The sequence below is a fragment of the Ulvibacter sp. 2210JD10-4 genome (genome assembly GCF_058148525.1).
In genome coordinates this window covers 230,687-346,029 of the sequence record NZ_JBYVJZ010000002.1, presented here as the reverse complement: position 1 = coordinate 346,029, position 115,343 = coordinate 230,687, and the positions used below count along the sequence as shown (strand labels likewise).

General features: G+C 34.6%; 85 protein-coding genes and 1 tRNA gene (1 of these 86 cut by a window edge). 45 read left to right on the top strand and 41 right to left on the bottom strand.

Features of this window, described 5'->3' with window-relative positions; translation table 11 throughout:
* Positions 1-63 precede the first annotated feature (63 nt).
* From ACY2RT_RS07175 to ACY2RT_RS07155, 5 genes are all read left to right on the top strand, one after another.
* The gene (locus ACY2RT_RS07175) at positions 64-4,191 is read left to right on the top strand and encodes a DUF6443 domain-containing protein (RefSeq protein WP_490155218.1); all 4,128 of its coding nucleotides are present in this window, start codon (positions 64-66) and stop codon (positions 4,189-4,191) included.
* Positions 4,192-4,196: 5 nt separating this feature from the next.
* Positions 4,197-5,132, top strand: a complete 936-nt coding sequence (locus ACY2RT_RS07170) for a toxin-antitoxin system YwqK family antitoxin (protein WP_490155217.1) — start codon at positions 4,197-4,199, stop codon at positions 5,130-5,132.
* Between the two features lie 166 nt (positions 5,133-5,298).
* Positions 5,299-5,904 carry a hypothetical protein gene (locus ACY2RT_RS07165; RefSeq protein ID WP_490155216.1) on the top strand — a complete coding sequence of 202 codons (606 nt, stop codon included), beginning with the start codon at positions 5,299-5,301 and terminating at the stop codon, positions 5,902-5,904.
* An 83-nt stretch (positions 5,905-5,987) separates the two neighbouring features.
* Entirely contained in the window at positions 5,988-6,317 is a 330-nt protein-coding gene (locus ACY2RT_RS07160) for a hypothetical protein (RefSeq protein WP_490155215.1), read from the top strand.
* 89 nt (positions 6,318-6,406) lie between these two features.
* Complete coding sequence (locus ACY2RT_RS07155; RefSeq protein ID WP_490155214.1) at positions 6,407-6,652, top strand: hypothetical protein; 246 nt, start codon at positions 6,407-6,409, stop codon at positions 6,650-6,652.
* Between the two features lie 167 nt (positions 6,653-6,819).
* Here ACY2RT_RS07155 and ACY2RT_RS07150 read toward each other — a convergent pair whose 3' ends face one another.
* The 9 genes from ACY2RT_RS07150 to uvrC all read right to left on the bottom strand — a co-directional run bounded on the left by ACY2RT_RS07150 (position 6,820) and on the right by uvrC (position 19,713).
* Complete coding sequence (locus ACY2RT_RS07150; protein WP_490155213.1) at positions 6,820-7,263, bottom strand: hypothetical protein; 444 nt, start codon at positions 7,261-7,263, stop codon at positions 6,820-6,822.
* 114 nt (positions 7,264-7,377) lie between these two features.
* A complete protein-coding gene (locus ACY2RT_RS07145; RefSeq protein ID WP_490155212.1) occupies positions 7,378-9,948 on the bottom strand; it encodes a TonB-dependent receptor in 2,571 nt (856 codons plus the stop codon).
* A 183-nt stretch (positions 9,949-10,131) separates the two neighbouring features.
* Complete coding sequence (locus tag ACY2RT_RS07140; RefSeq protein ID WP_490155211.1) at positions 10,132-11,355, bottom strand: peptidoglycan DD-metalloendopeptidase family protein; 1,224 nt, start codon at positions 11,353-11,355, stop codon at positions 10,132-10,134.
* A 24-nt stretch (positions 11,356-11,379) separates the two neighbouring features.
* Positions 11,380-12,312, bottom strand: a complete 933-nt coding sequence (locus ACY2RT_RS07135) for a tryptophan 2,3-dioxygenase family protein (RefSeq protein WP_490155210.1) — start codon at positions 12,310-12,312, stop codon at positions 11,380-11,382.
* Positions 12,313-12,315: 3 nt separating this feature from the next.
* Positions 12,316-13,086: a DUF3108 domain-containing protein gene (locus ACY2RT_RS07130; RefSeq protein ID WP_490155209.1), complete on the bottom strand. Its 771-nt coding sequence runs from the start codon at positions 13,084-13,086 to the stop codon at positions 12,316-12,318.
* A 105-nt stretch (positions 13,087-13,191) separates the two neighbouring features.
* Entirely contained in the window at positions 13,192-14,352 is a 1,161-nt protein-coding gene (gene hppD / locus ACY2RT_RS07125) for a 4-hydroxyphenylpyruvate dioxygenase (RefSeq protein ID WP_490155208.1), read from the bottom strand.
* Positions 14,353-14,368: 16 nt separating this feature from the next.
* Complete coding sequence (locus tag ACY2RT_RS07120) at positions 14,369-15,526, bottom strand: homogentisate 1,2-dioxygenase (protein WP_490155207.1); 1,158 nt, start codon at positions 15,524-15,526, stop codon at positions 14,369-14,371.
* 159 nt (positions 15,527-15,685) lie between these two features.
* The gene (locus ACY2RT_RS07115; protein ID WP_490155206.1) at positions 15,686-17,920 is read right to left on the bottom strand and encodes a patatin-like phospholipase family protein; all 2,235 of its coding nucleotides are present in this window, start codon (positions 17,918-17,920) and stop codon (positions 15,686-15,688) included.
* A complete protein-coding gene (gene uvrC / locus ACY2RT_RS07110) occupies positions 17,917-19,713 on the bottom strand; it encodes an excinuclease ABC subunit UvrC (RefSeq protein WP_490155205.1) in 1,797 nt (598 codons plus the stop codon). Before uvrC ends, ACY2RT_RS07115 begins: the two co-directional genes overlap by 4 nt.
* A 143-nt stretch (positions 19,714-19,856) precedes the next feature.
* Here uvrC and ACY2RT_RS07105 point away from each other — a divergent pair, with 143 nt between their 5' ends.
* From ACY2RT_RS07105 to ACY2RT_RS07080, 6 genes are all read left to right on the top strand, one after another.
* Positions 19,857-20,729 (top strand): ATP-grasp domain-containing protein, encoded by an 873-nt coding sequence (locus ACY2RT_RS07105; protein ID WP_490155204.1) that lies wholly within the window; start codon positions 19,857-19,859, stop codon positions 20,727-20,729.
* Positions 20,730-21,707, top strand: a complete 978-nt coding sequence (locus ACY2RT_RS07100; protein ID WP_490155203.1) for a succinylglutamate desuccinylase/aspartoacylase family protein — start codon at positions 20,730-20,732, stop codon at positions 21,705-21,707.
* On the top strand, positions 21,700-22,260 hold the full coding sequence (locus ACY2RT_RS07095; protein ID WP_490155202.1) for a 5-formyltetrahydrofolate cyclo-ligase: 561 nt from the start codon (positions 21,700-21,702) through the stop codon (positions 22,258-22,260). Before ACY2RT_RS07100 ends, ACY2RT_RS07095 begins: the two co-directional genes overlap by 8 nt.
* Before the next feature lie 53 nt (positions 22,261-22,313).
* Complete coding sequence (locus ACY2RT_RS07090) at positions 22,314-22,592, top strand: CD225/dispanin family protein (protein ID WP_490155201.1); 279 nt, start codon at positions 22,314-22,316, stop codon at positions 22,590-22,592.
* A 28-nt stretch (positions 22,593-22,620) separates the two neighbouring features.
* Positions 22,621-22,983 carry a DUF2752 domain-containing protein gene (locus ACY2RT_RS07085; RefSeq protein ID WP_490155200.1) on the top strand — a complete coding sequence of 121 codons (363 nt, stop codon included), beginning with the start codon at positions 22,621-22,623 and terminating at the stop codon, positions 22,981-22,983.
* 87 nt (positions 22,984-23,070) lie between these two features.
* Positions 23,071-24,222: a PAS domain-containing sensor histidine kinase gene (locus ACY2RT_RS07080; RefSeq protein ID WP_490155199.1), complete on the top strand. Its 1,152-nt coding sequence runs from the start codon at positions 23,071-23,073 to the stop codon at positions 24,220-24,222.
* On the opposite strand, the gene ACY2RT_RS07075 is transcribed toward ACY2RT_RS07080, so the two are convergent.
* From ACY2RT_RS07075 to ileS, 4 genes are all read right to left on the bottom strand, one after another.
* Positions 24,219-24,833 (bottom strand): lipoprotein signal peptidase, encoded by a 615-nt coding sequence (locus ACY2RT_RS07075; protein ID WP_490155198.1) that lies wholly within the window; start codon positions 24,831-24,833, stop codon positions 24,219-24,221. The two genes, ACY2RT_RS07080 and ACY2RT_RS07075, sit on opposite strands and share 4 nt — an antisense overlap.
* Positions 24,834-24,903: 70 nt before the next feature.
* A complete protein-coding gene (locus ACY2RT_RS07070) occupies positions 24,904-25,533 on the bottom strand; it encodes a hypothetical protein (protein ID WP_490155197.1) in 630 nt (209 codons plus the stop codon).
* A 54-nt stretch (positions 25,534-25,587) separates the two neighbouring features.
* Positions 25,588-25,971 (bottom strand): TraR/DksA family transcriptional regulator, encoded by a 384-nt coding sequence (locus tag ACY2RT_RS07065; RefSeq protein WP_490155196.1) that lies wholly within the window; start codon positions 25,969-25,971, stop codon positions 25,588-25,590.
* Between the two features lie 4 nt (positions 25,972-25,975).
* Entirely contained in the window at positions 25,976-29,377 is a 3,402-nt protein-coding gene (ileS, locus tag ACY2RT_RS07060; RefSeq protein WP_490155195.1) for an isoleucine--tRNA ligase, read from the bottom strand.
* A gap of 125 nt (positions 29,378-29,502) precedes the next feature.
* Here ileS and ACY2RT_RS07055 point away from each other — a divergent pair, with 125 nt between their 5' ends.
* Positions 29,503-30,432, top strand: coding sequence for a DUF6268 family outer membrane beta-barrel protein (locus tag ACY2RT_RS07055; protein WP_490155194.1), 930 nt, complete (start codon positions 29,503-29,505; stop codon positions 30,430-30,432).
* A gap of 9 nt (positions 30,433-30,441) precedes the next feature.
* Entirely contained in the window at positions 30,442-30,798 is a 357-nt protein-coding gene (locus ACY2RT_RS07050) for a hypothetical protein (protein ID WP_490155193.1), read from the top strand.
* 12 nt (positions 30,799-30,810) lie between these two features.
* Here ACY2RT_RS07050 and ACY2RT_RS07045 read toward each other — a convergent pair whose 3' ends face one another.
* A complete protein-coding gene (locus ACY2RT_RS07045; protein WP_490155192.1) occupies positions 30,811-31,275 on the bottom strand; it encodes a CBS domain-containing protein in 465 nt (154 codons plus the stop codon).
* A gap of 121 nt (positions 31,276-31,396) precedes the next feature.
* Here ACY2RT_RS07045 and ACY2RT_RS07040 point away from each other — a divergent pair, with 121 nt between their 5' ends.
* The gene (locus ACY2RT_RS07040; protein WP_490155191.1) at positions 31,397-33,760 is read left to right on the top strand and encodes a M28 family peptidase; all 2,364 of its coding nucleotides are present in this window, start codon (positions 31,397-31,399) and stop codon (positions 33,758-33,760) included.
* Positions 33,753-34,559: an NAD(P)H-binding protein gene (locus ACY2RT_RS07035; RefSeq protein ID WP_490155190.1), complete on the top strand. Its 807-nt coding sequence runs from the start codon at positions 33,753-33,755 to the stop codon at positions 34,557-34,559. The genes ACY2RT_RS07040 and ACY2RT_RS07035 overlap by 8 nt, the downstream gene beginning before the upstream one ends.
* Before the next feature lie 46 nt (positions 34,560-34,605).
* Here the strand turns inward: ACY2RT_RS07035 and ACY2RT_RS07030 are convergent, their stop codons facing one another.
* Together ACY2RT_RS07030 and ACY2RT_RS07025 are read right to left on the bottom strand one after the other, a co-directional pair.
* Entirely contained in the window at positions 34,606-36,675 is a 2,070-nt protein-coding gene (locus tag ACY2RT_RS07030; protein WP_490155189.1) for a M13 family metallopeptidase, read from the bottom strand.
* 87 nt (positions 36,676-36,762) lie between these two features.
* A complete protein-coding gene (locus ACY2RT_RS07025) occupies positions 36,763-37,362 on the bottom strand; it encodes a hypothetical protein (RefSeq protein WP_490155188.1) in 600 nt (199 codons plus the stop codon).
* Between the two features lie 117 nt (positions 37,363-37,479).
* On the opposite strand from ACY2RT_RS07025, the gene ACY2RT_RS07020 reads away from it, so the two are divergent.
* The 4 genes from ACY2RT_RS07020 to ACY2RT_RS07005 all read left to right on the top strand — a co-directional run bounded on the left by ACY2RT_RS07020 (position 37,480) and on the right by ACY2RT_RS07005 (position 44,378).
* A complete protein-coding gene (locus tag ACY2RT_RS07020) occupies positions 37,480-38,427 on the top strand; it encodes an NAD-dependent epimerase/dehydratase family protein (protein ID WP_490155187.1) in 948 nt (315 codons plus the stop codon).
* Between the two features lie 486 nt (positions 38,428-38,913).
* Positions 38,914-42,216 (top strand): SusC/RagA family TonB-linked outer membrane protein, encoded by a 3,303-nt coding sequence (locus tag ACY2RT_RS07015; protein WP_490155186.1) that lies wholly within the window; start codon positions 38,914-38,916, stop codon positions 42,214-42,216.
* Between the two features lie 10 nt (positions 42,217-42,226).
* Positions 42,227-43,846 (top strand): SusD/RagB family nutrient-binding outer membrane lipoprotein, encoded by a 1,620-nt coding sequence (locus ACY2RT_RS07010; RefSeq protein WP_490155185.1) that lies wholly within the window; start codon positions 42,227-42,229, stop codon positions 43,844-43,846.
* A 19-nt stretch (positions 43,847-43,865) separates the two neighbouring features.
* Positions 43,866-44,378 carry a hypothetical protein gene (locus tag ACY2RT_RS07005; protein ID WP_490155184.1) on the top strand — a complete coding sequence of 171 codons (513 nt, stop codon included), beginning with the start codon at positions 43,866-43,868 and terminating at the stop codon, positions 44,376-44,378.
* 103 nt (positions 44,379-44,481) lie between these two features.
* Here the strand turns inward: ACY2RT_RS07005 and ACY2RT_RS07000 are convergent, their stop codons facing one another.
* Positions 44,482-45,234 carry a head GIN domain-containing protein gene (locus ACY2RT_RS07000; RefSeq protein WP_490155183.1) on the bottom strand — a complete coding sequence of 251 codons (753 nt, stop codon included), beginning with the start codon at positions 45,232-45,234 and terminating at the stop codon, positions 44,482-44,484.
* The gene (locus ACY2RT_RS06995; RefSeq protein WP_490155182.1) at positions 45,231-46,331 is read right to left on the bottom strand and encodes an acyloxyacyl hydrolase; all 1,101 of its coding nucleotides are present in this window, start codon (positions 46,329-46,331) and stop codon (positions 45,231-45,233) included. Before ACY2RT_RS06995 ends, ACY2RT_RS07000 begins: the two co-directional genes overlap by 4 nt.
* Positions 46,332-46,557: 226 nt before the next feature.
* Between ACY2RT_RS06995 and ACY2RT_RS06990 the strand changes: the two genes are divergently transcribed.
* The 5 genes from ACY2RT_RS06990 to ACY2RT_RS06970 all read left to right on the top strand — a co-directional run bounded on the left by ACY2RT_RS06990 (position 46,558) and on the right by ACY2RT_RS06970 (position 50,927).
* Entirely contained in the window at positions 46,558-48,021 is a 1,464-nt protein-coding gene (locus tag ACY2RT_RS06990) for a T9SS type A sorting domain-containing protein (protein ID WP_490155181.1), read from the top strand.
* 413 nt (positions 48,022-48,434) lie between these two features.
* Positions 48,435-49,220: a LytR/AlgR family response regulator transcription factor gene (locus ACY2RT_RS06985; protein WP_490155180.1), complete on the top strand. Its 786-nt coding sequence runs from the start codon at positions 48,435-48,437 to the stop codon at positions 49,218-49,220.
* Between the two features lie 109 nt (positions 49,221-49,329).
* Positions 49,330-49,818: a hypothetical protein gene (locus ACY2RT_RS06980; protein ID WP_490155179.1), complete on the top strand. Its 489-nt coding sequence runs from the start codon at positions 49,330-49,332 to the stop codon at positions 49,816-49,818.
* Positions 49,819-49,875: 57 nt separating this feature from the next.
* A complete protein-coding gene (aqpZ, locus tag ACY2RT_RS06975; RefSeq protein WP_490155400.1) occupies positions 49,876-50,622 on the top strand; it encodes an aquaporin Z in 747 nt (248 codons plus the stop codon).
* Between the two features lie 77 nt (positions 50,623-50,699).
* A complete protein-coding gene (locus ACY2RT_RS06970; protein ID WP_490155178.1) occupies positions 50,700-50,927 on the top strand; it encodes a hypothetical protein in 228 nt (75 codons plus the stop codon).
* Between the two features lie 115 nt (positions 50,928-51,042).
* On the opposite strand, the gene ACY2RT_RS06965 is transcribed toward ACY2RT_RS06970, so the two are convergent.
* Both ACY2RT_RS06965 and ACY2RT_RS06960 read right to left on the bottom strand, forming a co-directional pair.
* Positions 51,043-52,263 (bottom strand): T9SS type A sorting domain-containing protein, encoded by a 1,221-nt coding sequence (locus ACY2RT_RS06965; RefSeq protein ID WP_490155177.1) that lies wholly within the window; start codon positions 52,261-52,263, stop codon positions 51,043-51,045.
* Positions 52,264-52,265: 2 nt separating this feature from the next.
* On the bottom strand, positions 52,266-54,872 hold the full coding sequence (locus ACY2RT_RS06960) for a T9SS type A sorting domain-containing protein (RefSeq protein ID WP_490155176.1): 2,607 nt from the start codon (positions 54,870-54,872) through the stop codon (positions 52,266-52,268).
* Positions 54,873-55,142: 270 nt separating this feature from the next.
* Here ACY2RT_RS06960 and ACY2RT_RS06955 point away from each other — a divergent pair, with 270 nt between their 5' ends.
* Positions 55,143-56,054 carry a helix-turn-helix domain-containing protein gene (locus ACY2RT_RS06955; RefSeq protein WP_490155175.1) on the top strand — a complete coding sequence of 304 codons (912 nt, stop codon included), beginning with the start codon at positions 55,143-55,145 and terminating at the stop codon, positions 56,052-56,054.
* A gap of 30 nt (positions 56,055-56,084) precedes the next feature.
* On the opposite strand, the gene cls is transcribed toward ACY2RT_RS06955, so the two are convergent.
* Complete coding sequence (cls, locus tag ACY2RT_RS06950; protein WP_490155174.1) at positions 56,085-57,506, bottom strand: cardiolipin synthase; 1,422 nt, start codon at positions 57,504-57,506, stop codon at positions 56,085-56,087.
* Between the two features lie 334 nt (positions 57,507-57,840).
* Positions 57,841-58,005: a DUF1328 domain-containing protein gene (locus tag ACY2RT_RS06945; RefSeq protein WP_490155173.1), complete on the bottom strand. Its 165-nt coding sequence runs from the start codon at positions 58,003-58,005 to the stop codon at positions 57,841-57,843.
* Between the two features lie 193 nt (positions 58,006-58,198).
* Between ACY2RT_RS06945 and ACY2RT_RS06940 the strand changes: the two genes are divergently transcribed.
* Positions 58,199-59,245 carry a helix-turn-helix domain-containing protein gene (locus tag ACY2RT_RS06940; protein WP_490155172.1) on the top strand — a complete coding sequence of 349 codons (1,047 nt, stop codon included), beginning with the start codon at positions 58,199-58,201 and terminating at the stop codon, positions 59,243-59,245.
* Between the two features lie 160 nt (positions 59,246-59,405).
* Entirely contained in the window at positions 59,406-60,419 is a 1,014-nt protein-coding gene (locus ACY2RT_RS06935) for a helix-turn-helix domain-containing protein (RefSeq protein ID WP_490155171.1), read from the top strand.
* A gap of 52 nt (positions 60,420-60,471) precedes the next feature.
* On the opposite strand, the gene ACY2RT_RS06930 is transcribed toward ACY2RT_RS06935, so the two are convergent.
* Positions 60,472-61,176, bottom strand: coding sequence for an SOS response-associated peptidase family protein (locus tag ACY2RT_RS06930; protein ID WP_490155170.1), 705 nt, complete (start codon positions 61,174-61,176; stop codon positions 60,472-60,474).
* Between the two features lie 246 nt (positions 61,177-61,422).
* Between ACY2RT_RS06930 and ACY2RT_RS06925 the strand changes: the two genes are divergently transcribed.
* Positions 61,423-62,439 (top strand): helix-turn-helix transcriptional regulator, encoded by a 1,017-nt coding sequence (locus ACY2RT_RS06925; RefSeq protein WP_490155169.1) that lies wholly within the window; start codon positions 61,423-61,425, stop codon positions 62,437-62,439.
* 39 nt (positions 62,440-62,478) lie between these two features.
* Here the strand turns inward: ACY2RT_RS06925 and ACY2RT_RS06920 are convergent, their stop codons facing one another.
* Complete coding sequence (locus ACY2RT_RS06920; protein WP_490155168.1) at positions 62,479-63,378, bottom strand: mechanosensitive ion channel family protein; 900 nt, start codon at positions 63,376-63,378, stop codon at positions 62,479-62,481.
* Positions 63,379-63,766: 388 nt separating this feature from the next.
* On the opposite strand from ACY2RT_RS06920, the gene ACY2RT_RS06915 reads away from it, so the two are divergent.
* Complete coding sequence (locus ACY2RT_RS06915; RefSeq protein WP_490155167.1) at positions 63,767-64,969, top strand: hypothetical protein; 1,203 nt, start codon at positions 63,767-63,769, stop codon at positions 64,967-64,969.
* A 288-nt stretch (positions 64,970-65,257) separates the two neighbouring features.
* Here ACY2RT_RS06915 and ACY2RT_RS06910 read toward each other — a convergent pair whose 3' ends face one another.
* The 4 genes from ACY2RT_RS06910 to ACY2RT_RS06895 form a co-directional block, all read right to left on the bottom strand.
* Positions 65,258-65,521, bottom strand: coding sequence for a hypothetical protein (locus ACY2RT_RS06910; RefSeq protein WP_490155166.1), 264 nt, complete (start codon positions 65,519-65,521; stop codon positions 65,258-65,260).
* 46 nt (positions 65,522-65,567) lie between these two features.
* On the bottom strand, positions 65,568-65,972 hold the full coding sequence (locus tag ACY2RT_RS06905; RefSeq protein WP_490155165.1) for a hypothetical protein: 405 nt from the start codon (positions 65,970-65,972) through the stop codon (positions 65,568-65,570).
* Positions 65,973-66,590 (bottom strand): hypothetical protein, encoded by a 618-nt coding sequence (locus tag ACY2RT_RS06900; RefSeq protein WP_490155164.1) that lies wholly within the window; start codon positions 66,588-66,590, stop codon positions 65,973-65,975.
* Between the two features lie 252 nt (positions 66,591-66,842).
* Complete coding sequence (locus ACY2RT_RS06895) at positions 66,843-67,211, bottom strand: LytR/AlgR family response regulator transcription factor (protein WP_490155163.1); 369 nt, start codon at positions 67,209-67,211, stop codon at positions 66,843-66,845.
* A gap of 487 nt (positions 67,212-67,698) precedes the next feature.
* Here ACY2RT_RS06895 and ACY2RT_RS06890 point away from each other — a divergent pair, with 487 nt between their 5' ends.
* A complete protein-coding gene (locus ACY2RT_RS06890; RefSeq protein WP_490155162.1) occupies positions 67,699-69,564 on the top strand; it encodes a hypothetical protein in 1,866 nt (621 codons plus the stop codon).
* Between the two features lie 267 nt (positions 69,565-69,831).
* Positions 69,832-70,779, top strand: coding sequence for a histidine kinase (locus tag ACY2RT_RS06885; protein ID WP_490155161.1), 948 nt, complete (start codon positions 69,832-69,834; stop codon positions 70,777-70,779).
* Positions 70,780-70,855: 76 nt separating this feature from the next.
* Here ACY2RT_RS06885 and ACY2RT_RS06880 read toward each other — a convergent pair whose 3' ends face one another.
* The 6 genes from ACY2RT_RS06880 to ACY2RT_RS06855 form a co-directional block, all read right to left on the bottom strand.
* On the bottom strand, positions 70,856-71,587 hold the full coding sequence (locus ACY2RT_RS06880; RefSeq protein WP_490155160.1) for a LytR/AlgR family response regulator transcription factor: 732 nt from the start codon (positions 71,585-71,587) through the stop codon (positions 70,856-70,858).
* Between the two features lie 290 nt (positions 71,588-71,877).
* Entirely contained in the window at positions 71,878-73,824 is a 1,947-nt protein-coding gene (locus ACY2RT_RS06875) for an OmpA family protein (RefSeq protein WP_490155159.1), read from the bottom strand.
* A gap of 43 nt (positions 73,825-73,867) precedes the next feature.
* Positions 73,868-74,791: a PorP/SprF family type IX secretion system membrane protein gene (locus tag ACY2RT_RS06870; protein WP_490155399.1), complete on the bottom strand. Its 924-nt coding sequence runs from the start codon at positions 74,789-74,791 to the stop codon at positions 73,868-73,870.
* A 39-nt stretch (positions 74,792-74,830) separates the two neighbouring features.
* Positions 74,831-76,090, bottom strand: coding sequence for a T9SS type B sorting domain-containing protein (locus ACY2RT_RS06865; protein ID WP_490155158.1), 1,260 nt, complete (start codon positions 76,088-76,090; stop codon positions 74,831-74,833).
* A 102-nt stretch (positions 76,091-76,192) separates the two neighbouring features.
* Positions 76,193-77,596, bottom strand: coding sequence for a BspA family leucine-rich repeat surface protein (locus tag ACY2RT_RS06860; RefSeq protein WP_490155157.1), 1,404 nt, complete (start codon positions 77,594-77,596; stop codon positions 76,193-76,195).
* Between the two features lie 58 nt (positions 77,597-77,654).
* Positions 77,655-81,059 (bottom strand): beta strand repeat-containing protein, encoded by a 3,405-nt coding sequence (locus tag ACY2RT_RS06855; protein WP_490155156.1) that lies wholly within the window; start codon positions 81,057-81,059, stop codon positions 77,655-77,657.
* Between the two features lie 794 nt (positions 81,060-81,853).
* Between ACY2RT_RS06855 and ACY2RT_RS06850 the strand changes: the two genes are divergently transcribed.
* The 4 genes from ACY2RT_RS06850 (at position 81,854) to ACY2RT_RS06835 (ending at position 95,385) form a co-directional block, all read left to right on the top strand.
* Positions 81,854-82,357, top strand: coding sequence for a CAP domain-containing protein (locus ACY2RT_RS06850; RefSeq protein ID WP_490155155.1), 504 nt, complete (start codon positions 81,854-81,856; stop codon positions 82,355-82,357).
* A 1,272-nt stretch (positions 82,358-83,629) separates the two neighbouring features.
* Positions 83,630-86,545, top strand: coding sequence for a triple tyrosine motif-containing protein (locus ACY2RT_RS06845; RefSeq protein WP_490155154.1), 2,916 nt, complete (start codon positions 83,630-83,632; stop codon positions 86,543-86,545).
* 162 nt (positions 86,546-86,707) lie between these two features.
* On the top strand, positions 86,708-86,902 hold the full coding sequence (locus tag ACY2RT_RS06840) for a hypothetical protein (protein WP_490155153.1): 195 nt from the start codon (positions 86,708-86,710) through the stop codon (positions 86,900-86,902).
* The gene (locus ACY2RT_RS06835) at positions 86,899-95,385 is read left to right on the top strand and encodes a BspA family leucine-rich repeat surface protein (RefSeq protein WP_490155152.1); all 8,487 of its coding nucleotides are present in this window, start codon (positions 86,899-86,901) and stop codon (positions 95,383-95,385) included. Before ACY2RT_RS06840 ends, ACY2RT_RS06835 begins: the two co-directional genes overlap by 4 nt.
* 345 nt (positions 95,386-95,730) lie before the next feature.
* Here ACY2RT_RS06835 and ACY2RT_RS06830 read toward each other — a convergent pair whose 3' ends face one another.
* Positions 95,731-96,678, bottom strand: coding sequence for a hypothetical protein (locus tag ACY2RT_RS06830; RefSeq protein WP_490155151.1), 948 nt, complete (start codon positions 96,676-96,678; stop codon positions 95,731-95,733).
* Between the two features lie 942 nt (positions 96,679-97,620).
* On the opposite strand from ACY2RT_RS06830, the gene ACY2RT_RS06825 reads away from it, so the two are divergent.
* From ACY2RT_RS06825 to ACY2RT_RS06800, 6 genes are all read left to right on the top strand, one after another.
* Positions 97,621-98,424 carry a T9SS type A sorting domain-containing protein gene (locus tag ACY2RT_RS06825; RefSeq protein WP_490155150.1) on the top strand — a complete coding sequence of 268 codons (804 nt, stop codon included), beginning with the start codon at positions 97,621-97,623 and terminating at the stop codon, positions 98,422-98,424.
* A 699-nt stretch (positions 98,425-99,123) separates the two neighbouring features.
* Positions 99,124-99,660 carry a hypothetical protein gene (locus ACY2RT_RS06820; RefSeq protein ID WP_490155149.1) on the top strand — a complete coding sequence of 179 codons (537 nt, stop codon included), beginning with the start codon at positions 99,124-99,126 and terminating at the stop codon, positions 99,658-99,660.
* A 103-nt stretch (positions 99,661-99,763) separates the two neighbouring features.
* Positions 99,764-102,175: a TonB-dependent receptor gene (locus ACY2RT_RS06815; RefSeq protein ID WP_490155148.1), complete on the top strand. Its 2,412-nt coding sequence runs from the start codon at positions 99,764-99,766 to the stop codon at positions 102,173-102,175.
* Between the two features lie 63 nt (positions 102,176-102,238).
* Positions 102,239-103,054 (top strand): PepSY domain-containing protein, encoded by an 816-nt coding sequence (locus tag ACY2RT_RS06810; protein WP_490155147.1) that lies wholly within the window; start codon positions 102,239-102,241, stop codon positions 103,052-103,054.
* A 250-nt stretch (positions 103,055-103,304) separates the two neighbouring features.
* The gene (locus ACY2RT_RS06805; RefSeq protein WP_490155146.1) at positions 103,305-104,513 is read left to right on the top strand and encodes a transposase; all 1,209 of its coding nucleotides are present in this window, start codon (positions 103,305-103,307) and stop codon (positions 104,511-104,513) included.
* Positions 104,514-104,881: 368 nt separating this feature from the next.
* Complete coding sequence (locus tag ACY2RT_RS06800) at positions 104,882-105,358, top strand: hypothetical protein (protein ID WP_490155145.1); 477 nt, start codon at positions 104,882-104,884, stop codon at positions 105,356-105,358.
* A gap of 393 nt (positions 105,359-105,751) precedes the next feature.
* On the opposite strand, the gene ACY2RT_RS06795 is transcribed toward ACY2RT_RS06800, so the two are convergent.
* On the bottom strand, positions 105,752-107,983 hold the full coding sequence (locus ACY2RT_RS06795) for a carbohydrate binding family 9 domain-containing protein (protein ID WP_490155144.1): 2,232 nt from the start codon (positions 107,981-107,983) through the stop codon (positions 105,752-105,754).
* 99 nt (positions 107,984-108,082) lie between these two features.
* Complete coding sequence (locus ACY2RT_RS06790; RefSeq protein WP_490155143.1) at positions 108,083-108,913, bottom strand: LytTR family DNA-binding domain-containing protein; 831 nt, start codon at positions 108,911-108,913, stop codon at positions 108,083-108,085.
* Positions 108,914-109,283: 370 nt separating this feature from the next.
* On the opposite strand from ACY2RT_RS06790, the gene ACY2RT_RS06785 reads away from it, so the two are divergent.
* Entirely contained in the window at positions 109,284-109,730 is a 447-nt protein-coding gene (locus ACY2RT_RS06785; RefSeq protein WP_490155142.1) for an SRPBCC family protein, read from the top strand.
* 238 nt (positions 109,731-109,968) lie between these two features.
* Here ACY2RT_RS06785 and ACY2RT_RS06780 read toward each other — a convergent pair whose 3' ends face one another.
* From ACY2RT_RS06780 to ACY2RT_RS06765, 4 genes are all read right to left on the bottom strand, one after another.
* A complete protein-coding gene (locus ACY2RT_RS06780; protein ID WP_490155141.1) occupies positions 109,969-110,112 on the bottom strand; it encodes a hypothetical protein in 144 nt (47 codons plus the stop codon).
* An 86-nt stretch (positions 110,113-110,198) separates the two neighbouring features.
* Positions 110,199-110,272, bottom strand: a tRNA-Asn gene (locus ACY2RT_RS06775).
* A gap of 74 nt (positions 110,273-110,346) precedes the next feature.
* Positions 110,347-111,657 (bottom strand): RIP metalloprotease RseP, encoded by a 1,311-nt coding sequence (gene rseP / locus ACY2RT_RS06770; protein WP_490155140.1) that lies wholly within the window; start codon positions 111,655-111,657, stop codon positions 110,347-110,349.
* A gap of 146 nt (positions 111,658-111,803) precedes the next feature.
* Positions 111,804-113,741, bottom strand: a complete 1,938-nt coding sequence (locus ACY2RT_RS06765; RefSeq protein WP_490155139.1) for a M1 family metallopeptidase — start codon at positions 113,739-113,741, stop codon at positions 111,804-111,806.
* Positions 113,742-113,850: 109 nt separating this feature from the next.
* Between ACY2RT_RS06765 and ACY2RT_RS06760 the strand changes: the two genes are divergently transcribed.
* The 3 genes from ACY2RT_RS06760 to feoB form a co-directional block, all read left to right on the top strand.
* Entirely contained in the window at positions 113,851-114,516 is a 666-nt protein-coding gene (locus ACY2RT_RS06760; RefSeq protein WP_490155138.1) for an SCO family protein, read from the top strand.
* Positions 114,517-114,596: 80 nt separating this feature from the next.
* On the top strand, positions 114,597-114,824 hold the full coding sequence (locus ACY2RT_RS06755; protein WP_490155137.1) for a FeoA family protein: 228 nt from the start codon (positions 114,597-114,599) through the stop codon (positions 114,822-114,824).
* 2 nt (positions 114,825-114,826) lie between these two features.
* On the top strand, positions 114,827-115,343 hold the start of the coding sequence (gene feoB / locus ACY2RT_RS06750; RefSeq protein ID WP_490155136.1) for a ferrous iron transport protein B. 1,583 nt of this gene lie beyond the right edge of the window; 517 of the gene's 2,100 nt are visible here — the first part of the coding sequence; it begins with the start codon at positions 114,827-114,829; its stop codon lies off the right edge, out of view.

Here is a 115,343-nt window from a genome sequence, read left to right as displayed (position 1 = left end):
TACATTCTAAATCAAAAAAGGCAAATAGATTTGGTTTCTCCCCAAATAAATTTTGAGCTTTTTATGAAAAACCTATGTGTCTATGTACTTGTTTTGTTCCCCTTTTTGGTAATTGGACAAACAAATACAGAGAATTATGTAAAATCAACCACCTATCAGGTAGCAACCACAGATGGAAATGTCGCTGAGGACGATAAAATAGAATCCATTACCTATTACGATGGTCTGGGAAGGCCCAAACAAAGTATTGCACAACGTGCAGGAGGAAACCTTGAAGATCTTATTACGCCTATGGAATATGACGCTCTGGGAAGACAGGCTAAAGACTATCTACCCTATCCTAAAGCAGTTAATGATGGAGGCTACCAGGTGGATCCTATGGCAAATTTAACACAGTTTTATTTAAATAATTTTGACGATGACAGTGACGGTAATGGCTATATCAATCCGTATAGCGAAAAAGTATTCGAAAACTCTCCTCTCAATAGAATACTGGAACAGGGAGCTCCGGGGGTGGACTGGAAAGTAAATACCACTGCCAATACAGACCATACTGTAAAATTTGAATATAGTAGCAATCATAGCACCGAGGTAAAACGGTTTTCAGTGGATTTTGACAATGGAAACACGACGGCTCCTTCGTTAGCTTATGTAGGTTACTATGCCGGAGGTGAATTATATAAAAATGTTACCAAAGATGAAAACTGGCAGCCTGCCGATGGTGTCTATGGGATTACTCATGAGTTTACCAACAAGCTGGGACAGGTGATCTTAAAAAGAACCTCTGTGGAAGACCCTAACAAAGCGCCACAGGACCCTAACTACCACGACACCTATTATGTCTATGATGATTTTGGTAATCTTACCTATGTCATCCCACCCCTTGTACAAACAAATAATGGGATTATTACTCCTAATGAATTAAAAAAGCTATGCTACCAGTATCGGTATGACCACAGAAATCGCCTTATAGAAAAGAAGCTTCCCGGAAAAGGATGGGAAGAAATTGTCTATGACAAACTGGACCGGCCGATCTTAACCAGGGATCAAAACCTGAAGGATGATAACAAATGGCTCTTTACTAAGTATGATGTTTTTGGAAGAGTGATCTATACCGGAACCTTTGGAGGGGTAGGTAGCCGGGAAAGTTTTCAAAATATAGTCAATGGACTTACAGTCTTTTATGAACAAAGAACCACTACACCTACTACGGTTGGAGATATTTCTTTGCACTATACCGCCAATCAGACCTATCCTTTTTCTCCCTTAGAGGTTCTTACCGTTAACTATTATGACGATTATGTAGACACGGTAACTGATATGGGCCCTATGAACCTTCCGCCTTCGGTCTATGGAGAGCCTGTTTCAAATGCTACTAAAGGACTACCCACTGTTAGCAGGGTACGTGTTTTAGATGATACCACCAATGACTGGATCATCTCCCTTACAGGCTATGATAAAAAAGGACGTATTATTTACACTCGCTCTGTCAATGAATATTTAGACACCAATAATGTGGTGATGAGCCAGCTGGACTTTACAGGAAAACCTGTTGAGGCTAACACCATTCATGTGAAGACAGGTAATGATGCCATCACTACAAAAGATCATTTCACTTACGACCATATGGGACGCTTGCACATCCATATGCAACAGATAGATGAGGAACCTCTGCAGCTTATTGCCACCAACCAATACGATGAATTGGGACAATTGATAAGTAAAAAAGTAGGAGGCGAATTATTTGAAACCGGTTATACGGCCATTGACGATGTAGCTATTGGTGCCGATGGCCTTATCTACAAAACCACCTCAACCAATAATTGGGATGCGGGACTGGCCACCAAAGGAGTATTAGAGCATGAAGGAGGCGTTTCTTTTAGTGTACCACAACAAGGCTATATCATGCAGGCGGGCCTTAATGATGAAAATATACATTCAGGTACAGGAGGAATGGATTACTACATTCGTTTTCGGGTAACAAGCGGACAGCCTTATTTTCGCTGTTATGCACGTAATGGTACAGGACAGGTGGTAGAGATACTACCCAATACCTCCTATGTTTCAGGAGATACTTTTGCTGTGGAAAGAGAAGGGGATCAAATAAACTATATCCACAATGGAACAGTTGTTATAAGTTATCAGTTACAGGTATCCTTTCCTTCTTTTGTAGGAGATACTTCCTTTTATTCTCCCAATGCGGGGATAAAGGACCTGGAACTCTATGCCACCGGGATCAAGTCCTATTTACAAAAGATGGATTATACGTACAATATAAGGGGCTGGCTTACCGGTATTAACAATACAGGCCTTATCAAACAAAAACAAGCTGACCTGTTTAATTTCAGGATCAATTACAACCGTGTGGAAGGGACCTTAAACGGAACCCCGCTCTACAATGGGAATATTGCTCAAACCCTTTGGAAAACAAACAGTCCGGACAAGAACCTGCGAGGGTATATCTATAAGTATGATGATTTAAACAGAATTACGGAGGCAGAAGGATACAAGGGAAGTATATTAAGCAATATGCTGGCTTACAATCACCATAATGTAGGAGGAATTACCTATGACTATAACGGAAACATTCTTTCTCTTATACGGAATGGCTCCAATGACGATGAAACCGCCTATGGGGTATGGGACGACCTTACCTATCATTATATAGGCAACCAGTTACAACAAGTGGATGATGATGCTACTGTTGCTGCATATAAAGATAAAGGCTTTAAAGACGCAATCAATCTGGACGAAGATTATGATTATGACACCAATGGGAATATGACCATAGATAAAAACAAAGGGATCACTAACATTAGCTACAACCACTTAAACCTGCCGGAGGTGATCACCATCAACAATGGCACCCAAAGTGGAACCATTACCTATGTCTATGATGCTACGGGGATTAAACTAAAAAAGACTTTACAGTCCGGCACCAATGCAGATGTACATACAGAGTATGCAGGAAATTATGTATATTCAGATATGGAAACGGTAGGATCGCTACAATTACAATTCTTTAACCACCCGGAGGGGTATGTAGAACCTGTAATTAACAATACAACAAAATCTGTAAAAGGCTATGATGCAGGCAGCGAGGAGATCACCTACAGTGCATTTAAATATGTGTTCCAGTACAAAGATCATTTAGGGAATGTACGACTAAGCTATAGCGATGATGACCTAAATGGCTCCATCGACCCAAATGATGAAATTATTGAAGAATCCAATTACTATCCTTTCGGGCTCAAACAAAATGGATATAATACAGATGTTACAGGTAGTGGAAATGCGCTGGCGCAACAATGGAAGTTTGGAGGAAAGGAATACCAACAGGAACTGGACCTCAATTGGTATGATGTATCTGCACGTAATTACGATCCCGCTAGTGGACGATGGATGAACATTGATCCTTTGGCTGAGAAGATGAGAAAACATAGTCCGTATAATTATGCCTTTGATAATCCTATATATTTTATAGATTATGATGGAATGATGCCATCCGGGCCAGGAGACCCCCCTAAGAAAAAAATTCAAAATGCAATAACAGGTCTAGGTGAATCAATTATGAGCAGACTTAAAACTTTTAGCAGTTGGTTTGGAGGGGGTTCAAGTTCATCTTCAAGTAATAGAAAAGTTAACATGAGTGGTGAAGGCATTAACATATATGGAAATAATAATTCTAATGAAGGTTCCACACAAGACACAAGTGAAAACAGTAAAGGTTCATTAGATACTGATGATATTCCAACTGCTCCAGGCGGGTATAAAGGAGCAAAAGCAAATAGTATTGCAGAAGCTTTTAAGGGAGGTCTGAAGGACACTAAAAAAGTTACTGAAATAGTTGATAAGGGAACAGATTTACTAGCTGATAATAAATCAAACAACAGCTCTTCTTCATCTAGTGATTCCAGTGACGGCTCTATAAGTACTTCTAATACTTCTGGGGAAGTTTCTACTGACCAGCAAGCTAGTACAGATACAATTGCAACATCAACTAGATGGACAACTGATTCAAATGGAAATGTAAGTTCAGCAACTGTATATACTGGTCCTGTCAATGGAGCAAAGACCGATTCTGCAAAAGTAGCAAACAACATAAAGGTATGGAATAGTGACGGAAGTAACAGAACTTCATCAGGAACATCGATTGATTCAACAACAATTGATTATGAAATAAAAAATTAATAGAAATGAAGCTAGCAGTACTGATTTTTACATTTTCTTTCTTTATCTCCTGCGATGATAATAAAGTTATTTATTCTTACTATGAAAATGGTAATATAAAGGAAAAAATCAATGTAAAGGATGGTGTAAGAGATGGCACCTATGAAGAGTTTTTTTTGAACGGAAATATAAAAGCAATTAAAATGTTTTCAAAAGGGAAAGAAATCGATTCATCAGTATTCTTTTATGAAAATTATAAGAATAAAGTTAAGTTTAAAAATTATCTCTTTAAAGATCACATAAGACAAGTTTCCTTTGATACTCTATATAAAAAACAAAAACAAGGTAACATCAATAAACTTGGCAAGGCAATTGGGAAATGGAAATTTTATAATGAGAATGGAACAATAAATTCAATTATTGAGTATAAGCTTGTGAATGGGGAGTCATATGTTAATCAAAAATGGGTTTTAAATTCAAAAGGAGATACTTTATACTATCCTAGCCATTATTTTGACATATTAACGACAAAGGATACATTTTCTTTAAAAGAAGGCTTTAGGGCACTAGCCATTGTCGAAATTCCTTTTTTTAAAGATCAAAACAGTGAAATAGAAGTTAAAATTGCATCTAAAACTAGTCATGAAGATTTCAATGAAGATTTTTCTAATGAATCTTATGTAACCGTACATACTTTTAAAAATTTAAGTAAGGATGTGAAAAATCAAAAATGGTTTACTCACCTTCAAGATAGATATCAGTATTCTGCTGTATTTGGTAAAACATTTAATAGCCCTGGAGAAAAAATAATTAGAGGTTATATTATAGAATCCTATAATCAAACCCCGTCTAAATTAGATTCATTAATTCTAGAGGAAAGAAAAGTTTATTTTGAGAAAAAAATATTTGTAAAGAATCCTCTACCTGATAAAGACGAATATGAAATTGAAGAACAAGCATAGAGTGGACTTCTTATAAAAGTTGAACAATTTTTCAGACTTTTTTAGAGCGAAGCAACATTTTTATTAAAACAGTAAAGGTTCATTAGATACTGATGATATTCCTTCTGCTCCCAGCGGATATAATGGAGCTAAAGCAAATAGTATTGCAGAAGCTTTTAAAGGAGGTATGAAGGACACTAAAAAAGTTACTGAAATAGTTGATAAGGGAACAGACTTATTAGCTGATAATAAGTCAAATAACAGTTATTCATCTAATAATTCCAGTGATGGTTCTATAAGTACTTCCAATACATCTGGTGAAGTTTCTACTGTGGAAAATGAAGCAACTGTAACAGTACAAGAGATTACGAATGTAAGAGAAGGTCCTAGTTATGTAAATGGTGCTGCAAGTTATCCTGCTGTTTTTACTATGACAAAGAAAATATCTGCTCATCCAAGTGATACAGCTAATATAAAAGCCCTTTATCAAAGAAAATTAGACTTTAAATTATGTTTTATTGGGGTTATATTTCTAGGATTAATGTCTTGTAGAAATAATCCTGAGCCTGCTGTAAATCAGTCACAAAACTTGAAAAAGATTGATTCCACAATTCTTGAGTTTACTTTTAAGGATACTGTAAATATTAAGAGTAAGGTTAAAGGTAAGCTGAGATATAATCTTTTTCTTAATTCCGTAAGTCCAAGCGGTGTAGATAAAAGATATACTTTTTTATACGTTACTACTGAACCAAAAATAACCTCCCTTGAAGCTATTGAAAAAGTTAATACTTAACAATTTAAGAAATGATAATCCCCGCTACCGCTAGGCTTCTGCCTAGTGGTTCTTCCCTAGTATGAAACTTTATATATTCAGATATGGAATCTGTCGGATCACTGCAATTACAATTCTTTAATCACCCTGAGGGTTATATCCAGCTTGTATTAGACCATCCTACAAAATCTGTAAAAGGCTATGATGCAGGCAGTGGAGAGATCACCTATAGTGCCTTTAAATATGTATATCAATATAAGGATCACTTAGGTAATATAAGATTATCTTATGGTGATGACGACCTCAATGTCTCCATCGACCCAAATGATGAAATTATTGAAGAATCCAATTACTATCCTTATGGGTTGAAACAAAATGGGTATAACGACAACATGGGCTTACAACAAAAAAGAGTTCGTTTAGTAATTTCATGAAAAAAATTGTATCTAGTTGCCTTACTTATAGATAGTTACACTTTTGGCACAGAGCTTGTTTTATAAGGTTCAAACTAAACCTTATTATCATGTTACATTTTTTTAAAAAAGATAGAGAAAAGGAAAAGCAACTAGCCATAGATTCCATATTAAACTGTATTTGCAATAATACCGAGCAGTTCTCCCATAAAGAACAAACAGAAATTGTAAATAAAGTTGCAATAGAGCTAGTTGAAAACAAAAGACAAGCTCGTAAAGAATTGATCGAAGAGGCCAGAGAACTGCAAAGTTCCATCAAGAACTTACGATTACTGTATCCGGATAATGTGGCATGATCTTAAAGGCCTTTAAAATTTTAAAAGAGTGACTTCAGTAGAAACAGTGGCAAAAAGTATACAAAATTAAGAGGAGTTACTTATTCATTTAATCATAGTAAATAATACTATAGCACTTAAAGTAAAAAAGGCGTTCAATGAACGCCTTTTTTGTATTCTGCTTACTGTTAGTCAAACCATTGTTGCCAAGGGATTCTACTAAGCATTAAAATTAATGCCAATGTATAGAAGATCGCCAGCATTTTAAATTTTGGTTTTGAAACCAGTTTCTTTTTATGCTTTGAATATCCAATAGTGATCAATACTACTGTCAATAGCATTATAATAGGGTGCTCGATCGCATAGAGCCTGTATTCTGAATTTTTCATTATTTCACCCATACCACTGTTGGTAATATTCTGCAATCCCAAGGGAGATACAAAAAACAAGATCAACCCTATTAAAAACTGAATATGGGTAACAATTAGTGCAAAAAGTGAAATTCTAAAATCCTTAGGGCCATATTCTTTATTGTTTAAAAATCCGGCCAAGGCATTGATAGTAGCTATTACGACCACAAATAACACCAAATAGGCCCACCAGGAATGTATAAATTGAATAGTTGAGTACATAAGGTCAAATTATTAAAGTTCTTTCAAATGTAGGGATATTTCAAATAAAAAAAGAGGTTGTTAAAAACAACCTCTTTTTAAAGATATATTGATATGATCTCTTAATCTAAATGATTAGAATGCATACTTAACAGATCCATTATAGGTTCTACCATTATTATTAAAGAATCCAAACGCATCTGAGTTCTGGATTGTAACATGGTCTAACACGTTGAATACATTACCTCTAAAAGTAAGATCGTTACTTCCCAAGTTAAACTTATACGTTAATCCTGCATCAGTCAAAGAGAATGGACGTAACGTGTCAGGATTTTCCGTTGTATTTAAATCGGTATACTCATAGTGGTTTGCATAGTAATTAATGTTTGCATCTACAGATAATCCAGCTATAATTTTTGCAACAACACCTAAACCTGCAGCAAATTGTGGTGCCGTAGATACTTTAATTCCAGATCTGTCTACACCTTCTGCTTCTTCAAGTAATTCATTAGTATCTCCATTATATATCGCAAAGTTTGACTCCCCTTTGAAATACCAGCTACCTCCGGAAAGATATCCATTAATAGTAACTCCATTGGCAGGGCGATAGCTAAAGTCAAATTCAGCTCCGGTATGGTATTGTCTCACACCTCTTTGGAAAATATCTGTTTCTATCTCATCGCCATCTCCTGGAACTCCGTTTGGATCTATTTCACCACTGGACAATAAAGTTCTGTTATCCCAATCTGTTACATAGGCGTTGAAATTAGCTCTGAAGTTTGTAGTTTTAAAGTGATAACCAGCTTCAAAACCAGTAATTTCTTCATTGTCAACTTCTGGCTCAATAATAACATTAGAAACTCTAATGAATTCAAAAATATTATCTAGGTAAGGTTGTCTTGAATAATAACCTGCATTTAAAAAGATCGTATGCATATCATCAATAGTATATGAAACACCACCTTTTACATTATACCCAGTTTTAGTTAACTTTTCTGAAGTCCCCGGATCACTAAATCTACCTTCTCTTTGGTAAGACTGATTAGAAAAAGCTCCCTGGAAGAATGCAGAGAATGAATCTGTAGCATACTCAAATTGCCCAAATACTCCTTGATAATTAATATCTTCAGAATAGTCATAGTCAATTCTATCTCCTTCATCTGCAAAGTCGAAAAGTGCAGACCAAGGGGTTGGTTCAAAAGCGTTGGTTACAGTGGCTCCATCTGGACGATCGTTAGCCCATCCTGTTAAACCGTAGAAATCTGTTACTTGTCTGAAGTGATCTCCTGTATACATTCTCACATCAACTCCAACATTTGCTGAAAAAGTATCTGAAAACTCATGTCCTAAGTTAGAAATAAGTCCATACCATTGGTGATTGTTTACAGATGCTCTTCTTATATAACCAGCTCTTTTATCATTATCTCCAAGACCAACTTCAGCGTTTAAAGCAGCTATCCCATCATAATCTATTTGACCAAAAAGTGGTCCGTCACCATCAGGATCTTCCGTTCTTGGTGCTCTTGCTCCACGTGGTCCGGTACCTCCACCGCGACCCCACGAGGCATATAATACTGTCCCTAGCTCGGTTTTATCACTCATTGTCCAATCCCAGTTTAAGTTCATTACCGGTTTGTGATAGTAATTTTGTCTTTCAGAATCAATTCCGTCAGAAGTATATCCCCAGTGTTGGTTAAATTTAGGATCGGCAGCTATAACTTCTTTTGACTGTGACCATTTTTGACCATGTAACTGAGGTGCACCTGTAATTAAGAAATTGAAAGCATGTGTCTCGTTTGGTTTATATCCTACGGCAAAGAAATAATTTTGTCCTTCTCCATAGGTTCCTCTTGCCCATTTTCTATGTGCTTGCCAGTAGTCTACTAATACAGAAAAAGCCCATCCTTTATCATTCTTCCCGGTATCATAAGCCAACGTTCCTTTAAAGTAGCTGTCATTACCTCCTACAAAACGTGCATAACCTCCTTTATTTCTTTCGGCTGCTTTCATAACAATATTCATAGTACCTCCAACAGAAGAGATCGCAAGTTTAGAAGATCCTAAACCTCTTTGTACCTGTATTGCGTTAGCAATATCAGCGATTCCAGCCCAGTTTGACCAATACACTCTACCATCTTCCATACCATTAACCGGCTGACCGTTTAATAATACGGCAATGTTCGTTTGGTCAAAACCTCTTAAATATAACTGAGAGTCTCCAAAACCTGTTTGCCCTGAAATATAAGCAGATGGTGTGTTTTTTACTGCTTCAGTAATTTCGACATTACCAACAGCTTTTCTCTGAATTTCTTCGGCTTTAATGGTGGATACTGCAACAGGAGTTTTTCTGTCTTCAGCTAAATCAATAACTCCAGTTCCAACAATAATAATCTCACCTAAAGCATCAGCATCAAGACCTACGCTTATGTTACCCAAATTGGCTGTGCCGTTAACAAGTGTGTAATTAACCGCTGTTGTAGAATATCCTACAAAAGAAACAGTTATTGTTCCCTGATCATTTGAAACATTCAATGAAAAATTTCCATCCATATCAGAAACAGTACCATTACTGGTCCCGGTTTCTACAATGTTAGCACTGGGAAGTGTATCTCCCGTTTCGGCGTCAATTAAGGTTCCTGTTACGGTTCCTTGTGAAAAAGCAGTAAAACTGCCCAATAAAAAAATGAAAAGTAAAAGTTTTTTCATAAGTGTTAGTTTTAGTTAAATAATTCTTTGCAAAAGTATTTCAAAAATTTCTTTTATAACCATAGATAGGTTAAGAAATTCTTAACAATTTACAGGTACTTAAAATTACTATAAAAATGTAATGTATTAAGGAACAGTGTTTTAATTAATAACAATGTTATCAACAAGCTAAAGAATACCAAATTAGTAGGAAATACAGTCCAATTGGTCCTTTAAAGGAAGCATAAATCTAAAGAAATCATCATGATAATCTAACGGCAAAGGTTTTGAAAGTGGGAGGTCTTCTTTAAAGGGGTCCACTTGTTTTCCATTTTTCCAAAAACGATAGCAAACGTGGGGTCCACCAGTATTTCCTGTCATACCAACCCATCCTATTACATCTCCTTGTTTAACGTATTCTCCAACTCTCGAATTACGTTTTTTCATATGCAGATACTGCGTTTCATAGGTGCCATTGTGTTTTATTTTCACATAATTTCCATTTCCTCCCCGTCTTTCAGATTTTGTAACAACTCCATCAGCAGTAGCAAGAATTGGGGTGCCAATTGGAGCAGCAAAATCAGTTCCTTTATGTGGCCTTAGTTTGTAGCCGTAATATTTTATTCTCCTATTTAAATTATACCGGGAAGATATTCTGAAGTTAAATTTTATGGGGGATTTCAAAAAAGCTCTTCGAAGGTTATTTGCTTCTTCATCATAAAAATCTCTCACTTGATTAATGGAATCTGTCTCAAAATTAAATGCATACAAAGGTTTCCCCCGGTGCTCAAAATAAGTGGCTTTAATTTCATGCAGGCCTGCAGAGATCGTATCGTTTATAAATTTTTCGGTATAAACCACTTTAAACCTATCTCCCGGTTGCAGGTGAAAAAAGTTAACGGTCCATGCATAAATATTTGCCAAACGATCTGTCATATAAGGACTCAAATTTTCCTCCTCCATGGTTTGTGAGAGTGAACTTGTAATTATTCCGGAGGCTTCCCGTTCTTCAAAACGAATTGGTTTTCTATCTGTATAACAATTAATAGTATCTCTAAAATCTACAACAGCATATTCTATCCTATTTTTTTCATAAATGAATACCTGTGTTGTATTAAGGGAGTCTTTGGAATTTAACAGTACATAAGGTTTCCCCACTACAATTCTACGGACATCGAAACTGTCTTTAAATTTATTGGCAACTTCAAATATTTTACTTTGCGAAACTCCATTGGCATCCAGAATTACTCCGAAAGTATCTCCCGGGCGAATGGTATCCCTAACAACATTATAATCATTTAAAATATAGCCGTATTCTTGAATAATAGGAACTTCTTCAACAATTTCTTCTTCAACAAGATCATCTTTTGTTGTATCGCAAGCAATAAAAGCAAAAAAAAGGGGGAGTACGTATTTAAGTCTTTTCAATTTTTGGTTGTTGTTTTTAATAACCTACACATCTTTTCCCCAATCTTCTAATTCTTGTGCTGTCCATAATTCGGGGAAAAATATTCTTCTTTGATATTTTGGATGCATATATTTTGTCCATTCACTTCCACCTGTTGCTTCTACAGTTTCATTCCCTGCATTTAAATACTTATTGGCAGCATGGTAATGTGCCATGACCCAAGTAATATTTACAGTATGATCATAATGACGCATCGCTTTCCGTAATTTTGGATCTTCTTTTACGTCTTTTGGAAGCTCTTTAAATTTTGCGTACAAATTTATAGTATTATATTCTTTTGTAAAGGCTATGAATTCATTTTTGTACTTTTCTTCAAAAGCAGTTAATAAAAATGACTTCTTACCCGTTTTATAATCCTTTCCTGCTGCTTGCCAATACAAATGTTCTAAAGCATGTTCATAAGGTGTATTTCTATCAATAGTTTCCCTGAATCTGGCATCTATGAGATTTATAAGGTCTGTAGAAGCAAATTCGATCTTTCTGTACTGTGCGCTCTGAAATCCACTTGCAGGTGTTAGTGTAGTTCTAAACTTCATATACTGGGCTACTTCCATACCATCACCCATAATATTAAAGGAAGAGGTTAGCATGTCAAAATAACGACTGATTCGCATTAATTTAGTAGAGAAAAACTCAGCTGTTATAGCTTTACAGTGAGCAACCTGAGCTATTTCCCAAAGAATCATTTTAAACAACAGTTCATTGACCTGATGGTACATTATAAATACCATTTCATCGGGCAGGGTTGTTCTTTGTGTCTGAAGATTTAGTAAAGCATCTGTTTGGATATAATCCCAATACGTCATGGGTTCACTATACAATAATCCTTCTAAATGAGTGTCCAGATCCTGATCTATAGCGCTGTATTTTTTCTCTAATTGTTCTAGAAGTTTTTTTATCTCTGGTTTTACGTCCATAAATTAGTCTGCTATAATTTTAAAAGAATGCTTTAACCCTTTAAATTGTGTTAATGTTGCCTTTAAAGAACCTACTGCTAGATCTGCTTTTATAAGCAATGGTATTTTGTTGTCATCATCACTTACCCAAACTGTAAGACTTTCTTTTTCTTTAAAAACTCTTCCTGCTTGCACATACGGGCGAAAAATCAAACTGCGAACTTTTCCAAAATTAGTTTTTAAGGTCTCTCTACCCAAGAATTTAAGCCTAAATTTATAATTTTCTTTATCAAAAAACATATTCATATCTATAGTATCTCCTTCTTCAAGTGATTTTACATCAAGATTATTTCTCAAATAATAAAATGAAGAGACCATATCTTGAGCATCTTTTGGAAAGGAAACCAAATCTTTTTCGTTGTGTTTTTTATTATAGACAAGAGCTTTGTTTGTGGAGTGATTAAAATCTATTTGTATATCCTTAGTGTGCCCTCCCTCGTCGATCTTTCGAATAAAACGATATGGTATGTCTTTTTGTTTGTCTACGTATGATTGGTAATAATCTTCAACACTAAAAAACCAATTGGAAATACCTGTAGTTCTGCCTTCTCCTTTAATGTGAAATACTTCTTTTCCATTAAGCATAGTATCCTCAACCTCCAGTATGGCGTATCCGGCAGTAACAATACCATAATGCACTCTAAATTTAAACCACTCACCGTCACCATATGCTTTTTCCTGGGCAGAAAGCACAGTGATACTACATAAAATAAAGAGTGTAAATAGCTTTTTCATAAACTTGGGTTATTTGGATTATAGATGTTGTAATTACAACATCTGTTCCAAAAATATAAACTCCATCATACAGGACGATGGAGTTTAAGTATTGTTACGTTACAATTATAAGGTTCCACGTGCAGCCTGTTCTCTTTCAATTGATTCGAAGAGGGCTTTAAAATTTCCGGCTCCAAATCCTCTGGCCCCCATTCTTTGAATAATCTCAAAAAAGAGAGTAGGCCTGTCTTCTAATGGTTTTGTAAATATTTGCAACAAATATCCTTCTTCATCTGCATCTACCAAGATGGACAACTTCTGAAGTTCTTTTATATCTTCTTTCATAACATCCATATGAGACCCTAACCTTCCGGGGATATCGTCATAATATTCCTGGGGTGGAGGCGGTAAAAATTCAACACCTCTTGCCTTTAGCATTGCTACTGTCTTAATGATATCATCTGTTGCAACTGCAAGGTGTTGTACACCCGCTCCTTCGTAAAAATCTAAATACTCTTCAATTTGTGAGCGCTTTTTCCCTTTGGCAGGCTCATTGATTGGAAACTTGATACGCCCATTCCCATTGCTCATCACCTTACTCATTAAGGCAGAATATTCAGTATGGATTTGCTTATCATCAAAAGACAAAAAATTCACAAACCCCATTACATCTTCATACCATTTTACCCAGGTATTCATCTGTCCCCAACCCACATTACCAACCATATGGTCAATATATTTCAATCCTGTTGGTTCTGGGTTATAATCAGATTCCCAGGCTCTAAACCCCGGTAAAAAAGTTCCTTTATAGTTTTTACGTTCAACAAACATATGGACAGTCTCTCCATAGGTGTAAATTCCTGCTTTTACTACCTCACCATCTTCATCTTTTTCTACTGTTGGCTCTAAATAAGGCTTTGCCCCTCGTTTTGTAGTCTCTTCAAAGGCGCTTCTTGCATCATCTACCCAAAGAGCAATCACTTTTACTCCATCTCCATGTTTTACAATATGGTCATTAATTGGCGACTTGCTGTTTAAAGGTGTTGTTAAAACAATCCTTATTTTATCTTGTTTTAATACGTAGCTTACCACATCTTTTGAGCCTGTCTCCAATCCTTTATAGGCATAGGATTGAAATCCAAATGCTGTTTTATAAAAATGTGCTGATTGTTTTGCATTACCCACATAGAATTCTACATAATCTGTGCCTAACAATGGTAAGAAGTCTTCAGCTCCTTCAAAAATTTTCTCTAATCCGTAGTCTACTGATTTTAATTCTTTACTCATTTTATTATTATTTAAATTATTCCAACCAAGATTGATGATATGTGCCATCGGCTATTTTTAAAGCTTCTTCCGTTACTTTTAGAGGTTTAAATGTATCTACCATTACCGCAAGCTCGTCTGTTTTTGTTTTCCCGATACTTCGCTCTGTTGCTCCCGGGTGAGGGCCGTGAGGAATTCCAGCAGGGTGTAATGTGATCTGGCCTGCTTCTATATCGTTTCGGCTCATAAAGTCTCCATCTACATAATATAACACCTCATCACTATCAATATTGCTATGATTATACGGAGCAGGAATGCTCTCCGGGTGATAGTCATACAAACGTGGAACAAAACTACAAACCACAAAGGCATCACTTTCAAAAGTTTGATGTACCGGTGGCGGTTGATGAATTCTTCCTGTAATAGGCTCGAAATCATGAATGGAAAAGGCATACGGGTAATTGTACCCATCATACCCAACAACATCAAAAGGATGCGTGGCATAGACCATTTCAATAATTTCGTCTTGTTTTTTAACCTTCATTAAAAACTCACCTTTTTCATGAAAAGTCTCCAGTTCTTTCGGTTTTCGTATATCACGTTCACAAAAAGGGGAATGTTCAAGCAGTTGCCCAAACCAATTTCTATATCTTTTTGGTGTATAAATAGGTCTGTATGATTCTACAATAAATAAACGATTATCTGATGTATCGAAATCAATTTGGTAAATGATGCCTCTCGGGACTAACAAATAGTCTCCATATTTAAAGTCCAGATTACCTAACAATGTACGTAATGTTCCGCTGCCTTTATGAATAAAGATCAATTCGTCAGCATCTGTATTTTTATAGAAATAGTCTCTTAAAGAATCTTCGGGTGCAGCTAAGATTATATTACAATCACTATTGGTGAGTACTACTTTTCGGCTTTCCAAATAATCCTTTTGAGATGGTACCTGATATCCTTTCAATCGATACGATTTCAAGTTATTCGCTTTAGCAATTTCTGGTGCTACACTGTATTGCTTTTTAATTTCCTTTACCTGCGTGGGGCGTTCCTCGTGGTATAAATTACTATACATTCCATCAAACCCAACAGTACCAAAGAGCTGTTCGGCATATAATGAGCCGTCCGGTTTACGAAACTGTATATGACGTTTGGAAGGTATTTTTCCTAATTTATGATATAGTGGCATTTTGGTTTAATTTACATTAATATTATTTTTACAAAAAGGGAAACACATTATTCCGGGTTTCTTTATAAAGGAAGCTTAAAAAAATAACAACTATTTCCTATTTGCTCTTGCCATATGACAAATGTCGGAAAAATTTGCCTTTTTATGATTAAGAATATATTAAAACCTAAACCCAACACTTACGTACCATTCCCCTTCATCGCGGTCCGGAGAAAAAGAATATTTTACTTCTACAGGACCCAAAAAAGTTTCAAGCCCATACCCCAGAGCTATGGCGCTATAATCAATTCTATCAATCCATCTTCTTGAAGTAAACAGCCCATCCCCGATATTAGCAACATTGGTAGAAAGGTTAATGTGGTTTTTTTTGAAAATTTCATAGTCTAAAGTAACCGCGGCCTTTAAATAGGTATCTCCGCGCAGACTTAATGCTTCATAACCATAAAACGGGATAATATTATTTAGTTGTTTGTAACCATAACCTCCCACAAGAAAATCAAAAGAATTAGTATTTTTCCCTCCAATTTTAAAACCTCCCTCAGTAGTGATCTGCATTGATAATTTGTCTGAAAATGAGGTCGCATAACCCATCATTGCTTTTGAAATAGAAAATTCGCTGAAGTTTTCATTCAACCCATTAGCAAAAAGATACATATGAAAATCTCCTTTAAAATAGACCCCTTTCTTTGGAAAAAAAATGTTGTCATATGTGTCGTATTTCAAATATCCGTACGCACTAAAATAATTAGTGTTCTCAAAAATCGTTCTTGGAACATTATTTTCATCAACTCCAATAGTTTCAGATAAATACCGAAGCCATTTATGCTCTGCTCCTATACCCAGTAATAATATACGCTTAAAAAGTGTTTCTACATATATCCGGTTGGTGACATCATCGTATTTTAGTGAAATTTGATTGAGTTGCGTATTAACATTGGTAAGGAATTCAGTATCAACAAATCCAATAGGCACATCTTTATCAAAAAAACTATAGCTGGAATTAAGTCCAATACTCCAGTAAAATCCTTTATCTATATAATAATCAAAATTATAACGAACATTATCTCCAACAATAAAATCAAAAGATGCAATGTCGTTGTTGGTAATGATTCTTTTTTGAGTGACATTAACCATCACCGCAGTTCTAAACAGATCATCATAATGAGCCCCCAATCTAAGAAGTGTGTTTGAAGTTTTTTCTCTTAAATTAAGAAGCAATGTGGTTTCACCGTTCTCATCTTCGGTAAAATAATAATCTATATCTTGAAAGTTGTCTGTTGCAGAAAGGTTATTGATGCCTTCATTAAACCTCTTGTAAGAAGTTATTGCCGGAGTCACTAATTTTAACTTTCCCAAAACATAGGAACGTGTATATTTTTCAATCCCTTCGATCTTTACTTCTTTAATAAATAATGAATCTCCGGTAACAAAGTCTATTTTTTGTTTTGGAAGCTTCTTTTGCCTGGCTGCAACAGCTAATAATTCATCCTTTAATGCATTAGCTTCATCTTCTCCTGCCTGTATAATATTACTTCCTTCATCAAAAGAAACCACAGTAAATGCTTCTATATTCGGGTTTATATAAATATCTGTTTTTTCACGCTTTTTAACCATGTCTTTAATGGTTCTGAAATTATTTATCTGAACCAGAACATCTAAAGCCGATTTTAACTTATAGCGGTCCCTTAATGTATCCTGTACATCTATACCTATAATAATGTCAGCTCCCATTGCTTTTACTTCATCTACAGGATAGTTGTTTACCACACCTCCATCAATCATAAGTGTATCATTAATTATTACAGGGCTAAATAATGAAGGAAGCGCTCCGCTTGCCGTAATAGCTTGTGGCAAATACCCTTTATTCAAAAGAATTGGTTTCCCGGTTTCTGCATCTGTCGCCACACAAAAGAAAGGTATTGGCAGTTTATTAAAATCTTCAATATTGCTAACATGTGCTGTGAGTTTGGACAATAAATTATATACGTTTTGCCCTTTTGATAAAGCCGAAGGAAATGAAACATGAAACTTATCGAACGGAAGTGTTAGTGCATATTTTTCAGATTCGTCTTTTTCATAAAAAGTCTTTGCGTTACGAGGAATTTCATCCTGAATCAATTTGTCAAAATCTGTTTCTTTAAAAATAGAGTCCAATTGTACGGCAGTATATCCCGAAGCATACAATGCTCCTATGATCGCTCCCATACTTGTCCCACCAATATAATCAATACGCACGCCCGAATCTTCAATCACCTTAAGTGCTCCAATATGTGCTAACCCTTTTGCGCCTCCACCACTTAAAACCAAACCAACCTTCAGGTCTTTATCTGCCTTATCCTGAGAAAAGACAAACCCTGAAAACAATAGAAATATTATGAAAAATAACCTTTTCATTGTGTTGATTGAAAGTGCGTAATAATTTTTTTAGCCCTACTGGCACCAACCACTTCAGCTAATTCATCAAAACTAGCTTTAGCAATTCTTTTAGTGCTTTTAAAATGTTTTAATAATTCCATTACTGTTTTTTCACCAATGCCGGGAATTGTCTCCAGGGCCGTATTTAAAGCATCTTTACTTCTTTTATCTCTATGAAATGTTATACCAAAACGGTGTGCTTCATTACGTAATTGTTGTATGATCTTTAATGTTTCAGATTTTTTATCCAAATACAATGGAATGGGGTCGTCCGGATAAAATAATTCTTCCAATCGTTTTGCAATACCTACAATGGCAATTTTTCCACGCAGTTTCAATTTATCTAAGCTTTTTAAGGCTGAAGATAATTGTCCTTTCCCTCCATCTATGATGATTAACTGAGGTAAAGGTTGCTCCTCATCCAACATCCTTTTATACCTTCTATACACTACTTCTTCCATTGAAGCAAAATCATCCGGCCCTTCTACTGTTTTTATATTAAACTTGCGATATTCTTTCTTACTGGGCTTTCCGTTTTTAAAAACCACACAGGCAGCCACAGGATGTGTTCCCTGAATATTACTATTGTCAAAACATTCTATATGACGTGGCTCTTCATTTAACCGAAGATCTTTCTTCATTTGCGCCATAATCCGTTTTTCATGACGGTCAGGGTCTACGATCTTTGCTTGTTTAAATCGTTCCATTCGGTAATACTTTGCATTGCGAATGGATAGGTCCAAAATGTGCTTTTTATCTCCTGCTTTTGGGATATGTATTTTTACCCCTTCTTCAGTATCAATAGCAAAAGGGACAAATATTTGTTTGGACTGAGATTGAAATCGCTGCCGTAATTCAATTACAGCCAATTGCAATAACTTTTTATCGGATTCATCAAGTTTTTTCTTGATTTCCAAAGTATGTGAACGAATAATAGCACCAAATGAGACCTGAAGAAAATTGACGTATGCATAGCTTTCATCTGAAACTATTGAAAACACATCTACATCACTAATTTTGGGGTTTACAACGGTAGACTTTGCCTGATAATTTTCAAGTATATTTATTTTTTCTTTTACACGCTGGGCATCTTCATATTTTAATTCGGCAGCATAGGTTTTCATTTGCACCCTAAAGCGGGTAAGTGATTCTTTAAAATTGCCTTTCACAATGTTTCGGATCGCTTCAATGTTTTCATGATATTCTGCTTCAGAAAAAAATCCCTCACAAGGCCCCAGACAGTTTCCCAAATGATACTCCAGACAGACTTTATATTTTCCTGAACGGATTTTCTCTTCAGCCAGATCATAATTACATGTACGTAATGGATACAACCCCTTTATAAGGTCCAATAAGGTATGAACTGTCCTCATACTTGTGTATGGGCCATAATATTCAGAACCGTCTTTAATCAACCTTCTGGTAGAAAAAACACGAGGAAAACGTTCATTTTTTATGCAAATCCATGGATAGGATTTGTCATCTTTCAGCATCACATTATACCGTGGCTGGTATTTTTTTATAAGATTATTTTCAAGTAATAGCGCATCCGTTTCGGTAGCAACTACTATATGTTTTATACTTTTTATCTTTTTAACTAACAGCTTTGTACGTGCATTATCATGCTGTTTGGTAAAGTAAGAATTTACACGTTTTTTCAGGTTTTTAGCTTTACCTACATACAATAGCTTATTATCTTTATCATAATATTGATATACTCCCGGAGATTCAGGTAGTGTAGAAATTTGTAATGTGACCGAAGCCTCTGCCATAGCTCAAAGATAATTGATGTTTTGCTTTATTGTTGCCCTTTCTACCACCAATATTGCAAATAAATTGTTAAACATATACATGCCTCTTCTTAGCATCTTCACAGTTATAATTTTTACTAACTTGCAACTATTAATTGCTGCTAATGAACATTGCTATTCTATCCCGGGGAGAAAATCTCTACTCTACACAAAGCTTATTAAAAGCAGGGAGGGCTAGAAATCATGATATTGAAGTTTTAGACCCTTCACTTTGCACAATGGCTATTGAAGAGGGAAAATCTGTAGTATATTACTGCAATGAACCTGTTGACGATTTACATGCAATTATCCCCAGAATAGGTGCTTCCAATACTTATTTTGGATCCTCTTTGGTACGTCATTTTCAATCTATGGGAGTTTTTTGTGTTGTTTCTGCCGAAGCTATTTTACAGTCCAGAAATAAATGGACCAGTTTTCAAATTTTGGCAGCCGCAAATATTCCTGTGCCTAAAACTGTTTTAGGGAATGCTCATGATATAGCTACTGTACTTGAAAGTTTTGGTGAAAATCCGGTAATTATAAAAGTGTTACAGGGGACACATGGTCATGGTGTGATTTTAGCAGAAACCTATCGGTCTGCACTCTCTACTATTGAAACATTAAAAGCTACAAAAGTGAGGTTTGTTATCCAGGAATATATTGCAGAATCTGAAGGAGCAGATATTCGTATCATTATTGTAGATGGAGTTATTGTTGCAGCTATGAAACGCCAAAGCAAAGAAGGAGAGTTTAGGTCCAACTTACACAGGGGAGGTTCTTCAGAAATTATAAAATTGAGTTTTGATGAGGAGCGAATCGCTCTAAGAGCTGCAAGAGCACTAAGGTTAGGGGTCTGTGGTGTGGATATTCTTCAGTCAGATAGAGGTCCGTTAGTACTGGAGGTAAATTCAACTCCCGGACTGGAAGGAATAGAAACTGTTACGGGAAAAAATATATCAAGGAGTGTTATTGGTTATATTGAAAGAAACAAAAGATAGATGGCCAAAAAGAAAGCTAACAAATTTATTATTCTTGGAGAAGAAATTCTACCTGGGCAGTCAAAAGAACTTCATTTCAATTTGGCAAAATTGCACACAAATACACCTGTAGATGTCCCAATTTATGTAGAAAGGTCGAAATTTGAAGGGCCTACTGTTTTATTTACTGCCGGAATCCACGGAGATGAGGTAAATGGTATTGAGATTGTTCGCCAAATCATTTCAAAAGGTATTAATAAGCCAAAAATAGGAACAACTATTTGCATTCCTATTATCAACATATTTGGATTTATACAAAAAGCGAGAGAATTTCCGGACGGAAGAGATCTTAACAGATCGTTTCCGGGGAATAAAAACGGATCACTGGCTGCAAGGGTAGCCTATAAACTAATGAATGATATCATTCCGCAGGTAGATTATTGTTTAGATTTTCACACCGGGGGCTCCAGCAGATTCAATATTCCTCACATTCGTATAGAAAAAGACAATCCAATGCTAGCTGAGCTTTCCCAGATTTTCAATGCTCCTTTCATTTTGTATTCAAAAAACCTAAAAAAATCCTTTAGAAATTCTTGTAAGAAAAAAGGGGTGCCAATGCTGCTTTTTGAAGGTGGAAAGTCTAATTATATCGATCGTGTTGTTAGTAATACCGGAGTAAACGGATCTAAAAGGGTATTACACCACCTTGGTATGTTACGCAGTAGTTTTAAAGTAACTTCTCCTTCTAAATCGCCTGTAGTAATTACACAAAGCAGATGGCTGCGGGCTCACAATTCCGGAATGTTTAAACCTGTCGCCAAAGTTGGGGGGTTTGTTGAAAAAGGTGAGGTAATTGGTCATATTACAGATCCTTACGGAAAAATTAATTACTGGTTTAAATCCACACATAGCGGTTACATTATCAACCTTAATGAATCTCCACTTGTTTATCAGGGAGATGCTTTATTTCATATTTCTACAGAACTGTACAATGGATAAAAAAAGCTTGCGAAAAAAATATTATGTGCTTCGTGAGCAATTATCCCATGAACAAGTTGAAGAATTAAGCCTTCAAATTGCAAACAAATCATTAGAGTTACCTATTTGGGATAAAACCTATTATCACATTTTTCTATCTATTTCCGAAAAAAAAGAAGTAAATACCGAATATCTACTGCATATTCTTCAGGGAAAGGACAAAAGTATTGTTGTTTCCAGGTCAAATTTTGATACAGGTGAATTAGATCATATCCTACTTCAGGAAAATACAGCTATAAAACTATCAAGATTCGGTATTCCCGAACCTGTTTCTGGAATAGGAATTTCCCCAAAACAATTGGATGTAGTCTTTGTCCCCTTAATGGCTTACGACCAAAAGGGAAACAGAATTGGATATGGTAAAGGGTTCTATGATCGTTTTTTAGCAAAATGCACTCCTGAAACTGTTTTTGTAGGCCTTTCCTTTTTCAAACCTGAAGACAAAATCGTCCATGAAATCATAGATATTCCACTACATTTTTGTGTTACTGCTCAAAAAATAGAGCATTTTTAAAAAAAAACACTTTATATTTAATATCTAAATATTTAATAACAAATTAAAAAAACATGGAAACAACAAACAATCCGGCCGGACCGCCGCCAGACAACAACTTAGTTTGGGCAATCATATGTACCGTACTATGTTGCTTACCTTTAGGAATTGTATCTATTATTAAATCTACAAAAGTAAAAGAATTATGGGCACAAGGCAATCATGCCGAGGCTCAAAAACATGCTGATGATGCTAAAAAATGGGCTATTTGGGGTATGGTAGCCGGAGGAGCTTTTCTTGTTATTTACATTATTTTAATGTTAGTGGGAGTTGCAGGTGGCCTTCTTGGATAATACAAATAAGTTTATAAAACTTACCCTCTTGCTTGGATTGCTTGGGGGTGTTTTTTTTATGTATTATCTATTCAATCCAACACAACACTCTTTTTTCCTTCCCTGCCCTTTTAAATATATTACAAGCTATAACTGCCCCGGCTGTGGCTCGCAACGTGCCATACATCAATTATTACACGGAAACCTGGTTACAGCATTCAATTTAAACCCTTTAATGGTGCTATCTCTTCCGTTAATAAGCTATAGTTTAGGCTTAAAGCTTTGGAATTATATTTTTGAGACCAAATACAGAGTATCCCTTTTTTACAATACTATTTTTATTTATGGCTTCTTCGGTATTGCCCTTGTTTATTGGGTTGTTAGGAATATGACGTTTTATCCTTTCAATTAATAATTCCTTTAAAACATTTGTTTTGAAAGAATTATCTTACAATTCATATTTTTTTTCTATATTTCGCCTTTCAAAATGGAAGGTTTAATGAATTTTTTGACACAGAAAAGAAGTAAAATACTCTTCAGAGAGGTCGAAGAAACAAGAGCTAGCCCCAATGCTCCGGTTGATGATTTTTATTATGAAGAAATCACTCAATTGACAGCTGCAGGCGGGTTTAGTGTTAATTTTCAGAAGAAAACAAGTTTTCTTGATCCTGAAGCCAGGAGAATTCTAAGAACTCCCGTTGATTATAAGCCCTCCCTTAATTCGGCATTAGATTTTTTTTCAGATGACTTTAAAGACAAAATTGTTAAAGCATTTCATGGTATAAGCATGGGTAATCCCTATACGGGGACCATAAAAATGCTCACTTATAATAAGCAAGAATTTTGGGCGCGCGCCATTGGCAAACCTATAAATGATGAGAAAGGTAATATTATTGGGCTCAAAGGTGTTTTTCAGGATATATCAGACATCAAAGAAAAAGAGGTTAATTTAGAAAACTCATTGAAGGTTATTGAATCTCAAAATACCAGATTATTCAACTTTGCCAATATTATATCTCACAATTTAAGGTGTCATGCCAGTAATCTTCATTTATCAATGGAATTATTGAACATGGCAGAGTCTAAAGAAGAAGAAATAGAACTTAAAAATAACTTAAGTGAAATTTCAGAAAATATAAACACTACCATTAACCATTTAAATGAAATTGTAGCAATACAAACAAAAGCTGGAGATGATAAAAAAATGGTTTCATTCAGAGAAGCATTGCTACGTGTTATGTGTTCATTACAAAATATGATCACTACTTCGGAAACGGAGATCTTTTCAGATTTCTCTGAGATTCCAAACATTGAGTATATTCCAGCATATTTAGAGAGTATATTTATAAATTTAATTACTAATGCAATTAAATTTAAGCACCCAAACCGCAATCCGGTCATCGATATTTGCTCTTACGAAGATAAAGACGGCGGTCAATACCTTATGGTAAAAGACAACGGGTTAGGGATCGACCTTAATAAATACGGTGATAAGATCTTTAATATCTATGAAACTTTTCATACGCCTGCTAACCATGATTCCAAAGGAGTTGGGCTATTTATCACTAAAAATCAGGTAGAAGCATTGCAGGGGACAATAGATGTGGAAAGTACAGTAAATCTGGGCACGATATTCACCCTCAAGTTTTAATCTTCTTTTTCAGCTTTCTTAGGGAAAGCTCTTTTATTGAAAACAATCAATAAACCTACGCCCGTACTTATAGATGTATCTGCAATATTAAAAACCGGTTCAAAAAAAGTAAAATAATCACCTCCCCAAAACGGAATCCACTCCGGCAGATACCCCTTCCATAACGGGAAATACAACATATCTACTACTTTTCCATGAAAGAGTGTACCATAACCACCCCCATCTGCTAAAAATGAAGCTACTTGATGATGACTGTCACTAAAAATAATTCCGTAGAAAACAGAATCGATGATATTTCCAAAGGCTCCCGCAAAAATCAATGCAATAGAAACTATTAAGATCCGGGATAATTTTTTTCGAACCGAGTCCCATAACCAATAACCAATACCTACGATTGCTACCAGCCTAAAAAGTGTTAAAAATAATTTTCCGTATTCACCTGGTATCTTTGCTCCCCAAGCCATTCCTTCATTTTCAACAAATAGTATTCTAAACCAATCAAAAACACGAATTTCTTCTCCTAAAACAAAATGTGTTTTTATATAAACCTTAGAAATTTGATCCACAAGTAAGACCAAAAAGATAATAATAGCAGCTTTTTTTAGAGACATGTATTTCTTATAAGATTAAAAAGTAATGCCATCAAAAATATCTTGGCATTCGATGGCAAAAATAGCAATATTATTTGGTTTGAATAAGTGTAATAGTACCATCTATACTTTCTGCATTTATTGTGTATTTTCCTTTTATTGGAAGCACATTATGTATAACACCTCTTTTTGAAACTGCTTTTCCTTTCACATTTTCTTTGGCATAAACCATAATAGCTCCTTGCTTGGTTTGTAACAAGGCATTCCCCCTAAAATCATATAATGTACAATTTCCATTTTCAAGACCTGCCTCAAAAGACTTAAAACTACCATATCCTTCCACAGAAGCTATTCTTGAACGTATGGAAACCATTATTATTTCGGGTACTACAACTTCTATCTCAATTGAAATTACCTTATGAGCTGCCAGTTTATCATTTTTGGCTTCAAAATATGGTGAATATCCGGTATTTAAGAATAATGACCCTTCTTTTTCAATTATATCCAAAACTACATCTTCATAGTTTTCTCCTTCCACATGAGTATTAATTTTTATAATACCTGTCTTTTCTGAAATTATTTTAATATTGAAAACCTCATCGCTTTCAATTACAAGTTTTAAAATCCCCGATGCGTCCCATTCTTTCTGAAAGACCTTCTGTGCAAAACTTTCAGAAATAAAAGAAACAAAAAACAGTATGTAAATTAACTTTTTGACCATAAAAAACCCCATTATACAATGGGGCCTGTTTTTATATTTTCTGAAAAGAACAGATTATTTCTGCATATTCTTAGCTTCAATACTTAATGTTGCATGTGGTACTAATTTTAACCGCTCCGGATTGATTAATTTCCCGGTTACACGGCAAATACCATAACTTTTGTTTTCAATACGTATCAAAGCATTTTTAAGGTCCCTAATGAACTTCTCCTGACGTATGGCTAATTGAGAAGAGGTCTCTTTGCTCATCACTTCACTACCTTCATCAAAAGCCTTAAAGGTTGGTGAAGTATCATCTGTACCATTATTACTGTCGTTTTTATACGCACTTTTAATTAGTTCCAGTTGATCTTTGGCCTTGTCAATTTTTTCCTGAATTAAAATTCTAAATTCTTCCAATTCTTTGTCGCTGTATCGATTTTTTATTTCTTGTGCCATAATTTTAATTTTTTTTGATACTTAAACGTGTTGTAATATCGTCAAAAGCAATTTCTATTCCATTGTTTATCTCATCTTTAAATTGCAACACTTCTGTTAAAGTCTCTTGTTTTATATATTCCAAATTCTGCTCTACTGCAGCTACTAATTGTATTTCTTTCTGAATGGCTACTTCCACCCTGTCTGTAACTTCAAAACCGGCATCTTTCCTAATGTTTTGAATGCGATTTACCAATTCTCTGGCAATTCCTTCATTTTTAAGCTCCGGTGAGATTGTAACGTCGAGAGCAACTGTGATTCCTCCTGCGTTTGCAACCAGCCAACCTTCAATATCCTGAGAGCTTATCACAACATCATCAAGGGTCAATGTAGTATTTTTTTCGTTAACTTGAATAGAAATTTCACCTTCTTTTTCCAGTGTTGAAATTTCTTCCTGGCCAAAATTAGTAACTGCTTGAGCAACAACTTTCATAGCAGCACCAAAGCGAGGGCCCAGTTTTTTGAAATCGGGTTTTATTTGCTTCACCAATATTCCCGACCCCTCATCGATCAACTCAATCTCTTTTACATTCACCTCAGACTTAATCAAATCTGACACGGCTTCAATCTCCTTTCTGGATGCATCATCCAAAACAGGTATCATTATTTTCTGTAATGGTTGGCGCACTTTTATCTTCTTTCGTTGACGTAACGATAATACTAGCGATGATATTGTTTGCGCTTGTTGCATTTTATGTTCCAATGCACTGTCTATGTATGACTCATTACTTTCAGGAAAGTTACTTAAATGTACAGATTTTTCTGATTTTTTAGAAACGCCTTCTGTTAAATCTCTATACAATCGATCCATGAAGAAAGGTGCCACAGGTGCTCCAAGCTTTGCAACTGTAACTAAACATGTATACAACGTTTGATAGGCCGAAATTTTATCTTCTCCGTAGCTGCCTTTCCAGAAACGTCTTCTGCTCAAACGCACAAACCAATTACTTAAGTTCTCCTGTACAAATTCTGAAATGGCTCTCGTTGCTTTTGTGGGTTCATAGTTGGCATAGGCCTCATCTGTTTTTTTGATAAGTGTATGCAATTCTGAAAGAATCCATCGATCAATTTCCGGCCTTTTTTCCAAAGGAATATCTGCTTCTACATAGTCAAAATCATCCAAATTTGCATACAAACTGAAAAAACTATACGTATTGTAGAGTGTTCCAAAAAACTTATTTCGTACCTCCGCAATACCGTCCGGGTCAAACTTTAAATTATCCCAGGGGTTCGCATTACTAATCATATACCAACGAGTGGCATCTGGCCCATAGGTCTTTAAAATATCAAACGGGTCTGCTGCATTACCTAATCGTTTAGACATTTTTTGCCCGTTCTTGTCAAGCACAAGCCCGTTAGAAACTACATTTTTATATGCTACATCATCAAAAATCATTGTTGCAATAGCATGTAATGTATAGAACCAACCACGTGTTTGGTCCACACCTTCTGCTATAAAGTCTGCTTTACGCCATGTCTTTTCTACTTTCTCCTTGTTTTCAAATGGGTAGTGCCACTGTGCGTAGGGCATACTTCCACTGTCAAACCAGACATCTATCAAATCGGCTTCGCGTTTCATGGGCTTTCCACTTTCGGAAACCAATACAATTTCATCTACAATATTTTTATGAAGGTCGGCTTTATCATAATTTTCTTCAGAAAAATCTCCCGTTACAAAATCTTCAAAAATATCCTTTTGCATCATTCCGGCAGCAACTGCTTCTTGCATTTCAGCTTTCAATTCTTCAATGCTGCCTATTACTTTTTCTTCTTTTCCGTCTTCGCTACGCCACAATGGTAAAGGGATTCCCCAATACCTGGATCGGGATAAGTTCCAGTCGTTTGCGTTTGCCAGCCAATTACCAAAACGGCCTTCACCGGTTGCTTTTGGTTTCCAGTTGATGGTTTCATTGAGTTCGAACATACGATCCCGGAAATCGGTCACCTTTACAAACCAAGAGTCCAACGGATAGTACAAAATAGGTTTATCCGTACGCCAGCAATTAGGATAACTGTGTGTATATTTTTCAACTTTAAAGGCCTTGTTCTCTGTTTTCAGTTTAATAGCGAGCTCAACATCCACACTCTTTTCAGGGGCTTCTCCATCATTATAATACTCATTCTTTACATATTTACCGGCAAATTCGGCCATTTCGGGACGAAACCTACCTTGTAAGTCCACTAACGGAACTAAATTCCCATTTTCATCTTTCACCAATAGTGGAGGTACTTCCGGAGAAGCTTCTTTTGCAACCTTGGCATCGTCTGCTCCAAATGTAGGTGCTGTATGGACAATTCCGGTACCATCTTCTGTAGTAACAAAATCCCCTGAAATTATTCTGAAAGCATTTTCAGGACAATCATTTGGCAAGGCGTAGGGTAGCAATTGCTCATACCGAATCCCAACAAGATCTGTCCCTTTGAATGTTTTTAAAATGGTATAAGGAATTTTTTTATCTCCTTCTGAATAGTTTGCCAGTTTACCTTCAGTTTCAGTTTCAACAAATTTTCCGGCAAACTGTTTGGCGACCAAATTCTTTGCCAAAACAACGTATATAGGTTCAAACGTATATTGATTAAAGGTTTTTACCAAGGTATACTCAATCTTTGGTCCTACAGTTAGTGCTGTATTGCTTGGTAATGTCCATGGCGTTGTTGTCCAAGCTAAAAAATGGATATCTCCCAATCCTTGCAGAAAATCTGGCAGGCTTTCAGAAATCGCTTTAAATTGCGCTACCACAGTAGTATCGGTTACATCCTGATAGGTACCTGGTTGGTTCAATTCATGTGAACTTAATCCGGTTCCTGCTTTTGGAGAATATGGTTGTATGGTATAGCCTTTGTATAGCAATCCCTTGTCATATATCTGCTTTAGCAGCCACCAGACCGTTTCCATGTATTTTGACTTATAGGTAATATACGGGTCGTCCATATCTACCCAATAGCCATAACTTTCGGTAACTTTATTCCATACATCGGTATAGCGCATTACGGCTTTACGACAGGCAGCATTATAATCTTCTACAGAGATTTTCTTGCCAATATCTTCTTTGGTAATACCCAACTCTTTTTCAACACCCAGTTCAATAGGCAAACCGTGTGTATCCCAGCCTGCTTTTCGGTCTACTCTAAATCCTTTTTGTGTCTTGTAACGACAAAATATATCCTTAATAGCACGTGCCATTACATGGTGAATACCGGGTAGGCCATTTGCAGATGGAGGGCCTTCAAAAAACACGAACGGCTCACTTCCTTCACGAATAGAAATACTCTGCTCGAAAATGTTTTCACTTTTCCAAAAATCGAGTACTTCTTCGCCTAATCTGGGAAGGTTTAAACCCTTGTATTCTTTAAATTTTGTGTTCATAAACAATTGTGGTTCAATAAGGGTGCGAAAGTAAGAAATTTTGAAGAAATAGGCTACTGCAAACCTTTATCTAACGGTAATGATTATCTAAAAAAGTATATCTTTATAAAAACAACTTTTATCATTTGAAAAAACTACTCTTCTTTTTACTGCTATTACCTTTATTTTCCGAAGCTCAAGATTATGTAGACCTACTTAGAATAGGTTACGGGCAAACTTTCAATAACGATTTTGCAGCTACTGAAAACAGCACTTTTGTAAAATCTTTCGAAGCAGACCTCACTTATCCTGTTGTAATTCATGAAAACCATGCACTAATTACCGGAGTGAGTTTTAGCCGAAATAATTTGGAATTATTTCCCGAAGCTGATTTTACGAGTTTATACAGCACAACATTAAAAATTGGACTGGCATCTACATTTAATGATAAATGGAGCAGCACAGTTGTATTATTGCCAAAAATTGCAGCAGATTATAAGCATATTACAGACGATGATTTTTATATGGGAGGTGTTGCTTTGTTAAAATTTCAGAAAACAGAACATCTAAAATACAGGTTTGGGATCTATGCCACTTCCGAAGCTTTTGGGCTTTTCACCACACCTATCGTAGGATGGTATTATTTAAGTCCAGATAATCGCTTTGAAATGGATATGTCCCTTCCCATTGCTGCAGATGTGAACTACTGCTTTGGAACAACTACTGTTGGTGTTGATTACTTTGGTATTGGACGTAGTTTTCGACTGTATGGTGATGCTTCGGTATCCAATACGTATGTAGACCTCAGTTCTTTGGAATTTGCAGGTTATTTACAATTCAATGCGCTTCAGAAAAGTGTATTACTGCGGGCTAAACTTGGCTATTCCAGCAATAATTATGAAGTATATGCCGATGGAGATACTATAGATCTGGGTGTTTCAGCATTTAGTTTTGGCGATGACCGTACACAATTAAACCCCGATCTAAGTGGAGGATTTTTTTTAAAATTTGAAGCAATCTATCGTTTTCATATCAAAAATGACAAAGAAGAAGTTGAAACCAATATGGATGATTAATTTTAAAGTATGCATCGAGCCTGCCCGGAATGTGGAAATAAAATAATTGGTCGCTCAGACAAAAAGTTTTGTAGTGATGCCTGTCGTAATGCACATAATAATGCATTAAACAAAGACAATAAAAATTTAGTGAGAAACATTAATAACCGTCTTCGGAAAAATTACCGCATTCTTGAAGCACTTAATACAAAAGACAAAACAAAAGTAACTAAAGAGAAGTTACTTAGAATGGGCTTTAACTTTGATTATTTTACGGGATTGTATACTACAAAAGCCGGCGCTGTATATTATTATCTCTATGATCAAGGGTATTTACCATTGGATAACGATTATTATTTATTAGTCAGAAGAGAAGTTAGTTTTTAACAGAATGTAATACTATTTCCAAGTATATCCTTTTAACCTTAAAGCAGCCTTTAAAACATCTTTCTGGCTAATTTGACCAACTAGTTTTCCATTTTCAACTATAGGAAATCTTCTATGCCTGGATTCTAAAAATTTATTGGCGGCATCAAACACATTCATATTACCATCAATGGTATCCACATTTTTTACCATATGCTGCTCTACTTTCATAGCTTCCATTGGCTGATTGTAGTATCTACTTTCACTAATTTGTTTCATACAGTCACCTTCAGAAATAATCCCTATTAATTCATTCTTTTCATTTACAACAGGCCCTCCGGATATTTTTCGCTTTATAAGTGTATTCATAACTTCCAAAACAGATTGGTCCGGCCTGAAAGTTGTGAGATTTCTGGTCATATAATCTGAAACCGTTATGTTCTCATTACTACCTTTTCTAGGCTTGGCACGCTTGCCCATAAAACTTTTAATTCCCATACCTTCAAGTTTTTACGCACATCTAATGTAGTCAATTTTAAAACAATTTCCTTTCAATCTTTTCTGGAGTAAGTAAAACTTAGGTTAAAATCGTACTTTTAGGAAAGTAAAAATCCAACCGATGAAAAAATTCAGCCCAGTCATTTCATTACTCCTCATATTAGGATTAATATACTACAGTTTTTACAATTTAATGCCTACAAATGGTACGCCGGCATCTCTTCCCGAAACAGAGTTTTCTACAGAACGTGCTTTAATTCCACTCAAAGAAATTAGCAAAGCACCACATTATTATGGCTCTGACGAACACAAGCGAGTACGAGATTTTCTGGAAAATGAATTGGAAAAATTAGGTATGGAAACTCAGATCCAAGAAGGATTTGCGTTGAATATCAATGAAAAAAAATTAACTAAGCCCAAGAATATAATTGGCCGTTTTAAAGGTTCGGGGAAAGGGAAAGCTTTGTTATTACTATCGCATTATGATAGTGCTTTGGTTCCTTCCTATGGAGCAAGTGATGCTGGTAGTGGTGTAGTAACAATTTTGGAAAGCCTGAGGGCCTATCTTGCGAACGGAAAAACTCCTGTTAATGATATCATAGTATTATTCAGCGATTGTGAAGAAATTAGCCTTGGAGGTGCCAGTCTTTTTGTAAATGAGCATCCTTGGGCAAAAGATGTGGGTTTTGTAGTAAATTTTGAAGCACGTGGAAGTGGTGGTCCCAGTGTCATGATACTTGAATCAAATGCAGGAAATGCTAAATTGATAGAAGCTTTTATTGAAGCTAACCCGAAATATCCTGTTGCTTCGTCGTTGATGTACAGTGTTTATAAAATACTGCCAAATGTTACAGATTCTACAATTTTTAGGGTTGACGGAGATATAGATAGTTTTTTCTTTGCTTTTATTGATGATCATTTCGATTATCATACTGCTAACGATACGGTAGAAAATCTTGATATAGCCACCCTGCAACATCAAGGGAGTTATTTGCTCCCGCTTTTAAGTTATTTTGCTGATGCAGACCTCTCTAATTTAAAAGCAGAAGAGGATTATGTGTATGTGAATGTCCCTTTGTTTAAAATGATTAGCTATCCTTTTGCCTGGATTCTGCCCATGATCTTTATAGCCTCAATTCTTTTTATAGTTCTTATTTTCTTCGGAATCAAAAAAAATAAAATCAATGCCAAAGGAATTGGGAAAGGATTTATTCCGTTGCTATTATCTTTAATTCTATGTGGGCTTATTGGTTTCTATGGATGGCAATTACTTTCAAATTTGTACCCTCAATATGGGGAGATACAGCATGGCTTTAAATACAATGGACATAGTTATATAGCCTTTTTTGTGTTGCTCTCTTTGGCAATTCTATTTTGGATATATAGAAAGTTCTCAGAAAAAGAAACAGTAGCAAGCACCTTTGTAGCTCCAATTGTGCTGTGGATTGTTATCAATATTGCTGTTTTTGCTTATCTAAAAGGAGCTGCATTCTTTATTATTCCCGTATTCTTTGGACTCTTATCGCTTTGGGTCCTTATTCGCCAGGAAAAACCAAGTCTATTGTTGTTGGCACTACTTGCCGCACCCGCAATATTTGTTTATGCTCCGTTAGTACAGTTTTTTCCTGTAGCATTGGGATCTGGAATGGTGGTGATTTCATCTGTCTTTACAGTACTTCTTTTTGGGATGCTTCTACCCGTTTTTGGTTTTTATAAAAACAAAAAGGTATTATCTCTTCTCTGCTTTTTAATTGCAATTGGGTTTTTTATAAGTACTCATCTTTCAAGTGATTTTTCTGAAGAAAGACAAAAGCCAAACAGTTTGGTGTATTATCAAAATGTTGATGATGGCAGCTCATATTGGGTAACATACGACAAAATTTTAGACTCCTGGACCAAAGGTTATTTGGGTGAAACTCCTGAAGAGGCCGGGAACTATATCAAAAATACTCCCAACAGTAAATACAATTCTGGGTATACTTTTGCTTCGGAAGCTCCCTTAAAAAATATTTCTTCTTTTGAGTCGAGATTGGAAAAGGATACCGTTATCGATGGTTTGAGAAATGTCACTTTTACTATACTTCCAAAACGTACGCTAAACCAAATAGACCTATATACTAATAAAGATATCTCTTTTCAATCATTGTCCTTTAACGGTAAAAGTATCCCTCAGGATAGTAGTGGTACAATTTACAGCAGTGGGGAAGATAGTAATTTGCTGCAATTTTTTGTAGCTGACAATGATTCTTTGGAAGTATCTTATTCAGTAAAGAAAGAGGTTCCTGTATCATTTACTGCCATTGAATATTCCTTTGACCTGTTAACCAATCCACAGTTTACAATTAATAAGCGCCCTAAGGCAATGATGCCTAAACCTTTTGTAATTACAGATGCCATTGTTGTAAAAAAATCATTTACAATAGATTCTTTGCTTAAAGTTGTTAAAGACACCACATCTATTGAGACCCAAATATTAAATGAGTAAAATAATAGCTATTGCAGGAATGGGTTGGCTGGGTCAATCCTTAGCACAGCATCTAATGCTGTTAGGGTATCGTGTAAAAGGTTCTGTAACGAGTATACATAAAGCTTCGTCATTACAGTCGAAGGGGTTTAATGTATATCCTGTTAAAATAACTGAAGAAGGCGTTAGCGGAGAGCCCCATGCATTTCTAAAAGGGTCTGATATTCTGGTCATTATGATTCCGCCCGGGTTGCGAAGATATACAGGAGCTGATTATGTGTTAAAAATGTCCCATTTCTTGTCTGAAATTGAAGCAACTCAGGTAAAAAAAGTTATTCTGGTGAGTAGTACTTCGGTGTATGGTGATGCGCAAGGAAAAATAACCGAAAAGGACAACCCGAAGCCAACTACCCAAGCCGGAAAACAATTGGTTCAGGTAGAACAATTGTTTTTTAATACTTCTGGCCTTACTACCAGTATTGTACGATTTGGAGGTCTCTTTGGCGGAAGCAGGCAACCTGTACGTTATCTTGCCGGAAGAAAGGACCTGACTGATGGTAATGCGCCCGTTAATTTAATTCATAGAGATGACTGCATCAGGATTCTTTCTGAAATTATCAAACAAGATGCTTTTGGTCATGTATTTAATGCGGTTACACCTCAACACCCCATCAAAAAGGAATACTATGTGCAGAAGGCCACATTATTAAACTTAAGCCTTCCCCATTTTTCCAAAGAAGATACCGGGTCGATTTTTAAACAAATTGATTCTGTAAATTTAGGGGAAGTTTTAGGGTATTCTTTCAAACATAAATTATAATGAAAAAGGAGCCCGATGGGCTCCTTTTTTTATATAATAAATACTTTTACCAAATTCTTACACGGTCTTCCGGTGCAATGTACATAGCATCCCCTTCTTTAATATCAAACGCTTCATAAAAAGCATCGATATTTTTTAGAGGTTGTGTAGCACGATACATCCCCGGAGAATGTGGGTCTGTTTTAATCTGAGTTTCTAAGGCTTCATCACGTAGCTTGGTACGCCAAACTGTTGCCCAACTCATAAAAAAGCGTTGTTCCGGTGTAAAGCCATCAATATTTTCAGGTCTGCCGCTTTCCTTGAAAAAACGTTGTAAACCATCGTAAGCTCCTAATAAACCTCCAAGGTCTCCAATATTTTCTCCTGAAGTAAATTTACCATTAATAAACACACTGTCAAGTACTTCTATCTGGTCATATTGTTCTGCCAATTTATTTACACGCTCGGTGAAACTTTCCAAATCTGCATCGGTCCACCAATTTACTAAATTTCCATCCGCGTCAAAACGAGAACCACTGTCATCAAAAGCATGTGAAATCTCGTGACCTATTACGGCTCCAATTCCACCATAATTAACAGCTTCATCGGCTTTATAATCGTAGAAAGGTGGCTGTAAAATTGCTGCAGGGAATACAATTTCATTATTAAAAGGGTTGAAATAAGCATTTACTGTTTGTGGAGACATCCCCCATTCGGTACGGTCAACAGGTTCATCAATTCGATCCAAATTATCTTTTAAGTTCCATGCATTCACTGCCACCATATTTTGGTAATAGCTATTTTCTGGCTTTACAGTCATATTAGAGTAATCTTTCCACACATCTGGATATCCAATCTTTACAGTAAACTTGTCTAGTTTGCTTATTGCTTTCACTTTAGTGCTATCACTCATCCAATCTAATACATTGATGCGTTCTTTGAATGCTTCAATGACATTTGCTATCATTTTTTCAGCTTTCTTTTTTGCTTCTGGAGGGAACATTTTGTCAACATACAATTTTCCAAGAGCTTCTCCTACCGTATTATTTACTGTAGCTAAAGCACGTTCATTGGAAGGTCTTTGTTTTTTAGCTCCTCGTAAGGTTTTGCTATAGAAATCCCAATTGGCTTTTTCAATGTCTGTAGTAAGCAAATCTGCAGCATCGTTAAGTGTTTGCCAGCGCATAACTGTTTTCCAGGTTTCAACATCTCCATCGGACAGAGTTTCCTGAACTACATCCATATATGCAGGCTGCATCACGATCACTGTATCCAGTTCTTTTGTTACTCCTAAATCTTTAAGAGCTTCTTTCCAGGATAAAGCCGGCACCATCTTTTGAACGTCATCTATTGATCTTGGATTGTTGAAATTTCTAAAATCTCTACTGGCTACTTTATCTAATCTTGGTTCAGCTAATTTGGTTTCAAATGCCAAAATAGCCTCAGCTTGTTTGCGGGCCTCTTCTTCACTATCTCCTAAAAATTGAAGCATTCGTGTAATATGATCTACATACTGCTCTCTGATTTCAATAGATTTAGCATCAGTATTTGTATAATAATCTCTATCCGGTAACCCTAATCCGCCAGGTGTAATATATGCTGAGTTCATTGCACTATTATTAGGATTTGAGAATGCTGCAACTCCTAAGAATGGTTGTGAGATCTCAGTAGCATATTTGGTCATTGCTTTTTGAAAATCTTCGACAGATGAAATAGAGGCAATTACATCTAAAACAGGCTGTAGGGGCGTTATCCCTGCTTCATCACGTGCAATAGAATCCAGTTTAGTTTTAAAAATCATTAAAGCTTTTGCCTGATCGGTGTCTGCTGCATATGTATCAAGTTGTTTAGCTTCATCTATAATAGCCAGTACATCAAAATCTGTTTTTTTACGAAGTACGTTAAATCCACCCCAACGCACCTGATCATCTGGTATCTCGGTAGTTTTCATCCAATTACCGTTCACGTAATTGTAAAAGTCATTTTTAGGACTTACCATAGTGTCCATATTTGCTAAAATAATCCCTCTCGGGCCATCATCTTCTTTTGCCATTTTTTTGTCTTTATCGCCACAAGAAGCCACGACTACAGCAAATATTGTTAAGACAAAGGCAGATTTTAAAAAATTAGTTTTCATTATATAGTTGGTATTTAAGGTTTTCTGAAAAAATTCAGAAATTGTTATAACATTTAAATAAGTAGCAAAAATCTAAAAAAGTTACAATTAATTGTCCATTTTATCTTTTAATTCGGCTTTGTAAACCGAATCTAAAAAACGTTTTTGCTTTTCGAGCTCTTTTTCTTCATCTTCCTTACGTTGTAAATCGATAGCATCTTTTTGAAACTTCTCATTTACTTGTACAATAAAATTTTTGACTGCCTTGTTCATTTCTGTAATAGCACTTTCTAACTTTAGTGAATCAATTCTGGACTTATTTGCTTCTTGCAATAACAAATTAGCTCTTGTTTTTACCACTGTAAGCCTTGAAAAAATTGCACTATTATTTAGAGTATCCGGTATTTTTTTTGAAAGCGAATCTGAATATTGCACCAATCGCTCCGAAGTATTCCTCAATTTTTCTAGAGCAATACCGTTAATGGTTCTGGCATCATTTTCAAAATCTTCATAAACAGACCATTGTGTAACATGTATCTTAGCACTTTCCGATAATTGCGGAATAGTATACTTCTTATTTCCATAAGTTTTCTCTAAATCCTGAACAACCGCTTGTATTCCTGAATTTTCTTCAGAAGCATTTCCACAAGAAACCAATGATAGGCAAAATGCTAATGTGGCGAGAAATAAGAATGAGGCAAAATTCATTATTGTTCTATAAAAGAATTACAAATATAGAGGTTCTTTTGCCAACGAAAAGTTAATTTTTTGAAAAGAAAAAGAGTAGAATATGTCTATATTTACAGGCCATTTATAAAATAGCGAATGAAAAAAAGAATTCTGATCATTGGGGCTTGTGGCCAAATAGGAACCGAACTTACAACTCGTTTAAGAAGTTTATACGGTCACCAAAAAATAATTGCAAGTGATATTGTTGAAGATACTACAGGCCTTTTAAGTAAAGGGCCTTTTGAAATTTTGGATGCTATGGATTACGATGCCGTACAGGATATTGTAATTCGTTATGAAATTACAGACGTATATTTAATGGCAGCAATGCTTTCGGCTACAGCAGAAAAGTTTCCAATGAAAGCATGGAACCTGAACATGAGTTCGCTTTTTAACGTTTTGAATCTTGCCAGAGATAAAAAAATTGACAAGGTATTTTGGCCGTCTAGCATTGCCGTGTTTGGTTCTACGACTCCAAAAACCGAAACACCACAGAGAACCATAATGGAACCTTCTACAGTATACGGTATTAGTAAACAAACAGGTGAACGATGGTGCGAATACTATCACGAAAAATATGGTGTTGATGTAAGAAGCGTTCGATATCCGGGGCTGATTAGTTATAAAACACTTCCTGGTGGCGGCACAACCGATTATGCTATTGATATCTTCCATAAAGCCTGTAAACATAAAAAATATGTGAGCTTTCTGGATGCAAAGAGTACATTGCCTATGATGTATATTGACGATGCCATTAATGCTACTACTACAATTATGGAAGCCGATAAAGAGGCCATAAAAATTAGAAGTTCTTATAATTTGTCTGCTCTAAGCTTTAGTCCTGAAGAAATTACAGCTCAAATAAGAAATTATATCCCTGAATTTGAAATAAGATACGAGCCGGATTTCAGACAAGCTATTGCAGATTCCTGGCCACAAAGTATTGATGACAGCAATGCACGGGAAGACTGGGGTTGGAAACACAAATTTTCTCTCGAGCAGTTAACAGAGATAATGCTAGAAAATTTAAAAGGAAAATATTAATCTCTGAAAGCGAATACAATCTATATATTTATGAATCTGATGAGGTACCGGCGACGATTATCTTTAATTTTATTGTTTCGGGAATCAGAATTGTTTAAATCCTATCATAAATAGTATTAATAAGCCATTAAGAATTCTTAATGGCTTATTTCATTTGTTTGATTATCATATAATTATCCTTTTAAAAGCCTCTCCTATGCGTCTTCAAAAACTCCTTTTTGATGTAATTTAATTTAATGTTTTTTTAACGTAAAGTTTAGGTGAGGTTTCTTCGGGAAAGGTAATCATTATAGGGCTTACCCATAAAATTCATGATAATCGATTATTTTAATGTTGCAACCGAGAAAAGCCTACGGTATTATAACAAAATATTCCTTAACTTTGTTCTCATAGTCTTTGGATTATAGTTTATTCGAATTAGCCTCGTCTTTACCTTGGGCTTCTTTGGTTGTATTAACTAACATTATTAATAATCAAATATTGCTTATGAAAAAATACTATTATGCGTGGTTGCTTTGTGTTTTCTTTATTACGGCCACATCATTCGCACAAGAAAAAACAATCTCCGGATCGGTGACAGATAATACTGGCCTACCCTTACCAGGAGTTAACATTATTGTGAAGAGTACCAATAGTGGTACACAAACTGATTTTGATGGTAACTATAGCATTCAAACCAGTGTCGGTCAAATCCTTGTATTCAGTTATGTGGGCTTTGCAACTGTTGAAAGTACTGTTACCGCTGCATCTAATACAGTGAACATCCAATTACAGGAGGATGCTGCCTTACTAAAGGAAGTAGTTGTTACTGCGCAAGGAATTAAGAGAGAGAAAAGAGCCTTAGGATTTGGCCAAACAACTGTGTCCTCAGATGCATTGGAATCCAGACCCTCGCCGGATGTTGCAAAAGTATTACAGGGTAAGGTTGCCGGTGTTACAATATCTCAAACCGGTGTAACCGGTGGTGGAACCGGAATAAATATTAGAGGTAATTCCTTTATTACCGGCGATAATCAAGCCTTAATTGTTATTGATGGTGTGCCATTAACAACCGGATCCAACAATGATGGCTTTACAGGTGCTGGTGATATAGACTCAAACAGACTCGCAGATGTAGACCCAAACAATATCGCTGATATTAGTGTGCTTAAAGGTTTAGCTGCTACTGCTCTATATGGTTCACAAGGATCTAATGGTGTAATTATAATAACGACTAAAACAGGTAGTGGCAATTTCAATCAAGACAAAAAGATGGAAGTATCTGTTACCTCAAATACATATTTTACTGAAGTTTCAAATTTACCGGATTTTCAAAATGAACATGGAAGTGGATTTTATTTAGGTAACTTAAGTACTGCAAATAATAGTTTTGGGCCATTATATGATGGAGAAATTATTCCTCATATTCTTTCAAACAACCCAGCTTTACAAGATGATTTCCCAGAATTATTTGATGACCCATCCACTCCAGATATTATTGAAGGAGGGATTCCATATGTTGGCACTCCCAATAATGTCAAAGATTTTTTTAGAACTGGACTAGGCAGAACTATTGGGATAAATGTTTCAAAAGCATTTGAAAATGGTTCTATAAATGGAAGTTATTCTAATACAGCTGATAATGGGTATATACCAAAAAATGTTTTGAGAAGAGACAATTTCAGTATTGGTGGTTCGGCAAAATTATCAAATAAGTTTAATTTTAACGGAGGGATGAATTTTGTGAGAAATAAAATTACAGCTCCACCTATATCTGCTGCAAATGGTGCGAGCTCTCTTAGTATCTTTAACAGACTCCTGGGTATTGCCAGAAATTTCGATCTAACAAATTATCCATACCAAAATCCACGGGATGGATCTAATGTATTCTATCTCCCGTCTGTTGATAATCCAAGATGGATTTTAAATAATTCATTGTCGACTCAAAACATAAATCGATCGTTTAATAATTTTTCACTTAATTATGAGCTCAATGATAATATTACATTGACATACAGGCTTGGTGTTGATTTTATAAACGAAGATCAAGAATTTTATATTAACAAAGGAAGCAGTTCCGGCGATGCAATTTTTGCAAATGGATATTTAAGAGTCCTAAGTACAGAACAACAACAATGGGATCATTCTTTTTTAATAAATATGGATTTTGATTTATCAAATGATTTAGGCCTTTCAGGAACTTTAGGAGCTAATAGTAATAGCCAGACAGTATTCACCAGAGGAACAGTCTATCAGGATCAGGTAATATTTGATTTTATACAGCCATCAAATTTTGAAATTGCTACTAATAGTGATCCTTTCGTTCTTGATGAGAATGGTGATCCAACTCCAGTAAATTTTGAATCCAGACGAAATATAGTCGGGTTATATGCACAGGCTGAATTTGATTATAAGCGTTCTTTATATTTAACACTTGCTGCTCGAAATGATTGGGGTTCAACATTAGAATCAGACAATGCATCTTTATTTTATCCAAGTGTTTCTGTTTCTTTTATACCAACTTCTGCTTTTGACAATTTAAAAGGAGATGTTATTAATTACTTAAAATTAAGAGGAAATGTATCCAGTGGAGCTCAATTTCCTCGCCCATATTTAACTAGAGCAATATTATTATCTAACAGTAATGCATTTGGAACTGGTGGTACTGTTACTCAAAGTAATTCACCGATCATACCAAATCCAGATTTAGAACCTGTAAGAATTACAGATTATGAAGCGGGTATTGAAACCAAGCTTTTCAAAAATAGAGCTTCCTTAGAGGCTAGTGTTTATAAGAGAATATCTTCGGATCAAATAGTCCGACAAAATGTTGACCCTTCTACAGGAGGAACATCGACTTTTGTAAATATTGGTGAAATTCAAACGGAAGGAATTGAAATTGCCTTAGGAATTACTCCAATTAAAACAGATAATTTTGAATGGGAATTAAACGCAAACTTTTTTGCTGATGAACCAATTGTTACTGAATTAGCTGAAGGGGTAGAAGAATTAAATTACGCAGGCTTTAGTAATTTAGGTAATTTCGCAATTGTAGGACAACCTTTAGGAGTAATAAAAGGTTCTTTTGCTGTCCGGGATGCCGATGGTAATTTTTTAATCAATCCGGCCAATGGAGAAGTTATTCCAAATGCAGATGTAGGTATTCCAGACAAAATTATTGGAGACCCAAATCCAGATTGGAATAGTACATTGATAAATACCATTCGTTATAAAGGTTTTGAATTATCCGGTCAAATGGAATATAGACATGGAGGAGATATTTATTCACTAACCTCTCAAAATCTTTACTTTAGGGGTGTAATTGATATTGAAGGTATCGATCGGGAAACCTATGCAGCCGCAGTTCCCGGTAATATTGCTGCTTTAGACGAAGATGGTAATATTGCTGTAACCGTTGATGAAAATGGTGTTCCTAACGGAGTTGTTTCTGCAACAGACGATAGCGGAGCTATAATACCAAATGGTATACTTCTGCCTTATGAGGATACTATCTTTAACAATGTTGAACAGAATGATGCGGAAAATATTTATGACGGGTCTACCATAAGATTAAGAGAACTTTCTCTTACTTACAATGTAGCCCCTAAACTTCTGGAAAGAACTCCTTTTGGGAGTATGAGTTTTAAAGTTTACGGACAGAACTTATGGTATAATGCTGTTAATTTCCCGGATGCATTAAATTATGACATTGAATCTGGCAGTACAGGAGTAGGAAATGGTGCCGGGCTTGAGTTTAGAACTGCTCCTTCAGCCAAAAATTATGGATTCTCTATTAAAGCTACTTTTTAAAAAAATTATTATGAAAAATATATATATAAAATCTATTTTCGTAGCCCTATTCAGTTTATTATTGATTGGTTGTGAAACTACAGAATTGAATCTTCAGGACGACCCAAATTCGGTTACGCCAGAAACATCTAATGCCAGGTTTTTATTTAATAGTGTTCAATTACAATTTGAAGGTTTCTTAGGTAATGAAGATAGTGGCACTTCCGAGAGTCTTACAGCACTCACATTGGATTATACGCGTATGACGCAAGTATTTGGAGCTTACGCTTATGAAACACCGCGTATAGATAACATCTGGACAGTAGCTTATAATAAAGTATTTCAAGATGCTATTACTTTAATTCCAATAGCAGAAGCAGAAGGTTTATCTACACATGCTGGTGCAGCACGTGTTTTACAAGCATATACCCTAGTTACTCTTGTTGATCTTTTTGGTGATATTCCTTATTCTGAAGCTAATCTGGGTGGTGCAAATACAAACCCAAAATTAGACTCTGGAAGTGATGTTTATGCCGCTGCCTTATCAATTTTAGATGAAGCCATTTTAAATTTTTCAGATGCTAGTGCTCCAAGTATAGATAATGATTTATTTTTTGCAAATGGAAGCAGGCAAAATTGGCTTAAAGTAGCAAATACCCTAAAGCTTAAAATTTATTTACAGTCTAGAATAGTTAATGAAGCTACATCTAGGAATGAAATTAATGCTTTATTACAATCAGATAATTTGATTAACGATGCTTCAGATGATTTTACTTTTAACTATTTGGATGTTGTAGCTCCAAACGATAGTCGTCATCCTACATTTATTGATAATTACAATGATGGCAGTAATGAATTTATGAGCAATTGGTTTATGAAGCAATTATTAGACAATAACGACCCAAGAATACGCTATTATTTTTATCGACAACAAATTACTGACCCAAGCGATGCAGACATTCCTTGTAACGGGCTGGGCAATGTAGAGCTTTGTTATATTGGTGATGGTTACTTTGGTAGAGATCATGGAGATGATACATTTACCACTTCCGGAATGTTCCAGCGTAATACTACTTGGGGTGTCTATCCTATTGGAGGTAGGTTTGATGATGACTCCGGAGAAAGAACTTCATCTGAAGATGGAGCCCAAGGTGCAGGAATGCGGCCTATTCTGCTATCATCCTATACAAATTTTATGAAAGCAGAAGCTGCATTAACTCTTGGAACAACAGGAAATGCTGCAACTTTCTTAGAAAATGGAATCCGTCAATCTATTACCAAAACTCTAAGCTTTGGTTCGCTTGGTGATAATTCAGATGCAGGGTTCAGGCCCACACAAGGAGACATTGACACTTTTGTTAATGGAGTTATGAGCGCATACAATAATGCAAATGCAGCTGGAAAACTAGACATTATTATTAAGCAATATATGATCGCTGCATGGGGTAATGGTATGGAACCCTATAATGCCTATAGAAGGACTGGTTTACCATCAGATATCCAAAGCCCGGTAGCGGCTTTCCCAATGGGACCTTTCCCAAGAAGTTTCCAGTATCCGGCTATTGTTGTAGCATTGAATCAAAACATAAATCAACAAGCTTTTTCATCTCAAGTATTTTGGGATACTAATCCGGTAAATTTTATTGACTAACACTTTTAAACAAATTATTATGAAAAAAATATTTTATATATCAATGCTTTTGTTAGGTGGTAGCTTATTTTTTACTTCCTGCGAAGATGATGAAAAGATCAACCCAATGCAGACCATAGAAAATGCTGCTGTTGTTACTTTTCGAATTATGAATGAAGATATAAATATTGGACCTAATGACACCAGAGACTTTGTGGCTGATGTAGGAAGACAAGAAAGAGTACAATCTTATAGTCTTGAAGTAACCAGAACCTCTGGTGGTACAACGTCAGATCCTGTAAGTTTTGGATCATGGACTGGAGATGACTTTCCTTTTACATTGACTATAGATGTTGCAACACTAGCAAGTACTTTCGGGATAAGTCAAGAGGACATTCAAGCAAATGATCGTTTCAATTTTTTAGGAACTTCTGTTGATGATAGAGGTACCGTTTATACTATCGATAATTTTAACGGTAATATTACCGGAACTACAGAATTACAATTTAACTCAGACGGTTATGACTTTGACATCAGAGTTGTAAACGAATAATAATAGTTTTTTAATATTAATAATCGCCGTTCTGCTTTTCAGGACGGCGATTATTTTTTATGAGTAAAAGAGGTTTCTAATGCATTTGGAAATCTAACTATATCTAATCTTCGAAGATCAATCTACCAGTATAAAGTTCCTTAACCTCAACAATAGGTGGACGATTCTTCGAAATTACATTCCCGGTTCCTTTGATTTGTCCCTTAATACTATTTTGAGGATTAACTATCATTGCGGCTGCACCTGTATGAGAAATGGTCAAATCATCTACCAGCAATTGCTCCCCTTGAAGCTGCGGAAATTCATCAGAAAAAATAAAATTTCCGGATGCAGCATATCCTGAGATTAAAAACCCGCTGGATCCATTGGCATAAACTGTAAGCTTTTTACAATCTACATCAAGAAGGAAGTCTCCATTCTTGTTAGCATCAGAAAAACCACCCGTAATACTTTGCAAAGAAAGATTGGGATAGGATAATGTCCCTATACTTTTAAAAGTCGCGGAAGACCCATGACGTATCTGGGTAATGTTTTGAGCAGTAATACGTATAAGAGTTACATTATAATCCCTAATAAGATTACATGAATTTGTATTCTGAAGGATGAGTTCTTCGTTTTCAACAAAAATATTCAGATCAGAAACAAGGTTTTCCCCTGTTTCCACAATTACTTTTTGAGTTTCCCCTGAAGTTAGTTCCACACGGATATCATTTTCAGTCCTTATTTTATTGAACTCAGGAAGAGTTACTGTATAATTTATAATTTCCCCTTCTGTTTTAATACAATCATGTGCATTTTCTGAATCACAACCGGATAGAAATAAAACCCAAAAAATAAATACAATATTCTTTTTCATAATTGATCGAATCTAAACCCTATTCCAAACTCTATAGCTTCTGCCTTTGCGCTATGAGCTTTTATAGCTGCGGAGCCAAATATGTTTTTACTAAAATAATGCTTTATGCCTGCTCTTAGATATACCTTTCCTTCAAAATCATAAGGGTAATAGAAATAATACCCCGCTTGAGTTATTACTATCATCTCTCCCAAATGTAATTCATGCCCTATATAGGCTCCCGCTCTTTTCCAGTCTTCATTTCCAGTTACATCTTGCCTGGGAAAAGCTATTGAAACATACTTAATTTCTTCTTTAAGAAATCTTGAAAAAAAACCTTCTATCCCAGCTACCAGAGTGCTTTTTTTATTGATTCTTTTATCTGCAAAAACAGATACAACAGCAAAGGGGAATTGTCCCAGATTAACATAGTCACTCTCATTAAGACCTCCAGACAGCGCTATATTAAAATGAATAGGCTCTTTATAGTTTTTGGTTTCAGGATTGAGGCTATAGTTGGGAACAGCTTGATCCTGATATGAAACACCTAAGCTAAAGCTTATGGTATTGGTACTCGTATTAGGAGATTTAACATTCCCATTGGAGCTATGCAAAAAGGTCAATCCTGTTTGAAAAAAAATCCGTTTTGACAGGCGTTGCTTGTATTGAATCATTAAAAATGAAGAACTCATTAATGCAGAGCCATATGCATTATTTTTAATATTTGTTTCAATATCAAACGGGTTTGTGGCATATCCTATCCCTGTACCTATGCGAGTCAATAGTTTTCTGTTAAGAAAATAGAAACCATAATGACCATAGAGGCTATAGACATCGCCTAAATAAGGATTCTTTAGATCCTGATAGCTAAAACTGAAACCCCAATCCGGAAAATTATAAAAGGTCTCCCATTCTTTAAGCCCATAGGTTTTTCTATTATAAGCTATCAAAAAACCGTTAGGGTGTCCTGTTATTAAATGTGAAACATCTTTATTATGACGAATAATTGAACCTGTAAAATAGTTTATGTCTACTTCAATTGGTTTTTTCTCAGGATGTTGAGCAAAAACAAAAAGAGGAAAGAGTAAAAGGGGCAATAGTAGTCTAACCAAATACATTAAAAAATAATCTTAAGCTAATGTATAAAAATACGGGTTTTGATGATGCAGATTTATAATATTTATGAGTAATTCATTTTATTATAAAAGAAGGGACAGTAATATAGCCCCTGTTAACATAAATACATATAGTTAAACCAATATTTAGCAATAAATGCCAAGTAATTGAATGTATTAATTATTATCTTTTAAGTTTATACAATTTTTATAATTTCAAAAAACAAAAATGAAGTCCTACAACTATTTTTTATTGGTTTATGTGTTAATAGGTTTTACTTCCATTGCCCAAAATCCCTATTTCATTCCTGCAAATACAAATATTCCTGTATCTGCCACATCTGTTAACTCGATGGATGTGGAAAGTGCTGATGTTGATAATGATGGAGACCTGGACATTGTTGTAGCAGCAGAGTACAGCCAGAATTTATTATTGTTTAATGATGGAAACGGTGTTTTTACTGAAGACCCTACACGCCTTTTTCCTGAAAAAAATACCAGTGATGGATTTAGCGGTGAAGACAGCGAAGACATTGCTTTTGCAGATTTTGATAATGATACAGACCTAGATATCATATTTGTAAGTGAAGACACAAATTTTCATGAACTACTTATTAATGATGGTACCGGCGTTTTTTCATTTATTACTTATGACTTTCCAGCTTCCGCAGGGAATGCTGTGGCCGTTTTAGATCTAAATAATGATACTTACATGGATATTATTATAGGTAACACAGGTCAGAATTCTGTGTATATCAATAATCAGGATTTAACTTTTACCCAAGAGAATAATCGTTGGCCTGTAAATACTGAAGGAACTCAGGATTTGAAACTTGTCGACCTTGATAATGATGGCGACCTTGATATTGTTGAAGGAATTGATTTGGGATCCAACAACATTCTTATTAATACTAATGGTTTTTTTACAGAAGAAAATAACAGGCTCCCGGATACAGGACTCACCTTAGAAACCAGAAAAATTACTATAGGAGACATTAATAATGATACACATCCGGATATTTTTGTTTCTACGGTTAATTTTATTGGAACAGCCAATCTTCAAAACCGATTGTATATAAATGATGGTAACGGATTCTTTAGTGATGCAACAACAACCAATTTACCAATTTATTTTCGACATACGTTAGATGCACTATTCATAGATTATGATTACGATAATGACTTGGATTTAATTACAACAGATCTGCAAAACCCTATCACTAACTACCATTCTTTTGAAAACAATGGAGGTATTTTTACCGAAACTACTGCTGATGTGTTCGAGGCATTTAGCTATAATGACGGGATAGGGTTACATACTGCAGATTTTAACGGCGACACTTATCCGGACCTCTATTTTGGTAATTTCCAAGAGCCAGATGATCTACTGTTATTTTCTGAAACTGCTTTGAATATTGATGAATATTTTTACGACACCAAATCTATTACCTATCCCAATCCTGTAAAAAATGAATTTATAATTGATATTGAATTTCCAATGGAGTATTCAACATTAACTTTAAGAATTTATGATATTAGAGGGAAGGTAATTAAAGAGTTTACGAATTTAAAAACTACAGGATTACACTTAAAGCAAATTGTTTATTTCTATAACATAACTTCGGGCACCTATTTCTATTCTATAAATAATAGAGCCGAGCGACTTATTGTAGGAAAAATAATTAAAGAGTAATAAAAGGCTATCATTGAGTTTCTATTCTCAAAAAATGATTTTGCTTAACAGTTTACCCCTGTCTTTTAGTTCGATATCTATATTCTTTTTAATTTGAATGATTTGTCCCTTATGATATATCGGGCTTAAAATTTTTCATAAAATCCCTTCCTATATCCATATTTACTGGTAGTTAATCGAAAACAAATTTCGAATGTACTACCCTGCCACATTTTGATAATCTTAATGGTTCTATCTTCATCACTATAACGCTCAACAACACACAAATAGTAAAGTACGATTCTTAATAGTATAGGTAATGTATGTTTTGTATGGATAAGTAAGTCAATTTATTAAAACCTGCAATTTTGATAAAATATAAGTTTATTAACAATCCGGCTCCAGTAAACTTTTCACTAGGGAAACCAATTAAAATGGCATTAACTTGTTTTTTGTGGCCCTTTTATATATTATTTATTTTTCAACCGTTTGGAATTAGTGAATTTACTCCAACATGGAGGTTTTTACTAACATTTATATACAGTATACTTCCTGCAATTCTTTATATTTTAATCTACCTTTTCTTAGTAAAAAATTGGCTATGGAAAAGATCAATAACATTAACTTACTTACAGGAGTTCATTATATATGTATCTGCCTTTATTGTAAATGCAATAATAGAGACTTTTATCATTCTCTTTTTATCCAAAACTTATGAGGTTTTAAACTTTTTCGCTACAAGTTTTTTCTTAAAAGCAATCTATTATAGTACAATCATTGGTATTCTTATTTATTTAACAGCAAAGTTCAACGATTTACTGGTGTATTATCGCAACCTCTCTTTAGATAATAAAGTATCCCTGAATAATCCCTCTTTAACATTCATATCTTATTCAAAAAATAGTAAGATTATAAAATTAAAAGCAGACTCAATTCTCTTTTTTCAATCCAATCGCAACTATACATCTGTCTTTTATATTGATGAAAATTTTGAAGAAAAAGAACATAGAGTAAGAAAGACATTTAAAGAATTAGATGAATTTCTGAACAAAAACGGATTTGCCTTTTATAGATGTCATCGTTGTTTTATTGTCAATCTCAATTATATTAAATTCATAAAAGGAACTATGAGAACCGGCACTTTGGTTTTACAAAAAAAATATACAATTCCAATATCCAGAAGTAAGTTCAGCGAACTAAAGGAAATAGTTAAAAAATAAACCATCCCACTCGCTAAAAAAATAGGCCAGTTCGTCCCAACAATTTTTTTTAAAGTCTATTAGGGTTTACTATTACTATGATTATTAAAAAAAACAATTAATTTAATTCATGAAAAATTATTTTTCTTTTAAACTAATGGCACTGTTGACCAATATCCTATTAAGTTCTTGTTCTAAGGACGGCATTAATATTGGTGGAATTAATCACAGGCATGGCAAAAAGATTGTTTTGGATGAAAATACCTCAGTTCTCTTTCCAAAAATAGGTGAAGGAAATTCTTTATGGCAAGCAAATTTTACTATCAATGGACAAACTTCCAACACATCAGATAGTTTCGTATATCCATATGGGGCATATGTAACTAACCCTCTTTGGGTTAAAGAGGTAATTCCACTTGTATGTGATTGGAGCGCCCTTTGGAATCCCCAAACAACAAGTAGTATTGATATTGTAACCTATTACTCCGGTAATCTTTCTCCAACTACTCTTACCTCTCAAGCAGGGACTGGTAATACCGTAATGAATTCAGGAAGTGCAACTTATAAAGTTACCATTAAAATTAACCCCGATTATACAGTTGTAAATAATTGGTTATAGGTAATTACAAAACTTTAGAAAATAAAACTCCTTAAAATCAAAGGGGTTTGGATTTGAATAAATTATTTCAAAGACATATCTACAATGAAAAAATTGATAGTAGAATGTATTGGTACCATGTGGTTGGTTCTTGGGGGATGTGGAAGTGCTGTTTTAGCAAACTCATTTCCCGAATTTGGAATTGGTTTTGTTGGTGTCTCGCTAGCATTTGGCCTTACAGTACTTACTATGGTGTATACTATAGGCCATATTTCAGGTTGTCACCTTAATCCGGCAGTATCAATAGGCTTATGGGTAGGAGGCCGTTTTAACAAGATAGAACTTCTTCCTTACATCCTATCACAACTATTAGGTGCAATTACTGGTGCTAGTGTTCTCTATATAATTTTTAGCGAGAAACTAGGTTTCGAAATAGGTGGTTTTGCCGCAAATGGATTTGGCGAGCACTCTCCGGATAATTATGGTATTGCTGCTGCTTTAATTACGGAAATAGTAATGACATTTATGTTTTTGTTAATCATTCTTGGTGCTACTCATTCAAAAGCACCTAAGAATTTTGCAGGTATAGCAATTGGGTTGGGTTTAACTCTTATTCATTTAATTAGTATTCCAGTTACAAACACTTCTGTAAATCCGGCGCGAAGCACAAGTCAGGCTCTATTTGTTCAAGGGTGGGCACTGGAACAGTTGTGGTTATTCTGGCTGGCTCCAATTGCAGGAGCAATTTTAGCAGGAATTATATATAAATATCTTTCATCTGAAGGTCTGAAGCTTTCACGAATAGAAAATTCACATAATAATTAATCGCAATGATTGTATGTTCTAATTTTTAAAACCTAATGGGAAAATCAAACCTTTTATCTAAATATAGATCCACGAGAATGCCTAATCATCTAAAGGGAATACCCAAAATAGAAGAAATAAAAGGAAGTACTAAACATGAGGTCTTTTGTTTGTGGGGACATGGGTATAACGATATTCATTCAGATATATGGATGTATCGCTTAGAAAGAAAAGGAGGTCTTTTCAGACAAAAATACCTATACATCATTTTTGAAAACAATAAGGTTAAACAATTAAAATTATTGCGTATAAAAAAACTCCTTTGAACAATATGATCTTTATCATTCATTAAAAGGTCTATCTGACTAGTAACAATTCTTTTATCCAATCTTAGACTTATACATCTAAATTATGTAATCAAGAAATTACTTGTCTTGTAATTTATTTTTTTACCACTTTTCTAAATAAAAGCTGATCATTTCCTCTATTAATAGAATAAAAATAAGTACCGGAAACGAGGTTCGAAACCTTAATTAACACTTTTAAATGAGAATTATTCGTTCTAACCTTTGTTAGCTCTTTTACTACTTTTCCTTGAATATCATATAACTTTATTGTAAGATTGGAATAGTCTGTATCCAAATCTGCTTCGATTGTAAAGGCACTATTCACAGGGTTAGGATAGGTCTTAATATTGTAAACAGGAGTACTAAATTGTTCTGTGGATAAAACGGCTGCTATTCCGGTTATCAACCTCACTACTGAAGGATTTAAAGGCCTGTTAGGAGTATTTGTAACAGGAATGGAAGAGTTGATATAAACAGAATCCCCATCATCGCTAATAGCAACACCGTTAGGCCTTGAAAAGGTTGCAGTTGAAACATCTCCATCTGTATTCCCGCGAACACCTGTCCCTGCCAATGTTCCTAAAAATGAGGGATTATCTATATTTAAATAAAAAATCTTACTTGATGCATGACTGGCAATGATAAGTGTCCTTGTTCCCGGGTCATAATCTAAGTGACCATTACTTGGCCCGCTTATAGTTCCGCCCGGAGTAACATTCAGTAATGAAGTAACACCGGAAGGAGTAATTTTTATGATATTTCCGTTAGAGAAATTTGAAACGTAGAGATTATCATCTTCATCGACCGTAATACCATTTGGGCAGAAAAACAAACTCCCAGAAGCAAATTGAGTAGAAGTCCCCGACGGAGTTATTTTTCTTATAGTATTATTTCCACAATTGCATACAAAAAGGTTGTCATTACTATCAAAAACCAAGCCTACCGGATTAGATATCCCGGTAGATGTTACAAATGTTCTTATCCCTCCAATAATTTTGTAAATGGAACTTACTCCAATATCAGATTGAAATAAAACCCCATTACTGTCAAAATCATTCCCAGATGCACCAACAAAATTAGTAGAATATTGAGCTAAATTCAGGCTGGTATCCAGCTTCCAAATAACATTTGGAAGGCCGTCCCCATCTCCAACGTCAAGAAAATCTCCAAAATCTGCTATATAAAGATTCCCGGAGTCGTCTAAAGACAAACCTCCACTACCCTTAATTTCCGGAGTTATCGTTGTTACGTTTACTTGTGATATAATACTGTTTGCAATAAGTAAAACGATCGAAAACATTACATATCTTTTCATAGCTATTTAACAATTAATTGTTTTGAAACAGAATGACCTTCTGTTCTTAATTTAACAAAATACATCCCTGCTTTTAGCTTAGAAACATCAAATGAAAAGTTATTCATTCCCTTATTTATTCCTCCCGAATAAATATCAGCAACTTTTTGCCCTAAAACAGAATACAATTCTATTACCGTAGAGGAATATGTATTGTCAGAATCCACATCCAGATTTACTACCGCAGCAGAAGGATTAGGATAGATCTTTATCTCTGAATCTAAAACAAACTCATCTACCCCTAATGGATCATTCACAAAGTCTCTTTGCCATATTCCGTGACCATGTGTGGCAATACGGAGCTTCCTGTTTGAAGGAGAAACATTTAAATCGTATATCATTGTAGCTTCAGGCAAAGCATCACTAAAAATCTCCCAGGAATTTCCTCCATTTTCAGAAAAGTAGACCCCTAGATCATTCCCTACATAAAGATTATCCGAATTTAAGGGATCAATCGCAATGGTATTTGTTGGTACATCAGGCAATATCCCATCAATAGCGGTCCAATTTGAACCCGCATCAATAGATTTATAAACATGATCTGACCCAAATCCCGAAAAAACAGCATATAAAACATTATCATCATTGGGGTCCACTTCAATGTCTTTACAAATACGATCGGGTAAACCGTTAAGCACTGTAAAGTTTAGGCCTCCATCGACCGATTTCAATAATTTTGGATTGCTCCCCCATGTGCCACGAGGATCTCCTGCTGTTGCAACATATACAACATCCGGATTAGAGGAAGATACCTTGATTTTAATAATAATATTAGCTCCGTCTACAGATTGATTTGCAACGGGAGCCCAGTTTAATCCTACATCTGTGGATTTATACAAATAAGTACCTCCGGCATACATAATATCCTGATTGGATGGAGCCAAGGTATAAGGAGCCGAAAATGCTGTATAATCTCCTGACACCAGATTAAGTACAATTGTAATATAATTATTACCTCCATTAATTGACCTTCGAAGATTCAGCCCCTGAGAAGAACCAAAGACTATTTGATCATTAGTTTGGTGAACTGAAGCTGACATCCCATCACCTCCCAATACACGCCACCAGGATGGGTTCCCCTTATACACAAAAGTTGCATTATCCTGCATTCCACCTATACAAAAATCCGGATTTGTGGACGAACTGCCCATATCGGCATAAAATTGACTTGTTTGTAAGCCTCCGTTAAGAGTTTTAAAAGGCACATCTCCATCATCAGAAACAAAAACACCCCCGTCTGAAGCCAAAAATACCTTATTGTTAATAGGATGATAATAAACTGCATGTACATCTGAATGTACATAAGTTGGCCCTCCTTCGGGCTCTGTAACCAAAACTTCACCTGTTGTCCAGCTATTAGCTGACTTTTGTATAAAATTGACACCACCATCAATTGATTTCCATGTAGAGACTCCTACATTCATTATTTCGTTCGGATTTAGCGGATTTACTGCTATATCGTGTGAATACCATCCTTGAAACTGGGCAATATTCTGATTATTGATATTAGACCAGGTTGCTCCTGCATTGGTAGATTTATAAATACCAGCCGGAGTAGTTGTACCTGTATTAAACCATCCTACCTGAATGGACGCATAAAGTGTATTTGAGTTTGTAGGATCAATTTCAAGCTTTGCATTTCCAGACCAGGCAGCTAATAGACCCGGATCGGTAAGCTCGGTAAACGAAGCCCCTCCATCTACCGATTTAAATATTCCGCTTTGGTTTGGATCCAGGGCATCATTAAAAGCGCCCTGAGTAACATAAACAATATCTCCATTATTAGGATCGATCTCAATGTCAAAACAATTGGGTTGATTAAATACTAAAGACCAGTTATCTCCTCCATCCAGACTTCGATAAACTCCATCTGTAGCAGCTGCAAAGACTTTAGAAGAATTTTGGACATCGATTGCAATATCCTGAATTCCCTTAATACTGTTCATATCAAAAGGGAGTACCTGAGACCATGTACTGCCGCCATCTGTTGTTTTCAATATCCCTATACCATACGTCCCCCTTACATGCCTGACTATAGTTCCAGGTTCAGCTAAACCTGTTCCATAGACTTCTCCAGTGCCAATCAGTATAGTATTTGGATCATTTTCATCTATAGCAATAGCTGCAACTCCCAATAACGGAAATCCGGTTGGTATATATTCCCAGGCATCCTCGCCTATGCCTTGAGTAGTTGTTTTCCAAAGTCCTCCGCTGGCTGAACCTGCATATATAATATCTTCATCGGCAGGGTGAAATGCCAGGCAGAGTGTCCGGCCACCAATATTTTTAGGGCCTAAGCTTTCCCACTCTCCGGGAATTAAATTTGAACGCTGAGCCGTATTTCGCTTATTTTGTTCAAAAGCGTCCAGAAATTTTGATACAGGAATATTCTCAAAAGGATAGGTCCTTTCAAAAGACCACATATCCAGGCTATTTCCTGCGCCGGAGGTTTTGATAGTTTCCGGCCCTGAGTTTTCAATATGTATTGGAACTTCTTTTTCAATTAAGACCCCAAAAAGAAATAGAAATACAAAAGAAGCTGAAACTAATAGTATTTTTCTTGTTTTCATATAGCATGTTTTTACTGTTGATTACTTCAAATCGATTGATGAATGCTATTTTTTTGATAAGTAATTTGACGTTTTTATTTAACTATTCCGAAAATCCCGATAAGGGTTTCCGTTATTCTTATCAATTAAGTGCATATTCGTTTATTGAAGTATATATAACTTTAAACGTAAATAAAGCATTTGACTCTTTTTTGTCAAAAATTGCTTTTTAAGAAGTGTAAGGTTTTATTTGATTTTTTCTTCAAATCATGTGGTTTTACTATAGAATTTATGTTAGGCTTTAAAGATGAAATAATCCGTTTTAGCGAACCAAAAACCAAGGACCTTTTCCCCGAAAAGTTTTCCAATGAAATCTATTTTTCAAATGTGAACAATGATTTTGACCTTACTTATACTTCAAGTTTTTCAATAAAGTATGTGATCAATGGTTTTGAAAAGTATAAGCTTGGCAAAATTCCTTTTAAGGTTAAGCAAAATCAATATTTAATTGTCAATAATGATCAGACAGTAGAAAATCAAGGAGCAAATGCAAAGGCATTATCTATCTTTTTGGACAAATATGTGATAAATAATATCGTAGATAATTTAAACCTTAATGAATCGCATTTACTGGACAACCCCTATACTGTCAGAAATGAAAACATCAACTTTTTTGAAACCATCTATCCTGCAAACGACCTACTTGGAAATCATTTAAATTATTTTTACAGACAATCTGTATGTAATAAAAACTTTAATGTAAATGAAGAAATATATTATAAGCTGGGTCTGGCTTTTGTAAAGTCTCAGTTAAATGTATCTCAGAAAATCAATAACATTAAAAGCATTAGATATTCAACCCGACGTGAGCTTTTTAAAAGAGCTATGTTTGCCAGAACATATATAGAAGACAATAGTGATAATACATTTAATCTGGATTTGTTATCAAATGTATGTTTCCTTTCAAAATTCCACTTAATAAGAACCTTTAAAGCAGTCTACAATATAACTCCATATAGCTATTACCTAAATTTGAAGGTGGAAAAGTCTAAATATTACTTAACAAAAACCGGACTTTCAATTACCGAAATAGCAGCAATTTCAGGTTTCAATGATATTTATTCTTATAGCAAAAGATTTAAGGTTTATACCGGTATGACACCTATGGAGTTTAGAATTAAAAACATTAACCTATATGTTTAGTGTGTCATTCTCTTTTATTTTTCCATTTATTTATAAAAGCGGACTGAAAAAGCGTGCAATCCCTTCGGATAATTTATGTAGAAAAGGCCTGTTCTTAAAGAGTTCGTAACTCATTTTTTCACTGCTGGCACAATCATTTAGAAAGTCTTCGCAAATACTTTGTGCAATTTTTTTATTATATATGACAGCATTAGTTTCAAAATTATGTTCAAAACTTCTATGATCAAAATTCCCCGAACCTACCGATGCAATTTCACTATCCAAAACAATCACTTTGCTATGCAGAAAGTTCTCTCGCTGAACATAGATCTCAACACCTAAGAACAGTAACTCCTCAAAAAAGGACAGCATACTATACTTTGCCAACCATGAATCTGACCGTAAGGGTATTAATATCTTTATTACTACACCACCTAATGCAGCAATTCGCAATGCCTCCAGCATGGCGCCATTTGGAATAAAATAAGGGTTGGAGATGTAGATTGATTCCTCTGCCAAATTGATCATTGCAATATATTGTTGCATGATGGAGGGATGGTTTGAATCCGGTCCGCTGGAAACAATTTGGGCAATGGTGGTACCACGTTCTTGAATTTTTGGAAGATATTTAGTTTTTAACAGGGACTCTTTATTACTTGCAAAAAAATAATCCTTAATAAAGATACGGTGCAGGCTATCAACTGCTGGGCCTTCTATCTTGACATGAGTGTCATCAAAAACACCCAGATAGTCTTTAGATTTAATATACTTATCTGATACGTTCATTCCTCCGGTAAAACCAATTTTACCATCCACTATAATAATTTTGCGGTGATTGCGATAATTAAGTGTGAAAAGAAAGCTCCCATAACGAAGCGGCATAGTTTTATAGAGATCAACTCCCAACTCTTTAAAGCGCTTAACTACTTTTGAAGATAGTGAAAAGCTCCCTATAGCATCGTATAAAATACGTACTTCAACTCCTTCATTTATTTTCTTGCTGAAAATCTCATATAATTGGTTTAGAATTTCACCTTCTTCTAAAATGTAGTATTGAAGATGAATAAAGTCTTTAGCTTGAGAAATTACCTGAAAAATATCTGAAAAGGTTTCCTTTCCGTCCTGCATTACAGACACTTCATTTCCGGTATAAGCAGGAAACAGAGAACTACGTTCCATGAGCCTGGATAATTTCGCAATTTTTTGTGAATTAAAATTCACTTCCTCCTCTGCGACCTTTTTTTTTCCAGCCTCAAGGTCATAGAGTCTCCTTCGGGTAGTTTCTTTTAAACGATAAAACTTAAAACGCCTTCGGTTCAATCCAAAAACAGCATACAAAATTACTCCCACAAAAGGCAATATTATCAATATAAGTATCCAGCTTAAAGATTTGGCTGCCCTATATCCATATAATGTGATATGAAATATAGCAACCATGGTTACTACGACATATATACTTAGTAAAATATTCATAAGATTAGACAGAGAAGGTATTTAATTCTGTTAACAACAAGATATGACTAACAAAATACGCCATTGATATTTATTTTTGAGAAAAATACTACAATTTGAATTAGTGAGGGTAGATTTTAACTATCATCCATTTTAATTAACTTGAATTAAGAATTGAAAAAAACGGGTATTGAACCGAAGTTATGAATACCCGTTTCACCAACCAAAATTTTATATACTTTAGTTACAATGCTGTTGCTTTTTCCTTCGTTGTTTTTCCTCTGAAACCTATAATCGTTAAAAAAATAAACTACAAAATAGAGTCATTAGAATATATCTTATGCTTTTTACAGGTTTAAGTTTTAACTCGTTTACCAACTAGCAAAGACACTATAAAAAGTATCAAAAATAGTATGAAAAGGATTTTAGCAATTTCTGCAGATTCTGTCGCAATTCCGGTAAATCCATATACACCAGCAATAAAGGCAAAAACGATAAAGATAAGGGTCCAACGTAACATATTAAAGTGGTTTTATAATTAATTTTAATGAAAGTATTTGATAATTAAATTCTTACAACTCTAAGATAACCGAAGACAACTCCATTCATTAACCGAATCAATAAGAATATGAACTCCTTTACTAAAACTAGGCAGTTAAATTACATTTATCTGGATTAATAAGGTATCTTTACATCTAATAGCTAATCAATTTGTGAGCAAGAAATTAAATATACATGACAATACGGTCTCTGATGTTGTTATAAGTATTGCTGAAGAACTAGGAACTACTTACGAACAAAACCATCATGAGTATTGTGTCAAGATCCCTAAATCTTTTGGATCAGGGCACGTCAAGGCTATTGAATTTGATTCAGGCTTCGGAGTCATAGAAACAGATTACTATCTTAAAAAACCGCTTTATTTTAAGTATGAAAAAGGTGTGCTACATCCCTTAAAGATTATTTTTAACAGGCAGTCCGGTTTTGAACATGCATTCACAAAAGAAGAAGATTTTATAACTGTAAAAAGACTGGAGAATATTATTGTAGCAAGTACTGCAAAGAGTAATCACATTTTTAAAATTCCGGCGAAAACACCGGTATGTTTTTTTAGCCTGGAAATTAATCGCAAACTTTTCGAACAAAAGATTGAGACCTTCCTTCCTGAAATGAATGATGAGCTTATTGAATTGTTTCGAGATGTTAACGGTATTAATCAATTTCTGTACAAAAGTAATTTTAGCCTTGAGATAGCAAAGTTTATTGAAGAATTTACCGAATGCGATTTGGAAGAGGACTTCATGCGACAGGTCTATCTGGAAGGAAAAGCCTATGAAATATTTGTCCATCAATTAAAACAGTATCTGGATGACCTCAACGAACCAGATAAGCGAAAAATCCTCAGACAAACGACTATTGAGAGCATAGAACAAGCAGCTGATATTATTAAAGAAGAATTGGATACACTTATAAATGTAACTGCTTTGGCCAACAGAGTAGGCTTGAATCAAAACACCTTACAAAATGGGTTCCAGATACTCTATGGCGTTTCTGTGAATGAATATCTAAGAAACCACCGAGTAGATACGGCAAAGCATTTACTGGAAACTACAGAGCTTAATATCACGCAAATTACTTACAAAGTGGGTATTAACTCAAGAAGTTACTTCACAAAACTTTTTAAAGCCAGATATGGCCTTACCCCTAAGAGTTATTTGGATCAGACCAGAAAAGTAAAAGACACTTCTAAGTCGGCTTAGAAAAGCTATTCATTTACACATTTTAAGACCATTCTTTTATAGAATTTCACTCTCAAAGCTTTTTAAAACTACTCAATAGTGCTAGTAAATGTTTCAATACTGTTAAGCTAAAGCCATTTTTTCCAGGTTCTTTGCAAAAAGAAGCAAGGACAGAAAGAACATGCGAGAAATACTTATAAGTAGTATTGATGGAAGGCAAATCTTAGAACAACTCAAAGAAGAATTTCAGGGAGAGATCACAGAACAATGGGGAGAATCTGTATTGGAGTTCGACGGGGCCTGTGGGAAAGGTTCCATTCGAAGTATTTCGTTTGATTGGGGTGTTTCCTTAATAGATTATACCGTCAATTTTACCGAAGACACTAAAATAGCTTTTGGCCTTTCAAAGGCTAAACCTATAAAGTTTATATTCATATCTGAGGGAAGTATAGAGTATAGAAATTCCATTGAGCAACAACCCTACACTTTTGAGCGCTACCAAAATATCATCATATCTTCCAAAAAACAAGCTAAAGAGGTCTATATTTTTCCGAAGAAAGTAACCGTAAAAGTAAATTTCATTTACGTGATGCGCAATGAGTATAATAAAAAGAGGAACAACAACCTGCCTTCATTAGACGAGAATTTATTGAGCGTCTTTCAAAATAAAGAAGTAGTGGATACCTATAACCACTTCGGAAATTTTAGCTTAAAGATTGCAGATCACATCAAACAATTACAAAAAAATTATGATCGTGGTATTGTGCGAACTCTATCCATAGAAGGCCAACTCAACCTTATTATGGCTCAACAGATTTTGGAGCATGGCAAATACACGGAAGGAGAGACTGTATCCGAATCGATAAGTAAAACCGATATCAAGAAGATACACGACCTTTCGGCTTTCATTATCGATAACATTTCCGAGCCCATGACTATTTCAGTATTAACCAACGCTTCAGGACTTTCAGCTAGAAAATTGCAGATTGGGTTTAAGGTATTATATTCAAAATCGGTCAATGAGTATATTCGGCATTTGAAGTTAGAATTGTCTCGGGATTATATAAAAAACACAGATGATTCGATCTCAGAAATTGTCTATAAAATAGGCCTTAAAAGCAGAAGTTATTTTTCAAAGATATTTTTTGAACGCTACGGTCTTTTACCCGTGGAGTATCGAAAAAAAGTACGATAGATTAGCCTATTTTTCAAGTATTTCTGGTCTGGTTGAATTACTATCTGAATTACTAATCGAATTTTGGGATATTTTTATAGGAGACCGGTTGCAACATACTTTCGTAAAAAATACCATTCTTAAAGAATTCTTTAGCAATAGAATGGGCCTTTAGTCTCACAGAATCCGAATCCAATAATACTTCATTGATCCTCTGAATATTGGTTGATGGATCAAGCCATTCTTCATACACAGACGCATTTAAGGCAATGGGCATAGTGTTTTCGATATTTTGAATATCCCCAATCATGCCCGAAGCCTCCATTTTTAAAATCGAGCACGTTATAAAACCATCTTCTAAGGTATTGTAAACCCCTGCCAGACAAAATGGTTTGCCTTTTGCTTCATACACGTAATATGGATACAACACTCCTTGAAACAAATGGTAAATAAAATAACCAGTAACAATAATAAGGCAACGATTATGGGTGTAAGCTTTATTAAAGATTTCCAAAGATTTGACCTGTTCCTTTTGAATACTCAAGGTATCTAGTACGTTTTGAAAATTGTTCCATTCATCTTCAAAATCTACAGGCAACATTCCCCATATGGCAAATGATATTTTTGTAGGTTGTTCCATGGTAATAACAGACAAAGTAGATTCTTCTACTCCATCTATAACAATACTGGGCGAATACAATTTTGGAAACAAATAGGTCCGCTCAAATTCATGTTCAATCTCCTCTCTAGTTGCATTATTTGATATCTTCTTACTCATAATCAATCCTACTCATTATCAATTTCTTGCAAGTAACATCAAATTATCTACTGAGGTTAACCTCAAACCCAAAAATATTATCCCATATAACCTCAAAAAAATGTTAAAACTCTCTTTTATTGAACATTATCCCTTTTAAGGCACAGATTGTTTGTATAGTGTTAAACAAAACCATAGCTGCTACATACTTTTGTATAGGTTGTTTTTTGGAGGAAATTTCGGACAGCAATATTAAAAATCATCCGTATGATAGTTAAACTAAAAGAGCCTATCACAATTCCTGGAGAACTGGAAATGCTACGCAAAAGCTTTTCCGGAGAAATTAGCAGGGAACGCGATGTTTTTACACTTGCCTTATCTTATAAAATTGGCCATGGACATATTCGATTTATGCCTTTGCAAAAAGGATTGAATGTAATAGATTTTGATTGTACACTCTATAGGGATACAGATATTGATCTCGACATATTCAATCGAACCACAGTACAGTTTTTATATTGTCTCAACGGAAATTGCTTTCATAGTTTTAATATGAAAAAAACTTATACCCAAATTGAACCTTTTCAATCTGCAGTGATAAGCTATGACAAACATAACTCTAACAGAATTAAAGTTCAGAAAGGTCCCCATTTTTCATTGTGCATTATTCTAGCCGATAGAAATCTCTATTTCAACACACTTACCGAAGAACAAAATCCCTTCAGCAGAAAGCTAAAAAAAGAACTGTATCGTCTCGAGAAGGTTCAAAATTTTTTTCATTTAGGAAATTATAATTTGAAAATCGCAGAGTATCTTAGATTACTTTTTGATAAGGAACATAAAAATAGTATGTCTCTATATTTGTCAAAAAAAGGGTGGTATTTTATTGTTTTAGCCAAACAAATTGAACAGTTCCTTGCCGAGATTGGAACCCACAGAAATTCAAGTGGCCTGTTACGCAAAGAGCTGAAAAAAATTTCGGAAGTAAGTGAATTCATTCAAAAATGTCCGGAGATACAACACACAATAAAAAGCCTGTCTAGTATTTCCGGTTTGTCCCCAGCTAAACTCCAAGAAGGGTTTAAGTTTATGTTTGATAGAACAGTTTCAGACTATATCCGTAATGTCCGGCTTGAAAAAGCAGAAGAGCTTATTCGTACTACAGATCTATCTATTTCTGAAGTAGTTTATACCATTGGCCTCACCAGCAGAAGCTATTTTTGCAAGATCTTCAAAAGAAAATACAACTGTCGCCCAAAAGAATACAAATACATGAATGCCTAGATAAAGCCTTATTTAAATTTATTATCGCTTTACACTCTCTTAATTATGATCTTCTAAATTACGACGCTCTAAAATAGTTTGTAAATTATCTGAAATATCCAGGGTTCTGATAGGAAAAGGAATATTGATATCATTCGCGTCATAAGCTTCTTTAATTAACATCATTGATTCACTTTTAGCATTTGCTACTTCCAAAGCATTGGTAGAATTGATCCAAAAGCGTATTTCATAAGCAATAGCACTATCTCCAAATTCTTTCCATATAAAAATCATATCGTCTTTGTTTTTAACTTCATCAAAATGAGTGGTGATTGTATCTATTGTAAGCTTTTTGACAGCACGCAGGTCAGATTCGTAGCCCACTCCACAGGACAAAATAACTCTGGATTGTGATGTTGTAGAATAATTTTTTATTGGGTTTTCCACTACCAGTTTATTAGGGATCAATACCAAATTATTATCTGCTTGCTTTATTGTTACTGCACGCAAATTAATGTCAACTACCTCTCCTTCATAATCGTTACTCTCAATCCAATCTCCAAACTTTAAATTTTTAATATAAGACAGTATAATACCCGAATAACTATTTGTGAGCGCTCCTTGCAAGGCAAGCCCTACAGCTAAACCCGCTACACCTGCCCCTGCCAATATAGTATTCAATGCTTTGCTCAAATTTAGTACACCTAACATCAGAAAGAGCGCAAGTATAATAATCACGACCGATGCCATCTTTGCTATCAAATTTTTCATGGAGCTTTGAAGTCTGCTTCGCTCCAATATCTTTCGAATACCCTTGTTGATATATTTTGCAACAACCAACGCAAGAACAAATACAAATATGGCAATGATAATATTGGGCAAGTTCACGACCAAAGAATCCAACCATGAATCTAGCTTTTCAATCATTTTATTCCATGCCTGAGTAAATTTTTTTTCCATTTTAGCTTCTTTTAGAGGTATAAAAATTAGGCCTGTGAATGTGTTTGATCGTATCTCAGTTAATTAGTAGTAAGGCAAATTCTGAATAATACTAAAATTCTTTTCATAAGAGGTGCTATGCAATAAAAATTTTAATAAGGCCGCTATTAACAACTTCCTTTTGCCCTAAAATAAGATTTTAACAGCAGCCTTTTACATCCGGACATACAAAGTTAGATCAGGTTGCCTTTTAAAATGTGCGCATTTAGGTTTTTCATTAGCTTAAATGATAAAAAAGAACTGTCTCCCTATTGAAAATGGCCATTCTGATATGCGCTATTTTTTTATTGGATGAAGCACTTCCAGTGTTTACTTTTTCCAGATTTTTATATTATTTCAATAGGGAAGTATGATAAAAAAAGAACGTTTAAAACAACATGAAATAGCTGCCAATGAAAATGAATTATTGAAGCCACCACAGGAGAATAGGGTTTCAGGTAATTTTAATGGATTAAAAGCACTAATTCATCCATTTGCTTCATTAAGCAATACTTTACATAGGTTTTATTCTATAAACGATCCTGTTCAAGACTATTTTATAAACATTAAAAAGTCGAATGGCCACATTTTAAAATCTTCAAAGGTTCCTATTCATTTTAGTGGCCTTCATACAGCACTAGCTTTGTCACAAATGCTGAACAATAGAATTTCAAACCACGAATTTCCACAGCCAGTATATTTAAAGAGTGAATACTCTCACATAAGCACCTATAAGATTTTTTCAAAGAATGCCTTTAATGATGTATATAATCCGGCATCTAAATCTGCAAACATAGTTGCCGAGCTTGAAATCACCAGTAATGGTTTTAATAGTATTACAAAAACCATACTCAGGAACAAAAACTCATATAATGAATACCTGAATTTTAGTTATCAGCTTTTAAATAGTATTATAGATTTTAAAAATTTACCAAATCTGTTTTCTCCCGATAATTTCTACAAATCTAAAACAGAACTGACCACTTTTGATGTTATTTCCGGCGCCGTTTTTTGCAGTTTGGTTAATGACTACAAGAAACTGGATAAAGAATTACTGCAAAGAATTATTTTCGATTCAAAACTATCAACTCAAGTTCTTCAGTTTTACGAAGAATTAGAACTGATTATTGATCTTGATCCTCTGGAGGTAATTGATATCAATAAATTAAATAATATACATCTGCGTTTCAATGTATGGATTCAGAATAGTTTTAAAAATAGTTCTAAAGAATCCAAACTATTATCGCGAGTACTCACCAAACAATCCCGCTTAATTCATTTCATTTTTGGCGTCTGGTTTAATTTAGCTATTAGGAATAATCAGGTGCAAGAAAAAAAACCCAAATCTTTAAACCCATCTAAAGTTTCTTATTATAAAAAGGCAATAAAAGAAACAACCATACACAGGTTGCCTAATCAACGTGGCAAAAGAATAGGGATAATTGCTGTAGCACATACAGTTGAGGTGTTGGAAGAAAAAAGGCTATGGATGCATATCTTTTATCATTGTCTTGAGAATAATGAATCTAAAACCGGTTGGGTGAGAGCTACTCATTTTGTGAATACTGTATAGATGTTAGAAGATAAATAAAGAGAGCTGGGAGTTAAACCCACAGCAGGTCTTGGAGCTAAGTTATTTGTTGCTTCAATTTAATTTTTCAAAAGATAAATGCCATCATGGTTAAGCACATCGTTAAAAAATAAACTGATTATGAAATTAATTATCAATAAAATGTGGCTGTTTGTGATTTGCTTTATTATCAGCTTGTTTTTTTCTAAAAACTCAAAGAAGAAAGATGAACTCAAAAAAGAATTGATAAACTAAGATATGTTTACGAGGCATTTGCCTACGTAGTATAAATTAGTGAATAATAGAATCTCGATTTAAAATAATCGGAAGCGGGTTTTTTTTCCCAAAAGTATTATAGTAGTAGTTATATTTCATATTTAAACTGTCTATACCTCCTTCATCAAAATTCAATATATGAACTTTATTGTCTCTATAATAATCTAATAAAGATTCACCATATCCATTTATTATTAGCTCTTCATCATTAACTTGAACCTCTCTGTCACAGGAAGGTAAGTAAAGAATTATAACAAAAATAAATAATATTCTTCTCATAGAATTAATAATCAAATTTTTCGCGACTACAACAATTCTGCTCAAATTATGTGCGAGATTTTTTACGGTAATCATCTATAAGATATTCTAAATTAAGCTTTATAATCTTTTTACTTTGATTCAAATCAATTGTATAAAACTGCTGCGTTTTTAATACTTCTTGATACATGAATTTGCTTTTTGGGGCAAAAACAATTGGAATTTTATATTCAATGACATGCAAATAATCCAAAATATTATCCTCATTGTCAGCTATAAGTAAAATAGAAATTATATGATACTTATTATTAGATTCTAAAAACCCTAATAAGGCATTAATCTTTTTATATTTAAAAATATTCAAAACCAATGGTTTTAGTATTTTCTTAAATAAACAACCAAGTGTTCCTTGAGAATCAAAAATTATGATCGCTTCATTTTTATTATTTATTGGGAGTGTTGTTTTAAACATTTATTCCCTCCATTTTACCCAGACAATTGCAGCCGGATCATTTACAGCTGAACCATTAGAACGAGCTTTTATCATTAAATAATCACCTGTATTGAAATTTATATTAAAGTCTGTATAGTTAAAACTCCCTCCAGAGATATTGAACCGGCCATCTAATGTTGGGTCAGGATTATTACCAACCGGACTGCCATTAATAAGAATATCAAAGCTTTTAGTTAGATTACCTCCGGAAGTTTCTATTGTTAAATAAACAATTGTACCATTAAAAGGCATTTTAGCTCCTGTGTCAGCTTCAGTTAATGGATCTAAACCAACATCTCCACCAAAAAATAAAATTTGATCATCGGCAGCAAATGAATACCCAAATTGGAGTGCAATTGTTTCAAGACTTAACCATTTGGTTCTTGAAACATCATATGTATATAACTTATCTCCTATAAAAGATATTTGTCCTGTTGCACTACCAACTGGAGCTGTTTGCGAATTAATCTCGATTGCCGGGATTCCTGTATTGCTTGTATTTATTTCAAGCTCTGCAGTAGGGTTGGTAGTCCCAACCCCTATTTGTGCTGCAACAATGCTAATATTAAATAATCCTAAAAAAGTGATACTTCTCAAATTACTATATCTATACAATAAACTATATGCCAAAAAAGGCAGGAAATGACCTTTTCAATATATACCCTCACAATCCTCACTCAATAAAGTTCCACAACTTGTTATAGTTAGAGATTTAATTATAGTAGCGTTAACATCAATTAATCGGAGTTAGCTATATTAAAGATATTCTTCATGAAAAAAGAAAATTTGTAAAAAATACAGATGGATTTCTCTAATTCATATTTGGTTAATTGATTAATTAGTAAGTTACTATACCATTAAATAATTAAATAAACTTTCTCGACGACGTCTAGAAATTGGTAGTGTTTTCCTATTTATAAGGTCACAATATGCACCACCATCTTTTTTAATATTTACCAACATCATTAGATTGATCATATACTTATGATGAATTCGAAAGAACATATTATAAGGTTTCAACAGTTTTTCATATGTCAAAAGATTTTTACTAGATACAATACAACTTTCATCTTTTAAAAATATCATTGTATACCCCCTTTCTGCCTCACAATAAATTATATCATTAACCTTTATAATCTCTACTTTTGAGGCAGATGGTATTGCAATAATATTTCTATTTGCATTCGGGGGTACTATTTCATTATCTGTTTTATACATATCCAAGTCATAAATCATTTTAATTAAAAATTCTAATTATTCCCTAAGGCTAAAAATAGATGTAAAAATTGGCATATTGTTATCTCATCCTATTATCGGTTAAGCATATTGGATTAACGGTATTATATCCTAATTTACCGTATCTTACAAAGCCTTTTCATTGTTGATGATTCTCAACAAATAATTAGTTGCCGACATACTTAGTTTTTTAGAATATCGTTTATTTGTAGGCCCTTAGTTGAAACCACTTATTATAATTTTAGTTATATTGAAGGAGACTTTAGTATGTATTGAATAATGCATTTAAAGACTATTAATACGCTCCAAATATTCTTTGATTTTTTGTAAAAAAAAGGATGAAATTTATTACTAGTATTTAATCAATCGCTTTCAGGTATTTTTTTAGATTACAACCATTTGTATATAGGGACTTAAATTGTTTGTGGGAGAGTACATTTTATCATTTTAGTATAAAAAATATATGGGTATGAAGTTTTTTATTGTTCTTTTTATAATATGCAGTTATTCATATTCTCAAAATCATGTTGAAAAAGAGATTATTATAAATTTAAATGGTGAATCTGGAACCTTATCTAATAAGTTGTTTGTAGATGATAACGGTTTTATTTACTATGCTACAACTAGTGGATTAATAATGGATTATGGTTTTAATCACAAACTGTATCCTTTGCCAGACAAATATTCAAAAAGAATCCCTGTTGCAAATTTAATTTTTCAAGACTCCAGAAAACGTATATGGGTTTCGTATGGCTCTAAGTTATTTATTCTTGATTATCATGATACTCAATTAAGGGAAGTACCACTAGGTGAAAAACTAGAAGCAGAATATACAATATTGAAATCAATTATTGAGGACTGTAATTATAACTTTTGGCTTGGAACCAATAAAGATTTTTTAATTAAAATAGATGAGGGTTTGAATGTTACCGATTATCAAATTCCAAGTCAATATTTAACAGACCATTCTCTTTTAAGCAAAACCCATTTATATACAGAAGGTACTACTTCTGCATGTGATCTCATTATTTTTAGGCAAGGGAATAAAATTTTTGAGTTTAACGAATATGGTATTAATCTTCTATTCAATTCTTTCGATAATAAAAATTATGCTTTTACAGTCTCAGGACAGCTAGAATGGAATACAAATGGTGGTGATGGTCTTTTGTTTGTTAAGAACGGTGATTTGTTCCCTGAGAATTCTTCAGGTTACTATGTGTATAATGAAATAAAGTACCGTTATAAATTTCTTAAAAAGCATAACATACATATCATTGAAGTTCCTTTTCAAGAAATGAAAATGATTCCTAATAGTGCAAGGAAAAATATTTTTAATGGTAGCCATTTAATAGCTTCTAGCCCAGATAAAGAAAGACTGTGTGTTTTTAAACTAATGAAAGAGGAGAATACCTTCGTTCTTCATAAATCTTTTGAAACCCATTTTGCTAATCATATAGAAGATATTGAAATAGACAAAAATGGTATTATCTATATAAGTTCATTAAATCAAATAGTGAAGATTCGCTCACGTAATTTAGGGTTTGAAAAAATTCTTGAAAACATGGGTTTTAGTTTTGATAAAGTGAATATAAGTGCCAGAGGTTTTATGGAGCTTGAGAATGGTGATATTGTTGTATCAACATATTCCGGCACCTATAAAATTTATAAAGATTCAAGAAAAACAGAGAAGATACTTCCTGAGCTTTTTCCTATAAACAATTTTATTGAAGTTAATGATTCTACCATTTTAGCAGTAGGCGATAATAAAAGAATTGCAGAGTTAACTAACGAGAATATAACTTTTCACAGTTTTACTACTAATAAGAACTTTAAGACTTTACAGTATAAAACAGTAAAAAAATTAAACGATTCTATATTTATTTTAGCATCAAATCATGATTTACAAAAGTTTAATATTAATACTAAGAAATTTTATAAACTCTCAATAAATGACTCTATTGATAAATTAAATATACACATAAGAGATATCCTATTAGACAATGACAATGTATATATAGCTACGGAAAAACTAGGTCTGTTAAAAAAGCCCCTCGATAAAGATTCTATTACTTTTTATAATACTAATCCAGAAAATAAAACAAATAGCATTCACTATATGCTAAGTAAAGATAAAAAGGGGGTTATTTGGATGGGTACAGATGATGGTGTTAAATGTATTAATGAAAAAGGTATAGAGATAACACCACCTTTATTAATTAAAGAACTTAAAGGGAAAAAAGTAATAGGAATCATTTTTGACGATAATGATATTGTTTGGTTTAGTACTTACAATGGCTTGTTTAAATATGACCCTTTAGCAGAAAAAGTGTTTTAATATTATGTTAAAGATGGATTATCTGACAATGAGTTTAACCAATATTCTTTTTTTAAATCAAGTAGTAATAAAAAATATTTTGGCTCTATTAATGGTATTACCTGTTTTGATAGTATTGATGATGATAATCGTTTAGAGCCAAAAATACTTCCGGTCGAGTTTTCATATTTTGACAAGTCGGTTAAAAAGACTGTTTACAGGGCTTCTGAAGATAATGCAACTATAGACTTAAGCCATAAAGACAACTCTATAGATTTATCTTTTACCATGAATGATGTTTTTGACTTATCTAATATTAAGTTTAAATATTTGATTGAAAATTTGAATGACTCCTGGGTTGATCTTGGCAATCAAAACGAGTTAAAATTACCTTCATTATCACCTGGTTCGTATAGTATAAGAATTAAAGGTATAAATACAAATGGTTATGAAACCACTAATGAGCTATTCTACAAAATTAATGTGGCTGATGCTTTTTACAGACAAGGATGGTTCTTAATTTCCGTATTTTTTGTAATAGCTCTTATAACATCAATTGTTTTTATGTATATAATGCGTAATCAGAAAAGAAAGTACCTGAACAATTTGTCAATGATTGAATTGCAGAGTAAAACATTATTAATTCAAATGAATCCACATTTTATTTTTAACTCATTAAATGTTATTAAGGGACAAATAATGCTAGAAGAATTTGAAAAGGCTGAAGATGATATTGTACAATTTTCCAAGTTAATGAGAACCACTCTGGATTTAAGCAGAAACAGCTGGATTACTTTGTCCAAAGAATTAGAATATATAAAATCTTATATTCATTTTAAGAACAATGAAAGTCATGAAATTGAATTAGAATTTGTAACCCCATCAAATTTCGATTTAAAAATTCCTTCAATGATGATACAGCCCATTATTGAGAATAGTATTATTCACGGCTTCAAAGATATTAAAGGTAAAAAAATCATAAAATTGATTTTTCATGAGCCTCTAACTACAAAAAAAATAGTCGTAATTGAGGTTATAGATAATGGCATAGGCCTAGAAAACACAAAAGGGGCAAATACTAAACATGTTTCTTACGGGTCGCAGATATTAAAAGAGCGAATTTCATTATTGAACAAGTTAAATAAGGATAAAAATCTATACAGCATTGAATATATAAATCTATCCGGTGAGGAAAAAGGAACCAAAGTAATTATAAAATTACCCTATAAAGATTAATAAGTTTCTCATATTTAATTCCAAAACTTTTTAATTCTCCAATTCCAGAGACCAGTATATATTAGCCATAAAATTATCAATAAAAATCGTTGAATATTTTAATCACTTCTGCCCGCCTTCGCCTGGCTATTGGAATATGTTCATCTGGTTCTACAACTAAAGTGCCGTCATTAAAATATTTTTTAACTTTTAAAAAATTGACTATGTGCGATTTATGAACTCTATAAAAAATGGGGTACTGCTTTAACCGAGAATCATAATGTCCTATACCATAAGAGCTTATATGTAAATTGCCGTCTGTTAAATATATTTTAGAATACTTAGAAACACTTTCAATCCTAATAATATCATTAATTTTTACAATAAATGTACATCCTTGGGTAGGAATAGAAATTAATCCCGTTATTTGAGGTATTGGTTTTTTTCTTCCTGATAACAGCTTATTATTTGTAATAATATTTAAGGCTTTTGTAATTGTGGTTACAAAATCTGGCTCTGAATAGGGCTTAAGTATGTAACCCAAAGCATGTTTCTTAAAAGCGTCTAATGCATAGCCCGAATGTGAAGTAGAAAAAACAATTTCCGTTTTAATAGATTCTATTTGATTGACAAGATCCATACCATTTAGCTCAGGCATATCTATGTCCACAATTATTAGATTGGGTTTATTCTCATTAATAAAATCTAAGCCTTCAATTGGATTAGTAAAACTAAATACTTCATCAATTACCGAGTTAAAATTTTTTGCTATTAAGTCTTTAATATAATTTAAATCCCTTTCATTATCATCTATTACTGCTATTATCATTGTCTTTTTTCCAATAAAGGTAGAAAAATTCTATGTTGTAATTATTAAAGTAAAGTAAACCTTAACATAACTATTCCTCTTTAGCAATCCCACCAAAAAATTATTTAGTGTTAAACTTTAATGAATTGTTACTAGTAAAATAATAATGAGACAATAGCATTTGGTTACGAAAAAACGTAATCCTGCTTTTATTAATATGAAGTAAGTATAAAAAGTATATAGAAATGTTGAAATGCTTTAAAAACAGTTGACTAAATCAATGATCTAATGACAGATTTTTAATTATAAGTCTATTCTCTTTCAACAATAATGAACTCGCTTCGTCTATTTAAAAGGTGTTCCTGTTCGCTGCAACTGGATCCATCTACACAATCATTCTTTAATTGACTCTCACCAAACCCGTTAGCTGTAATACGGGTTGCATCAATACCCTGATTGATAATGTAGGTCATAGTTACATTTGCCCTACGTTCAGATAATAGTAAATTATAATTGTCGGTACCTCGACTATCTGTATGTGAACCTATTTTAATCTTTACGCTTGGGTTTTGATTCATAAAAGCGACAACTTTCATCAATTCTATTTCAGATTCAGATTTTATCTTAAATGCATCATAGTCAAAATAAATGGGTAGTAAATTGATTGCATCTGTTATGTCTAAATTATCTTCTATTTCTGTAACATTTCGTTTCAGCATTAAATCGATCACATTGGTTTCTACAGTAATATTTGATTTTAAAAACTCATTTGCCCCAATATAATCTGGCTTATTTGCCTCAACGATATGGTCATAATAACGATTATATTCAAATCTGTAGGTCCCGTCACTCGCAGTTACAACCTCACCTATTGTATTATTCTGAACATCTTTAAGAACTACTTTTGCATTAGAAAGTGGCATTGATGTATCTTCATCAGTTACAGTTCCTGTTAATACACCCCTAATCGCTTCTTTTATACTTTTAGTTTCATCGAACATATAAATATCATCCAAACCCTGACCTCCTGATCTGTTAGAACTAAAGCCTCCTTTTTTGGTTTCATTATTGATAAAAAATGCAAAATCATCTGAGTCACTATTTATTGGTGCTCCTACATTTATCATTTGCGGTATTTCTTGTTTCAAATCAATATAAAAAATATCGTAACCCCCTAAGCCATAATGGCCATCTGATGAAAAATATAATTCATAATCTGAGCTTATAAACGGAAATGATTCTTTTCCTTTAGTATTAACCGATGGCCCCATATTTTTTGGCACATTAAGTATCCCGTTTTTATTTATGGTTACCATATAAATATCTGTTTGCCCTAGCCCTCCAGGTTGATCTGAAGCATAATATAAAATATTTTCATCGGGACTTAAAGATGGATGAGCTGTTGAATATGTATCACCATTAATTGATAAATCTTCAACAGGCCCCCAATTACCATCATCTAGTTTTATTGAACGATAAATTTTTAAATTTTCCTTTTTATTATTTGATGTTTTTGAGCTACTACTCCGCGTAAAGTATACTGTATTTCCATCTTTAGTGTAAAAGGCAGATGATTCATGAAACTTTGAATTCAGTCCGTTTTTTGATCTATTTGCTTCTCCTAAACTTCCATCTTCATTATATGATGCTTCCCAGAGGTCCAAAAAATAACCCCCTGTCCATTTATCTTCAGTTTTTGAAAAACTGCTTGAACGCTGAGCAGATGTAAACACAAATTTTTCATCTACAATTACACCGCCATATTCTGGTTGTTCTGTATTAATTGCTGCAGGTGTTATACTATATCTGTTAGAATTCTTTTCAATAATTCCCAAATAACTCTGAGCAGATGAAAACTTTAAGTTCTCTTTATCTATTCGCTTTAAAAATTCATCATAAATGCGTTCAGATTCTTGAATTTCTCCTGTTGCTTTTAGCGATTGTGCATATCTTAATAAATAAATGGGGTCATCTGGATTACTATTTAATGCCATCAATTCTTTATACCATTTTACAGACTCTTGGTAATTAGCATTAAAATAATAACAATTTCCCAGTCTTTGGAATAGCTCTTCAGACTTAAAACCTGACTCTGCTACATTCAAGTATACCTCAGTAGCATTTATATACTCAAGGCCAACATACTTTTTATCTGCACGGTTAAGTTTACTACTCTGTTGTGTATAAGAAGTTTGAGATAGTATCATCAATGCTGAAAAAAGAACGATATGTAAAAATGTATCTAAACTGGTTTTCATACTTAAATAATTTTATTTTACTAATTAGCTAAAGATGTCTTTATTAAAAGAATCTGGGGGATACTTTATTTCTAACTTTAGTAAATAACTCCCATCTTAAAAAGATCTCATGAGATCCATTGTTATATTTTCCTAAATCTGTAGTGTCCCAATCATAGGCATACCCTAACATAAGCTGGTCTGATATTTGAAATCCTGCCAAGCCACTTACCGCAGCATCTAACCTATAGGCAGCTCCCAAAGTAAATTTTTTATTAAACCAAAAATTTGCCGAAACATCTACCCCTAATGGTGCCCCGGAAACAGCCCTTACTAAAAAGGCAGGTTTTAAATCCCAGGTATCACTTAAATTAAAAACATATCCTCCTGTAAAGAAAATATGCATTCGCTCAGATGCTGTTGAAATGGAATTATTATCATAATGCTCTGTATTTAATAAATTAGGTGATGACAGGCCAACATACCATGTATTGGTATGTAACATTGCTCCTAAACCAACTATAGGCTGAAATTTATTATCGATATTTGATTGAAATACCGGCTCCGTAGGGTCATCAATTAATAATTTTGTATAATCTACATCCAGTAATTGAAATCCTGTCTTTAGTCCAAAGCTGAATTTTGTGTCATTTTCTGAAACTTTTAAGGTATATGAGTAATCAATGACCAGATTATTTTCAACCGAAGGTCCTACTTCTTCATTATAAAAAGACAATCCTAAACCAAGACCTCTTTCTCCTACTGGCGTGTTTAAAGAAAACTGAATTGTTTTTGGCGCACCGTCAAGACCTGCCCATTGACTTCTATAAATACCATTAATACTCAATAGGTCTCTACTTCCTGCATAGGCAGGATTTATTGTTGTTGTATTATACATATATTGTGTATACTGAGGGTCTTGCTGAGCTAATACGGATACTGAAAATAATAGGAATAATACTATTATGATTTTATTCTTAAAAATCATTGAGTCTTGATTTAAAAATTGTGTCATAATCATATAATATTAGTCTGTTGTGATGTATAAATACCCAGCTTTTTTTACACGTTGCGCAGGTATGTTAGTGTCTCCGGGAAAATCATATTCCAGTATGTAATAATAGGTTCCTGTGGGCAGTGTCTGAGATGAATCAATAGTTAAACGTCCATCACTAAACCCTCTGAATACATTATTTGTTTCGTTATAACCACTTGTGCTAAAAACCTCTACTCCCCAACGGTTAAATATTTTAACCGTATTATTTGGGTATCTGTCTATACCGTCTATAAAGAAAAAATCATTTTTACCATTACCATTAGGAGATACTGCTGTATAAATAACCAGGTCGTCCGGTAGTATGAGATCTTCTTTTACCAATGCAAGCGTAAAAACTCCATAACCTTCAACAGTACTTATGGTAGTTACGGTCTGGTTTGCAGCATCTGGCACTCCACCTTCATCTACCCAAAACCCACGAGTTTCATCCCAACGTACTATATGTATTGCATCCGGGTTTGCATTAGTAATAAAATCCGGAGATGTATCTTCATCCCACCTTAAGGTTATCAAAATATCTGAACTTCCTATGATGCGTTCTATTACCCAATACTCTGTATCATCAATACGCTCTATAATACCTTGTGCAAGATTGTGTGGATTGTTTGGGTTACTGTTTGTTAAAAAATAACGCCCTGTATAACCATCTGTAATTAGGTCTGGTGCACTTATTTCTGCCTGGCGGTAAAAACCATCAACTCCTACAGGAAATTCAAAACTGTTGTCTCCTATTTTTAAAACCTCACCATTTACATGGCTTACATCACTGGTTTTTATATGTGACGCATTGGACTGAAACGTAAATGTACCTCCAAAACTATCATTATCAACAATTCCCTCGTCAAACTCACTTTCATTGGCTATACTTATGTTTCCGGATAACTGAAACGGAACAGCACTACTGGTATTACGAAATAATACATCGTGTAAAAAGCTTTGTGATGTACCGGAAATTTGCTGTGAGTCACTGCCTTGAAAACGTGTAAGCCCTTCGTTAAAAAAATCTACTGTACCATCGTTATTAAAATTTGAATACACAAATAACTCACCATCATTAAATAAACTGCCAATTGTAGTATTATTAAAACTATCAACGACACCTAACTGGGTATTTGGTAAAACTACCATCTCTCCTGTATTTGTTGTTTGTGCCTTAATTTGTATATGTTGTAACACTAAAAGCATAGCTACTGGAATCATTAATGGCCTTATATATATTTTTAAATTCATAATATTTACTTAGTATATTACACTATTCGTTATATTTTTCACAAGAAAACATAAGGTTCACAACCTATATGTATTTCTATATTTTTATCACCCTTAATTCATTTAAAAATCTCCATTAACCATAGGTTGTTTACTTCCATTTAAAAAAAACTTATCATGGCGCATACGCGATGCACAGTTCATAGCATCGCCTACAAAGGTGAATATCCCAGCAGTTTGCATACTGGTGCGCTGTGCTTCCCCATTACAAAACTGTAAGCCTCCTGCGCCTATGGTAGCATTAGGGTTACTAAAGTTTTGTGCCTGCCAACCTATTAAGGTTGCATCCCAATTATCCTGAGAAAGACCGCTGACATCTAAAAAGGAAGTACCATTAATTAGGTTGCCAATATCCCAGCTACCCAGGTTTCTATTAAAAGATATAGCAATTCGAAACATTGACACCATATTAGTAACATTAGATACATTCCAATTCTCTATGGGTTGATTAAATGCAACGGCATTGTGAAACATATTCCCCATATAGGTGACATTGGATACATTCCAATTCCCTATGGGTTGATTAAATGCAGATGCCGTAAAAAACATATCTCCCATATTGGTGACATTAGATACATTCCAATTCCCAATGGGTTGATTAAATACAGAAGCAGCGTTGAACATTCCAAACATACTGGTAACGTTAGACACATTCCAATTCCCTATGGGTTGATTAAATGCAGATGCGACAAAAAACATTCCTATCATGCTCGTTACGTTTGATACATTCCAATTTCCAATAGGTTGATTAAATGGAGTTTGTTGAAACATGCGTTCCATATCGGTCACATTACCCACATTCCAATTTCCAATAGGCTGGTTAAATCCACTACCAGAAAATAGAAGTTTCATATTAGTGACATTTGACACATTCCAATTTCCAAGAGGTTGATTAAATAGTGTAGCACCACCAAATACACTTCCCATATTGGTAACATTAGATACATTCCAATTATTAAATGCCGGAGTGCCTACAAGTGAAGCACAACCAGTAAATGTACCTTCTAGTGAGGTTACTGCGCTTAAATTAGGAACATCATTAGCCAAAACATCTAGGTTAATACATCCATCATAAGCAGACTGCATTGATGTCCATGCAATACTGCTACCCCATTGATCTATAGAAAGTATTTTCTCTGGATCATCATCAACAGAAACTCTCATTAAATTTCCTCCTCCAGAAATTGCATTGCGTATAGCTATTTTTACAACACCGGCAGGGTAACCAAGTGAAACAACATCTATAGTAATCACCGGACCTATTTGGTTCAAAAGTTCATAACTACCATCATTCCCAACATCTATATCAAATACTCCGACTGCAGATATATTTATAGAATTATTATTAGTTGCCCCAGGATTTGTGGTATTCCAGGTAGTTATAAACTCTGCTTGTGCTGTCGCTCCAATAGAAGACAGAAGCACTATACATAGTATTTGTATTTTATGTTGTAGTTGATGCATCATCACTCTATATATTTTTATACACATTTACTTTATACTTCTTCCTGTTATTAAACACTTTTTAAAATCTGTTTTTATTGTAGTTTAATGTAATATCACCTATACGTACAAAAACAGCACCTTGAATTATATTACTGGGAACGGTTAACTTTATTCTTATAATAATGGTATCTCCTGCTACAGCAGGCGCCATATTAGCCGCGGTAGCTACTGATATTGTAGTGAAAACAGGATTATTAAAAGCTGGTAAAAAACCGTTATTTTGCAAAGCTGTTGGATTACCTGCTTCAAAAATTTCAACTCCAAAAAATGATGATCCACTCCCTTGAGAATCTATAGTTATAGGTGTACTAGTCCAACTATTAAAATCGTCAGGCAATGTTATACGTACTACTACATCATAATCATTATTAGGTCCAGATGTCTCAAAATTACTTGCCTCATAATAATTCATGAATGTTGGTGAATCTAAATTATCAGCAGTAACGGTAATACTATTATTAGTACCATCTGCGCTAAGTGTAGCGCCCGCATATTCTGCACTTAACACCATTTTTTCTACGGTAGTTGCAGTAGCATTAATGTATGAACCACCATCTGCACCTGAAGCTACAATCAAGTTATTTGCATCTGCGCTTACTGTGGTCACGTCTATACTTACGTCTTCTAATAATGAGTTAACTGGAGTACCTCCTATGGTTACGGCCCCAGAAGTTGTTGTTAATGTTCCGTCACCAGGTATTGCTGATAAATCTACTTGAGTAGTATTACCATTCTCATCTGTATAGTCCAGATTAATGCCGTCAGCATTCAATGCCAATACAGTTAATGTTTCTAAATTTGCTATATCAATGGTAGTACCTACCCCGTCTTCATCTGTATAGGTAAAAGTACCATCGGCATTGTCCACTATCGTAGTTAAAGTTTCCAGATTGGCCACGATACCCGATAGGTCAACCTGAGTGGTTACTCCGTCTTCATCCACATAGTCGATATTTACATTGTCTGGGTTTAAAGCGATCGTCGTTAAGGTTTCTAGGTTTGCTATATCGATCGTGGTGCCAACTCCATCTTCATCCGTATAGGTAAAAGTACCATCGGCATTGTCCACTATCGTAGTTAAAGTTTCCAGATTGGCCACGATACCCGATAGGTCAACCTGAGTGGTTACTCCGTCTTCATCCACATAGTCGATATTTACATTGTCAGGATTTAAAGCGATGGTCGTTAAGGTTTCTAAATTTGCTATATCAATGGTAGTACCTACCCCGTCTTCATCTGTATAAGTAAAAGTGCCATCGGCATTGTCCACTATCGTAGTTAAAGTTTCCAGATTGGCAACGATCCCCGATAGGTCTACCTGAGTGGTTACTCCGTCTTCATCCACATAGTCAATGTTTACATTATCTGGGTTTAAAGCGATCGTCGTTAAGGTTTCTAGATTTGCAATATCGATCGTGGTGCCAACTCCATCTTCATCCGTATAGGTAAAAGTACCATCGGCATTGTCCACTATCGTAGTTAAAGTTTCCAGATTGGCAACGATCCCCGATAGGTCTACCTGAGTGGTTACTCCGTCTTCATCCACATAATCAATATTCACATTATCAGGGTTTAAAGCGATCGTCGTTAAGGTTTCTAGATTTGCAATATCGATCGTAGTGCCCACTCCATCTTCATCTGTATAGGTAAAAGTGCCATCGGCATTGTCCACTATCGTAGTTAAAGTTTCCAGATTGGCAACGATCCCTGATAGATCAACCTGAGTGGTTACTCCGTCTTCATCCACATAATCAATATTTACATTGTCTGGGTTTAAAGCGATCGTCGTTAAGGTTTCTAGGTTTGCTATATCGATCGTAGTACCTACCCCGTCTTCATCTGTATAGGTAAAAGTACCATCGGCATTGTCCACTATCGTAGTTAAAGTTTCCAGATTGGCCACGATACCCGATAGGTCTACCTGAGTGGTTACTCCATCTTCATCCACATAGTCGATATTCACATTATCAGGATTTAAAGCGATCGTCGTTAGTGTTTCTAAATTTGCAATATCGATCGTGGTGCCAACTCCATCTTCATCTGTATAGGTAAAAGTACCATCGGCATTGTCCACTATCGTAGTTAAAGTTTCAAGATTAGCTACAATCCCCGATAGATCAACCTGAGTGGTTACACCGTCTTCATCCACATAATCAATGTTTACATTGTCTGGGTTTAAAGCGATCGTCGTTAAGGTTTCTAGGTTTGAAATATCAATGGTAGTACCCACTCCATCTTCATCTGTATAGGTAAAAGTACCATCGGCATTGTCCACTATCGTAGTTAAAGTTTCCAGATTGGCAACGATACCCGATAGGTCAACCTGAGTGGTTACTCCGTCTTCATCCACATAGTCGATATTTACATTGTCTGGGTTTAAAGCGATGGTCGTTAAGGTTTCTAGGTTTGAAATATCAATGGTAGTACCCACTCCATCTTCATCTGTATAGGTAAAAGTACCATCGGCATTGTCCACTATCGTAGTTAAAGTTTCCAGATTGGCAACGATCCCCGATAGGTCTACCTGAGTGGTTACTCCGTCTTCATCCACATAATCAATATTCACATTATCAGGGTTTAAAGCGATCGTCGTTAAGGTTTCTAGATTTGCAATATCGATCGTAGTGCCCACTCCATCTTCATCTGTATAGGTAAAAGTGCCATCAGCATTGTCCACGATCGTAGTTAAAGTCTCCAGATTAGCTACAATACCCGATAGGTCAACCTGAGTGGTTACTCCGTCTTCATCCACATAGTCAATGTTTACATTGTCAGGGTTTAAAGCGATCGTCGTTAAGGTTTCTAGATTTGCAATATCGATCGTGGTGCCAACTCCATCTTCATCCGTATAGGTAAAAGTGCCATCGGCATTGTCCACGATCGTAGTTAAAGTCTCTAAAGCTTGAATTAATCCGGAAATATCTAAGGCATTTGTATCACCGTTCTCATCTATATAATCGAGAGTACTATTGGCAATATTTACCGTTAATGATGTTAGTGTTTCGAAGTTGTTTATTATTTCTGAAAGATCAACACTACTTGTCACACTATCTTCATCAACATACTCTAGGGTAAACCCGTCGGCATTAAGACCAAATGTTGTTAAGGTTTCAAGTAAAGCTATATCATTTGTTCCCACTACTCTCTGCCATGATGTATCCTGCCAATAATAATATCCTGGTCTAACATCGTTAACGGTTTGTGTTGCGTACACAATAAGACTGTTAACATTACCATTAGTAATTGTTGTAGCATCTGTTGTACTTTGCAACGCTACTCGTGGAATTAAAAGACCTCTATCTGATGATGTTATGTCTAATTGAGCAGAGCCATCTGGAAGTGGGCTTCCAATACTCACCTGCGCATACGTGATTACAGAAAAGAAAAGGCATACTAGTAATCCTAAAAGTTTAGTTGTTTTCATAAGCAGAAGTTTACTTTTATTAATGTTGTTTTCTGGAATTTTAAATTGTAATATATATAGCGATTTACCCCTATACATAGTCTTAGTATTAATTCATTTATTTAATGAGAATGTTTTAGAAAAGATATTTTTGAATTTCAAGCACACAGCTTTATTTATAGCGTTGCTTAGTTTATAAAATTCTTATTTTTGGCTAGAAACTAAACTCAATATGTTATTGAACAAATGTTTAGCATTTTCGACGAATAACATCCATAGAATTTATAAGTGGTATGGTTTTTAATACAAATGGTTTCTAAAATGAATAAATGGTTTCGGTATTTATAAGCTTTTATTTTTTCACCGATACTTTTGACTCTTAATCGGAATAATGTCTATTTTTCAAAAAAATGGAAGGATTTATAGTAATAAAAAGCAGAGATTTGATTGTATCGTCTTTAGTTTTTTAAGATGATTCCCCGCATCAGATGTTGGGGGAACCTTTCATCTAAATTTTCCTATAAATCCCCCTCCCAACACTTCTGTAAATGATTTTTTGGGGTTTTTGTTTCCCTGTTTTTTCTGCTATTTCATTGTCAAATCAAGCTCTTATTTGTAAGGGTTTTTTCTATTAAATAGAATTTCCACTATTTACATTGGATACAAAAAATCCAAAGAATAAAGCTTCTCTTTCATATAAATAACCCCACTTATTCTTAAAAACTACCACTTATCTTTAAAAACCCCCACTTATTGCTTAATGGTTTCATGGTGAACAGATTAAGACTTCTTTTGTCAAATTAAATTAATTAGCCATGCAAAAAATAAGTCTAAAGTTTATTGTCCTATTAATAGGTGTCTCTTTATTATCTTCTTGTTCAACAGAAGATGTTATTTTAAATGATGCCCATGCAGAAATGGATATATCTATAATTAACAGAACAAATTGGGAATTTGCCAGAGAGCTACATGATGTTGTAAATGACTATCGAATAGAGAATGGTTTTTCAAAATTGATCCTTGATAGAGAAGAAGCATCCATTCTTGCCACACAACATACCATATATATGATCGAGCAAAAGTCTATTAGCCATGACAATTTTGGATTAAGGTCTAAAAGATTAAAAGAAAATGGTGCAAAAAGTGTTTCAGAAACTGTAGCCTTTGGTTATAATAAAGCTGAAGAACTTCTATCCGCTTGGCTCAATAGTCCAAATCATAAAAGAATTTTAGAAGGAAACCATACACATTGTGGATTTGGAGTTGTAAAGAGTGATGATGGAAGATACTATTTTACACAGCTTTTCTATAGAAAGTAATGTGAAGATAGATACTGAAACTATAACAAAAAAGTTATACAAGAGTAAATTATGTCAAATTTAGAAATACAAAGTATTATTGACGATATGGAGGAGTTTTCGTATGGAGCTGAAAGTGCTTTCGATTTGCTCCCTGAAAAGATCAATTTCAAATAACTTATCGAATCTGTCATCTATCTATACACAACCAAAACATTGTTTTCAATTTTTTTTTTAATATGATTTGAGTTTTTGGTTACCCTAACTCCCTTGGTTGAGGTTTAGCCAAGGGAGTTTGCCAAAAGAAAATAGATACGTTCCTTAAAATTATACCCCTGCCGGGCATTGAACCGAAAGTGCTCCCAGACAGGCTTTCTTACGTCTGTCTTTTTTGCCTATCTTTAGACGGAAGAAATTAAACAACCTACATTGAATTCAGGAAAAAAATAAAACCAATTAATAGCGTCATTTGAAAGGCTCACAGTGCCATCAATATTTTGCAACCCTAACAAATAACACTATCGGGGAGCAATATCAAGCCTGTGGATTCTAGTCTCTTGTCTTCTTGGGGTCCTTCCGACTATGCTCAGGATAAACTTCTCCTCCAAAAAGATAAACAAAAAAAGAGCCCCACTTTAGTGCAGCTCCTTTCACTTTTCTGATTTCTAATTCGTTAGAGGAAACCGTTTATCAAGCCTTTAGATACGTTGGATATTTTAACATACAAAATAGGTCAATAGACAACCTCCTATCCTATTAATGGTATAGGTCTCATAAGCATGCATGTTGTCCCAACAATCAGAACCAGGGTTCCAATTGCACCCAGCCCCGCCATAAGTGACCAAATAATTGTTAAAAGCAACTAATGCATCTAATAAACATCCTAACATCTCTCCCACACAGGATCTCTTCAAAGTCGATCAAAACCTTGGCACTGTTCAAACTTGGACTTGAGACATAACCCTTTGTTACCCCAACAAACAAATTTATTCTCGAACTTAGGCTTCTGTGAATTATCCTTTTTAATTAGAATAGCTTCTTTAAAGTTTGAGTATATTATATGTTTTATTTTTGAACCCTTTTTCAGCCCTGCCAAAACCTACATATTTTTGCAAGTTTCAAACCTTAGTGTTAGTATTGTGTTTAGTATCTATTTCCATAAATACACAAAAGGATAGCCTTGAAGGCGTACTCTCTTGATGAGGATTTAAGAATTTTAATCTTTAATCGTAACTTATTTTTTGCATTTTTAGAGCTTCCGGTTTTTTGTCTAACAAAAACCAATTCACTAATTTGGCTCTTGGTATGATAGCTCGCAAATTATTATTCTATATATTCTTTTTATTCTTCTCTATTCTTAATGGTCAAAACGTAAAAGTCACAAACCCTATTGGGTTGCCTTATATGCAACAATATACGCCTTTAGACTATAATTTTCACAGGCAAAATTGGTGTGTTATACAAGATGATAATGGTATCATATATGTTGGTAACAGTTCTGGATTATTGACTTTTGATGGCTTAAATTGGAGGAGTTATGAAACACCAAATAAGACAACAATTCGGTCTTTGGGAAAGGATGCCAATGGCAGGGTTTACTATGGAGCTCAAGATGATTTTGGATATTTAGATAATAACGATAAAGGAGAACTTTTGTTTATTTCTTTGGTAGATAACCTATCAAAAACAGTAAACAGAATTAGAGATGTTTGGAGTATACAATCTTTAAATAACCGAGTTTATTTTCAATCTCATCATCAAATATTCAGTTTTGATTCTAATAACCTTTCTCAAGAGCCAAATTCTGCAAACCTTGTTTATGAGTCGGTTAATTCTTCGGAGGAGATTAATGGTTTGTCTGTAGTAAATGAAGCGTTATACTTCTGGATTTTTTCAAAGGGATTGATGAAATTAGAGAATAATAGTCCTCAAATGGTCCCCGGAGGAGAGCTCTTAGCCCGAAAGGAAGTCACCAAAGTCCTACCTTTTTTTGATGAAAATTCAATGCTTATTTGCACCTTAACAAAAGGATTCTTTAAATTTACTGGAAATAGAGTAATTAAACATAATGTTTCTTCAGGATTAGAAAAATTACTTCTTAAAAATAGGATTTATAATGGTCAATTATTAGCCGAAGGAAATCTTGCCCTTGTTACTGATAAGGCAGGTTTAGTAATCGTTAATAAAGATACTAGGGTGCTACAAATCATTGGTAAATCCGATGGGCTCTTAAGCAATTCTATTTGTAACCTGTACACTGACACACAAGGAGGCCTATGGTTAGCTACTACTCAAGGAATTTCTAGGTTGGAAATACCAAGTGCTATCCAAAAATTTGTTTTGAATGGCCCAATTAACGACTTTGTTGAGCATGAAGAAGACCTTTATGTTGCTACAAAATTTGGCATTTTCAAAATGATTTCTGATAGTGTCTCTACTAAATTCATTGAAACATTTAATATTACTGATGATGCTTTTTCATTAGAATCTGTTGAAAAGGAATTGTTTGGCGCTTTTCCATATAAAGGTGTTTATTCGCTTAATGATGATGAATTAAAAAAGATAATTGACAGAGAGGTGCCTGTTAAAGTAAAGAAATCAAGATTCAATCCTAATTTAGTTTTTGTAGGAAGTGGATCAAATAATTATGGCTTTTCACTATTATATAAGCACAAAGAAGGCTGGAAGCGTTATTTTATAAATCCTGTTGTAAAAGACCAAACTAGGGTAATTCTTGAGGAAAAGCCTGGTATTATTTGGCTTGGAACTCGCAGAAAGGGTGTTATTCGATTAAAAATTCCAGAATTAATGAATGGTGATTTACCGGAGAATAATTTTCGTTTAAAAGATACGATTAATGCTGTATGGCAACGTTTCACGAAAAAGGATTCTATTTCTTCTTTTCGATCAAGGCTGTGGCTCGTCAATGATTCTATCAAGATTGCAACCTCTAATGGGTTACGTAAAATTGATTCAATATCAAATACTCTAGTGTTAGATTCTAGTTTGCATCCTAAATTAGGAGACTCCACAATGTCCGTAAATATTATAAAAGAAGCCGCAGACAAATCGTTATGGGTTTATAGCGATGTCACGCAAAACACACTAGCCAAGCTAATTCCAGAAAACGGCAATTACAACTGGAAGGAAGTTCCAGAATTAAACAGAACAATAGGTGAAACATTTACTGCATTACATACTGATAGTTCAAACCCAGATCTACTTTATTTAGGTTCACCCAATGGTGTTATAACATATAATTCTAAAATAAAACGACCTTATAATGCAGATTATAATGCTTTAATACGAAATGTTTTTATAGAAGATGACTCTTTGGTATTTAATGGGAATTGGTTTAGCTTTAAAGACGAGCGTTCATCGGAAACATATGAATTTTCACGAGATGCTATTCGTTTTGTTTATTCGGCAACTAGTTTTGATAAGCCAGAATTAACGACCTACCAAATATTTTTAGAGGGTTATGATGATGATTGGTCTAACTGGAGGTCAGAAACAAAGAAGGATTATACAAATTTACCAGGAGGTGACTATACTTTTAAAGTAAGGGCTAAGAATGTATATGGTGTAATAAGTAGTAATGATGCATATTCGTTTTCGATAAATCCACCTTGGTACTTAAGTGTTTTAGCTTATATAATATACACTATTTTATTGTTGATCAGTATCCTATTTTTACTCAGATATAGAGAAAATAAAATTAAAAAGAAGCAAAAAATTGAATTAGCAAGTCTAGAAAATAAGTTTCTAAAAACTGAAATAAAATATAAGCAGAAAGATTTGGCTGATTTTGCTGTTAATATTTCTCAAAACCAACAATGGGCTGCACATCTTTTAGAAAAAGTGAAAGAGATTAAAGTGACCAAAGGGCGGGCGAAAGGCAAAAATATCGAAATGCTTGAGCAAGAAATAAAAGATAAAACGTCTATAGAAAATAGCAAACTTGGTTTTCAAAAAAGGATTGATGTTTTAAATAATGCATTCTATGACTCATTAATAAAATTGTATCCAGATTTAACAAAAACAGAGATTAAATTATGTTCACTTATTAAGCTTAATTTAGATAGTCACGATATCGCCATTCTACAAAATGTGACCTTAGAATCTGTTTATAAAAGTAGAACTAGGCTTAGAAAAAAGCTAAAAATATCGCCAGATGTTGATTTAAACGTCTTCTTAAAACAATTCTAAAATAGTTTATAAATACCTATAAATCAATAATTTGTGAACAATAATTTACAAATTGTCCCTGATTTGTCCCTACTCCTTTTTCTTTTTTTAGCAAGATACTTCTCTACATTCGCCACAGAATTATTTGGTTATCGATTTCAAACCGACTTAAAAAAATGTTGAATGGGACTCCTAAAAAAAATTAAGAAACTATTGTTTCCAAAAACATCAAATGAACAAATTTTAGAGACGCCAGAGTCAATATTTTCCAATACCCAAATACTAATAAAAAATCAGCTTTTGAAAAAAGAAAAAGAAGTCTTGGAAAAAGTTGAAAGAGAACTCGAAAAAATTGAAAATAAAATAAAACAGTCATGAAAAAAATTACACTTTTACTTATAGGTTTAATGCTATCCATTAATTCATCGATAGCTCAAGGCGAATTTATTACCACTTGGAAAACCGACAATACTGGTCCATCAAGTGATACAGAAATTAGGATTCGAACATTTTCAGGAGAAACCTACAATTATGAAGTAGATTGGACTTATGATGGAAGTACGTTTAATGCAGAGGACACAAATGTTACAGGTAATATCGTCCATGACTATGGTGTTGCGGGAACATACACTGTGGCTATTAGAGGTGTGTTTCCCAGAATTTACTTTAATAATACGGGAGATAGGGAGAAAATATTAACCATTGAACAATGGGGAACTAATGTTTGGACATCAATGGAAAATGCCTTTTATGGTTGCACTAATTTGATGATAACCAACCCAACGATTGATGCGCCCAACTTATCAAATGTTACAAACATGAGCTTAATGTTTGTTGCCTCAAGTATTGAAGGGCTTATTAGTCAATGGGATGTTAGTAACGTTTCAGATATGTCCGGGATGTTTGGCTATGCACCAGCCTTTAATGAGGATATTGGAAATTGGGATGTATCTAGTGTCGTGAGCATGGTCAGTATGTTTGAAGGCGCTACAGCCTTTAATCAAGATATTGGGAATTGGGATTTAACTAATATTACTAATATGGAAGAAATGTTTTCAAACGTGAGCTTATCCATGACCAACTACGACAATATATTGATTGGATGGAATACCGATGATAGTGGAGTTGATGGTGACGGTATAGATGATATACCAACTAATATAACATTTAATGGGGGAAATAGCACCTATTGTTTTGGAGAAGCTGCAAGAGCTAATTTAGAAGCAACTTATAACTGGACAATTTCGGATGGTGGTAATGGGTGCGTACTAATAGATTATTTTGTGACTACATGGAAAACAGATAATCCAGGAACATCAAATGATACATCCATAACCATTCCAACATTTTCAGGAGAAACCTATAATTATGATGTCGATTGGACCTACAACGGTTCAAGTTTTAATGCTGAGGACAGTAATATCACAGGCGATATCACTCATGATTATGGTGTAGCGGGTACTTATACTGTAGCTATACGCGGTACATTTCCTAGAATTTACTTTAATAATGGTGGTGATAGGGAGAAAATACTAACCATTGAACAGTGGGGAACTAATGTTTGGTCCTCTATGCAAAATGCCTTTTATGGTTGCACCAACTTGGTGATAACTAATCCAACTATTGATGCACCAAACTTATCAAATGTTACAAACATGAGCTTAATGCTTGCTAATGCTTCAAGTCTTGAAGGGCTCGTTAGCCAATGGGATGTTTCTAATGTTTCAAATATGAGAAGTATGTTTTTAGGTTGCTCATCATTTAATGGAGATATAGGAAATTGGAATGTGATCAATATTACTGATATGGAACAAATGTTTAAAAAGACATCAGCTTTTAATCAGGATATAGGAAATTGGAATGTGTCCAGTGTTGTGAATATGGAAGAAATGTTTGAAGATGCAGCAATTTTTAATCAGGACATTGGGAATTGGGATGTGTCTAGTGTCGTGGATATGGGTAATATGTTTAATGGTGCAACCGTCTTTAATCAGGATATTGGAAATTGGGATGTGTCTAGTGTCGTGAAAATGCAGGGTATGTTTAGTGGTGCAACAACCTTTAATCAGGATATTGGGAATTGGAATATTTCTAGTGTCGAAAATATGGGTAATATGCTTCGTGGAGCAACAACCTTTAATCAGGATATTGGGAATTGGGATGTATCTAGTAGTTTGACTATGAATCATATGTTTAATGGTGCAACATCCTTTAATCAAGATATAGGTAATTGGGATTTAACCAATGTGACCAATATGAATAGCATATTTTTAAACGCAGGTTTATCTACCACCAACTATGACAATACATTAATTGGATGGAATACAGATGATAGCGGAATTGATGGTGATGGCATTGATGATATACCAGTTAATATAACATTCAATGGAGGAAACAGCACCTATTGTTTTGGAGAATCAGCAAGAGCTAATTTAATAACAACTCATAATTGGTCAATTATAGATGCCGGTTATGGGTGTCCGCTAGCAGATTATTTTGTGACCACTTGGAAAACCAACAATGATGGTTCATCAAATGATACGTCTATCACAATTCCGACATTTCCAGGAGAAACCTACAATTACGAAGTAGATTGGACTTATGATGGCCTCATATTTAATGCAGAAGACACTAATATTACAGGTGATATCGTCCATGACTATGGTATAGCTGGCACATACACCGTGGCTATTAGAGGGACGTTTCCTAGAATTTACTTTAATAATTCGGGAGATAGCCAAAAAATAATTTCTATAGAACAATGGGGGGCCAATGTTTGGACATCTATGCAAGAGGCTTTTTATGGTTGCACTAATTTGACGATTATCAACCCAACAATCGATGCGCCTAACTTATCAAATGTTACAACCATGTACTTAATGTTTGCTGATGCTTCAAGCCTGGAAGGGCTCATTAGTCAATGGGATGTTAGTACTGTAACAGATATGAGTTTTATGTTTTTTGGTACAACAGCCTTTAATCAGGATATAGGAAATTGGAATGTTTCAAGTGTCGAAAACATGAATAGCATGTTTCAAGAGGCCGCAGCATTTAATCAGGATATAAGCAATTGGGATGTTTCAAGTGTCGTGGAAATGGCAGGTACATTTCTGTTTGCATCAGCCTTTAACCAAGATATTAGTACTTGGGACGTTTCAAGTGTTGAGGCAATGAATGGAATGTTTCTGTTTGCATCAGCCTTTAATCAAGATATTGGTGCTTGGGATGTCTCTAGTGTAGAGACTATGGCTCAAATGTTTCAAGATGCACCAGCCTTTAATCAAGATTTGGGCAATTGGGATTTAACCAGTGTTACTGATATGGAAAACATGTTTTTAAACGCAGGTTTATCTACACTAAATTATGATAATACTTTAATAGGTTGGGCAACAGATTCTAGCGGAGTAGATAGTGATGGTATAGATGACATACCAACTAATATAATATTTAATGGAGGAAATAGTACCTATTGTGTAGGAGAAGTATCAAGAACTAATTTAGAAGCAACTTATAACTGGACAATTTCAGATGGTGGTAATGGATGCTTACTAACAGATTATTTTGTGACCACTTGGAAAACCGACAATCCAGGGGTTTCAAGCGATACAGAAATTACTATACCAACATTTTCAGGAGGCACCTACAGTTATGAAGTAGATTGGACCTACGATGGTTTAAATTTTAATATTGAGGACACTGGCGTAACAGGTGATATTACTCATAATTATGGTGCAGCAGGTACATACACTGTGGCTATACGCGGTACATTTCCTCGCATTTATTTTAATGATAAAGGAGATAAAGAGAAAATACTAATTATCGAACAATGGGGAACTAATGCATGGACCTCTATGGGAAGAGCATTCTATGGCTGTACTAATTTAAACATAACGAATCCTTCTATAGATACTCCAGACTTATCTAATGTTTCAAGTACGAGAAGTATGTTTTTGGATTGCTCATCATTTAATGGTGCGATAGGGAGTTGGGACGTTTCAAGTGTTGTGGATATGAGGAGTATGTTTGAGGGTGCAACAGCCTTTAACCAGGATATTGGAAATTGGGATGTTTCTGGCGTCTTGGATATGGATGATATGTTTGCTCTTGCAGCGGCCTTTAATCAGGATATCGGAAATTGGGATGTGTCTAATGTGGTGGATATGAATGAGATGTTTAAGGGTGCAACAGCCTTTAACCAGGATATAGGGAATTGGGATGTTTCTAGTGTTGTGGATATGTATAATATGTTTGAGGGAGCAACAGTCTTTAATCAAGATATCGGGAATTGGGATGTTTCTAGTGTTGAGAAGATATTTAATATGTTTGAGGGAGCAACAGCCTTTAATCAGGATATTGGGAATTGGGATGTAACTAGTGCCGATAATATGAGAAGTATGTTTGCGAATGCGACAGCCTTTAATCAGGATATTGGGAATTGGGATGTTTCAGGTGTTGAGTTTATGTATAATATGTTTGAGGGAGCAACAGCCTTTAATCAGGATATAGGGAATTGGGATATGTCTGGTGTTGGGTACGTGTACAATATGTTTGAGGGTGCAATAGCTTTTAACCAGAATATTGGGAATTGGGATTTATCTAATGTTCAGGGTATGGAAGACATGTTTTTAAACGCAGGTTTATCTACCACTAACTACGATAATACATTAATAGGTTGGGCAACAGATTCAAGCGGAGTAGATGGTGATGGTATAGATGATGTGCCTACAAATATAGATGGTTTTAATGCTGGTAATTCAACCTATTGTTCAGGAGAAAATGCACGTCAAGATTTAATAACTACGTTTGGTTGGACAAATCTTACCGATAGTGGATTGGCATGTGATATTAGTGAATACTTTGTGACCACTTGGAAAACCGACAATACTGGTTCGTCAAGTGATACAGAAATTACGATTCCAACATTTTCAGGAGAAACCTACAATTACCAAGTAGATTGGACCTACGATGGGTTAAATTTTAATACAGAGGATACTGGAATAACAGGTAATATCACTCATGATTATGGTGTAGCGGGCACTTATACTGTAGCTATACGCGGTATATTCCCACGAATTTACTTTAATAATGGCGGTGATAGCGGGAAAATACTAACCATTGAACAGTGGGGAACTAATGCTTGGACCTCTATGAAAGAAGCCTTTTACGGATGTACTAATTTGATGATAACCAACCCAACGATTGATGTGCCAAACTTATCAAATGTTACAAACATAAGCTTCATGTTTGCTGGTGCTTCAAGTCTTGAAGGGCTCATTAGTCAATGGGATGTTTCTAATGTTGGGAATATGGAAAATATGTTTCAGGAAGCAACAGCCTTTAATCAGGATATAGGGAGTTGGGATGTTTCTAATGTTTCGCATATGAGTAATATGTTTCAGGATGCAACAGTCTTTAATCAGGATATAGGGAGTTGGGACGTTTCAAATGTTGATTATATGGATTATATGTTTGAAGGAGCAACTACCTTCAATCAGGATATAGGGAGCTGGGATGTATCAGAGGTTGAGTATATGTATAATATGTTTGAGGGTGCAACAGCCTTTAATCAGGATATTGGAAATTGGGATGTTTCAACGGTTGATTATATGGATAATATGTTTAATGGTGCAATAGCCTTTAATCAGGATATTGGAAATTGGGATCTTTCAGAAGTTGAATTTATGGAAGACATGTTTTTAAACGCAGGTTTATCTACTACCAACTACGATAATACATTAATTGGCTGGGCAACCGATTCAAGCGGAGTAGATGGTGATGGTATAGATGATATACCAACTGATATAACATTTAATGGAGGAAATAGTACGTATTGTTTAGGAGAAGCTGCAAGAATTAATTTAGAAGCAACTTATAACTGGTCAATTGCGGATGCTGGTTATAATTGTAGCAGTGTTTATTTTATTACCACTTGGAAAACCAACACTACAGGGTCTTCAAATGATACATCTATTACAATTCCAACATTTCCAGGAGAAACGTATAATTACGATGTCGATTGGACCTACGATGGTTTAAATTTTAATGCAGAGGACACCGGTATTACAGGTGATATTACGCATGATTATGGTTCTATTGGTACATACACTGTAGCTATACGAGGCACATTTCCACGCATTTATTTTAATAATGATGGTGATAAGGAGAAAATACTAACCATTGAGCAATGGGGAACTAACGCATGGACTTCTATGGAGAATGCCTTTAGAGGCTGTATCAATTTAAACATTAATAACCCTTCTGTAGATGTACCCAATTTATCTAATGTTTTAAGTATGAAAGCTATGTTTTTTGACTGCTCATCATTTAATGGAGATATAGGGAATTGGGAAGTGTCTAGTGTTGAGAATATGAATGATATGTTTAGAGGAGCATCAGTCTTTAATCAGGATATAAGCAATTGGGATGTGTCTAGTGTCGTGAGAATAGTTGGTATGTTTAGAGAGGCATCAGCTTTTAATCAGGATATTGGCAATTGGGATATGTCTAGTGTTATAGATATGAGTCGTGTATTTCAGGGTGCAAGTGCTTTTAATCAAGATATTGGCAATTGGGATGTGAGTAATGTAACTGAAATGAATATTATGTTTCACACTGCATCAGCCTTTAATCAAGACATTGGGAACTGGAATGTGTCAAATGTTGTGGATATGAATGATATGTTTCGTGGTGCAACAGTCTTTAATCAAGATATTGGCAATTGGGATGTGTCTAATGTCATCACAATGAACAGTATGTTTCAGGATGCAACAGCCTTTAATCAAGATATAGGAAATTGGGATGTGGGTAATGTAACAAGAGTAATTGGCATGTTTAGGGATGCAATAGCCTTTAATAAGGATATTGGGAACTGGGATGTGGGTAATGTAATTCAAATGAATAGTATGTTTCGCGGGGCAATAACCTTTAATCAGGATTTAGGGAATTGGGATTTAACCAACATGGTTGATATGGGAAGCATGTTTCTTAATGTATCCCTATCCATCAATAATTACGACAATATATTAATTGGTTGGAATACAGATGATAGTGGTGTTGATAGTGATGGTATTGATGACATTCCAACAGATATTAGTTTTAGCGGTGGTGATAGCATGTATTGCAATGGAGAAGCTGCAAGAACTAATTTAATTGTAACTCATAACTGGACAATTTCGGATGCAGGTTTGGATTGTTCGCTTATTAGTTGTGCTTCTACCACAACCTATATTAGTGGAGATTGGGACAATGGTGTTCCAGATAGCAACACTCATGCTATTGTGGCAGAAAATTACAATACCAATATAGATAATATTGAAGCTTGTAGTTTAACTGTACTCTCTGGAATAACGCTAACTGTAGGTGCTGGAGAATTTATCGAAGTACAAGGGGATATTACCATTGAAGGGATTCTTAATGTAGCCCATGAAGGATCTGTGGTACAGGTAAATGAAGATGCCTCTTGTGTAAATAATGGATCCATAACTGTTACTAAAACTACCCCCAACCTCACTCCTACCGATTTTATGATTCTTGGCTCGCCAATGTCTCTAGAAACTCGTGAAGGTGTATATGGTCTAGGAGGAAGAGTACTTAATCATATTACAGCCAACTTTATCCCCAATCCAGATGTAGAGCTCCTTGCGCCAGGCAGCGCTAACTGGGCAGATGATAATGGAGATAACTGGGCAATACATACAGGGCTCGTTCATCCTGGAGAAGGATACTTTGTGAGACCTCAACCTAACCAAAGCACGGGAGGTTCCTTTAAACTAGACTATACCCTAGGAACACTTAATAGCGGCCAAGTAAGTTTTGACATTGTTTATAACGGTACTCAAAACAGTAGCCCTAACATAATGGGGAACCCATATGCCTCTGCTATTGATGCTGATCTATTTATTGGAGCAAATACTATGATAAATGAAGTATATTTCTGGGAGCATTTAACACCTCCTAGTACTACCTACCCAGGCTATCAACGTAATAGCTTTGATATGGGTTATATCTCGGTATATAGTAGTGGATCGGGAGGCGTTGCAGCAGCCAACGGAGGGGATATCCCAAGTAAATACATCGCATCTGGACAAGGATTTGGCGTGAAGGCTTCTGCCGCTGGAACTTCTATCTTTTCTAATAGTATGAGAGTTACCGGCCCTAATGACAACAATAGTGACAGGCAACAATTATGGCTAGAGGTATACAATGAAACATATGAACTTGGATCAACAATGCTTGTTGCATTTACACAAGGAGCTAGTGATAATTTTGAAGGTTTCTATGACTCCAAAAGAATGGCAACTCCTGTATCGCTATATTCCATACTGGATTCTGAAGAACAACTGGTTATTCAAGGGCGAACTGCATTTAATGAAGAACAAATAATAAATCTAGGATTCTCAACCATGGTAGAAGATAATCAAAGATATACCATCTCTATTAGAGACATTGTTGGAGATCTATTACTAGATAGTGATGTTTTTTTGGAAGACAAAGCTTTTAACAGCTATACAAATCTTTCAGAAAAAAATTACAGCTTTACTACCGATAATATCACTATCAACGACAGATTTGTGATTCACTTTAAAGATAATACTGTACTAGAAACTAACGATAATAACCTTTCAGGCATATCTATATATCCAGTACCTGCAACGAAAGAGTTTACCATTGTAAATAGCAGTTTCGTAGAACTTAAAAAAGCAAAGATTTACGATCTCTCGGGAAGAATTATTAAAGCCATAGACCTTACAAAGGCTCAAAGAGAAACCAAAATTAATATCGATGATCTTGCTTCGGCCTCCTATCTCCTAATTATAGAAGGGAATAACGGCCAAATAATCAAAAGAATTATTAAAGAATAAAAGCATGATACGATTAACTTTATATATCATTCTTAAAATATTCCCTACGAATAAAAGTGAAAACAAATCATCTATGTAATAAGAAGTGTTAGTTTTTTAGTTGAAACTTCCTTACATACCAAAAACATATGATGTAGGGAAGTTAAATTCATTACATCCAACATATTACAATTTAATATAACTAAAAACCCACTCAAATTGAGTGGGTTTTTAGTTTTGCTCCCCCTATTTGTTCATTATCGAACCGCATTCCTTAAATTATTAGAGAGTTAGGCAAAAATCAAGCCTTCTCTTAGGCTTGCGAATCAAGCATCTTTGGTTAAGAGCAAATATTTCTTTGAAAGACTAATCAACAAAGTAAGATGAAGCAGGAGTAGTAGGTTCTTTCCCATTATTGGTTTGCACATAGTCTCCATATAGGACATTATTTAAATCGCCATTGCTAACTTGAACTTGCCATACTTGGACATGCTCTCCTGCGGGGACTGTTACATCGATTTCTTCTGTGGTAGTATTGGAAACTTGCCATGTAGAAGAATTGGTTTGAGTTACAGATCCGCCATATTTGGCAGAAAGAGAAATTTGTTCTTTGATTGTATTAGATCCAATTCCAGCACTTGCTTCGCTCGACTCTGATTCTGTAATACTCCAATTAGCTTCGAGTGTAGTAGTAGCGGCAGTACTATATCCTTGTGTATGAGATTTTGTGTATTTAATTGTCACTGGTTCTGTTCCAGTCGTATTATCATAGCCTACTATCTCCACCCACTGTGAGTCTGACGAACCATAAACACTTGAAACTCCCCCTGGCATAAATGTAATGAGGCTAGAACCAACCCTCTTTGTAGTCCACGGTTTTATCTCCTCTAGGCTACTCGTATATTTAACTACAAGTCCTTGACTTGGATCCATTGTTAAAACATTGTAGTAATCGCCATCTCCGTACATTGCAATAGGATTTAAATCTGCGAGATCACTACGAAGGGTCTTTTGGGTAGGTTGTTTCCCATAAGAGCTGCCTGTCCAATATATGCCCTTGGTTAAGTTAACAGAATAAAAACCAGCATTGCGTACAAAATAGTGGTCTCCACCCTGATAATCTGCATGAAGGTCATGGACCCCTGACATGCCTTGTCCAGTACTCATATTCGTTACAACCCAGTATGTTGTCTCATCTATTGCGTACTTCCGATAGGTTCCGTCATCATTATAGCCGGCATATGCCTGTGCCCTCATGCTGTGGAACATAACATCCGTTTCTGGTTTTACTTCCGTAAGTGACGTACATTTCATAAAATAAGACGTGGATTCATCAATATCATTTCTAACGATGTAGATATCACTACCTGTTCTTAACATGTCCCACCCTGATTTTCCAGCCGATGCTGAATGGGGTACAATTGGGTTGTTTTTTGCTGTATCTCGTATCATAATTATTATGTTTGATTTTATCTACTCTATAATGGATTTTCGATTGCCCCATTTAGTTCTCACTAAACAATCAAGCTACAACCAAAAGTAATTAAACCTTTCATTGCATTCAATAGGTATTTATACGTATTTACCTGATTATGTGAATATTAAATTCAGAAATTGTTAAATGACATGCACATATAGAATAGTTTCTAACAATTGCTCACCATGATCTGAGCAGTTAGAATGTTTTAACTGTATTCTATTATCTATTTCGGTCAATTGAATTATACGTTGCATCTGTGAAAAAAGACCTTTATTAATAAAAAATAATAATTCACATTGACTTCGTCTTAATAATCCGAAGCATTCCCGAAGATTGGGAATAAAAAATCCCATCAAAATGATGGGAGTCCCGCAAAGTCACAAAAAGTAAAACCCACTCAAATTGAGTGGGTTTTCTATCGCTCCCCCTATTAGTTCATTATCGAACCTCAACTTTCTATTATTTAAAGACTTAACTAAAAACACACAACCTTCTTGAGCTCGAACCACATCCCTTTTTGTAGGGGTTTTCTTATTTTTTGCGACTTTTCCAAATCACGAAATATCTTTTATACTAGCTATTACAGTAGTTTTAGATATTGAAAGTAGACGTGAAGTTGCTCTTATAGTAGGGGCTATTTTGGTTATACTAATTCTTATGTAAGGATAAACTCTTTTTACTACATTTTGTAATTAGCAATATTTGACTAGTAAAACATAAGCTTTTGCTATAACTTTTTTGTCAAATCACATTAAAAAATGTTTAAATCTTTTATTATGAAAAAAAAAATTTCTTTATTAGTATTATTATCGCTAACCTTTTGTCTAGAAGCGCAAACAACAATTACACATTCAGTTTCACAAACTATTGTGCCTAACAATACTTATGCTTGTCCTACAGAACCTACAGCATATCGTAGAGTTTTTGATTTAGTGAATGATTTTGGAATAACTGATGAGTTTGAAATTACTCAATTACAATTTGGTGTCGAAACCTCGGAAGTAGGTAATGACGTTTTATTACGCCTTTTTACTTCAGATGGACTTAATCCATTAACATCTAATTTAACTCAAATATATGGTGGAATACAAGCTACTGTAGATGGTGAGGTGGCAACACATACTTTATCTAGTCCAAGAACTGTTCCTGCTAATTCTATTCTTGTATTACAATTAGATGATTCTGTAGATGGTATTGTTTTCAAAATTGGTTCTAATCAAGATGGTGAAACTTCGCCTTCTTGGGTACTTTCAAATACATGCGGTAGTAATACTGTAGGAGCTTTTGGATTTACAAATCACTATGTCATGAATATTATAGGTAACGAAACTTTATCCGTTGACGAGAATTCTCTTGAAAAGATATCTGTATACCCAAATCCTACGACTAATATACTAAACATAAAGAATCCACTTGGGGAAGAAGTTAAGAAAGCAAAAATCTATGATTTACAGGGAAGAGATACAGGTCTTAGTTTAGAAAATGAAAGTTTTAATGTTTCAAGTCTCTCAAAAGGTCTATATATAGTCTCTATTCAAACATCGAATGCTCATTATACAAGTAAATTGATTAAGCAATAGGGATTTGATTAATTTATAAAAAACTTGTTAGTTTGAGCTAAATCTGAGCAGAAAATAAACAAGCTTGATTTTCAAGAATAAAATCATTAATATAAGCTACTTAGTGGTCTAAAATTAGACTTGGATGATTTTTGTTGCAAGTCCAGTATATTATTGATAAATATATTTGCTCTAAAGATAAAAACATAGTATTTAATTTTAGCTCTTCTTAGGCTCGAACCAAGTAGTTTACTTCAAACCTTCATTATTTATGAGGATTAACAAACCTTTCATATCTAGGTTATCCCCATTATAATGATAAATTTTGTGATTTATCGAACCGCAAGAAACTCCATTGAATACAATAAAAAAAGCCACTTTTTCAAGTGGCTTGTCTAATATGGCTCCCCCTATTAGCTCTATATCGAACCGCAATATTCTATTTTTCAAATACTTAACTGTAAAAAAGACCCTCTCCTAGGCTCGAACCAATGCTTCATTTGTAAGCTTTTTCATACGTTGGCCTTCTTAAAATTGGTATAAACAGATTCTGACGTGAAAAATATAACCATAATGTAATAACAACTTATTATATTATCTGCTTCTTAATTATTTTTATATATCATAAAAAATAAAATGTTTTAAACTTTTTATACTAATTTTAACCAGTAAATAGTAGTTCATTTTATTCTAGTAGTAGGTTCTCAGCATACAAAATATTTGAAAAAAGTAATCAGCATATTTCTATTGATTTGCCTAATTGTTCCAGTTGCGGGAACATTTAGCTGGTTACACTATCAAAAAAGAACAATCCGTAAGCAAATCAAACACGAAATAATTGCGGGTATTGACAAGCAAGAATTGGTATTATTAACTTTCACCCAAGAAGAGATCAAGACTAAATTGAAATGGAAACATTCTAAAGAATTTGAGTACAATGGTCAAATGTATGACATCGTTGAAACCCAAATTGATAAGGGAGTTGTAAAGTACTGGTGTTGGTGGGATCATAAAGAAACCAAACTCAATAAGCAATTAGATAAACTTTTAGCAAATTTCTTAGGCAGTGATAGGCAAAATAAAGAAACTAAAATTCGATTTACTGCCTTTTATCATTCACTTTACTTCGTCAAATATAAACCTTGGAATGTAGTTGATTTTGTTATAAAGCCTGCCAAGAACACCACTTATTTATCCTTCGTTTATACTCCATTATATTTTCCCCCTCCTACGCCACCCCCTCAATTTTCAAGTTAACATACTTATTTTATTTCTAAACCTACTCTTATTCAATAAATAAGAGCTTAGGCTGTTGCACCTATTTTTAGGTGCTCAATTTGTTTAACTTAAATTTTCTACAATGAAAAATATAATTTTATTGTGGTTATTTTTGGGATTGGCTGGTATTGCCTATTCCCAAACAATAATCATTAAAGATCAGCAATCCAATCTTCCTTTGGAAATGGCAACGCTGATAAGTACAAACCCTAAGGTATATGCCGCCACAAACGCAGATGGAGAAGCCAACATAGCAGCTTTTAAAGAATCTGAAGCAATTGAGATTCGCACCTTAGGTTATAAGACAATACTAAAAAGCTATTCTGAATTAAAATCGAATAACTTCAAAGTTTTTCTTGAAGCATCTAATCTGAATCTGAATGAAATTGTGGTTTCTGCCACACGCTGGAAACAGGTTTCTGATAATGTACCTTCAAAAATTATTTCAATTTCTCCTAAAGATATCGCATTTCAAAATCCGCAATCGGCTGCAGATTTATTGAGTATTTCTGGAAAAGTATATATTCAGAAAAGTCAACAAGGTGGTGGAAGCCCTATGATTAGGGGTTTTGCTACGAATAGACTTTTGTATACTGTGGATGGTGTACGTATGAACACAGCCATTTTTAGAGGAGGCAACTTACAAAACGTACTAAATATCGATCCATTTGCCACAGAGCGTGCAGAAGTTCTTTTTGGTCCAGGTTCAGTTATCTATGGTAGCGATGCTATTGGCGGAGTAATGAGTTTTCAAACGTTAACACCCCAATTATCAATTACAGATAAACCACTCATTTCCGGGAAAGGAATTACACGCTATTCTTCTGCCAATAACGAAAAGACAGGTCATTTTGATGTTAACTTCGGGTGGAAAAAATGGGCGTTTGTTACAAGTTTTAGTTCTTGGGATTTTGATCATTTAAAACAAGGGAGCAACGGTCCAGATGATTACATAAAACCATACTATGTACAAAGACAAGACAGTATAGACAGAGTGATTACACAAGATAATCCCTTGTTACAAATTCCGTCTGCATATTCGCAAATGAACGTGATGCAAAAGGTGCGTTATAAGCCTAATGAAAAATGGAATTTCCAATATGGTTTCCATTATTCTGAAACTTCACCTTACGGAAGGTACGACCGGCACAACCGTATAAAAAAAGGAACAGCACGCTATGCCGAATGGAATTACGGCCCCCAAAAATGGATGATGAACAATCTGAATATTGAGCATACCGGGAAGAATGCCGTTTATGATCAAGTTACCCTACGTCTAGCACACCAATCGTTTGAAGAAAGCAGGATAAACAGATCGCTGAATAAGGATAAACGTACTACTAAAATAGAAGAGGTAAAGGCCTATTCCGTCAACTTGGATTTCAACAAAGCTATTGGCGAAAAAAATACGCTGTACTATGGTCTGGAATACGTTTATAACGATGTAAACTCAAGTAGTATTTTAAATGATATTGGTACAAACGAAGAAAAGTTAGGTCCTTCGCGATACCCTAACGCAAGTTGGAACTCTATTGCGGCCTATGTACACAACGTGCTTAAGCTTTCGGACAAGTTTTCATTGCAAGGTGGTTTGCGGTATAATCAGTTTAGTTTGGATGCTGATTTCACCAATAACCTCGCCTTTTATCCATTTCCCTTTACAACTGCAACTATAAACAATAGTGCGGTAACTGGAAGTTTGGGTGCGGTATATCGCCCTACAGAGAGTTGGGTAATTAGCGGAAATTTTGGAACAGCTTTTCGTTCTCCTAATGTGGATGACATTGGGAAGGTATTCGACTCTGAGCCAGGAGCAGTAACAGTTCCTAATCCAGATTTACAAGCAGAATATGCGTATAATTTTGATGTAGGTCTTGCCAAGGTTTTTGGAGATTTCCTTAAAATTGATGCTACGGGTTATTATACCATTTTAAAAAATGCATTGGTACGTAGGGATTTTCAACTCAATGGTCAAGACATGATACTTTATGATGGAGAAATGAGCCAGGTACAGGCAATTCAAAATGCTGCAGAAGCGAATGTTTATGGAATTCAGACGGGAGTTGAAGTAAAGCTTCCATCGGGGTTCAGCTTTTCTTCAGACCTTAACTATCAAGTAGGGGAAGAGGAGCTAGATAATGGGGAGAAAAGTGCTTCGCGTCATGCAGCACCTCTCTTCGGAATTTCACGTCTTACTCTTAAAACCAACGATTTAATTTTACAGTTTTACGCGACCTATCAAGGCAAACGCAAGTTTGAGGACTTAGCAGTTTCAGAACAAGGGAAGGATGAGATTTATGCCAAAGATATGGACGGGAATAATTATTCTCCCTCTTGGTACACTTTAAACATAAAAAGCATGTATAACCTAACGGAATCTTTTGCAATAAATGCAGGTATAGAGAATCTTACGGATCAACGTTATCGCCCTTACAGTTCGGGGATTTCAGCCCCTGGAAGAAACTTTATTCTCTCGTTAAGAGCAAATTTCTAATTTTCTAACCTACGGCTTATCGTTCTGTCTTTACAAGCGGTAAGCTGTTTTTATTTCAGTTTTATGAACAGAAGAAAACATGCGCTTCTTTTAAGAAGAACACGCAGAATACACCGAAAAATGGGAATAATCTTGTTTTTACTTTTTACCGTTATTTCATTAAGTGGCTTACTTTTAGGATGGAAGAAAAACAGTAATGGAATAATCTTACCTAAATCATACCAAGGTTCCTCCGTAAATCTTCAAGATTGGTTGTCGTTCGATAAACTCCATAGCATAGCTTGTATTACTTTGCACGATTCTATTGATAGTAGCCTATCTCTTGAATTAGAACGAATTGATGCGAGACCCCAAAAGGGTATGGTAAAGTTTGTCTTTATAGATCATTATTGGGGAATTCAGGTAGATGGTGCCACTGGTAAAGTATTACACATAGAACGGAGACACTCAGACATTGTTGAAAATATCCACGATGGCTCTATCCTTGACTATATATTCGACACTAAAGGCGAAGTATTCAAGTTAATTTACACCTCGATTATGGGTTTATCATTGCTAACATTTACAGTTTCTGGATTTTGGTTATGGTACGGCCCAAAAGTCATGCGAAAAAGAAGCAAAAGAGCTTCAAAGAAGTCTTTTGGACAATTAAATATACCAACACCAGAAATGAGCTTAGCCGAATTAGATGTTTTTTATAAACAAACCGTTTGTAAACTTTCTAAAGACGTTAGGAAGCAATATTGTGAAAATTTAATTAGTCGCTTGAAAGGTGATCTAGAAATGACAAACAGTATGTCTGAAATTAAGACTATAAAGAATTATGCTTACGCTGCAGAAAAGGAATTAGAATTAATTGAGAGTAAAAATTCGGAGTAACACTCCTCCTGGGTCTCCCGTAGATAAATTCCTACGTCACTTGCTCAGGACAGGCTTCTCTCTCAATTTTTTTCATGAAAAAACCCACTCATATTGAGTGGGTTTCGCCGTTTTTGCCCCCCTGCAGTCTCTATGATCCTTTTAAAATAGACTGTCCCATATAAGGGAAGTCTATGAAAATGAGATAAGTACAAAACACAATGGCTATATTCTTGTAATTAATATAGCTTTGCTCTATAAAAATTAGAGCATGAAAAGAGCTTCCTATGATACATCTATTAAACATATTACACGTCATGGACTCCTCAAAGACATTCTCACCTCTGAACAAATTTCTTTAATCCCAAGTTCTAATATTTCTCGTTGGAAACAAGAACCTGATGATAAGTACAAACATTGTGAATTCAATGAAATTCTTAAACAAGAACTTGACCTCATTAAACGAGTAAATCAGTCATCTAAGATTAAAAGAATAAACCAAAGCTATTTTCAACTAGTAGATACCTTCCATCAGGTTATAACGAATATAAAAGGTGTTAAAACGATTATTAAGGATCAAAAGGAGTTGGTGGTCAATGCTATTGAAAAGATAAAAGATGTTGTTCCTATTGATATGGCTCTTAAAGTCTTCAATATTTCCAGAACTACTTTTCATCATTATAAATCTATTGTTATTCACAAGTGTGAAGCTTCATATTTCCAGTGGTGTAGTAAACGCTATTCAAATCAGTTATTGTCAAAGGAAGTACTAACCATTAAGAAATATCTGACAGATGACAGGTATAGACATTGGTCTAAGGTTTCAATCTATCTAAAAGCCATGCGGGAGGGTGATATGCAGTGTTGTATTTCTACATTTTACAAATACTGTCGTTTACTTGGATATAACAGCCGTCGTTTTAAACGAAAGTCTGATTCATATAATCCAGTTAAAACAATACGCCCTAACCAACTCTGGTGTGCTGATGTGGCTATTTTTAAAACTTCGGATGGAGTCAAACACTACATTCATTTCTTAATGGATCATTATTCAAAAATGATTCTTGGTTATAGGGTAGGGAAGAGTAGTTCTGCTCACTCGATAAAAGAGTTGTTAGAGTGTGCCAATAGAAAATATCAGCCTACAAGCGTACAACTTTTAACCGACGGAGGCAGTGAGAATGTAAATACAACGGTTTCTCATTATCTAAGCTCACTAACCACACCTATCAAACATCTGATTGCTCAGAAAGACGTAGTGTTTTCAAACTCGATGGTAGAAGCATTGAACAAGGTCGTTAAACATCAGTTTCTATATCATAGAGGCCTAGAGGGAAGAGCAGTGTTAGAAAAAACACTTACAGAAATCATCCCGATTTACAATACTGAACGTCCTCAATGGAGTTTAGGAGGTAATACACCTTTTGAAACTCATAATGGTGCCCAGATCAATCTTAACAGGTATAAAAATAGGATTTAAAGAACAAGAAGTGTTGAGAATATCTCAAAACAAAGAAAATACATGCAAAGTCTGTCATTAAAGGAAATCAGTAATTGCAACAATCCCTATAACTCACTTACTTCGAACACTTTCCCTTATATGGGACAGTCTATTTCAAAAGCATCGTAGAGATAGCAGGGGAAAAAGTTATCGAACCGCTTTTGTCGATGAACTGATCTCGCTCATCCTTAGTAAACATAAGCCTTTCCGAAGATTGAAAATAAAAACTCCCCGTCTAAAAGACGGGGAGTCAAGTAAAGCTCCTCCTCTTGGGCTCGAACCACACCCCTATTTGTAGGGATTTTCTTATTCTTGCAGCTTTTTCAAATCACTAAAGACCTTTTATAATGAAGTATAAATGCCACCATTCTTATATTAAAATATGTCACGCACTTGGGGTTGAAAAACAATTGATCTCTCGTGAGTTTCTTGCTTCTATTTCTCCTTCTACTGCATACTATTGGAAATCCGATTCCGTAGATAAATATCTTGGTGGGGAATTTTCAAAAACCGTGGTACATTTCATTAACGAATCTCACGTTGATATCGACAAAAAGATTGCACTTAAAGATGTTACCTTTTCCAACTTGGTGGTGGAAGGGAACTTCCGTATTATGAAACAATCCTACTTTAGAAGAAGAACCATTCTTTCTGAAACGATGCAAAAAGAGATGGACTTCTTTGTAGAGGATTACAACAATCGCCACCCTCACTATATCCACGAGATTTACACTCCTAATGAGATACACGAGAATCCAAAACTCAAAAACATTAGACCCATTATTAAGAAATCACTCAAAGACCGAATTGCGTCCAGTAAGTAACGAAACTGCATTAAAAGGTGCTAATTGAGCATTTATATCATTAATTCAAAGAACTTTTTAATTCAATTCGATTAAAAACTGAATTGAAATCAAAATTAATATTTCAAAAATACTTTCAATGACCAAAAGTTGGCAATTTGAAAGCGTGCTATTTAACTTCTAAGCGTATTCGAAATTTCGAATGTGTTAGTACAGAAAGTTTTATCTTCCATAGCCTTAGTATTTACTGTACTTCCCGCTATTTTCAATTTCTTTATTTCTATGTTATTTATCATTTTCATTCAATAGAGGGAGCCCCGCTACAAACCATATACAAACTCATTGTGTAACATATTAACCCACCTAAGAAAGATTGCATAATTTTAGACAATTTGAGAACAAAACTATATAGCTCTAGAAGAAAGTTTTAGAAAGTTTAACTGTAAAACCCACGTTATCCGTAACAGGCAATCGTGGAGACAACCTACCTCTATCATTATTTATGTTATGATTATAAACCACATAAAGGTTTGTTGCTTCATTTGGCGTATATCTAAACCTGATATTCCAACCAATCTTCTCTTCTCTTGTATCATATTGTACAAACGTATTTAAAAATGAACTTGAAGAAAAAGATAATTTAAACTTAGCAAACCAAAGATCCGTTTTTACCTTTTTATCACCATTAAGGCTATACTGTTCTGGGAAACTAAATCGGTTTAATCTAAACCCTACTTCACTTTGAAAATTTTTACTAAAGTCATAATTAACCCTTCCATTGGCACTCGTTTGTGTTCCTCCATAAAATTCACCAAATTCTAGTCCTCCAGAAAGCTTATAGATTTTGGCCTCACCAGTAGAGAAAAAAGGTTCTGCTTTCCACATGGAATAATTGCCAGCGGGAATCTCTATGTTATCTGAAAAACTCCAGGCCGAAAACAGATGATCGGTTTGATATATTGGCGCAAACATTCCAAAGCTATACCCAGATTTAAAGCCTACAGAAAAGTATATATTGGTTTGAAAGAATTCTGGTTTGTTAGTTGACGACATCCAATATCTTGTAAGCCAATTCCCTATAGATAACCGTCTTAAAAAAGAATGATTGCTATACACTTTTCTCCAGCCGTGATTTAACGTTAATCTTTTAGTATCAGGTCTTGAGACAAACCCTAGTTCTGGATTAAACCCATCATTATAATCTCTATATCTATATTCTACACCAAAACCATTAGACTTAAATGTGTTTATTAAAGCGCCATAGGTCGTCTTCCATTTACCCAAAAACTTATCAAAAGTAGATGCCAAAGTAAACAGGGTCAATATATTTTGTTTAACTCTTATGCTTCCATCTAAAGCCAACAAATAATTGTAATCGTTGGAAGACAGTTTTGACGTTCCTAAAAACCCAATATAAGATCCTAACTGCCCAATATTATGTTTTAATCTTAATACGCTTAAGTTTTCGGAAGGAAGTCGGTTTTCAACCTTATTGGTTTGCATAGCTAAAAATCCATATTGAAGTCGGTTTTTATTTCCCACATATCGTATACCACCAATTATTGGAACCGTTTCACCAGCTTGAATTCCAATTCTTCTTGAATGAAAAAGACGATGGTTAAACTGATTTGAATTGAACAAGTCTGCATTCTCTAGGAAAAACAACCTCTTTTCAGGGAAAAATACAGGAAATCGCGTTACGTTAATTATTCTATCGTCGGCTTCAACCTGAGCAAAATCCGTATTCAATGTAATATCTAAAGTTTGATTTGTATTGGGTTTATACTTTATATCCAACCCTATGTTGCTTGCTATTTTATCAAGTATCTGATTCTTAAAAAATCCTTTTTCTTCAAATATTTGCGATTCATTTTCATATGCATTTCCCAGTTCATTTAAACTGTTAAAACCAATTGCTCCACCCTTAACATAAGGCGTAACAAACAAGGGTTTGTACTTTGGCAAATCTCTTAAAACGACTTCGTATGCATTTAAATATTGAAAAATTACAGGTTCTCGTTCAATATTATTTAAAGGAGAAATTATTCTTTCATTATTGTATTTATACTTTACCACAGCTTTTATTCGCATGATGTTTTTAGGGGCTTGATCGTATCTTAAGGATGCAAAAGGAATTCTCATTTCCATAGTCCATCCATTTGGAACTTTAACGGTTTTGACATCCCAAAATGTGTTCCAAGATGTATTGGTCTCTTGTCCATTTCTACTTACTTCATAGTCATACCTTGTCCCCAGAGCATTAGTACTAAATACCAAACTATTGATATGATCATTGTAGCTATCTATATGAATCTCCACAAAATCATCCCTATCCAATGGGATATCCCGTTCCATAACTCTGGCAAATTGCTTTTTAGAATCGTTATACACTATGTTGGCTCCTACATACAAATATGTATTATCATAAGTGACCCGAATCACTGGGTTTTCTGTAGACTTTTCTCCCAAATTTGGTTCAAACTGTTTAAACTGAGATAGCGTAAATGCGTTTTCCCACACTTGTTCATCTATATAACCGTCAAAGTTTATAGCACTTGTTAATTTATTAAGTTCAAATTGGGGATTCTGAGAAAGCATTGTACAAATAAAAAATAAGGAAATAAATACAGCTAAATAGTTTCGCATAGACGTTGAAATTTTCCAACTAAAATCGTAAACCCCTTTAATTGCTTATACTATTTTAAGGATTAAGCAGCGAATGAACACTTTTTTGGTAACCAAAACCTATACCGATATCGATTTTAACATCTCTTTAAGGGCTTTTATATAGGTTCTGCTGACAGGCTGTGAATTTCCATCTTTCATTAATACAACTAAACCTTTATTGATTGATTGATTTAATTCCTCCAGATAATTTATATTAATAATAGCCGATCGATGGATTCTAATAAACTCCGAATCTGGTAAAACTTCAATTATGCTTTTTAATGTGCGACGTAGCAAAAATTTTCCCTGATCTGTATGAAAATTGATATAGTAGCCTTCAGCAGAAATCCAATAAATGTTGGTGCTTTTTAAAAGCATACTTTTAGTGCCTCTCTTTACTTGTATAGTAAAGTCATTCTGTTCTTTTTCAGTACTACTATTCACAAGATTTTTTTCTGACCCTGAGAAGTAGATAGAAATCACTAATAACAAAACAAAATCTATTAGACTCCAAAAAATAAAAAAATAAGGGAACACACCATAATTCTCATTTGGAAAACCCAAATACGGACTAAAATTACTGCTATATATCATAAACCAATACCAATGTAAGCAGATTATTAGTGCATAACATCCTCCAAGTAATGTGTATCTTTTAAAAATATTAAGCTTTGAAATTTTTTGCCGAGTAACTTTAATAAAAAAAGTAAATCCTAGCCAAGGCGACCATATCATTAATTGCCAAATGAAAGCTTGCAAGTAACTCACATTTAATTTTCTTGGCGATTCTCTCCAATAAATTAACCACGCTGTAAGAGATGAGAATAATGCTATAAAAATTACAGCTTTTAAAATGCCATTGACATTTTTTACTCTAGAAACTAAAAAAATGTAAATCCCATTCGCCATTTTAATTATATATGCAGGAATGTGTTAAGCTCATAGCCAAACTAGTCTTTTTGAAATAAACCTAATCTATTCAAAGATAATAATTAACCTTTGAAATTAGTGTTAAGTCTTAAGACTACACATTCTATCAAGAGGAAAATCCTCTAACAAATATTAGAAACTAACATGGTATAATTAATGACATGGAAAAATAAAAAATATTATACAACAACATGTGTAATTAATTATTCATTATGCTTGTACTCGGAAAATCCTGCAGATTTCTCTAATGGTTTGTTTTCTTTTATTAACTTAGACCTAGTCAACACAAATAAATATAGACAAACACGTTTTGTATAATGCGACAACCGACAAAATGCATTTAAGAACTATGGAAAGAACAATTCATTTTATTGGAGCAAAATGTACAAAAGAAGAGATGTTTAATGCTATTTCACAACCATCTGGACTTAATAAGTGGTGGGCATCAAAATCTGAAGGAATTGTTGAATTAGGAGAAACATTGTATTTGACTTTTGATAACTTGACAACCTTAAAATTTCGATATGACGAGATTATTCTCAATGAAAAACTTATATTAACTTGTTTTGATAGTTTCAAATCTTGGGATAAAACTCAACTTGTTTTTGAAATAACAGAGAAGGATAATCAAGTTTTTTTAACGCATACGCATCAAAATATCAACCCCCAAGATATTGAGTCTTTAATTTACTTCTCTTCTAAATGGACTATATACTTATTAAGTTTAAAACAATATTTGGAAACAAGTATAGGGACTCCATATCCAAATGAAATAAAATTATATCATGGAGATTAATACTAAACGCTCCAACTTGTATATTTAATTGCTAGTTCTATGTATACTCGGAAAATGCATAGTATTTTCCTCTGGTTCGTTTTCTTTTAGTAACTTACCTTCAACACAACTAGCCTTACACGTACACGTTAGTGTTAATTTTTGCAATAATTGCTCTATTCAATAACTTAACGCAATAAATCTAAATAAATAGATTTGTTATAATAAGGAGTAATGTTATGTGGCTTGCGTCTAAATATTACTCTAAATTTGAGTCATAAAATCGATAACTGATGTACCAATTTTTGTTCATTAGCTTAGAGCCTCCTGTCTTCCAATCACTTGAATTTACTGAAGGAGTAACCATTTTACAATTGTTTGGTAGTAAAATTAGATCTGCCATTTCGTTAAGGGTTAGTAAAATGACAATGCTGAAGATTAATTTAGAAAAACCTCCCAGACCAAATGTGGTGCGGTCTGGGGGTTTTGCTCCTCCTCTTGGGCTCGAACCAAGGACCCTCTGATTAACAGTCAGATGCTCTAACCAACTGAGCTAAGGAGGAAGGTGTTTTTCGCTTTAGCGGATGCAAATATAATTTATTTTCTATGCGCTACAAAAAAGAATCTGTTTTTTTTACTACCCTACAATTGCCCTGTAAATATCGTTTCCATTGGCAAATAGTACCAATGCAATTAGTAAAAAGAATCCTACCATTTGTGCATACTCCATAAATTTATCATTAGGCTTACGGCCACTCACCATCTCATATAATAAAAACATTACATGGCCGCCATCCAATGCAGGAATAGGAAGGACATTCATAAATGCTAAAATAATGGAAATTAGTGCTGTTGTCTGCCAGAAACTAAGCCAGTTCCAGGTATCCGGGAAAAGATTTCCAATCGCCCCAAAACCACCTACTTGTGACGCTCCCTTCTTTGTGAATACATATTTGAACTGTTTTACGTAATCCTTTAAAATGTTGTATCCATAGCCTACTCCACCGGTTATACTTTCAAACAGAGAATATTCTATATGCGTTGTTTCACTAAAATTATTAACTCCAACAATTCCATCTTCATTAGGAGTGACGGTAAGTGTTTTTAATTGGCCCTCTCTTGAAACAACAACCGTACTTTCGTTTTCTATATCCTTTCTAATACTTGCAGTAAATTCATGCCAGTATCTAATATTCTCTCCATTTACCGAAACCAAACTATCTCCTATTTTAAATCCTGCCGCTGCAGCCGGAAAATCAGCACGCACGGTGTCTACAATTGGATTACGGCGTTCCATAAAAGGTGTTAACATATCCTTCTTAAACATTTCAGTTCCAATATCTTCAGGAATTGATAACGTTTCAATAGTATTATTTGCATGTTTAACTTCGATTGAAGTAACATCACGTAAAAAAAGATATTTGTTGATGTCCTTTACATTTTCGAAATCTTCTCCATTTACTTTTAAGATCTGATCTCCGTCCTGAAAACCATATTGTTTAAATTCCTCTGCAATAGCAAAACCCTGTGGTAAATTTTCGTTAGTGACAATATTTCTTCCGTAGAAATAAAGAATACTGGAGTAGATCACAAAACCTACAATAATATTCACCGTTACTCCTCCCAGCATAATGATCAAACGCTGCCATGCCGGTTTACTTCTAAATTCCCAAGGCTGTGGAGGTTGTGCCATTTGTTCTTTATCCATACTCTCATCTATCATTCCGGAAATCTTCACATAGCCTCCCAAAGGCAACCAGCCAATACCATAAACAGTGTCACCTATTTTCTTTTTCACCAATGCAAATTTCACATCAAAAAAGAGGAAGAATTTCTCTACACGTGTTTTAAAGATCTTGGCAGGAATAAAATGCCCCAGCTCATGAAGAACAATTAATATAGATAAGCTTAGCAATAACTGAAGTGCTTTTACAGCAAATGGACTCATAGTCATTAAAATTAAGGCACAAAAGTACTCTTTTATAGGTTGCTAAAAAAATTTTATGAGTTCCTTAATATAATTGAGGATACTCTTTATCTATTATTGATAAAGAGTATCCTCAACCTGATAAAAATCATTGTTGTTTTACAACATTATTTCTTCACAAGTGTTCTTTGTAAAGTTCCTTTATCTGTTTCAAATCTAACAAAATGTAATCCGGATGTCAATCCTTCGACAGATATAACCTCTTGAACTTCCGGCGTCATAACCTTTCTTCCCAATACGTCATAAACCTCAATTTTATAAAGGGTAAGATCGTTAGGTTTTTTAATCTGAAATTTTGTTTCAGTCGGATTTGGGAAAATTATAAAGTCAGATGCAAATACATTTTCATTAACTCCTAATACTGTATTGTTTCTGGTAATCAAATGGAAATCCGGATCAACAACGATAATTCCAATATCAAAAGCTATATTTAAAACAAACTCCTGGCCATTGGTTGTATGGTCCAGAAGGAAATCTACTTCTTCTCCACCTATCCCGTACACCCGAATGGGAACCGCTGCTTCAAAAAATGATACTGAACCATTACTTTGTGATTGATTTGCAGTGATGCTTATTTCCGTAGCATTTTGACGGTACCATTCTAATTGATAACTGGGGTATCCTTCTCCATAGATCCAATCATCAAAAAATTCTTCCAGATCTTCTCCACTTGCATTTTCCATTTTTGAAATAAAATCCGGAGTTTTCGCATATCCATACGAGTAGTTTGTATCACTTAGATATTCCTGAATCCCCTGATAGAATGTTGCATCTCCTAATTTTCTTCGAAGCATATGTAGCACCATTGAAGGTTTGTTATAACTAAGCCTGCTACTAAATATTCTTCCTACGGTAGTTGTATCTTGAGCAGGGATATATACAGAACCATTTGGCTGTGAAGTAATATTGTCAACTCTACCTTGTCTCCAAGACCTAAAACCAGCATCTCCGTCAAAATCTTCTATTACCAAGCCGGCTAAATAGGTAGCAAATCCTTCATTTAACCATATATCCTGCCAGCTACCGCAGGTTACTTTATTACCAAACCATTGATGCGCTAATTCGTGAGCGATCAATGATCTGGAAAAACTTCCCATAAAAGAAACTGTGGTATGTTCCATTCCACCTCCCCAGCCAAATTGTGCATGCCCATATTTTTCATTTGCATATGGATATTCTTCAAATAAGTCTGAAAACAAATCCATTATATCTACAGTAACTCCTGTACTTGCCTGAGCAATAGATAAATCTTCGGGATATACGTAATTAACAATATCGAAGGGGTTTCCGTTATTAGGAACCGTATGCGAGTATATTTCATAATTAGTAACCGCAATCGCTATTAAATATGCAGGGATTGGGTATTTGTGATTAAAATGTGTTGTCTTATCGTTTCCATTGATCACCTGACTTTGCTCCAGACCATTAGTAGCCAACATATATTCTTCATTAGAAGCATTATAACGAGGAGTGGTCACATAAATATCTATTTCATCGATCTTATCATTGAGGTCTTGCTTACAGGGCCACCATCCTTTGGCTCCAAAAGGTTCGGATAAAGTCCATATAATTGGGTCTCCATTATGAGTGGATTGTTCGAAGGATCCAAAACCGGAGCTTATCGGATTTCCCGAATAGCTAATGGTCAACGAGTCTAAAACTCCTGTATTTTGAACTTGTGGTAAAGTAATGACCACTTCGTCATCACTGTTTTGTACAAAAGATAATGTGTTCCCCCTTTGTAGTACCTGAGAAACAGTCATATTATCTGAAAGTTCAAAAGTAATTTCGTTCAGGTCTTCTTTTGCTTCAAAATACGAGGTTATATCTCCAGATATAAAAGCAACACCTGGATCTACAGATAATTCTAATCTGTGGTACTTTAGATCGTAATTACCTGTATTCAGATTTCTTGTTCCCTGCATAATTTTTAATGCAGCTTTTGTTTCAGATTCAATGATCGATGAAAAATCATCACTGGTATTGATCTGTGCACTTGTAATAATAGTAATTAATACAAATACAAGGGATGCTATCTTTTTCATAATTAATAGTTTGGTAGTTTTTTCTTGTCTAACAAAACTACAAAACAAATGACATTGTTATGTAACATATGTAGCGTAAATTTGCCCTTACTTATTATAATTTTGAATTATGCTACGCTTTTTTGCAAAATATAAGTTTCTAGGGATTGTATTATTGGTTCTTTCAGTGATTATAATTACTATCATTTATCAAATATTAAACCCCAATCGAGTGCTTCCTGTCTATCAACCTGCAGAAGTAAATGCCGAAATGGTTGACAGCTCCCTTCAGCATGTGAAAAAATATCACACCATTGCAGATTTTTCGTTGATAAACCAAAACGGGAAAGCTATTACTCAAAAGGCCTATGAAGACAAAATTTACGTAGCAGACTTCTTTTTTACAACCTGCCAGACTATTTGCCCTATTATGACAGGTCATATGGCAGAAATTCAAGAACAACTTAAAAATGACGCTGAAGTTATGTTGCTTTCACATACTGTAACTCCCGAAATAGACTCTGTAGCACAATTAAAAAAATACGCTTTGGAAAAAGGAGTTAACGATTCTAAATGGAACCTGGTTACCGGTGACAAAAAAGAGATATATGATCTTGCACGTAAATCCTACCTGGCAGCTAAGGACAATCCCTATACTCCCAACGACCTCATCCATACCGAAAACTTTGTTTTGATAGACACAAAAAAACGCATTCGGGGTTTTTATGATGGTACGGACCCTAAAGCCATTGAACAGCTTCTGGAGGATATCAAAATTCTGAAAGAAGAGGAATAAAATTTTTAAACTGAAATGTTTTCCAAGCTCCCTTTTTTCTGTTACTTTTGTCTTGTTTAAAATCAATCTAAATAATATCAATGCTAACTATTGCATCATTGAAGAAAGGGCAGCGCGCAATTATCAAAGAATTTTCTGTAGATGTAGTGCCTTTAAAGTTATTGGAAATGGGCTGCCTGCCTGGCAATGAAGTGCTATTGGTGCAAACTGCCCCTTTTCAAGACCCGTTGTATCTTAACGTTAATGGAAGCCATCTTGCCATAAGAAAAGAGACAGCAGCACAGATTGAAATAGAATTAGTAGACTAGCGATGGCAAAACAAATTAATGTTGCACTTATAGGAAACCCCAATACCGGTAAAACTTCTGTTTTTAACAGACTTACCGGGCTTAATCAAAAAGTAGGGAATTATCCGGGCATCACTGTTGAAAAAAAGCAAGGAATCTGCAGACTTCCTCGGGGAGTTAAAGCTCACATTTTAGACCTTCCAGGCACTTACAGCCTAAATGCATCTTCATTAGATGAAAACCTTGTGATTGAGTTATTGCTCAATAAAAATGATAAGGATTTTCCAGATGTAGCCATTGTTGTTACCGAAATTGAAAACCTAAAAAGGAATCTCTTACTTTTTACTCAAATTAAAGATCTGGGGATTCCAACCATTCTTGCCATTAATATGGCAGACAGAATGAAACGTAAAGCTATTTCCTTAGACGTGGAAAAACTGGAAATGACTTTGGAAACTAAAATTGCCCTAATTAGTTCCCGAAAAAATGAAGGCTTCGAACAACTTAAAGAATACATCACAAATTATAATGTGTTATCTA

Coding starts and splice junctions, on each gene's coding strand:
- ACY2RT_RS06970 (WP_490155178.1), top strand. CDS start 50,700: ATGCCTAATCATCTAAAGGGAATACCCAAAATAGAAGAAATAAAAGGA.
- ACY2RT_RS07175 (WP_490155218.1), top strand. CDS start 64: ATGAAAAACCTATGTGTCTATGTACTTGTTTTGTTCCCCTTTTTGGTA.
- ACY2RT_RS06800 (WP_490155145.1), top strand. CDS start 104,882: ATGAAGTATAAATGCCACCATTCTTATATTAAAATATGTCACGCACTT.
- uvrC (WP_490155205.1), bottom strand. CDS start 19,713: ATGGCAGAGGCTTCGGTCACATTACAAATTTCTACACTACCTGAATCT.
- ACY2RT_RS06810 (WP_490155147.1), top strand. CDS start 102,239: ATGAACAGAAGAAAACATGCGCTTCTTTTAAGAAGAACACGCAGAATA.
- ACY2RT_RS07150 (WP_490155213.1), bottom strand. CDS start 7,263: ATGTACTCAACTATTCAATTTATACATTCCTGGTGGGCCTATTTGGTG.
- ACY2RT_RS06785 (WP_490155142.1), top strand. CDS start 109,284: ATGGAAAGAACAATTCATTTTATTGGAGCAAAATGTACAAAAGAAGAG.
- ACY2RT_RS06805 (WP_490155146.1), top strand. CDS start 103,305: ATGAAAAGAGCTTCCTATGATACATCTATTAAACATATTACACGTCAT.
- ACY2RT_RS06870 (WP_490155399.1), bottom strand. CDS start 74,791: ATGATTTTTAAGAATAAAATCATAATAGTATTATTCCTATTATTTTCA.
- ACY2RT_RS07000 (WP_490155183.1), bottom strand. CDS start 45,234: ATGAAAAAGAATATTGTATTTATTTTTTGGGTTTTATTTCTATCCGGT.
- ACY2RT_RS07050 (WP_490155193.1), top strand. CDS start 30,442: ATGCATCGAGCCTGCCCGGAATGTGGAAATAAAATAATTGGTCGCTCA.
- ACY2RT_RS07100 (WP_490155203.1), top strand. CDS start 20,730: ATGGCCAAAAAGAAAGCTAACAAATTTATTATTCTTGGAGAAGAAATT.
- ACY2RT_RS07130 (WP_490155209.1), bottom strand. CDS start 13,086: ATGAAAAAGCTATTTACACTCTTTATTTTATGTAGTATCACTGTGCTT.
- ACY2RT_RS07015 (WP_490155186.1), top strand. CDS start 38,914: ATGAAAAAATACTATTATGCGTGGTTGCTTTGTGTTTTCTTTATTACG.
- ACY2RT_RS07105 (WP_490155204.1), top strand. CDS start 19,857: ATGAACATTGCTATTCTATCCCGGGGAGAAAATCTCTACTCTACACAA.
- ACY2RT_RS06905 (WP_490155165.1), bottom strand. CDS start 65,972: ATGTTTAAAACAACACTCCCAATAAATAATAAAAATGAAGCGATCATA.
- ACY2RT_RS07030 (WP_490155189.1), bottom strand. CDS start 36,675: ATGAAAACTAATTTTTTAAAATCTGCCTTTGTCTTAACAATATTTGCT.
- ACY2RT_RS07070 (WP_490155197.1), bottom strand. CDS start 25,533: ATGGTCAAAAAGTTAATTTACATACTGTTTTTTGTTTCTTTTATTTCT.
- ileS (WP_490155195.1), bottom strand. CDS start 29,377: ATGAACACAAAATTTAAAGAATACAAGGGTTTAAACCTTCCCAGATTA.
- ACY2RT_RS07025 (WP_490155188.1), bottom strand. CDS start 37,362: ATGAATTTTGCCTCATTCTTATTTCTCGCCACATTAGCATTTTGCCTA.
- ACY2RT_RS06880 (WP_490155160.1), bottom strand. CDS start 71,587: ATGATAATAGCAGTAATAGATGATAATGAAAGGGATTTAAATTATATT.
- ACY2RT_RS06990 (WP_490155181.1), top strand. CDS start 46,558: ATGAAGTCCTACAACTATTTTTTATTGGTTTATGTGTTAATAGGTTTT.
- ACY2RT_RS07045 (WP_490155192.1), bottom strand. CDS start 31,275: ATGGGAATTAAAAGTTTTATGGGCAAGCGTGCCAAGCCTAGAAAAGGT.
- ACY2RT_RS07145 (WP_490155212.1), bottom strand. CDS start 9,948: ATGAAAAAACTTTTACTTTTCATTTTTTTATTGGGCAGTTTTACTGCT.
- ACY2RT_RS06755 (WP_490155137.1), top strand. CDS start 114,597: ATGCTAACTATTGCATCATTGAAGAAAGGGCAGCGCGCAATTATCAAA.
- ACY2RT_RS07095 (WP_490155202.1), top strand. CDS start 21,700: ATGGATAAAAAAAGCTTGCGAAAAAAATATTATGTGCTTCGTGAGCAA.
- ACY2RT_RS06945 (WP_490155173.1), bottom strand. CDS start 58,005: ATGTTACGTTGGACCCTTATCTTTATCGTTTTTGCCTTTATTGCTGGT.
- ACY2RT_RS06865 (WP_490155158.1), bottom strand. CDS start 76,090: ATGAATTTAAAAATATATATAAGGCCATTAATGATTCCAGTAGCTATG.
- ACY2RT_RS06760 (WP_490155138.1), top strand. CDS start 113,851: ATGCTACGCTTTTTTGCAAAATATAAGTTTCTAGGGATTGTATTATTG.
- rseP (WP_490155140.1), bottom strand. CDS start 111,657: ATGAGTCCATTTGCTGTAAAAGCACTTCAGTTATTGCTAAGCTTATCT.
- ACY2RT_RS06890 (WP_490155162.1), top strand. CDS start 67,699: ATGAAGTTTTTTATTGTTCTTTTTATAATATGCAGTTATTCATATTCT.
- ACY2RT_RS06935 (WP_490155171.1), top strand. CDS start 59,406: ATGCGAGAAATACTTATAAGTAGTATTGATGGAAGGCAAATCTTAGAA.
- ACY2RT_RS07135 (WP_490155210.1), bottom strand. CDS start 12,312: ATGGACGTAAAACCAGAGATAAAAAAACTTCTAGAACAATTAGAGAAA.
- ACY2RT_RS07075 (WP_490155198.1), bottom strand. CDS start 24,833: ATGTCTCTAAAAAAAGCTGCTATTATTATCTTTTTGGTCTTACTTGTG.
- ACY2RT_RS06895 (WP_490155163.1), bottom strand. CDS start 67,211: ATGTATAAAACAGATAATGAAATAGTACCCCCGAATGCAAATAGAAAT.
- ACY2RT_RS07120 (WP_490155207.1), bottom strand. CDS start 15,526: ATGCCACTATATCATAAATTAGGAAAAATACCTTCCAAACGTCATATA.
- ACY2RT_RS06875 (WP_490155159.1), bottom strand. CDS start 73,824: ATGAAAACCAGTTTAGATACATTTTTACATATCGTTCTTTTTTCAGCA.
- ACY2RT_RS06995 (WP_490155182.1), bottom strand. CDS start 46,331: ATGTATTTGGTTAGACTACTATTGCCCCTTTTACTCTTTCCTCTTTTT.
- ACY2RT_RS07165 (WP_490155216.1), top strand. CDS start 5,299: ATGAAGGACACTAAAAAAGTTACTGAAATAGTTGATAAGGGAACAGAC.
- ACY2RT_RS07080 (WP_490155199.1), top strand. CDS start 23,071: ATGAATTTTTTGACACAGAAAAGAAGTAAAATACTCTTCAGAGAGGTC.
- ACY2RT_RS06885 (WP_490155161.1), top strand. CDS start 69,832: ATGAATGATGTTTTTGACTTATCTAATATTAAGTTTAAATATTTGATT.
- ACY2RT_RS07035 (WP_490155190.1), top strand. CDS start 33,753: ATGAGTAAAATAATAGCTATTGCAGGAATGGGTTGGCTGGGTCAATCC.
- ACY2RT_RS06925 (WP_490155169.1), top strand. CDS start 61,423: ATGATAGTTAAACTAAAAGAGCCTATCACAATTCCTGGAGAACTGGAA.
- ACY2RT_RS07065 (WP_490155196.1), bottom strand. CDS start 25,971: ATGGCACAAGAAATAAAAAATCGATACAGCGACAAAGAATTGGAAGAA.
- ACY2RT_RS06780 (WP_490155141.1), bottom strand. CDS start 110,112: ATGGCAGATCTAATTTTACTACCAAACAATTGTAAAATGGTTACTCCT.
- ACY2RT_RS07040 (WP_490155191.1), top strand. CDS start 31,397: ATGAAAAAATTCAGCCCAGTCATTTCATTACTCCTCATATTAGGATTA.
- ACY2RT_RS07155 (WP_490155214.1), top strand. CDS start 6,407: ATGTTACATTTTTTTAAAAAAGATAGAGAAAAGGAAAAGCAACTAGCC.
- ACY2RT_RS06915 (WP_490155167.1), top strand. CDS start 63,767: ATGATAAAAAAAGAACGTTTAAAACAACATGAAATAGCTGCCAATGAA.
- ACY2RT_RS06960 (WP_490155176.1), bottom strand. CDS start 54,872: ATGAAAACAAGAAAAATACTATTAGTTTCAGCTTCTTTTGTATTTCTA.
- ACY2RT_RS06825 (WP_490155150.1), top strand. CDS start 97,621: ATGAAAAAAAAAATTTCTTTATTAGTATTATTATCGCTAACCTTTTGT.
- cls (WP_490155174.1), bottom strand. CDS start 57,506: ATGAATATTTTACTAAGTATATATGTCGTAGTAACCATGGTTGCTATA.
- hppD (WP_490155208.1), bottom strand. CDS start 14,352: ATGAGTAAAGAATTAAAATCAGTAGACTACGGATTAGAGAAAATTTTT.
- ACY2RT_RS06920 (WP_490155168.1), bottom strand. CDS start 63,378: ATGGAAAAAAAATTTACTCAGGCATGGAATAAAATGATTGAAAAGCTA.
- ACY2RT_RS07090 (WP_490155201.1), top strand. CDS start 22,314: ATGGAAACAACAAACAATCCGGCCGGACCGCCGCCAGACAACAACTTA.
- ACY2RT_RS07020 (WP_490155187.1), top strand. CDS start 37,480: ATGAAAAAAAGAATTCTGATCATTGGGGCTTGTGGCCAAATAGGAACC.
- ACY2RT_RS06840 (WP_490155153.1), top strand. CDS start 86,708: ATGGGACTCCTAAAAAAAATTAAGAAACTATTGTTTCCAAAAACATCA.
- ACY2RT_RS07170 (WP_490155217.1), top strand. CDS start 4,197: ATGAAGCTAGCAGTACTGATTTTTACATTTTCTTTCTTTATCTCCTGC.
- ACY2RT_RS06930 (WP_490155170.1), bottom strand. CDS start 61,176: ATGAGTAAGAAGATATCAAATAATGCAACTAGAGAGGAGATTGAACAT.
- ACY2RT_RS06850 (WP_490155155.1), top strand. CDS start 81,854: ATGCAAAAAATAAGTCTAAAGTTTATTGTCCTATTAATAGGTGTCTCT.
- ACY2RT_RS06835 (WP_490155152.1), top strand. CDS start 86,899: ATGAAAAAAATTACACTTTTACTTATAGGTTTAATGCTATCCATTAAT.
- ACY2RT_RS06965 (WP_490155177.1), bottom strand. CDS start 52,263: ATGAAAAGATATGTAATGTTTTCGATCGTTTTACTTATTGCAAACAGT.
- ACY2RT_RS06980 (WP_490155179.1), top strand. CDS start 49,330: ATGAAAAATTATTTTTCTTTTAAACTAATGGCACTGTTGACCAATATC.
- ACY2RT_RS06860 (WP_490155157.1), bottom strand. CDS start 77,596: ATGATGCATCAACTACAACATAAAATACAAATACTATGTATAGTGCTT.
- ACY2RT_RS06795 (WP_490155144.1), bottom strand. CDS start 107,983: ATGCGAAACTATTTAGCTGTATTTATTTCCTTATTTTTTATTTGTACA.
- ACY2RT_RS07160 (WP_490155215.1), top strand. CDS start 5,988: ATGGAATCTGTCGGATCACTGCAATTACAATTCTTTAATCACCCTGAG.
- ACY2RT_RS06855 (WP_490155156.1), bottom strand. CDS start 81,059: ATGAAAACAACTAAACTTTTAGGATTACTAGTATGCCTTTTCTTTTCT.
- ACY2RT_RS07005 (WP_490155184.1), top strand. CDS start 43,866: ATGAAAAAAATATTTTATATATCAATGCTTTTGTTAGGTGGTAGCTTA.
- ACY2RT_RS06985 (WP_490155180.1), top strand. CDS start 48,435: ATGGCATTAACTTGTTTTTTGTGGCCCTTTTATATATTATTTATTTTT.
- ACY2RT_RS06830 (WP_490155151.1), bottom strand. CDS start 96,678: ATGAAATGTACGTCACTTACGGAAGTAAAACCAGAAACGGATGTTATG.
- ACY2RT_RS06955 (WP_490155175.1), top strand. CDS start 55,143: ATGTTAGGCTTTAAAGATGAAATAATCCGTTTTAGCGAACCAAAAACC.
- ACY2RT_RS06910 (WP_490155166.1), bottom strand. CDS start 65,521: ATGAGAAGAATATTATTTATTTTTGTTATAATTCTTTACTTACCTTCC.
- ACY2RT_RS06790 (WP_490155143.1), bottom strand. CDS start 108,913: ATGGCGAATGGGATTTACATTTTTTTAGTTTCTAGAGTAAAAAATGTC.
- ACY2RT_RS06815 (WP_490155148.1), top strand. CDS start 99,764: ATGAAAAATATAATTTTATTGTGGTTATTTTTGGGATTGGCTGGTATT.
- ACY2RT_RS06765 (WP_490155139.1), bottom strand. CDS start 113,741: ATGAAAAAGATAGCATCCCTTGTATTTGTATTAATTACTATTATTACA.
- ACY2RT_RS07010 (WP_490155185.1), top strand. CDS start 42,227: ATGAAAAATATATATATAAAATCTATTTTCGTAGCCCTATTCAGTTTA.
- ACY2RT_RS07115 (WP_490155206.1), bottom strand. CDS start 17,920: ATGAAAAGGTTATTTTTCATAATATTTCTATTGTTTTCAGGGTTTGTC.